Here is a 115,343-nt window from a genome sequence, read left to right on the forward strand (position 1 = left end):
GTCGCCTTCCTCCTTCCCCTTACCACCAATTATTATTCTTATGCAGGGATTTTTATTTACAAAGATGTATTGACAAAATTCAATTATTTTTAACTTGTGGCGAATGGTTTTTTACAGATTTGAGCCAAACTCGAAACTTGGTAATTGCGCCAGTTTTGAGTTTAGAACTGAGCAAAAACACAAATCTGATTATTGAAGGAAGTTATAAATACTTAGAGCAAGAAAACTACAATTTAGGCTTACCGGCGATTGGAACTATCTTTTCTAATCCTAATGGCGAAATACCTCGTACTCGCATTACCAATGAAGGCGAGCTGAATGTAACAAATACCAGACTAGGATATAGATTAGAGCATAAATTTAATGAAAATTGGTCATTAAATAATTCTTTTCGGTATGGCTACCTGAATTATGATGGTACTGGTGTTAACGTTGGTACGAGACTGCTTGCTGATAATCGTACCTTACTGAGAACAGCTAACGATTCCAACGATCGCTATCGTGACTATAGATTCACAACAAATGTGATCGGTAAGTTTGCCACAGGTGCAATCGAACATCAATTACTATTTGGTATCGATTTAGGAAGGCTGAACAATACCTTAAAATTTACAAGTAGAACCGGCGCACCCATTGACTTATTTAATCCGATTTACGGTCAAGCGCCAGGAGCAGTCACATTTGAACTTGATACGAACACCGTCACTGATGAACTTGGCATCATCATACAAGACCAGGTAGCGATCGCCGATAATTTAAAATTACTCCTGAGCGGTCGATTTGATACCTTCACCCAAACCAACAGAGATTTTCTCGCCGCAACCGAAACCAGTCAATCAGGTAGTGCTTTTAGTCCCCGTATAGGTATTGTATATCAGCCAATCCCGGCTATTTCTCTTTATGCCAACTATAGTCGCTCCTTTGAACCTGCTATTGGTCAAGCCTTTGATGGGAGTGACTTTGAGCCGACAAAGGGGACACAGTACGAAGTTGGGGTGAAAACAGATTTTCATGACAGGCTTTCGGCTACACTAGCTTTCTATGACATTACCCAATCGAACGTTTTAACTGAAGACCCAAATAATGTAGGTTTTTCTGTGCAAACTGGAGAACAGCGCAGCCAAGGTATTGAACTCAGCCTTACAGGTGAAATACTACCAGGATGGAATGTGTTTGCTAGTTATGCCTATAACGATGCCCGTGTCACCCAAGATAATAGCATTCCCGTAGGCAACCGCGTGCAACGGACAACGCCCCATGCTGCTAGCTTATGGACAACCTACGAAATTCAGCGAGGTAATTTGCAAGGTTTAGGCTTTGGTTTAGGATTGTTTTATGTAGGCGATCGCGCTGGAGATGCTGGAAATACATTTGAAGTACCTAGCTATTTAACAACTAATGCCGCTATCTTCTACAAACAAGATAGATTCCGTGCGGCTATTAATATCAGAAATCTCTTCGACGTAGATTATTTTGAAAATGCTTTCAATCGTTTGCGCGTCTCTCCTGGTGAACCATTTACAGTCCAGGGAACAGTTTCTTGGACGTTTTGACAATTGCATAATTTTCTAACTCACACTGGAGGATAAAAGCTAGAAGGATTTATTTAGACATCTTCAGAAACCATAATCTTCTCAATTTCTGGAGATGTGTACCAATTCTGTTTTATCAAGCACAAATCTATGAAAATAATTTCACATCGCTTTGTTATCCTATTCTTATTAAGTATTTTGATATTTACTGCTACTTGGGCTAGTAGTAAAAGTTTTACCTATGAAGCAAAAAACTCAATATCTCCACAACAAAACGCAAAATGTCGAGTAGTCCAACACGTCCAAGGAGAAACTTGCATTCCCCTCAACCCCCAACGAATCGTCACCTTAGATTTTAATAGTTTTGCTGCACTTTTAGCCTTAGACACCAAACCTATAGCCACTTGGATTACAACGGAAATAGAAGATAACTTTCCTTACTTTCAAGGAAAAGCAGAGGGAGTAGAAATTTTACATAGTTCTAGTGGTCAAATTAATTTAGAAAAACTTGTATTACTTAATCCCGATTTAATTATTGTAATTTCCCATCCAGGATTTGCAGGGATTTATAAATATGCTGCACAAATCGCACCGACAGTAGTGCTACCTTGGGTCGAAACTAGAGGGAACTGGAAACAACACATTCAAGATACTGCCAGAATTTTAAACAAAACAGCAACAGGTATTCAACTAATAAATTACTATCACCAACGTGTTAACCAATTAAAGCTAGCAATTGGTAATAACCAACAAAAGAATAGCATATCATTTGCTTATGTCGCTGCCGGACAAGTAGTTATAACTCGTCAAAAATCTTTTGCATGTGAAATTTTAAATGATATTGGGATATTAAACCCTATATTTGCCGAATCTGGTGATTATGATTTACCTCTTTCGGAAGAACTATTACCCAAGATTAATAGCAATATCTTGTTTATTGCACCACTACGAAAAGATGACTACACTGTTATCAAAAAACTTCAGCAAAAACCTTTATGGTCTAAAATCAACGCTGTGCAACAAAATCAAGTTTATCTAGTAGATTTTTCCGTTTGGCGGGGGCTGAATATGCTTGCAGCTTATGCAATGCTTGATGACCTTGATAAATACATCTTTAACATTCTTGAAAATCATGCCGAAATATAACCTATTTGTCTGTAAATCTTGTCATCATTCCTCCCAAGAAAGACCAGAAAATCCCCCTTTTGATGGTGAATTTTTACTTGACAAACTAAATAATTTATGTAAAGAAAAAGATTCACTAAATGAACTAGAGATTAAACCCGTTGAATGTTTGTGGGCTTGTAATTACGGCTGTGTTGTAGCGGCTTCCCACCCAGACAAACCCACCTATCTTTTCGTCAATTTGACTCCAGAAGAAAGCGCAGCATCATTACTAGAATTTATGCAATTGTATATTAAGAGTCCCAAAGGTAACGTAGCTTGGAAAAAATTACCTGAAGTGTTACAAGCTGCTATTTTCGCACAAATTCCACCAGGGGAAAGGTAGCGGCGATTATCTCTTTTTAGGATGATCCTGACTCAACTTCAGCGATTAAACCAAGCCTCTAAATCAGCCATTCCCTGAAAATCTAACAGTGCTTCGCCAAGATTTTCCAATTGTTCTAAGGACAAAGATTCAACTTGCTGACGCACCTCTGGAGATAATTCTCCCACACGACGAGTTAATTGACGCAGAACAAGCGATTTTTCTCCTTCTTCTCGCCCTTCTTCCCGTCCTTCTTCCCGTCCTTCTTCTCGTCCTTCTTCCTTAATTTCACGGTAAACTCTTGTTTCTTTGAGTGTAATCCCTAACATCTCTTCAACCTCCCGTTGACTTTTATCTTCAAACTTGTAGACCATGATAGTTGTCAATAGCTCTATTATGGCGCGATTTTGGAGTTGAGGTATTTCTTGTTGACTTCTTGTAAGCAAATACCTTGCTTCCTGTGGTGCTTGCTCATCATCAAGGGTAGTTAACACCATTAAAGCCACCCATATAGGTAAAGAGCGAATATCCCCCAACTCATCTAAATATATACGATGCACTTGGTCGCCATTCAGGTGATTTCTATGGGGATAAATATCGCTTTGCTCGATACTACGAGAAGGGTAAATAATCACGACTTGCCAATCTGTAAATCTATTACGCTGACGATAGAAATATAATGATGATTCTGCAAATACCCTTTCATAAAGCTGTTCATCCCTTTGAAATTGTACCTCACAAAAATAAACTATCCCTGGTCTTTCATCCTCTGGTGGCAAAAAGACCCCATCAATTTCAAACTTTGGTTCTTTGACTGCTACTGAATCAAACCGATAGGCCTCAGCATTAGTGGGAGGATTAGTTAACAATTCAAACAACAGAGTTGGTGATTGTTGAAATAGCTTGTAAAAAATTGAGTCACGCCGCATGAAGTATTTTAGTGAAATCCTATTAAATATCTAACCATACTTACCTTGACATTCTGATTTCATTACTGCTCAACTTAATGCTATGATTATTGCAAATAATTATCATTAAGTAGGCAATTCCTGACAATGACGATTACTGTAAGTAGTCAAGACTACAATGAACTTTTAAAAGCAAGCAAGGGAAATAGGGAAGCATCCCCAGGGTTAGAAGCAGATGAATATCTCGATCAAATGCCCAAACACCTTGGTAGAGGCTACTATCGCACAATTGAAGTCTATCCTCAACTGTGGTTGTGTATTTTTGACAAAGACTATCATCATGATATGGTGTTAAAAACCCCAATTAATCATCATCCCTTGCAATTTCATGCCTTAGCTTTAGGGATGTATACAGATACGTATAGACAGATAGGGAGAGGAAATAGAAATACCTTTATTTCTGGTGGTGGAATGCAGCAAAAAATTGATGTTTTCTATCAGCATTCCCAAAGAATTTTGGGTATTGATATAGAAATGCCGCCCCATTTATTAAAGAATTTTTTCCCTGGAAAAGATGGAGAAATGTTGCCACAATTGAATTTTTTAGCAAAAGAAAGCGATTGGCAAACATTACTTTACTCTCCTACTAATCCCAATATTCAAGGTGTTGTCATGCAAATTATTAACTGTCCCTATCAAGGCGTAACTAGGCGGATATATTTACAGGGTAAAGTCATAGAATTAATTGCTTTGCAGTTAGCTCCTTTTTTAGAAGAGACTACAGTAAAGCAATTACCATCACGATTAAAAAGAGACACCATTGCTAAAATTCATCACGCCAAGGAAATTTTACAAGCAAGTTTGGAGAATCCGCCGTTGTTGTTAGAATTGGCGCAACAGGTGGGTTTGAGTGAAAGTACCTTGCAAAGAGGATTTCAGATGCAGTTTGGGACAACTGTGTTTGGTTATTTGACAAATCAGCGTATGGAACAAGCGCATCAACTGTTACAGAATACTGATTTTACAGTGGCGGAAGTAGCTAATATTGTCGGCTATTCTCATTTAGGACATTTTGCGGCTGCTTTTAAGCGCAAGTTTGGGATCACACCACGGGAATGTTGTTTAGGTAAAAAGCTGGTTTCGGGACTATAAGACTGTTTTGGGATAGACTCAACTAGTTCTACTCTTTTACACTCTGTTTGTTAGTAATTAAGAAATATACGCAATAAGCAATATTCTTTTGAGGTGTGTAGGGAGTAGTATGAAAAGTTGGGGTTTTGTTTCTAGCAGCAAGGGTTTGGCATTATCACTGAAAATTTATCTGTGGTTGGTAGTCGGTGTAGTCGGGATCATCTGTAATCTATGCCAACCTGTACAGGTATTGGCATCAGAAAAACAGCAAAATACCATTCAAAGCACGAGGGGGAAAATTTTACTGGCTCAATCAACTGTAGTAATTACAGGAGTCAAGGCAAATCCCACAGATAAAGGTGTGGAGGTAATATTAGAGACAACCCAAGGGGATAAACTGCAAGTTACAAATCGCAGTGAAGGTAATAACTTAATTGCAGATATCCCTAATGCTCAGTTGCGTTTACCATCAGAGGAAGGTTTCACATTTCGTTCAGAAAAACCCATTGCGGGAATTACTGAAATTACTGTGACGAATGTAAATGTAAATAATGTGCGTGTGACGATCGCAGGTGAGAAAGTTTTGCCTACAGTTGAGTTATTTGATGGGGATGAAGGCTTAATTTTTGCCATAGTATCTACAACGACTGCGACACAATCACCGCAACCAGCCACCCAGACACCACAGGAAGAACCAACAGCGCAACAGGATGAACCAATTGAGTTAGTAGTCACCGGGGAACAAGACCAGTATTTCACACCGAATGCGACTACAGCCACACGCACAGGTACACCAATTTTGAAAATTCCGCAATCAATTCAGGTGATACCTCGTCAAGTGTTAGAAGAACAGCAAGTAACGCGCTTGGAGGATGCTTTACAAAATTCTAGTAGTGTTGTTTATAACGGTACAGATACATTTAGCGATTTAAACTATAGTATTCGCGGATTTGACCAAGCGCCTGTATTGCAAAATGGCTTTCGTCAATATGATTTTGCGGAGATTCCCGAAGTCTCCAATATAGAACGCATTGAGGTATTAAAAGGGCCAGCATCGATACTTTATGGCGAGATTCAACCAGGGGGTTTAATTAATGTCGTCACGAAACAACCTCTATCTGAACCTTTTTATCAAACTTAACTACAATTTGGTTCGGATGGCTTGATTCGTCCGCAGATAGATATTTCTGGGCCTTTAACAGATGATAAACGCCTACTATATCGGTTGAATGCTGTTTATTCTCAGCGCGATGGGTTTCGTGATTTTGATCAAGAGTTTAAGCAATTTTTTATCGCACCTGCGTTAACATGGGAAATTAGCGATCGCACCAAACTGGCTTTTGATTTACAAGTCTCCAACCGCGAACAACCTTGGGATTCAGGCACAGTGGCTTTTGGGAATGGCGTGATCAATACTCCGCGCAGTAGGATTTTCAATGAACCTGATGATTTTCTGCGGCGTGATTTCTTGAGTTTGAATTTATCTGTAGACCACAAATTCAGCGATAATTGGTCAATTCGCAATGCTTTTCGCTTCACAGATTCTACTGTTTTCTCGGATAAACTCAGCGTATTTCTGGGATTTGATGAAACAACTGGGGAACTCCAGCGAATATTTGCTTTACTCACATCTTGCACCTAGCCCCAGCGAATGGAATTCGCGGCTATACAAACGAAGTCCGCCTACGCGGACTGACGAGAAATCAAGGGTTTGGAACCCGCGCAGGCGGGTTTTGTCTGTGTAGCCGCGACTTCAGTCGCCTGGTGCAAGATATGAGTTTAGATGATTTCAACTCTCGCAATTACGCCTTACAAACTAACGTTGTTGGTAAATTTACCACTGCTGGACTCAAACATACTTTACTATTTGGTGCAGATTTGAGTCGCACTAATACCAGCCGCTTTGCTTTAGCTAACTTTACCTCATTCCCCATTAATGTTTTCAATCCCAGCTATGGCGTAAATCGACCAGAATTTAATATATTGCTGTTTGACCGCGATTCGGAAATTGATCGCTTAGGAATTTATCTGCAAGATCAAATCGAAATTTCTCAACAATTAAATCTACTTTTGGGTTTGCGCTATGAGACAGTAGCACAAAGAAATCAGAATGTACCTGCTTTATTTTACCCAGGTGGTGATACAACTCAAAATGATTCTGCCTGGACACCCAGAATTGGCGTAGTTTATCAACCAATTCCCAATGTTTCTTTTTACGGTAGTTATTCGCGATCGTTTAACCCCAGTGTGGATGACATCGGCGCAGATGGCAACCCCTTAGAACCTGAACGGGGAGAAGGATTTGAAGTGGGGGTAAAAACAGAACTACTAGGTGGTAATTTGCTGGCGACATTAGCTTATTTCGACGTTACCAAACAGAATGTCGCTACCGAAGATCCCAATTTTCCCGGTTTGGGTATTTCCATCGCCACCGGTGAACAGCGCAGCCAAGGTGTAGAATTCGACTTGACAGGAAAAATTTTACCCGGTTGGAATATTATTGCTTCCTATAGCTATACGGATGCAACGATAACTCAAGATAATACTATTCCTGTAGGAAATAGGTTGACTGGGATTCCTCAACATCAAGCCAGTTTATGGACAACCTACGAAATTCAAAGCGGGAGTTTGCAAGGTTTGGGTGGAGGAATCGGAATTAATTATGTTGGTGAACGTCAGGGAGATTTGAATAATAGTTTTACCCTAGATAGCTATGTTCTTACCAATGCAGCATTATTTTACCGCCGCGATAATTGGAAGTTTGCGCTTAACTTCCGCAATCTATTTGATGTTGAATACACAAACAGTCGGGGGGGATTTGGTAGCCGCACAAATGCAGGACTTCCTGGAGAACCATTTACAGTTGTGGGTTCAATTTCGGTGAGTTTTTAGGATGAGGGTAGTTGTGCGATTATTGCTGTTAAGTTGTTTGGTATTGGTATTAGTTTTAGGTTGTCATCGCCAACCTTCTGACATTTCATCTTCCCACATCACACCCAAAGGTGATTGTCAAACAGTGCAACATCTGGGGGGAGAAACGCAGATTTGTGGACAACCACAACGGATTGTAGTTCTCAATCCCAAGATGTTAGATATTAGATGTTAGATATTGTACTTTCATTAGGTGTGCAGCCGATTGGCTACGCGGAAATATTTAGCAATCGTCGCGGTGATTTTGATCGTCCTCAAGAACAGATTCCCTATTTAGGCGATCGCATCGCCCAACCAATTGCTAACCTGGGGATGAGTAGCAATCCATCCCTAGAAACTATTCTCAGACTCAAACCGGATTTAATTTTGGGGGATATTCGGGGAAATCAGCAACAATATAGTCAATTATCGCAAATTGCTCCCACACTGCTGTTTGATTATGTTGGTGGCAATAAATGGCAAGATTCTTTACAGGCGATCGCTCAAGTATTAGGACGCACTGATCAAGCTAAAAAAATCATAGCAGCCCATCGTCAACAAATAACAAAAACTCGTCAAATATTAGCACCTGTTGTCAAAGCCTATCCAAAAGTCCTGATGGTGTCCTCAGAACAACTCAACTCATCAATCAATCTGGTGACTCCTCTAGATTTTTGTGGGGGTTTATTAGAGGATATTGGATTTAAACTAGCTAAGGTTTCCAACTCTGCACCAACAACTATTACTCAACCGATTTCGGTAGAAATATTACCCCAACTTGATGCTGATTTAATAATTGTCCAGGGGTATAACATTGTTGAGTTAAGCAATATAAAAAATACAACTACTTTTACCAAAACTCAATTACAATCTGTGCAGAAATCTTGGCAAACAAACACCCTTGCTCAGTCATTACGTGCGAGTAGAAACAACCGAGTCTATTTTATTCCTACTTATATTTGTGGTTCTTCGGTTAATTTTATGGAGAATTAATAGTAAAGTGCCAGTTTAGTAAACTGCGTAATCGGAAATTGCTAAAGTTACGAAAGCCATAGCCAAGCCTTTTGATTAACTTGAGTTTATTATTAATTCCTTCTACAGTACCACTCGTAGTTCTGCCGTCAAAATAACCGACTATTTCTCCAAACAATCTAACTATTGTACCTAAACTTTTGGGAAAATATGAACGTGCATCATGCTTCCAATCTAATAGTCTAATTATGCTATCTCCCCAAGATTCCGTTGTTTCAAAAATATCTCGAAATTGTTCTTTAAATGCGTGCATTTTAGCGAGAGTTGGTGATACATCTAGTACAGATTTTAATTTTGATTTTTGCTTTTCATTCAAGGAATATTCATTTTTAATGAGGGCATACTTACTTTTATTTAATGCTCCCAATATTCGCTCCTTTTCGGATTTATCGTCTAGCGCGGCCGCTAATTTTTTCTCAGTTTTACGCATAGTGTCTAATTCATCATTTACTTGTTTCATTACATGAAATCTGTCAGCAGTTACATTAGCATTTGGCATTAATTCTTCTACTAATGACATTTAAATTGGCGACGATTTATTTTTAAGAGTACTGGTTTTTTATTCCAAGGTAAATCATGAATCATCCGCCAATGATTTTGATGTATACTGTAAGTAATTTGTTGACAATTGGGACAAGTCGAATAATTCACATTTTTTTCTATCGTTATAATTATTTCTCCCCCTTCAATTTCCTGAAAATCTAATACTTTCATATCGGACAGATTCAAGATTAGCTCTATAGGGAATTTCATAGCGATCGCCTAAAACTTTACTATGATATAGTATAAATTAGGCTACTTGGTTTATTTAATTATATGTAAAATTGCTGAAATGCTTACATAGCAATTATTTTATGCCTAAACATCACTAAAATTTAGTTACTCAAATTTACTAATTTTTAGTAGATACCATAAAACTACCGGAAGAACCTATATTATTATTTTTTGTAACCCTTGTACTAATCTTTCAATACCTGCTTTGGCTGTCTGTTGTTGTAACGCACCATAAGCAACACGCAGATAGCAACCTTTTTCCATACCAAATGTTGTACCAGGAATAACGGCAACTTTGTATGTTTGAATGAGTTGTTTAACTAACTCAAAAGCATCTATTTGAGTATGCACTTTTAAAAAGAAATAAAAAGCTCCATCAGCAGGTGCAATAGTAGATAAATTTTGCAGAGAGTGAAGGTAATCTAAAACTAACTCGCGGACTTTGGCAATTTCTCCGATATTTTCTTGTAAATATTTATCTTTGGCGTGTAATGCGCCTAAAGCTGCATACTGAGAAATCACAGGGGGACAAATCAAAATTGTATCTTGAACTTTTTTGACAGCGACAAGTAAGTGTTGAGGAATTACCATATAACCAATACGCCAACTAGCAAAACCATAGGCTTTAGACAGGCTATAAAGAGAAATTGTGTGATTACTACTACCAGGAAATGCAGCAGGTGAAACGTGTTTCACTCCATTGTAGGTAAAATATTCGTAGGCTTCATCGCTGATATGGTAAATATTGCGATCGCCACAAATTTGATTAACTTGGAGCAACGCAACTTCTGAATAAACAACACCTGTAGGATTATTCGGGGAAATTGTCACCACAGCGCGTGTTTTCGGTGTAATTGCAGCGGCTATAGCTTCTGGACGTAACTGATAATTTTCATCTGTTTCTACTAACACCGGATGACAACCCGCCATTGTAATTGCCATTTCGTGATTGAAATAATAAGGTGTGTTGAGAATAACTTCATCACCCGGAGCACTAATCGCTAATATGGCATTCATAAAAGCCATATTGCTTCCTGCTGTCACCACAATGCAGTTATCATCATTAATTTCAATTTTGTTAAAGCTAGATAATTTTGCTGTCAGTGCTGTTAATAACGGTGGAATTCCCTCCACTGCTTTGTAAAGATTATTTGTCGGTTCAGCGAGAAACTTCGGTAAAAATTCCACTGCTTCTGGCGGCGGACTATATGAAACCACACCTTGTCCTAGAGAAATCGTCCCAGGCGAATTTTGAATCAATTCCCCAACCACAGGAATTATCGGCGACTGTACCGCCTGCATCCGTGAAATTAAATTAGTCATTTGTGATTCGTCAGTTGTTATGTGTCAAAAGCCAGAGACTCAAGGCTGAAAGTTTATCCTTTTTATCATCCGATAAAAGTTGCGGTAACTTATATCTGCAATTGATGGAGTAATCAATTTGTAATGTGCTGCTGTTTCTTTTATCATCACTAGCCATCTAATCTAGATTTTTGCTGTCTCACCCAGTCACGAAAATCTTTCTTAGCTGCTAGTTGCCCAATTTTTTTACTCTCCTGAATAAATTGAGGAATATTTCGCACCTGTACTGGCGCAAAAGTAGGACTAAGCTCGACTTCGGAGTATTGTCCACCTGAAAGGGTATAAACTCGCAAAACAGTGCCGTTGTATCTCCAAAACTCAGGGATACCCATTGAGGCATAGAGAGAGAATTTATCTATTTTGGGTCTTGAGTATTCCACTTCAAGCACCAAATCTGGTGGTGGGTCATTGGTTAAATCAATATTTTCTTTATTTCTGACTAAGGGTTCATTTTGGATGTAATAACTGCTATCGGGTTCACCTCCGCGCTCTAAATCTTCCCGTGCCAAAGTCAGGGAGCCAGTACTTTTAACTTCTAAGCCAAATTCCTCACAAAGCACAAGAATATACCCCTCTATCAGGCGGTTTGAGTTCTCATGCGGCATTAGTGGGGTCATAATTTCTACTATTCCATTGTCATAGGCAAGCCGAGAGTTACGCTCTACTCCCATCTCAGCAAGCATAGTTTTAAACGTTTGCCAACTAATGTTTTTAAGTACAGTTCTTGTTTCTGCCAGTGGAGAAGTTGCGACCATTTAGACCTCTGTTGGAATAACACCCAATAATTCTTTTGGCACTTGGCTGATCATCTTGCTGTCCTGGTGTGTTAGTCATACTACACCCTCCTGGTTTTGTTGTTCTAGCCAAAGCGCGATTGCTTGCTCTAATCCCTCGCCTAATGAAATTTGTTTAAGAGTACAAGTAGCTTTAAATTTAAGCCCTATCTCTTTTCTTACATCTGTATTCAACTGTATGTAGTTTGGGTCTTTTCTCTTAGCAGGAGACATTTCTAGACAGCATTTGATATATTTCTTCCAGTTTATTCCAATCATGGTAAATAAAAATTTTGCTAGCATAATACCATGCTAGCAAATAGTGATTTTGATTCTTTCCCTTACACCCAAAACCTTCACACCCATCTCCACAAATAACCTTTGTGCGTAAGTATTGCGTATCACACCAGATGCAATTAGGAAACTGTCACATAACAGATTTACTAAATTTGCGAATGGGTGCTAATGTATATTTGTGTGTGAGGAGCAAGTTGAAAAGAAAGAGCGCATGGGGTGGAAACACGGCAACACTCCCAGGCGCTTTTTCATTTTTAGATAGCCTACACTGTATTCGCAGAGTCAGTGTAATGACTCACGTCATTATCATTGAGGTTTGACAAAGAAATTAGGAAGACAAAAACTTTAGTGAGTCTTGCTTTCTAAAGGATTAGCAATGTATTTGAATGCAGGCTCAGAATTCCAAGGGCCGCGCTCATCTTGAGTGCCATTACTGGACAGATTATAGTAAATATTTACTGTTTCATCAGGTTGAATATTCCCGAAGAATGGATCTGTCAATTTACCCAGAGAATCAAGAGCTTTCATAAACATCTGAGTATGGGAAATTTCCCGGGTTAACAGATGCACCAAAGTATTTTTTGTGCCTTGATCAGGTGCTAGCTTAATTAACTCTTCATAGGTTTGACGAGCGCCTGCTTCAGCCGCAATATTCGCTCTTAAATCGCGGACTACATCTCCACCTTCATTGATATAATTTGCTGTCCAAGCATTACCTTGGCTATCTAAAAAGTGAGGGCCGATTCCCCGAACGGCAAACAAAGTACTTTTATAAGCTTCTGTTTGATCGGAATTTTTAGTGTGAGCTTCGATAAGCTTACCAACCATTTCTAAATGCCCGAATTCTTCGATGGCAATATCTTGCAACATATCACGAATTCCAGCATTTTCAATATGGAAAGATTGCACCCAATATTGCAAAGCAGCGGTTAATTCTCCAGTTGCGCCACCAAACTGCTCTAGCAATAACTGAGCAAATCTAGGATTGCTATCATTCACATTAACAACATGAATTGGCTCTTTTTTGTGGAAAAACATGGAATACCTCTTGAAGATTTTCACCAAAAACAGAAGACAATAAATTTATTGCCTTGGCAGTTTATAGTTTTTAACTGCTTTTCTAGATAATTTTGGATACTGCCAAAAATATTAGGACTTACGCACAAAGTTTGTCTGTGGAGGTTGGGTGTAAGGGTATTGGGTGTGGGGTTAATGGGTTTTAGAGATATATACTCCTACACTTTTGCCTTGTCCACTTCTCCAAACCCTTGATTTTTCGTTTTCAGGCGTAATTCCTAAATATAATTAGGTTATGATTTTTTGGGAACTAGCTTTTTAATGTGGGGATATAATGGTTACAATGCGTAAGCAACTATGTTTTGAGTTGATAAAGAGTGTTATGGTTAAACCAAATACACTCTTAATTTAATAATGTTTTACTCACGCTAGTTTAAACATTGCTGCTTCTTTGCAACAATCCCCATAAATAAATAGCAATAATCGCACCAATAACTGCAATTAGTAAACCAGGTAAGCTAAAACTTGTGGCTGTTAACTGCAACGTTCCTGATTGCAATAATGAATATAAACTGCCACCAATAAAAGCACCAACAATACCTAAAATCATTGTGGAAAGTATACCACCACCTTGATAACCAGGATAAATGGCTTTGGCGATCGCACCAGCTAATAGACCTAATATAATCCAAGCAATAATATTCATAACAACCTCAGACATCTCATCTGTACTTAGATTAGCAACATAGATTCCTGGGCATTTCTTCCAGATGAGGTAAGTTGTCAAGCCAAAAGATAGATAATATCATTTTGGATTCGAGATTCTGTTAATCTATCTGTCTCATTCATGTTGAGAAATTTTGATATCAGTATATGATTTTTGAATTAAAAGTAGTTAATTATTTGTTGTCTAATTCTAATAAAAATAATTACAAAATAAAAATGCTTTGGTTACTAGATGCAAATTTTGGGATAGAAAGGTTGTAATTTAATGAGCCAGAAAAAAGTAGTTTGAAAAGTCCAAACCTGATGTCATCACTGATTACCCAGACAGAATATTATCTATTCTCTGCAAAGGTTGGCTCTGGTAGATAAAGACGTTCTTCCCTAGCATCATACTCAAATAATTCTGCATAGCGCCCCCAGTCAACAGCAGTCGCAAATTGTCGTTCAGCTTCTATGTGCGGAAAATGTTCATCTAATAAATCGACAAAGAAATCTGCTCGCATTGAGCCGATGCGTTTTTCGCGTAGTGTTTGTACCATACTGACTAACATGGGGACATTTTGCAGCACTTGTTGGCGGAACAGGTCTTTACTGCGGAGAATGGTTGTGGTTGCAAAGTCACGGCCAATTTCAGTCAGTTGCACATCACCTTGGGTTATTTGAGCAAAACCCAACAAAACCGCAGCATCTAAAATGGGCAACAGGTCATCTACTGCTAGTTGTATCCGTTCTGCTAACTTAAAAATATCTTCCTGACTTTCTGGCTGTTCAACAATTAATTCTAAAAGACCGCTAATTCCGCCAACTCGTGCATGAGGTAGTGTTTGGGCGTAAGGTGATTTACTTTTTGCTGGTGGTGCAATTGTGATTTCGCCTGTAACTTCAGCTTCCGGGTTAGTCATGACCGTATAAATATAGTCTACTAAAGCTTTGAATCGGGGATGAGTGCGATCGTGAGGACGCGGTAAATCAATCACAACTTCACCCCGCACCCGCCCTGGATTTGCACCTAAAATAATTACCCTGTCGGCTAAAAATACGGCTTCTTCAATGTTGTGGGTAACAATTAATATACTTTTAGAAGGAAAACTACCAGCATTCCATAGGTCATCAATTTCACCCCGCAAGTTCTCAGAGGTGAGTACATCCAAAGCACTAAATGGCTCATCCATAAATAATACTTGCGGTTCAATGACAAACGCCCGCGCAAAGCCAACCCGTTGTTTCATACCACCAGATAATTCTTTGGGATAGGCACTTTCAAAACCGTCTAAACCTACCAAGTCAATAGCTTTGAGGGCGCGTTGTCGTCGTACTTCTCGACTGACTCCTTGTGCTTCTAACCCTAGTTCTACGTTTTCTTGTACTGTTAACCAAGGTAGTAAGGCAAAGCTTTGAAACACCATTGCCACATCTTTGTTAGCACCTTGTAACTTTTTACCATTACTAATTACCTGTCCATCACTGGGCGGAATTAAACCTGCCATAATTCGCAGCAGAGTACTTTTGCCACTACCACTACGTCCTAGCAAAGCGACAACTTCACCTGAACATACTTTGGCGTTAATTTGACGTAGAACTGTAAACTCGCCTTTGCCATCAGGGAGGAGAAAACTTTTATTAACTTGTTCAACGGCGATGAGTGTTTGCTCTGTACTGGGGGTTATTTTTGTCATAATTACACCAATTTTAAAAAAAATGCGACAGATCGAAATTAGGAAAGTCTTACTGGAGCTAGATTTCTTAATTGCGAATTGCGTTAGCGCAGCGTTAGCGAGCCTGCGATAGCGAAGCGTTAGCGAGGAACGAGCGTCGCGTCATTGCGAATTGCGAATTGCGAATTGGTATTACACTGCTTTTTGCTCAAGTTTGCAATTGAAAACATCAACTTGGGATAGGGTGAAGGGGTATAGGGGTGTATGTGTTCAAAACCCTTACACCCTCACACCCATTCTTCACAGACAACCTTTGTGCGTAAATCCTGATACACATCCAGTTTGGCAATCAAAATCGTCTACAAATGGTATTTAGTTTCTGCTAAATGATACAAACGTCGCCAGAATAATCTATTTAACCCAACTACATAAAGACTCATCATGCCAATTCCCAAGGTGATGCGGGGCCAGTCACCAACTGTGGTTGCTTCGGCAATATAGGCTCCTAAACCTGTGGCTGTTAAAGTGGTTTGTCCCCAACTGACAATTTCCGACACAATGCTGGCGTTCCAGGCTCCTCCACTAGCGGTAACACCACCTGTCACCCAAGAAGAAAAAATACCGGGAATAATTAATTTACGCCATAATTTCCAGCCATTTAAACCTACATCTTTTGCCATTTCCCGCAGATCAGTGGGAACGCTCATGGCTCCAGCGATGGAATTAAATAGAATGTACCACTGTGCGCCTAAAGACATCAAGAAGATACTACCGAAATCGATGCTGATGTGGGCGCGAATAAAGAATAAAGTAGCAAAGGGAAAGATAAAGTTGGCGGGAAAGGAGGCTAAAAACTGCACTACAGGCTGTAATAAACGTGCTAATTTGGGGTTAAAACCGATCGCTACACCAATTGGTGTCCAGATAATTGTGGCGATGACTAGTAATAGCAACACACGTCCCAAGGTGAGTAATCCTAACAAAAATGCTTTGACTACTTCACCTAAGCCGACTGTGGTAAATATAAAGTGCAATCCGGTAATCAGCAGTGCGCCAATTATCACTAATAAAGCAAAGTTGTAGAGGCGATCGCTCAATACCTGTCGATTTTCATCTACATTATAAGTCTGACCTGGTGTGCTAAATGAAGATAACAACTTGTTGATTGCTTCTCCCACTGGTGTTAAAGCTTGACCAATCAAACTCGGAAGTCGGGCAGCTTTGATTAAATCTAACAGCCAAGACTCCGGCGCTTCTGCTGCTGCACTGGTCTCTAGGCGAAATTTATCTGACCAAGCAATCAATGGTCGCCAAAATAGTTGGTCTGTCAATAAAATCACTATAGCAATGGTCAGGAATGCCCAACCTAAAGCGGGTAAGTCTTCTTTGACAACGGCAGCTGCAACATAAGAACCCAGTCCCGGAAGTGTATACTTTTGGTTTAATACACTGATGGCTTCACTCGCTGCAACAAAAAACCAGCCACCGCCAAAACTCATCATGGCGTTCCACAGCAACCCAATCATCGCTGAAGGTACTTCTAATTTTGTAAATCTTTGCCATGCTGATAAACGATAAAGTCTTGCGGCTTCGTCAAGTTCTGGTGGTACGGTTCTCAGCGATTGGTAGAAGGAAAAAGTCATATTCCAGACTTGGCTGGTAAAAATTGCAAAAATCGAGGCTGCTTCTAATCCCAATAAACTACCAGGAAATAGGGCAATAAAACCTGTGACTGTAATAGATAAAAAGCCCAAGACTGGGACTGACTGCAAAATGTCTAAAAGAGGAATTAAAACTCGCTCTGCCCGCCGATTTTTAGCAGCAATGTAGCCGTATATTAAAGTAAATAACGTTGAGCAAAATAGGGCAATGAACATTCTTAATGTTGAACGCCCGGCATAGTATGGCAAGTTTACAGGATCTAAGCTGACACTAGGTACAACATTGGGTGGGACAAAACTGATTAGCGTCCCTGCACCTATACGGGCAATTAACCCGACTAATACTAAAGTACCGAGTATCAAAGCAACGTCAGCTAGACCAAACGGTAAGCGTCGTAACGCTTCTGGCGAGGGAAAAGTTCGCCGCAGCATGATATTAGCTCCCTTTTTGCTGCAAGCAGCCGCTTGTGTTACGTCAATATCATATTGCCTTTTGTTACACAGGTTTGATGAGTGCGATCGCCAGTTTTTTACTTACAGATGTAGCATCATCATTTACTGCATCTATAAGTCTAATTGCTCTAGACAAAATTACTTTTTTGTCCTATTAGCAAAATTTACTAAACTTCATTGATTTTATCTAAAAAGGTATTTATTTTGCTTTGAGAGTCTGATAATTTCATTGAGGAGAAAATCATTTTTCTGCTCGTAGTAGCTATATACTTACCCTACGGAATCCAGGAATTTGTGCATCTTAAAAATATACAGCAGATAGCGGGTAAATGAGGTAAGACTTTTTGCTAAAAGGCTAGATCATTCAAGATACATTCAATGCTATTCCCTATTCCTTATTGCCTGTTTGCTGCCGTAAGAATTAGCATCTGCCAGACATCTCAAAATTTGCATGAAATTGAAACTGCCTTTTCAAATTATGGCAGCGATAGTTGCATTAGCGATCGCTGTGACTCATGGTGTACTCTATGCTCAAACACCATCTGCTGCACCCCTTGGTCAATGGTCTGCGGTTGACCCTTGGCCAGTGTATGGTGTACACCTAACACTCATGCCAGATGGTAACGTTCTCGCCTGGGATAGCACTAACAACGGATTTGGAGGCGCAACTAACAAAACAATCCTCTGGAATCCAACTACCAACACTAAAACCGAACTCAACTCCAACCCATCTTTACAAGGAGAGGAATTATTTTGCGCGCCTCACACTCAATTACCAGATGGTAAAGTATTTACAGTTACCGGAACTGTAGGTGTTGCCGATAGTACCACACACATCTTTGACAATCAAAGCAATCAGTGGTCACTCCACCCAAATATGAATACTGGGCGATATTATCCCAGTTCTACCCTATTAGCTAACGGCAATATCCTAGTAACAGGTGGATCTTACCCTATAGATGCAGATGCACCAGAAATCTTTGAATCTGGAACATGGCGGAGTTTAAGCAGTGCCAAAATTCCTTTCGCTTTACCCAAAGGTTTTATTGATAACACCTCTTATTTCCCCTGGACACAGGTAGCCCCCAACGGCCAAATATTTTATGTCGGGCCAGAAAGTTCTCTGCGTTACATTAATCCCAATGGTACAGGTAGTATTACCACCGTAGGTGAACGGGATGGGATTTTCCGTGACTATGGTAGCTACGCTATGTACAGCACAGGTAAATTCCTGGTAGCTGGTGGAGGCCCTGCACCTAAAAGTACCTACACAATTGATATTAATGGCAATCAACCTGTAATTTCCAGAACCGGGGATCTCACCTATGGACGACGACAACAAAACCTCACCATTTTGGCTGATGGTCAAGTTTTAGTCACTGGCGGTAACTCTAACCCCAACGGCAAAGATGGACAAGCAGGATCTCAGTTTGACTTGAACACCGCAGTCTACGCTGGTGAAATTTGGAATCCTGCGACTGGACAGTGGAAGACATTGGCTAGTATGGCTAAACCGCGTCAGTATCATTCCACAGGCTTGTTATTACCTGATGGGCGTGTAGTAGTTGCAGGTGGTGTATGTGGCCCTTGTGGTGCAACTGGTCACAATGAACAAAATGCCGAAGTTTTTTCCCCGCCTTATTTGTTTAATCTCAATGGTAGTCTTGCCACCCGTCCTACCATTAGTTCTGCACCAAATAGCATTAACTACGGTCAACTTTTCAATGTCACATCACCAGAAGCCACCAGTATTAGCAAAGGTCATCTGATTAAACTGGGTGCAGTTACCCATGCAACTAACTTCGACCAACGTTTAGTACCGCTATCTTTTAGCAAATCTGGGACGACAATTACTGTCACAGCACCTGCTAACGCGAATCTTGCACCACCAGGTTACTATATGCTGTTTTTGGTTAACTCGGCTGGTGTACCTTCTGTAGCCAAAATTATACAAGTAGGTGGTAATCCTTCCCCTGTACCGCCACCCAACGTCCAAGTACCACTATATAGAAGGCAGTCTATCCAGGCATTCAATTATCCTACTTACTATGTTGGTGAAACAAATGCCCTTGGCTATATCAAGCAGGTAAACGCTAACAGTACTGCTGTAGATAAGAACAGTACCACATATAAAATTGTTCCAGGGTTAGCAAATCAGCAGTGCATTTCCTTTGAATCTGTGAGTGTTGCAGGTACATTCCTGCGTCATCAAGGTTATCGTTTGAAATTAAATCCAAACGACAACACAGATTTATTCAAGGCTGATGCGACATTCTGTCCCAAAGCTGGACTTGCAGATACAACTGCTGTGTCATTTGCTTCTTTTAACTATCCCAGTTACTATCTCCGCCATCGTAACTATGAGTTGTGGATTGATCCCCAAGGAACTGATAGTATCTACAAGCAGGATGCTACCTTCAAGTTTGCCACACCTTGGACACCGGGAACTGATGATTTGAGTGGATTACAATCTTTGCAATCACTCAATAATCTCTCCTACTACATTGGACAAACAAATTCTCTCGGTTATATCCAAACAGTCAGTAGTAGTAGTGATACATTGACAAAAAATAATGCTACTTGGAATCTTGTTTCAGGACTGGCAAATTCTAATTGCATTTCGTTTGAGTCGAGAACTAATGCCGGCTATTATTTAAGGCATCAAGCTTATCGTTTGAAATTAAATCAAAACGATAACACAGATTTGTTTAAAGCCGATGCAACATTTTGCCCTAAAGCTGGATTAGCCGATACAACTGCTGTGTCATTTACTTCTTTTAACTATCCCACTTACTATCTACGTCATCGTAACTATGAGTTGTGGATTGACCCCCAGGCTACTGATACAGTGTACAAGAATGACGCATCATTCAAAATTGCTGTACCTTGGTCACAATAAATTTTGCTGATTTTCAGCAGTGATTTATTCATTATCTGTCGGGTAAAATCCGGCAGATTTTTTATATGTATTGGGCGAATATAATTCGCTACTATACAAGCAAAGTCCGCACTTCGACAAGCTCAGTGACCACCTACGTGGACTAATGAAAAATCAATGGTTTTATCTGTGTAGCCGCGATTTCTAATCGCCTTTTAAAACAACCTCTCATATAGATAAAATATGCTGTATCTCTAATACTGTTTTATTCTTAGGACTTACACAGTGATACCGAAATTAAAGTTTGAGCTTAGATTGCAACTGACTTCGTAATTTTTTCGGGAATCATTGCCAGTTAAAGTTAAATCGCACGGGAGAATTGCTTGTCTTGCTTTTGATTATGAGCATCAAAAACTACAGCAATATTTCTCACTAATAATCTGCCAGTGTCGGTAATTTGCAGGTGATGGGCAGATAATTTTAGTAGTCCATCTTCGACTAATGGTTGTAGTGCTGCTAATTCTTGGGAGAAATATTCATCAAAATTGATGTTGTATTTCTCTTCAATATCTTGTTTGTACAACTGAAAATGAGACATGATGCACATAATGACATCCCGGCGGATAATGTCATCTTGAGTAAGTTTGATGCCTTTACTCACAGGTAAAACATTATTATCCACTGCTTGATAATATTCTTTGAGTTGTTTATGGTTTTGGACGTAAGCATCGTTCAACATACTGATTGATGTTGCACCAAACCCAAACAAATCTGTACCAGCGTGGGTAGTGTAGCCTTGGAAGTTGCGTTGTAGGGTGCGATTTCGTTGCGCGATCGCTAATTCATCGTTTGGTTTAGCAAAATGATCCATCCCAATAAATAAATATTGGCTACTGGTTAATTCTTCAATGGTCATTTTGAGAATTTCTAACTTTTCTTGCGGTTTTGGTAATGCTTCTGGAGGAATATTTTTTTGTGCAGGTTTTAACCAAGGCACATAAGCAAAGTTAAACACCACAATGCGGTCGGGATCTAAGGCTACGGTCTTTCTAATTGTCTCTCGAAATGTTTGCAGTGTTTGATAAGGTAAACCATAAATTAAATCAACATTCACACTATCAAACTTGGCTGCTTTAATCCAATCCATGACATTAAATAATAAGTCTTCTGGCTGGATGCGATTCACAGCAACTTGGACTTCATTATTAAAGTCTTGGATACCAAAACTCACGCGATTAAATCCTATCTCCCGCAAAAAGAAAATATATTCTTTATCAACGTAGCGGGGATTAATTTCAATGGAAATTTCGGCTTGGGGGTCAAATTCAAAATGCTGGGTAATCTTCTTCCACAAAAATTCTACTTGTTCCAAGTCTAAGTAGTTCGGTGTACCGCCACCCCAGTGCATTTGCAACACCTTTCTATCGGGAGAAATCAAGGTAGACATCTGCTTGATTTCTTGTGCTAAATGTTCTAGATAAGGTTTGGCGATATTCTTGTTGTTGGAAATTACTGTATTACAGCCGCAGAAATAACAAGCACTTTGACAGAAAGGAATGTGGAAATAAAATGATAGCGGAGATTTTCTGTGATTGGAAGCTGCGATCGCTTTATGAAAATCCTCTGTTGTAAAGGCTTCGTTTAACTCGGTAGCTGGGGGATAACTTGTATATCTCGGTGCTGCTGTGTCGTACTTTTTGATCAAATCCAAATCGAATTTGACACTTGGTAATATAAATACCATCAAAACCTCCAATGTATTGGGTAGGCTAGATTTTCAAACTCACAAAAAATCAGCCTGAGTGCTTGGTTGTATTGCAAATAAAGGTTAAAGGCTAGGGGTTAGAGGCTAGAGAAGAACTTTAATTACCTGGAAAATGCTGAGTAAAACTACTATTCTCTAGTCCCTAGCCTAAGCGCCTCTCATCTCTGTTTCTTGTAACTGCTGTCTAGTTTAGATATCAGTTGTAGTGCATGATGTGTTGACTCAAACCAAACAGCAAAATTTTGCGAAAATTAATTAGTGGCAGTTGCTTCTGTACTACCAGGATTACTAGCACGGGTCAAGTTATTAAATAATACTTGACCGATCGCTTTAATTAAACTTCCTTCTAGTTCTTCTGCCATTTGCATATTTAAACTAAAGGCATAGTTAGCTTCAGCAACAATTTTGTTTGCTGTCGTATCATCTACTGGTACAGCGTTTAAAGCTTCGCGGTATTTATCTTTAAAGGCTTTTTTGTCGGGAATTTGGTCAAAGTTGTAAAAAGATGTACCCTCATAGCCAGACAGCTTGAGGGTAGATTGAGCAATTTTTTGTAACATCTGACCGCCAGAAAGGTCGCCCATGTAGCGCGTGTAGGCGTGACCAATTAACAATGCAGGTTCATAAGCAGATAATTGTTGAATGCGGGCGATGTATTTTTTGCCATTGTTAGAAGGTGCGATTAAATTGCGCCAGTTGCTGCCATAGTAAAATACCATGTCTGTTTCTAAAGCTGCCCGGCGATTTAACTCAGGAAAATACAACCCACCAATTACCGGGTTATTTTGCTCATTGGCTAATGCTGCTTCGAGTTCACTGTAAACAAAATACAAGTTACCCAAAAACTTTGCAAAGCAGTCTTTATCAACCACACCTTTCAGAAAACATTTCATAAATCCCACATTTTCGGCGGCGGTGTGGGCTTTTTGCGTACCAGTACGCAGTTTGACGGCTAGGTTACTACTCATTTTTTTAATTCCTTTATCACCGACTTACATTAAATCGAGAGGCTAGGGGCTAGGGGCTGGTTTTAATTACTCAACACTCCAGACTCAGCACGGGCTAAACGCCCCGCTACCGCTAACGACACTCAGCACTTTGAAGAGAATTCACGCCAGAGCCAAAGGATTGTTATTCTAGATGAAGAGGGGAAACGTATCGGCATCACTTCAGCTAGCACATACCACTGCCGACACAGTTCTTGAGGATTTTTATTCTCCCAAAATCATTTAACTATCAATACTTTTATAACTATACAGCTATTAATATTTCTTTATATTCCTGAGAGTTTCCATAATCTTACTTGCTGTTTTAAAAGCGACTTTATTTAGCGGATAAACCATGCTCTAACCCCTGTCAAACTAGGCATTGAGGTGATCTAATGAAAATTAATGTTCAATAATTTAACTGATGTGGAGTAACTAAAATTTATGCTTATATAACTATTGAAATATAAAACTATATAAGGAGTCTCATGGTCAATACAGTTGCAACTCCAGAGCCTCAACTACTGAAGCCAGGTATTAAAGCACCTGTTAAAGAAACATTATTAACACCTCGGTTTTATACCACTGATTTTGATGCAGTGGCGCAATTAGATATCTCGGCTAACGAGGCTGAAATCAAGGCTGTGATTGAGGAATTGCGGGCTGATTATAACCGCCATCACTTTGTGCGTGATGATGAGTTTAAGCAAACATGGGATCACATTACAGGAGAAAAACGCCGCGCTTTTATTGACTTTTTAGAACGTTCTTGTACTTCGGAGTTCTCCGGGTTTCTTTTATTTAAAGAATTATCACGTCGTCTGAAAAAAAATAACCCGTTGCTATCTCAAGCATTTGAATACTTAGCGCGGGATGAGGCTCGTCATGCAGGGTTTTTGAATAAATCAATGGCAGATTTGAACCTGTCACTAGATTTAAACTTTTTAACGAAAAACCGCACATATACCTTTTTCCCGCCAGAGTGGATTATTTACACAGTTTACCTATCGGAGAAAATTGGTTATTGGCGATATATTTTAGTGCATCAGCACATGCAGGAGCATCCAGAATATCAGTTTTATCCGTTGTTCCGTAAGTTTGAGAGTTGGTGTCAAGACGAAAATCGCCACGGAGATTTCTTTAAAGCATTGTTGCGATCGCAGACCAAACTCTGGAAAGATTGGAAAGCTAAACTGTGGGTGCGTTTTTTCTTATTAACTGTGTTTGCTACCCATACAATGACAGTATTTGAGCGCGCCTCATTCTATGAAGTAATTGGTATTCATCCGCGCAAATACAATCAAAGAGTCATTCAAGAAACAAACAACACCTCTGCACGAGCGTTTCCTCTCATCTTGAATACAAATCACCCCGAATTTTTCTGGCGTTTAGAACAGTGTTCTGAAAATAACTTGAAAATTGCGGCAATTCAAAAAAGTAATTTGCCAGGTATAGTGAAGTTCTTCCAGAAAATTCCGCCCATGATTGCAATTGTTTGGCACATGTTACTGCTATATCTCATCAAGCCAATTGAGACGGAAAATACACGGGAGACAGTGCTTTAAAAGTGCTGATATCAAGTTGCAGTCAAAGATAGTAACCTAGGGTGGGAGTAGGAGTAAAACCCTTACACCCCACACCCAACACCCTTACACCCAACCTCCACAGACAAACTTTGTGCGTAAATCCTATATTAATGTTCATTGCCTGAATATATCCACATAGGTTCGGTTTTCCCAGCACGTTGAAAACCGCATTTTTTATAAAAATAGAGGGCGGTGCTATCTGCAACTAAGATTTGTTGATGAAACCCTGCATACCGAGTTGTCAGGCGTTGAATGATACCGCTACCAATACCCTGTCGCTGATAGTTAGGCAAAACTAACAAATGTGGATAGTAGACAACTAAAAAGCCATCAGAAATAGCATTACCTAAACCCACTAACTTATCTCCATCCCAAGCAGAAATCAGCGAGTGAGAGTTCATTAAACCTTTGTAGAGTAAATCTGGTTTTTCTGCTGATGACCAGTGATTAGCTTTATATAAAGTAATAATGCTAGCTTGTTCGATTTCGCGGGTATCTTTGAACTGAATTTCTGCTTGGGGTGTGATCATTGCTTGTTTTCTAATAGTGAAAGGGAAGGGGCAGTAGGGAACAGGGAAGAGACTGTGTAAGCGTAGGTAGAAATACAGAAATTCTCATAATTATGAGTTTTTTCTGTTGCCTATTCCCTATTTCCTGTTCCCTAACCCGGAGGGTTGGTTGATGTGTCCTTTTGTGGGGCGAATTTCTGTTCCATTTGGAGAAATTGCGGTACACCGACGAGTTCTTGAAAATCTTGAAAGTTCACCAAGTCAGTCAAATTAGCTGTGGTTCCCTGTTCTTTGAGTTGACGGAAGCAACTTGTGATGACTTGTGTAACTGCCAATAAACCAGTCAGGGGAAAAAAGGCGATTTTGTAACCTAACTGTTGTAACTCAAAAGCAGAAATTTGGGGAGTTTTACCACCTTCCACGATATTAGCGACTAATGGCACATCAGGAAAAGCTGCGGCGATCGCTTTTAATTCTGCAACAGATTGCGGTGCTTCCACAAACAGTATATCTGCTCCGGCGGCAATGTAAGCCCGACCGCGAGCGATCGCTTCCTCTAAACCCAGTGGCGCACGGGCATCAGTCCGGGCAATAATTACTAAACCGCTATCACCACGGGCTTCAACAGCTGCACGAATTTTTCCGGCGTGTTCGGCTGCGGCGATGACGCGCTTACCTTCAAAATGACCACACTTTTTTGGCCATTCTTGGTCTTCTAAAAGTACCCCAGCCACACCCAACTGTACAGCATCTTTAATAGTCCGCATCACATTCAGGGCATTGCCATAACCCGTATCTAAATCAGCAATTAAAGGCACACTCAGCGACTGAGCAATTCGCCCTATACTATAAAGCATTTCTGTAGCAGTCAGAAAACCGTAATCAGGCAAACCCAGTGTAGATGCAGCAATACTAAAACCACTAGTAGCGACAACATCAAAACCTATCTTTTGGGCTAGCTTGGCACTCAGACAATCATAAACACCAGGAATGACAATAATTTCTGGACGGGCAAGTAGCGATCGCAGTCTTTGGCTAGAAGACATAATAATTTAGATGTAAAAATATACTTTTATTGAGCATACAGCCTCTTGGCTGGCTGCCACTATATTCTTTACACCCTTACACTCTCATCATTAACTTGTTGAGTGTAATATTCAGTTTGTGGATATATACTGATGATAGTATTTTCTCCTACAAAGAATGTGCCAGCTTTCTCATTTTTAGAAAACTGTAAGTTGGGATATTGATTAGCCAGTTCTGCTGCACTTATAGCTGATTGTGGGAAATTATCAGGTAACTTGCCAGTAGCACCAATATAAAATACTAAAGGCGAAATTTTAGTTCTATATATTTGCTCAGTATACTGTGCCAACTTCGCCTGAGCATCTGCTAATGCAGCAATCATTTCCTCTTTGGCAATCTGATGACCAGATTGTTTATCATCTAACATTTTTGCCAAGCTATCTGCACCAACTTTTATGAGATTTGCTTTGACTAATCCATGATGATTAATGCCGAGAAAATCATCAAAAATCTTCAGCATCAATTCATCGGCCTTGGTAATTTGAATTCGAGATGATAGGAGTTTGTGTCTAAACGCAATCTGGTGATCAAAAACCAACTTCCAATTAGCTTTATTGATAATTTCTCCAGTTTCCTGATTGTAGGCACGATAAAGTCTCTGAAGAAATTGATTAGCAGAAGATAATTTGCTTAGATTCAAAATATCTGTACTACCAATGTCAATTTTATAACTTACCCGGACATCAATTTCACCTTGAGATATGGCTTGCTCTAAGTGTTGATATTCATTGGTTTTCGGCAAGTTAGGGTAAAGTTTATGAGAGATATAGTTGTTTTTTAAATCATCCATTTGCTCATCAGAAAATACTTCTGATTCTCCTTTCATTTGAGCAGTAATAATACTATGGATAACTTTTATTTGGGCAAGTTCATCAAATAAACCATCGATATTGCAGTAACTTGTTTCCGGAGAAACTAGGGGGAACATCTCTAAATTAATTAGATGTTCTTGGCGATAGTCAAAGTTATCTGCTGTAATTACACCTTGATGTTTGAGGATATTAAATGTGGATTTATTGCTGATTTTAATTTGCAATGATTTTACATTAATTTTACCGTTGCCTATTATTGTATATTTGTTATAAGCATTTAATTCATTAACCAGTAAACCTGCCACTTCAATGACAGGAGATTTGTCTTCGGCTTTGATTAGTTTGATACGGCGTTTAATTAACAGATTAATGTTGGCAGTATTGCGATTAATTTCAAATATGCCCATATCAACATAATCACTTTTATCAATATATTCTGTTTGCAGCCAAGGCTCAAGTAGCGTATTATCTTGAGTTCTGATCCCTGGAATACGTTTAATGGTTTGTCTTTGATAATTTGCTTGCAAATGCTTGAGGTTAAGAATAATATTGTTGCGCTGTTCTGTGAAAATATTGATAAGTTCTAGCAAGGAAAGATTATTTTTCATATTTTACCTGTTCTTGCAAAATTTTTAGAGATAACTAATGTCAAAAATTAGTTATTGCAACTATCACAAATGAAGAGACATGGAAAATTAAACAACACTTGGAGGCGTTGCATAAATGCGGCATGAATTAAGCATTTTTAGCAAGGTTAACTATCGATTTTTTGCGCCTTTGCGCGAAACAAAAAAACATCCCTCTAATCAGCAATGCCCACTTGGATAACTATCTTGTGTTGATAGTTGCATTCGTGAACTGGGTGAGATAAACGCGAATTTTGCGAATCAATATTTACTTATAGTATTATTGTACTATAAATGTGTCAAATTGTCTATAGCCACAGAACTTCTAGCATTTCTATGAGAAATAGAGACGTTATCTATTCACATCTTGCACCTAGCCCCAGCCAATGGAATTCGTGGCTTTACAAACGCGCGTCCGCTGCACCACGCGGACTAAGGAAAAATCAAGGGTTTGGTCTGTGTAGCCGCCACTTCAGTCGCTTGGTGCAAGAAATGAGTATACAACGTCTCTACTCTTGTTTTGTCCTAATTAAGAATAGTAGGTTGGGTGTAGCGATAGCGTAACCCAACAAAGTATGCGTGAATGTTGGGTTCCGTTCCTCCACCCAACCTACATCAGTCTAAGTTGTTGCCTTAACTGAACTGTATTGCCTTATAGCATTTCTATAAGAAATAGAGACATTGTATACAACGTCTCTACTCTTGTCTTGTTATAATTACAATTCTTGATGTCTCTCTACTTATAACTATGTAAGTTCTGACATTAACGAACTTGTTACCTTTTGCTTTAGCCAGTTATACCAACTATCTAACCCCTCACCAGTCATCGCCGACACCTGAAAAACCTGTATATGTGGGTTCACTTGTTTTGCATATTCAATGCAACGTTCCACATCAAACTGCACGTAAGGCAATAAATCAATTTTGGTAAGAATCATCATCTCACTAGCGCGGAACATATGAGGATATTTTAGCGGCTTATCTTCCCCCTCCGTGACAGATAAAATTACAACTTTGAGGTGTTCCCCCAAATCAAATAAAGCCGGACAAACCAAATTACCTACATTCTCAATCATCACCACAGAATTGAGTGGCGGGTTGAGTTGTTGTAAACCTCTTTCTATCATCGACGCATCTAAATGACAGCCTGTACCTGTGTTGATTTGCACAACTTTACAGCCTGTCTCTTTAATTTTTTGAGCATCATTAGTGGTTTCTTGGTCGCCTTCAATTACACTAATCGGTAATTGCTGTTTTAAATCATTAATAGTGCGAGTTAATAATGTTGTTTTCCCTGCACCGGGAGAACTCATTAAATTTAAAGCGAGAATATTTCGACCTTTAAACCATCCCCGGTTTTGGGCTGCTAATAAATTATTTTTTGCTAAGATATCTTGTTCTAAAGATATAGTTGTGCCATGAATTTTGGCATGAATTTGTGGTGTTTCATCGTGATGATGGGTATGGGTAATCATAGTGCCATCAGGTAAAGTGTGGGTATGATGGTCGTGATGGTGATTAATTTCACCTGTTTGAAGATTTGTAATTTTGCCTTCAGCATCATCAGAACAACCGCAAGTTACACACATATTTCCTCTATTTCTATTTCTTTAATTTTGAGTTCTTCACCAGTTATTAAATCAAGTTGCACACTACCACAAGTGCAAATGCCAAAAGGTTTTTCTAGAGCAATTTCCGCACCGCATTGACGGCATTTGGCTAATCCTGGGATTTCGATAATTTCTAATAGGGAATTTTCTAAAAGTGTGCCTTTTGAGCAAATATCAAAACAAAATTTGATAGCTTCAGGCATAATGGCTGAAAGTTTGCCAATTTCTAGCACTACTTTATGTACTTTCATGCCTTTGGCGTGTTCGGTGACGATGGCTACTATATTTTGGGTTATTCCTAATTCGTGCATACTAACAAATAATTTTTTATCTCGCGCAAAGGCGCAAAGGCGCAAAGAAGATGGTAATATTTAACAAATTCTTGGTAGTTGGTCGCCGACTAGCATGTCTACAATTCGTTCAGCACCAAAGGTTGTTTTGAGGAAGACAACGCCGGGAGGTGAGGCGATAACTTCACCGACTATACAAGCATCTTTGCCTGCTGGATGCGTTTTCATGGCTGCTAAAACTTTGTCGGCGTAATCATGTTTTACTACGACGACTAATTTACCTTCGTTGGCTAAGTATAAGGGGTCTAAACCCAAAATTTCACAAACTCCTTTGACTTCTTCTCTAATAGGAATTGATTTTTCATCCAAGCGAATACCAACATTAGATGTGAGGGCAAATTCATTTAATACTGTGGCTAAACCGCCGCGTGTTGCATCCCGCATGGCGTGAATGTTAGGGCAAGCTTTGAGGATGGTTTCTACTAAACTATGTAAGGGTTGGCAATCACTTTTAATATCTGTTTCTAAGGCTAATTCACCACGGGCGATTAAAATTGCAGTGCCATGATTTCCTAATTCGCCGTTAATAATAATGGCATCTCCTGGTTGAATATTGTGTGCGGAAATATTCACGCCTGTGGGAATGACACCAATACCAGCAGTGTTAATAAATAATTTATCAGCAGCGCCACGATGAACTACTTTTGTGTCGCCTGTCACAATTTGCACGCCTGCATTTTTGGCGGCGGCTTGCATACTGGCTACTACACGGCGTAGGGTTTCTAATGGTAGTCCTTCTTCTAAAATAACGCTACAGGTAAGATATAAAGGTTTTGCACCGCTAACAGCTAAATCATTAACTGTGCCGTTAATTGCTAATTCTCCAATATCGCTACCAGGGAAAAATAACGGGTCTACTACATAAGAATCTGTGGTAAATGCCAGTCTATCTCCTTGTTGTAAAAGATTGGCTAAATTAAAACTGGCTTGGTCTTCTAATTGACTCAAAATTGGATTATCAAAACTCTGGATAAAGACATCATCAATTAAATCACGCATGGCTTTACCACCACTACCATGTGCTAAATTTATGTGACTATCTCGAATTTTTGATTGGCGACGGCGGGCTTGGGCAATTTTTTGAAACACTGAATTTTGTAATTGATTTGATGATGATAAATCCATATAGAATTGATTAAAATAATTTATGATTGAGATGTCTAGTAGGGGACAGGTGACAGGTGAGAGGTGACAGAGGTAAAAGTCTAACTATAAATATCTTTTGCCTCCTGCTTCCTGCCTTCTGCCTCCTGCCTTCTAAATGGTTTTATCTGCCTGTTTCATCATGTCTACCGCGATGTCTATCGCAGTGTAAGATACCGTTGACAGCCCAATTTTCACGTTCAAATTCATCAATGTGAATGGTTATCCATTCTGGTTTGGTATCTAAAGATGTGACTAGGGCATTAGTAATAGCTTCAACTAGATGCCGTTTTTTTTCGATGGAATGACCACGGGCAATTTTGACTGTAACAAAAGGCATAAATTCCTACTCCAATCCTAAAATTTTTGTGTTGTAGAGTGCGGATTGCTCACTCTTATATTAGGTTATGAAGTTAGGCTTGCTGTTGGTTTTTCAATTACTTTTTTTTGCGTGGAATTGGAGAAGCGTCCGTATTTGTAATAAGCTGCACAAGCACCTTCCGAGGAAACCATGCAAGTACCTATCGGTGCTTCTGGGGTGCAGGCTGTACCAAATACTTTACATTCCCACGGTTTTAAAACTCCTTTGAGAATTTCGCCACATTTACAAGCTTTATGATCTGGTACTTTTTGATTAGGGATGGTAAATTTTACTTCAGCATCAAATTGGCTATATTCAGTCCGAATTTTTAAGCCGGAATTTGGTAGTTCTCCTAAACCACGCCATTCAAAAGTTTCGCGTATAGCAAATACTTCGTTCATGGCTTTAATTGCTATTTGATTACCAGCTTTTTCCACTAGTCTGTTATATTGGTTTTCGACTTCACAGCGGTTTTCTACTAGTTGTTTTAATAGCATCCAAACTGACTGGAGAATGTCTAATGGTTCAAAGCCAGAAACAACTATTGGTTTATGATATTGTTGGGCGATAAATTGATAGGGGTCAGTACCAATTACCATGCTGACATGACCAGGGCCAACAAATCCATCTAGTTGTAAATCTGGGTTATCTAATAGTGCTTTGAGGGCAGGAATAACTAATACATGATTGCAAAACATACTAAAGTTATGTATGTTTTCTGCATCAGCTTGGAGGATGGTAAAAGCTGTGCTGGGGACTGTGGTTTCAAAGCCGAGGGCGAAGAAGACTACTTCTTTGTTGGGGTTATCTTTGGCGAGTTGTAAGCTATCTAAGGGTGAGTATACCATACGGATATCTGCGCCTTTGGCTTTGGCTTGCAGTAGGCTGTCTTTGGAACCCGGAACGCGCATAGTGTCGCCAAATGTTGCCAAGATGACGTTAGGATGTTGGGAGATAGCGATCGCATCATCTAACCTCCCCCTTGGCATGACACAGACTGGACAACCAGGCCCATGTATTAATTCAATATTGTCGGGCAGTATTTCTTCAATACCGTATTTGAAAATTGAGTGAGTATGCCCGCCGCAGATTTCCATAATTTTGATATGTTTTTCTATTTGGCGGCTAATTTTTTCTATCTCCCTTTGTAGGGCTATTGCTTTTTCGGGTTCCCGAAATTCGTCAACGTATTTCATAAAATCTAGGGCTAATTTACTGGATAAACTCTGCGTAACTCCGCGTTTACCTTGGCGTAACTTTGCGTTAAAATCTCTAACTTATAGCAGCGATTTCTGCTAATAACTTTAATGTTTCCGCAGCTTCTTCCTCATTAATTCGATTCATCGCAAAACCAACGTGAACTAATACCCAATCTCCTAAACAAGCTTCGGGCGTATGTTGTTCATCGACGATGCAAGCGATGTTAACTTGACGTTTGACACCAGCAACATTCACAATGGCTAATTTTTTTTGAGTGTCGGTAATTTCGACAATTTGTCCAGGAATTCCTAAGCACATTTGTATTTTCCTTTTATAGCGAACCGCAGAGGCGCGGAGGGCGCAGAGAAGAAGAGTTAATAATTTGTCATTAATTTTGCGGCTGTAATTATGGCTTGTCCTAACGATAAACCGCCATCGTTAGTAGGAACTAAGCTATGAGTTAGTACATTAATATTAGAGGCTTGTAACTGTTGAGCGACTAACTGCAATAAGATAGTATTTTGCAATACTCCTCCTGTGAGAACCACTTGCTGAATTTGATATTCTTGACACAGAAGCTTAACCATTTTTACTGTAATATGAGCTAAACTCTGGTGAAATTTAGCAGCTATGACTGATTGGGGAATTTCTTGCTGCAAATCACTGAGTAAAGCTGACCACATTGGTGCTGAGTCTATACAATAGATATTATCGGAAAAGTTAAAATTAAAGGGATAAATTAGCTTTTCTTTATGATTGTTTAAGATGTTAACATCAACTAAAGATTCTAAAGCGATCGCAGCTTGTCCTTCATAGCTACATGCTTCAGTACAAATACCAATAGCGGCGGCCACCGCATCAAATAATCGCCCGACTGATGAGGCTGGAGGTGAGTTAATGTTTTTTTCTATAACTTGATTGAGTAATTTTAATGGCTTTTTTTTCAGAAATTTTAATATTTCCAAATCAGTATATTTTGATTGACATTGCTCCCAAAGATTTGCTGAGATTAAGTGGGCGTAGGTATTACGCCAAGGTTGATAAATTGCTTGTTCACCGCCTATCATCGCCACTGGTTTAAATGTTGCTAGTCGCTGAAATTGACGGTAATCAGCCAGCAGAAATTCTCCGCCCCAAAGTGTGCCATCTTCGCCATAACCCAAACCATCAAAAGCAATACCCAAAACTGGTGATGTATTTAAAGCAATGCTATGTTCTGCCAGACAAGCAGCGATGTGGGCGTGATGATGTTGAATTTGAAGCAGAGGAATTTGATTAGCCGTGGCGAGTTCTTTACCGAGTTTACTAGAGAGATATTCGGGGTGTTTATCAATTGCGATCGCTTCTGGTTTATGCTCAAATAAATTCAAGTATAAATTCAGCGTTTCCTGATAAGCATTAAACGCCGCCGCATTTTCTAAATCACCTAAATGTTGCGATAAAATTGCCTCTCCATCACGTAATAAGCAAAAAGTATTTTTTAACTCACTCCCCATTGCTAAAATTGGCGGTACTTCCTCAAATCCTGGCGGTAACTTAATCGGTGCTGGTGCATATCCCCTGGCACGACGAAGTATTTGTAATTTATCACCAACAACCCGCACAACCGAATCATCGACACGGTTAATAATATCTCTGTTATGTAAAATAAAATAATCAGCAATCTTGCCTAACTTTTCTCGCGCCTCATCATTATCAATACACTGTGGTTCATCAGAAATATTGCCACTCGTTAACACAATTGGGCGATTCATCCGCCGCAGAATTAAATGATGCAAAGGCGTATAAGGTAGCATGAATCCCAGAGTATTTTGTCCTGGTGCAACGGATTCTGCTATGAAGTGCTGAGTGCTTTTATGAGAGTGCTGAGTGTTTTCAGGAGAGTGCTGAGTGCTTCTATTATTATTTACAGAACTTAAACTCAATCCCTCTGTAACTCCTCTTCCCTCCTCTCCTTCGCGCTCTTTGCGCCCTACCCTGCGGGAAGCCGCTTGCGCGTCTATGCGGTTCGTTTCTTCTTTCCTCCGCAACAAAACAACCGGCGCAGCAGAACTAACTAATAACGCCTTCTCTTTCTCACCAACAATACAATATTCCTCAATTACCGCCAAATCTCGCGCCATCAAAGCAAAAGGCTTATCATAACGTTGCTTGCGCTGACGTAATTTCTGCACAGCAACTTCATTTGTTGCATCACAAGCCAAATGAAACCCACCTATCCCCTTAATTGCAACAATTTCACCCTTTTGCAACAAAGTACAAACAGCATCCACATCATCCATCATCGAAAACATCGAAGCAGTCACAGGTTTACCATCAGCACGTTCTAGCCAAGCAGAAGGGCCGCAACTATGGCAAGCTGTAGGTTGAGCATGAAATCTGCGGTTTTCAACATCGTGATATTCTGCTGCACATTCAGCGCACATCACAAACGCAGACATACTGGTATTGCATCTGTCATAGGGAATGGCGCGAATAATACTCAGACGGGGGCCGCAATGAGTACAGTTAGTAAAAGGGTAACGGTAAAACCGACTAAAGGGGTCAAAAATTTCCTTTTGACATTGGGGACAAGTCGCCGCATCTGGTGTGATGTCAGTTTTGATTTTGTTACTGACACTTGGCGAAATCACAAAATCATCACACTTCAACTCTTCTGTACATCGAGTTCTGATTAACTCTTGAATTTTTGCCAGTGGTGGACATTCTTGCTGTAACCTCACCACAAACTCAGCTAAGGCTTCCTCACTTCCAGAGACACGAATTAATACACCTTCTCCATCATTACAAACATCGCCCCGCAACCCGCAAGCTTTAGCCAGACGGTAAACAGTCGGACGAAACCCCACCCCCTGAACAGTACCTCTAACTCTAATTTCTTCACTTGTCATATTCTTCTCTGCGCCCTCTGCGTCTCTGTGGTTCGTTATCAAACCCCCACAATAAAACCCGATTATTTCCAGAATCAGCAATTACCGCCGTATTCCCGCAAATTTTCACCCCATAAGGCCAATTCAAACTATCACGCGACGGGAGTCCATAATTGCGGTTTTCGCTTTTACTTTGACAGCTACTTTGCCCAATGATTGCAGATGCGATCGCACCTTGCAATGATAATATAGATTCCGGCCTCTGCCAGCCTAGCAAGCGCGAATTTGCCGTATCCGCCACTAGCAACCATTCCCCAGTCGTCGCCACCCCATAAGGCATACTTAAACTACTGCCACTCGGCCAATATACCCCTTGATTCATCTCCACAAAATCAAAGCTATTTTGTCCTAACACCACCGCACAAGGCGCATTATTTTCTGTGGGGATGCCTTGCCAAATCATCACACGATGATTACCCGCATCAGCGACAACCAAATTATCATGCCAAACTGCAATATCATGACACCAACGCATACTCGCCGCCGTTGCAGAAGCACCGCCATTTTCATTCCGAGAAATCATATCTGGTTGTCCCAGAACTATATCCGCAGGCTGACCATTTTCTGTGGGTAATTGCTGCCAAATTAACAACCTGCGATTACCAGTATCCGCCACAAATAGCTTACCTTGATGATAGAAAACACCATAAGGCCAGTGCATTGTATTAGCAGTTGCTTTTTGAGTACCGCGATTTGGTTCATTATCAATAAAATTAGTCTGTCCTAATACCAAATCGGCTGGCACATTACTATCTTCTGGAACATTTTGCCAAATCAAAACGCGATGATTCCAAGCATCAGCCACCGCTAAACCTTGGCCACAAACACAAATACCAGTGGGGACGCTAACCGTGTTTCTGCCTGGCTTACCTTTAGCATTCTGCCCTTCATGATAAAAGTCTGGTTGTCCAATTACCCAGTCTGCCGGCTGATTATCTTCACTGGGTAAATTGCGCCATCCTAATAATCGATGATGTCCTGTATCTGACACCCACAAAGACTGATTTTTTGATATTAAACAAGCCCCACGGGGGCCAAACATGGTGATGGGACTAGGTGCTATTGGGATAGCTAATTGTTGCGGTTCAAGAGTAGTACCTAAAATTACCTCTGCACCATCAGGTGATAAAGGTAAAGAAGACAACTTTGTTAAATAATTATTGTCAGGGATATACATTAACCGCAATTAAATACTCATAATTATTTAAAACTATTAGTATTTCTTGGCGTGTATCTGGAGTTGCAATTTTGAACTAATTTTTAAGTTTGTAGCAATGACTTTTTTAATGATGTACTGAAGATTTTAAGTATGCAAAAACATCATTTCATACATTACCATAGATAAGAGAAAGGCGATCGCCTTTCTCCATCTGAATAATATGCGGTATCAGGTTTGATGAGATGGTTAACCGAAGCGTCCACTAATATAGTCTTCGGCTTCTTTTGTGTTAGGCGAACTAAACATTTGTTCTGTGAGACTAAACTCGACCAATTTTCCGCGACGCTTGCTATGTTCGTCGATTTCTGTATTGAAGAAGGCTGTCCAATCGGCAACTCTAGCAGCTTGCTGCATATTATGTGTCACCATAATTATGGTATATTGCTGCTTGAGTTCTAAGCAGAGTTCTTCGACTTGACGGCTAGAAATAGGATCAAGAGCCGAGCATGGTTCATCCATTAATAATACATCTGGCTTCATGGCGATCGCTCTAGCTATACAAAGTCTTTGTTGTTGTCCTCCAGACAAAGCCGTACCTTTTTCTTTGAGTTTGTCTTTGACTTCATCCCAAATAGCGGCGCGTCTTAAAGAATCTTCTACTAATTCATCTAAATTCCCTTTATAGCCATTTGCCCGCGGCCCAAAGGCTATATTTTCGTAGATAGATTTGGGAAAAGGATTTGGTCTTTGAAAAACCATCCCGACTTGACGGCGCAATTTTACAGAATTAATTTTAGGATCATAAATATTGCGATCGCGGTAATTTAACCTACCTTCAACCTTCGCGCCCGGAATCAAATCATTCATCCGATTAAAGCAACGCAATAATGTACTTTTCCCGCATCCTGAAGGGCCAATAAATGCAACTATCTTTTTTTCAGGAATTTGTAAATAGACATCTAGAAGTGCTAAAAATCCTCCATAAAATACCTTCACACCTTCAACATTAAATACAGTATCATTTTGGTCTATTGTGGCACTATCTGATTGACTTCTACTGTGATTACTGTAGGGCATTTTGTAAATCTCCTAGTTGTCTGTAAATGCCTGATAACTTCAACAAATTCAATTAATGAATCGTGAAGCGTTGTCTAATATAAATGGCTACACCATTTAAAGCTAAAATCAAAAGTAACAACGCAATAATTGTGGCTGCTGCTGCATTGGCAAAACCTGGTTCGGGGCGAGTAATATAACTGTAAATTTGAATTGGTAACGCCATAAATCTCTGGAATAAACCAGGATTAAATGTGAGAAAACCTACCGCACCTACAACAATCAAAGATGCTGCATCGCCAATAGCGCGAGATATAGAAATAATCACTCCTGTTAAGATACCAGGAATCGCATAAGGGATAACATGACTACTGATTGTTTTCCATTTTGTCGCCCCTAATCCATAAGAAGCATATCGCAAAGAATTAGGAACTGCTCGAATCGCTTCTCTAGCAGTCACAATAATTACTGGTAAAGATAATAAAGATAAAGTCAATGCACCAGAAATTAAAGCCGGGCCAAATCCTAACAAATAATTAAAAACTCCTAAACCCAACAACCCATAAACAATCGAAGGAACCCCTGCTAAATTACTAATATTAATCTCAATAATTGCAGTCCACCAATTTCTAGGGGCGTACTCTTCTAAATATAAAGCTGCTCCCACCCCAATAGGAACAGTCACACAAATTACCACAACTCCTAAAATAATACTACTAATAATTGCCGGACGAATGCCACCTTGATCGGGAAAACGCGAAGGCGTATCTGTTAAAAAACCTGGCGTGATAAATCTGGCTAACCCATCTCGAAAAATATCAAATAGCAGTAACGCTAAAACAAATAAACCAATTAACAACCCCAACAAGAAAAGTAATTCAAATATTTTTCCGAGTAACTCTCTTTTTTCAATATTATCAGTAAATTCTGCCGTTGTATCGAAATCATCTTCTGGTCGATAAGTTGTCGTCATAGTTATATCAGTAGTATTTAATTTATCAATTATTTCCATCCAGGGAACAGGAGATTATTTACCTATTCCCTGTTGCATTAGTCGTACTTCTCTTTAAACCGATTAGCAATCCAGTAACTAATAATATTTAAAGCCAAAGTAATCAAAAACAAAAGTGCGCCAACAGCGTATAAAGTCTTAAAATTAAGACTGCCCCGGGGACTATCACCACCAGAAATTTGTGCCATATAAGCCGTCATCGTTTCTACTGATTCGGCAAAATTAATAGTGATTCTTGGTTGTTGTCCAGCCGCAATAACAACAGTCATTGTTTCACCCACAGCGCGAGAAATGCCGAGAATAATTGAGGCAATAATTCCCGAAAGTGCTGCTGGTAAAACCACTTTAAAAATTGATTCTAATTTAGTAATACCTAAAGCATAAGCTCCTTCTCGTAAAGAACGCGGCACTGCTTGAATTGCATCTAAACTAATCGAACCAACCGTAGGCGTAATCATGACTCCCATCATTAACCCTGCACTTAAAGCATTGAATAATTCTAAAGGAAGGATATTTCTAATTAATGGGGTGATAAATAATAAGGCAAAATAACCATAAACTACAGTTGGTATCCCTGCTAAAAGTTCCACGGCTGGACGTAAAATTGCGGCGACTTTTGGTTGAGCATATTCACTTAAATAAATTGCCGAAGATAAGCCTAAAGGAATTGCCACAGCCATTGCGATCGCAGTCGTTAAAAACGTACCATTAATTAAAGGCCAAACACCAAAATGTCGGTCAGCAAATAGAGGTGTCCATTTAGTATCCAAGAAAAATTGAGCAAAAGAAACTTCTTGGAAAAAGCCAAATGTTTCCTGAAAAATAATTAAGACTATTCCAAACGTAGTTAAAACCGAAACTAAAGCACAACCAAACAAAACTATTGCAATAATCTTTTCGACAATATCATCGGAAGCATTTTTTTCTAATGACTGTCTCAATCTTTGATAGTCATCTTCTTGAGGATTTGTGATGCGCATAAAAATTCCTATTCATCAAGTTTGACTTAAATAAAATTGGTGATTGGTTCGCCTGGTTTGGCTTTTTTAAACTTTGTCCCAGTTTCACCTTTGGCAAATTTTTCTTTCACTTTGCCATAAGCTTCATCTGGTAGTGCAACATAACCAACGCTATCTACCCATTTCCAAGAATTATCTAGATAAAAATCCACAAACTCTTTAACTGCTGGCTTATTATCTAGAGATTTTTTACTGACATAAATGAATAAAGGACGAGATAAAGGTGTGTAGGTATTTTTAATCACATTATCTATAGGTACTGGTTTTTCACACTTGCCAGATGGGTTTTCCACAGCCACCAAATTTAATTTATCTTGGTTTTGAATGTAATAAGAAATACCTACATAACCCAAGGCTGTCGCATCACCAGCTACCCCTTGTACTAAAAGATTTTGATTGTGACTAGGAGTATAATCTGTCCGGCCATTTTTCGCTTTGCCAGTCACCGCTTGAGTCATATAATCAAATGTCCCTGTATCCGAAGCTGGCGCATATAATTTCAGTTTTTGATTAGGAAATTTCGGATTAACTTGATTCCAACTCAAAATTTTACCGTCTGATTTAGCACTCCAAATTTTCTCTAATTCTTTAATAGTTAGACATTTAGCAAAGGTATTTTGAGGGTTAGCAATCACAGCAATTCCATCTAAACCTATGGGTAATTCGACAAATTCAATATTTTTACTTTGACATTTTTTAATTTCTTCATCTCTAATAGTCCGAGACGCGCCCACAATATCAATATCACCATTACAAAACTTACTTATACCGCCACCAGTACCACTGGATGCTACACTCACTTGGGCTTCCGGTTTGACCTTGCTATATTCTTCTGCCACTGCTAAAGAAATCGGAAAACCAACCGCAGCCCCATCAATACTAACTTGACGCTGTAATTCTTCACCACTACTACAGGCAGTTATCGTACTCAAAATTAGCATTAAGTTTGTGAAATGAAAGCCAGATTTAACTAGAGTAGGCAATCTCATAAACTATCCAAAATTTGCAAGTGTTTTAGATGAAAGTAACTTTAATTGCAGCCTTAAGCACCACCAAGTCAAAATTGATCAGGAATTGATTCATCAAATATTTTGCTGATTTTCAATTATTGACTTTGGCATTATTCCAGTTACATGAATATTTCCCTCAGGCTTTTTTAGCAGATTGTATTTGGTCAAAAATTGCCCCATTATTAAAAAATTTATTTTGAATCAAATCCCAACCACCTAAATCTTGAGCCGTGAATAATGTATTGATTGGAGGGTGTTTGGCTGCTACTTCTTGGGTAACGGTGGGATTCACCGGACGATATTGTAATTTCGCAAATTCGCGTTGTGCTTCTGTCGAGTATAAGAAATCAACAAAGGCGGCGGCAACTTCTCGATTACCGTGTTTATCAACGTTTTTATCAACTACCGCTACAGGATTATCAATAGAAATGTTAACTTGCGGCACTGTGTAAGGTAGTTTTGTACCATTGTTTTCTGCCAAAGCAATTTCATTTTCATAGTTAATTAAGACATCGCCTTGATTTTTTTGAAAAAATAAATCGCTAGCTTCGCGCGCATCTTTAGTCAGAATTGGCGTATTTTTATAGACTTGAGTGACATAATTTAATGCGGCTGTTTCATCACCGCCTGTCAGAGTTACCGAACCCCAAAAAGCCAAGAATTCCCAAATCGCAATCCCAGAAGTTTTTGGGTTAGCGGCGATTAATGTTACGCCATCTTTTGCTAAGTCTTGCCAAGTATTAATCCCTTTAGGATTGCCTGCGCGTGTAACGATCGCCGCTACAGATTTACTAACAATACCATTTCTCGGCGCACGGTTTTCCCAACCTGCTTTAATCAAACCTGCTTGCTGAATTTTGTTGACATCTAATGGCAATGCCAAATGTACAATATCTGCTTCTTGAGAACCTGCAATCACCGCTGCTGCTTGCGCCCCAGAACCACCATAACTTTGCTCAAAAGTGACATTTTGATTGTGTTCTTGCTTCCATTTGGCAACAAATTTAGGTATTATCTGGTCGTGAGCAGCTTTAGTTACGGAAAAAGAAACAAGCTTAAGTCTAACATCAGAAGTTCCAGCATATCTGGTTTGCGAACAAGCTGCGATCGCGGTAATTAAAACAGCCCCCACCAACCATAAACTTACAAAGCTTTTAACATTGCGTACCTTCAACCACCTTGTAACTATTTGTTGGTAACGCTGTATAGCTTGCAATACTTTATCCACAATTAAGTGTCTCAACTGCGCTAGATGTTGCGACTTGCTCATCAGCACTGCTCCTTTATTTCCGGTATGTCGGGCGAGATACCGTGATTAAAACTATGGGAGTATTATACGAACTATAAACCTGGATCTATCAAGAGCTTTATTTTTTGTTACTGAGTCAACAAATTACCATCAGCAAATAAGCATCACTTAAGCATTTATCTAAAAAATCAAACCTTAGGCTGATTTTTGTTTACGGACTGTATGCAATGCAAAAATCCCCGACTTTATTCAAAAAGTCAGGGATTTAATCTCAATTATTCAAAACTTAGAGTTCTGTCACCTATTACCTAGAACTAGTCAATCAGTTGTGGGCTAGGAACTTGCACGTCAATATCAGCTTGAGATAACGTCGGTAATGACCAAGTACCTTCGCCAGCTTTGAAAACTTGAGCAGGTGCAACATTCAATTCAATCGCGCCAGTAGTTGGATTAGTTCTGGCAATTGATTGTGTACCATCAACAAACTTCACAGCAATTGGTTCAGTTAACTCTTGTGCTTCAGTATTAGGAGTTAAAACTACCTGAGAAGCAGCAGGTAAATAAATACCATCACAATCCCAATCATCATCTGTAACTTGCCCTGCGGCTAAAAAGTAAAGTTGTGTTGGAGATTTTTTCGGTTTATTAGCATAAACAGCCAAAGTTTTTCCGGTTTCATTGTGACATTGCGCCCGTTTTTTAGCAGTTTCCATAACATATTTTTGAGACTGCAATTGTGAAAGTTTTGCTTGAAATTCTTCAGGTGTATAGCCAGCTTGTTCTGGGTTATCTTTAACAGTTAAAAGTTGATTAATAGCTTGTGTTACTTCTGTATAATCAGCCCCTTTAGTGAAATCTTTACCAGCCCAAGAAGGTTGAGCAACTGTTAAATTCACAATAAATACAAGCGCGACAAGCATAATTTTGATGAACTGCATAATTTTCTCCCTGGTTTGAGATTATTGAGTATTGCGATAGAGTCAAAAGCAAATTGATTGGTCTATAAATTTCATAATTTACACTTCAGACTTACGAGGAATTGTAGGAAAACTCTCCAGTCTATTAGGATTGACCCAGCGATTAATAAATTCATTGTTTTTGCGGACTTTAATTTGTACTTGTTTAGAACTGAGCTTCACAACTTCAGCCGGAATTTTTTGGACATCGTGAGCGTCGGGGCGAGATTTATAAAGCCAGATAACTTTTTGTCCAACTTCAAAGTAGTGGGGATGATCGACTAAAGAAAGATGAGTGTCTGCCCAAGAGGGAAAAGCAACTACAAAGTTGATTAAAAGTACTAAGACACTTAAAGAAAGAGGAAAAATTTTCATACATTTTGACAATTACAAACTTTGAGTCTTAAATTTAGAAGTTTGAATTATTTTGATTAATCCCATGAGACAGAAACAAGTAACTGTCAAAGCAATTGGCGGCAATGAAGCACTATCTATGATAATAAATACACCTAAACCTATTAAAACGAAAGGCACAAAATTATTGCCATAGCGAGTGAGCAAACTAGCGATCGCATTTTGACAAGTTAGCTTATAAGTTACATAACACCAAACACCAACTAGTAATAAAAACACTGTAATTATTACTAACAATTCTGTAAAAGCACTATGAGCAAATAAAGGCATATAAATACCAACGTTATCACTACCATTGGCAACAGTAATAGCCGCCACACTATATGCTTGGGGAGCCAAAAAACTAGTAAACCTAGCAGAATCAGATAATTCTATTGCTGATTCCTCTTCTGATTCAGAATTATTTTCTCCATTGAGTAATCTATTTAAGCCAATGGTAATTGGTACAAAACCTAAAAGTCCCATCCATTGAGACGGTAATATCAAACCTCCAAAAAAACCAATTAAACTAGCAATCACCAAAGTACAGAAACCTAAATATTGTCCAATCACGATATGCCGACGACGAAAAGTTGCATTTGCTTGCGAAAATAACAGAGTCAAAATAACTAAATCATCTAAATTTGTAGCTGTAAAAGCTGTGATTCCGGTAGAAATAGACGTGATAATTTCGTTCATTTGAATTTTTTCTCGATTGTCTTACTAGTATTGTTTTTGTATATCTGCCTCAGCGTAAAAGTTGCGGTTTAATGAAGCTTGCAGATATAGCATCTCCATCCAATTGGTAAGTGGTGTCTATTAGTAATTAAGAATAATTGATGAATCTCTTTGTTAAGAGCAGAGATGATTATTGAGTCAAAGATTGTAGAAGCAAACCTACAAATGGATGGAGTGAAAGATAATGCAGATTCTGATGGAGTAATTAGGGTGCATTTTATGGGCGAGCTAGCTTTTCGACAACTTTGCGATCGTCGCCTACTGGTTGAGCATCTGGGAAATATTTATTATTAGAAGTTTGTTTAGCAAATTTGCTATTAGTTTGCAGATGTAAGCCAGGTAATAACGCAACTTTAGCTTCATTATGCTCTTTAGGAGTATGAACTAAAGTTACTTTTAGCTCATTAATCATTTGTTGCTGCTCTTTGATTATTTGAGTTAATTCATTGAGCTTTTGAGCGTTTAATTCATCCAGCTTTTGATGCAGCAATTCAATATTTTGGCTAGCTCTCAAATTTACTTGATGGTCGATTTCAGCATTTCTGCGGTCTGTGTCTGACTGACGATTTTGACTCATCAAAACAATTGGCGCGGTATAAGCAGAAGCAAATGAAAATACTAAATTCAGCATGATGAATGGTGACTCATCCCAGTGAGGAATTCCTGGTGCTAAATTCATTCCTACCCAACCAGCCAAAATCGTGCTTTGGCAAATGAGAAACTTCCAAGAACCAACATGACTAGCTAATTTATCAGCAAGTCTTTGTCCAGATGTTAATTCCTCTGGAGATACGTTTTGAATTGCTGGTACATCAACGCTGTTTGATAATGTTTTTTTGTTGGTATTCATATTGCACCTGGTTGGCTTCGCTTGTGTTTGTCTTGATGACTTTTAATGTAAGCTTTCGCACCGATAGGAGCAAATATTCTTTTTTTTTAAAACGATAAAGAAAAGTGATTAGTATTTAAATGCTTTGCAGACGTGATTGACGCGCATACTTTTTGAGCTATGAGGATTTCTCTCTACCCTTTTAGCTAAAAAATTGCCCAATCCAAGGTCTAGCCAACTGATACAACAAAACAAGCACAATCGGCACAATAATTGGAACAGCGACGATTAATCCCCATTTATCAAAGCGCAGTGGTTGGCCGTCGGATTTGAAAAATGCCAATAATCCTACCACTCCCATCAATGCCCAGATTAAGCCAAAGCCAATAAAGATGATAAATACAGAGTCTTGCATTTTAATTATTCAACCATCAACAGCAAAGATATTCACTATAGTCTTTTTTTCCTCTGCACCCTCTACTACCCCAAAGTCCCTTATCTGAGGATGTCATCTCTAGGCTAGCTTGATTAACTACCGATCGCATATTCTCTGAGGTCATCATAGCTATATTGCGATCGCCTTTCTCCGAAAAAACAATTACGAAAACTCTTGGCCCAGCATTGAAGTTACAATGCAGTAGGGATTTTTAGGTCAAATTCGATGCAATCTAGCCAAGTGAAACAGAAATTTCAGGCCTTGTGGACTGCCTTAGTTTTACTAAGTGTATTTTTTTGTGTGGAATTGAGTGCAGGAATTTGGAGTCACAGTCTGTCACTGTTAGCAGACGCAGAGCATATTCTGTCTGATGTGGCAGCTTTGGGTTTAGCGATCGCTGCATCTTGGCTGTCTCAGTCTATCTCTAAACAAACTATATTTGCTCGCTATCGACCAGAAATTTTAGCAGCTTTAATTAACGGTCTTAGTTTAGCTTGTATCGCCGCTTGGATTGTCAAAGAAGCTTTGGTGAGATTGCAATCTCCCGAGGTGGAGATTCTCGGTGTACCAATGTTGACAACAGCATTAATTGGCTTAGGAATTAATAGCTTTAACGCTCTCTATCTACATGGATGTAGCCATCAAGATTTGAATATTCGAGGTGTGTTTCTGCATATTTTGGCAGATATCGCTAGTTCTATCGGTGCTGTTTTAGCCGCGATCGCCGTTCTCTGGTTAAATTGGACATGGGCAGATGGAGTCATCAGCTTAGTAGTAGCAGTATTTATCGCCTTATTTGCCGCTTATTTAGTCATAGAGAGTGTGAAATCTCTACGTGGTCAAATTAACGATATTGCTCATGGTAGTTGTATGTGCAATTTACCACCAGAAATTTGTAGCGATCGCACTATGGCAGAAAAAACCCTATTTCCATCATTAGAAGAACTCATCAAATAAATATTCAGACTCACTTACTAACAGCAATTTGCTTGAGGATGTTCATTGGGCCTGTGGCTTTGAGAAATTGCATTTCTTGTTCATTACGTACTAACAAAGCACCAGCCAGTCCCAGAGAATTGACCGATATCGACTGAAAATGCTCTTGCGATCGCGGTACAATTAACATCCATTCTCTAGTAGCTAGTAAATTATAAGCACCTGATTGTCTGTTACCATCAACTGCATCTATACCCACACTATTCAACAAACTGCGGTATAACTCTGATATTTTCCCAGCCGTAGTTAACGGAGACTTGACCCACTCCGGATCTAAAGTAGCAAAAGCATTGACAAAAGGCAGTTGGGGAATAGTTGCAACAGCACCTTGAAATTCTGCAGCTGCCAAAAGTGGTTCAATAGGTATCTGGACTCCAGAATTCACCAGGGGAAGGGGGACTATTTGCAGATGTTTATGTCGCTGACTAGCCCCTGCGCTTTTTCCACCGTTATAAAAAGCTAAACCATCAAAGTCAGCTAAACAGGCTAACAAAGCCGCAAAATCTTCTGGTGTCAGCAGGCTTTCTTGTTCTTCAAAAGCACGAGTAATGATGAGTAAGTGATGATCAACAACATTAAATTTATTCAAAATACAGACATGAGTATCGGAAATATCCGCCACAAATAAATCCTGTTCGTAAGGAAGAAAAGGATTAAATTCTTTAGCAGTCCCGATAGTTTGTTGCTGTTCTTTTTTAGCTGCGTCTTTGCGGGTCAGGTTAGATAAAATTCGGACTAAGAAGCTAACGCCAGCTTGCTCGACAAATTCAAAATCTGTGGCTATCGATAGCAATGCACCACATTTAAGCGCATATTCAGTTCGCTCTTTGACACTTGTCCATAAAGTGCCAGGTTTGAGTAAGATATCCCCTTGCACCATTGATGAGTAAAGTATTTATCATTCATCAGTCTAAATCAGGTTCAACACCAAGCGATCGCAATTGGGCAATTAATCTTTCTGTCCGTTGACGTTCTGTGTCGGCGCGTTCTCGTTCTTGTTCGGCACGTTGACGTTCTAATTCGGCGGGAGTCATCACCCAATTATTTGTGCCATCATACCAACGCAGCCAAGGCTGTTCAGCATCTTGGTAGCGTCCTTGCCATATACCCAAACCTAATTCTAATTCTGGTATCCAAAAGCGTGGTTCTGTTAAATTGACTTCAGCATAACGACCACCATTTAATTTAAAAATTTTCAACTCATATTTGTAGCGGTCAAAAATTGCGTAGTAGGGAATTCGCAAAATTCGCTCATAAACTTCCCATTTTGTGGGTGGTTGCTCAATATCACGTAAAGTTTGCCCCAAATCTTCTTTTTCTGTACCAGGAGACAGCAATTCAATCACAATAAACGGGTTGACTCCCTCTTGCCAAACCACATAACTCAAACGCAAGTCTCTTTGTTCATAAAGTCGAGAACCACCCACAACTGCAAACCAGTCTGGCCGCTTGTACCACAGTGGATGACGCAAGTCATAATATAAGTTTAAATCGCTAGCGGTAAATACTTGGTCGCTAGGGTAAGTTGACGGACGAAAAGTTTCGTCTAATAGACGGGGTTGCAATAAATGAAACTGATCTGGCAAACCAGGTTCCTCTGGATCTTCACTCTTGAGATCATACATTGTCGGTAAGATTTCTTTTGGGGAAAGTGGTGGATCAGTTTGATACATGATTAACCAGCCCTAAGATTGAGACTATAGATTTTATTATGGACTTATTACAACTGGTATGTAGCAGTTTAACCAGAAAACGGGGAATATTTTATTAATGAGGATGCTCCCGTAGTTGCTCAAATGGCACATGAAAAATACCTGAATGCCAAGTTGCACGTTTTTCTGATTAATGAAACTGGGACTTGCAACAGGATATGATTTCTGGTCAATTTGGTAGGGTTTCTAATTTTATTTTCGGCTGTTTTAGCTAAAAAGTTTTGGCTGAAGTGTGGCGTGCAATATTAATTTATTAAGCCGATTTACTTCTTAACATCAGTGCGCGTATTGCATCGAAAATGCTTAACTCAGTGTGCGGTAAACTTCCTCAATGCTTTGTGATGATTAACGCTCAAAGTTAATTACTGCTTAAGAAAGAGCCTCCAACTTCAAAAGTACGGTAAACTGCAATACAACGTTCCCAAATTGTCATTTAAAATTAAAACTAAGAAGCAAGTTAAGGAGCCGCCAGGATGCAAGTCTCATACGATTCTGACAAGCGCAAATTGCTATCATCTCTGTGTCATGGGGCAATATTTTTTAGTACAGCCTTATTTTCCATTGGCGTACCAATTGTTATTAACATAATTTCTGATGACCCAGTTGTTAAAAGTAACGCTAAAGAATCAATTAATTTTCACTTTAATGTTTGGTTTTGGGCAACGGTAATTGGTGTACCCATTGCGGTTCTTTCGTGGCTAACTTTTGGTATTGGGGGAATTTTGTTTTTCCCAGTTGTAGCTTTGGGATTTTTAATCCACTGGGGATTAACCATTGGGGCTTTAATACACTGTTTCAATCAGCCTGATGTGCCTTTTCGTTATCCATTCATTTTTAGAGTTTTCTAACTGAATTACAAAATGGTATAGGTAGTTGTGATTCTGCACAAATGTACAGAATCATCACTAATTAATATGACATATATGAGTTAATCATCCCTTTTTATGAAAAAAACTGGTACAGATTTTGTACCAGTTTTTTAATGAGATTATCTTCTTAACCCAATTATTCAGATTCAGGTAAAGTTTGCACTTTACCATCAGGACTAAGCACAACCCGAATTTTGACATTTTGTCCAGAACGATTCGCCGACACAAAGGGTTTACCAATTGCTGGCATTCCTGTATTGTCAATAAATTCTCTGGCTGGTTTATTCAGTGGTAAAATTCGGGTAATTGTACCGTCAACATCGACAGACAAGCTATATTCTAGGGTTTGTGTTAATCCTGATGGCGGTTGCCAATGTTTTTGAAAGAAACTTCTAGCTTCTGCTACTTGAGTAGTGTCAAATAAGGTACTATTTGTCGCTACATTTGCAGGTGTAAAAGCTTTAGGTTCTTCGCCTAACCTATCAACTGCGGGATTAATCTCTGGGGAAGAATTAGCAGCAGAAGCATTGAGTTTTCCTACTAGTTCTTGCTCAGTCGGTGAAGATTTTGCGGGAAGATTGTTACGTTGGTTGTTATTGGTTATGGGATTTGAAAAAGAAGGCGGAATAACCGGAATAGTTGATGTTAAGTTGTTGTTATTAGCAGATAGCCTGGGTGGTAGACTCCGCCTTTGAGGTAAATCTTCAGCCTGAATAGCTGATTGTCCAGAGTTGAATTTTAAATTGGGATTAAGGGCAATTTGCTGTCCAGGAATCGTGGTTGATGCGGTAGTTCGTTGATTATTTTTGGGGTTGGTAATTGCTGTTTGGGGTATAGTCAGTAAATTTTTAGAACCCACTGGGGGCAAAGCAGAGGATGTTTGAGCAGTGGGGAGATTTAGGTTAGGAATTATGGGTTGTGCTGGCAAACTAGAAGTAGGTAGAGGCAGCGTTGAACCGATGGGTGGTAAAGTTGCCAAATTATCGGTAGGCGCAAGAGTAGCTGCGGGTGAAGGTTGTAAGGCCAGTTCTGATGGTGCTTGGGGAACTTCCTTTTTGGCTACTTGTTGCTGTTGTTGCCGATGATTATTGGCATATTGTAAAGTCAGTGGCAATAAACCCACACTCAATACCAAAACTGCTGCAACTGGCGCCCAAGTAGGGAAGCGAAGAACAGAATTAGTGTTATTTAAATTTGGTAATGCCATGACATCAGTGGAATATTCATCTAAAGCTGTGGCTAAGTCAAAAATTTGCAGCAGACTCAGTTGAATTACATGGCCAGATGTGGGAGTGGCAAGAGAACCAAGATGTAGCTTATGGGTTAAGTAGTTGCCTGGTTCTAAATATATTTTTGATTTAGGAACAACTGATGTAAAAGAGTTGAAAGCTTGTGTAGTGGATAGCGACGATGGTTGTACATCGCTTAAGGCTAAATCATAGGATGCTTTTGTCGAGTCTTGGGGGCCAGAAAAACTCATCCGAAAGCTTTCTGGCGACTGTTGCAGATATTGTTGCACGTAACTAGTAACAGCATCACACAAAGCTTCGAGTTGGTCGCGATCGCCCCGAATTATCACCCTGCGTTCTTCTGGTAGTCTAGGATCGTCCAGGCGTAACTCAAAGCTGAGTTGCTTAATTACTGTTTTCCCCATCCAACGGGACAAAGGAGAGCTTTGCGCCAATACTTCTAGTGTGCAAGTAGGGGGTGTGTAGCGACGAATGACAGAATTTGATAGAGGCATGGCTGGAACTGCGAAGGAGACGTTTTCAAAGTTTTGCAGAATGGTCGATGAGTGCTAACCAGAGTCGGCGGTGTCCACCAGGCGCGCTGTAGAACAGTAAGTCTACAAGTAGTTTGAGGGCAAGGTGGGTAAGTAATTCCGTTGAAATTTGGTCATCCTCTTCCATTCGCTCTTGGTAGGTGTTGCAAAAAGCATCAATGTAATCTCCAAGTAAAGCAGCCTGATGAGGTTCCCGGTTGTTTTCCGCCATTTGCTCTAGTAACCCAACAGCACGACGAAGTAGTTCTTGGTGCTGTTTGGCGAGGTAGCAGATGATTAAAACAAGCGCACGCGCTTCTTCTACATCTAGCTTTTTTCGCCCTCCTTGACCTTTGCGTAGGGGGTTAGACTGGCGTAGTCGCCATAAAGCTACGCGGTCTGGCACTCTTGACTCTAAATTTAAGCTAACTGCCGCAGCAAGCATCGCCTCCGAACCAATCCCGGTAAAGGTTTCTAATGCTAACAACACCAAGTCCAACTGAGTTTTGATATTGTCCCATTGGACTGTATTTGGGGTTGGAAGTTTGGCTAAATCCTCCCATTGGGAATTGGGCGTGGCAGAATCGGCGGCCGAGTGCATAACTTTTAGCATAGGTGATCGGGCTGGTAGGGGCTGTTGCTGTTACCTATTTTGAAACCAGACTCTTAAGGCTTCAGGTTGGTTTCCCGTGATTACAGCAGGGAACAGAAAGATTGAAAGTTAATTGATATATGATTTTTCTTGATAATCTGTACCTTATTCACCTGCAATCTGCTGTATTTAACCAGAAGTTAAGGCTAACTTTTTGAAATTAGGTAAACAGCAGTGGTCACTGTCTTACTCTACAGGATGAAAAATTATTTTCCATACACTTAGCAAAGTAGAAAATTCCCTACCGTAGTCAAAGTATTCATAAAGTTAACCTCAACTTCAGTACGAAGTATAAATTAATATCAGAATCATCCATTTACTAAAATTGCTAATTATCTTGAAAACTTAAGCATGGTGTGATAAATGCTGTTTTGATGCTGTCAATATTTCTGAGTTAATAGTTCAAAAAATGTTTATTTTTGACAATTCACTCTTAAATTTTGACAATCCTCAATACGATCTAATCTGCCATTTGCCTAAATTTTGTAGTAATTAGCAATTCATAACTAATAGACTACACCAGTACGATTTCTTGCCTGTTTAAGAAATGTGAGCAATTGTCACACCGCTACCACCATCTGCTTGTTCGGCTGGTTCGTAACTGCTAACTCTTGGATGTTGTTGTAAATAGGCGTGAACACCTTGCCGCAATTTCCCTGTGCCATGTCCGTGAATAATCCAAATTTGGCCATGAGCTTCGGAAATAGCTTTGTCTAATTCAATTTCGGCATCAGCTACCCGCTTACCGCGCAAATCAACTGTATTTTTTGAGGTACGAATTGCTGGTGCGGCTTGGGGTGGCGGTGGGGTTTGTGTGGGTGTTGGCTTGGGTTTGGCAATGGGTTCGGGTTTTTGCCCATCTAGAGATTCGATGTCTTGCAGTTTCACCGTCATTTTCATGATGCCGAAGCGGACGGTTAACTCTCCATCCTCATCGGGGGCGGTTAATACTTCGGCTGGTTGTCCAAATTGAGAGATCCGGATGCGATCGCCTACTTTCGGCATAAACCCAGCTTTCGGTTTCGGCGGTGGGGCTGGTTGATATTTTTGGGTAATTTGATTTAAAGCATTGGTGGCTGCTTGGGCATCTTGGGCTGTGGGTGTGCCTTGTTGCAAGCGGCGAATGACTTGGGCAATTTCACCTTTAGCTTGAGCGATTGCTTGCTGTACGGCGATTTCTTGGGAAGCCCGCAGTGATTTTTCGCGCTCTTGTAAAGCTGCGGCTTTGTCGGATACTTCTTTATATAGTCGTTCGGCTTGCTGGACTAATTTTTGGGCTTCTGCGGCTTTGGTTTCTTGGCTGCGGCGTTGGGCTTCTAACCCTGCAATCACTTGGTTTACTTCGTCGGTGGCTTCGCCGACTTGGGTTTTAGCTTGTTCTACTACTTCTGGTTTTAAACCTAAACGCAAAGCGATCGCTAAAGCATTAGAACGTCCCGGAATCCCCCACAATAATCGATAGGTAGGCGAAAGTGTCGCTTCATCAAATTCTACGGAAGCATTTTCAAACCGCGCATCTTCGTATTTTAGGGCTTTGAGTTCGCCAAAGTGCGTTGTCGCAATTGTTAGCTGGGCGTGTTGAGCTAGGTATTGCAAAAGTGCGATCGCTAAGGCACTGCCCTCGGCTGGATCTGTACCTGCGCCTACTTCGTCAAGGAGAACGAGGGAATTGGGTTGTTCTTCATTGCCTAAAGCATTTAAGATGCGGCTAATACGGCGGATATGCCCTGAAAATGTGGATAAACTTTGCTGGAGGGATTGTTCATCGCCGATATCTGCTAATACTTGGTCAAACCAAGGCATTTCTACAGGTTCACGGGCGGGAATAAATAAACCTACTTTTGCCATTAACGCCGCTAAACCGAGGGTTTTTAGTGTGACAGTTTTACCCCCTGTATTCGGCCCGGTAATTGTCACTACCCGGATATGCGGACTAATTAATAAATCTACGGGAATTACGGTATGACCTTGTTCATGTTGTTGCTGCCAAACTAATAAAGGGTGGCGCAACTGGCGCAAGGTGATAATTTCTTGTTCTTCGCGGTTGATAAATCTGGGCGGATTGGCTTTGAGCCAGTAACTATAACGCGATCGCGCTGCTGCTAAATCTAGGGTGGTGACAATTGCCAACAGCCTTTCTAAGTCTGGTGTTACGGCTGCTACTTGTTCAGTTAAAACGCGCCTAATTGCTTCTTCTTCTACTTGTTCTCTTTTGAGCGTTTGGCGCAGTTGATTCCCCATCGGCACGATAGAGTTAGGCTCTACGTATAAAGTGACACCACTAGTCGAAGTATCGTGAACAATGCCGGGGATAACATCTTTGTGGCTGGCTTTGACTGGAATCACAAAGCGATCGCCGCGTTGGGTAATTAGCTGTTCCTGAACCGCGTTAGATTTAGCTTGTAAAATATTATGCAGTTTTTGGTTAATTTGACTGCGTAATCGCCGCAAATCGTCCCGAATGTCGCTGAGTTTTTGACTAGCGCGATCAGATACTTGACCGCGTTCATCAATACAACGGTGAATTTCTTGTTCGATTTCGGGGTAAGTGCGTAAATCTGCGACTAAATCAGTTAATACAGGTAAATTTTCTTGGTTATCAATTACACGTCGCAAATTTCTCGCACCGGCTAGAGTAGTAGCGATCGCTAATAATTCATCACCAGCCAAAATCCCTTGAAGTTCGGCGCGTCTGATCGAATCACCAATATCTTGAATACCGTCAAAAGATAAGCTAGTAGTCAGTTGGCTTTCTAGTTGATAAACCTCTTTAGTTTGGGCTAACAGCTGTTCGCTAACTGCTTGAGATGTAGGAATTTGTAAATTAGTTGAGGCGATCGCCCCTAGCTTTGTAGCCGCAAATGTCGCCAAATGCTGGCAGAGGCGATACCATTCCAGTAGTTCTAAAGTTTCCGATTGGATCAAGGCTGCAATATCTAAGAATCTCTTATGAAATTATCGTAACAACAGACTCGCGTTTACAGCCAAGATGCAGCAGACAATCTTTTAAAAAAGTTCTTGACTAAAGTGACTCTGGTAAGATTGCCTTGCCTTGTCCACTTCCAAAATAGTATCAAAAAATCATCTTTGTCCAAACCTCATTCAATAAGAATTCAAAAGTCGCAAGTCAAAAGTCAAAATCAAGACGCTAGAAAACTCGCGCTTCGCTGCGCTATCAGTCGGTGATTCAGTCCCGCAAATGATTAAAGATGACTCAATGGAAAATTTATTAGGTTTCTTAACCCTTCTTATTCATACACAAAATTCCCGTGGAGAATTCTGGCGACTGAATTCCTGAATTCTATTTTGATAAATAATTTTTTGCTGTGCTAATTTGGTAATGTTTCAAACTTAATTTTTGTAAATTTTTTCGCAAAAATATCAAAATTATTATTCTTTTATTCAAAGAAAAAGACTTGTGTAGTATTTTAGACTATAATTATGTAGTATAGCTTAAATTTAGTAGCAAAATAAAAAAACCTACGCACATCAAACTTTAAATTATCGCCAAATTTTATGCTATTTAGCCAAGCTAATTTGCCTTACTGGATTTTCTTGGGAATGGGGATTTTATTATTTCTGGGAATGATTATTTCCGGGCAAGCAGGGCAAGATGTAGATTTAGATGCAGATGCAGATGTAGAGTTTGATGCAGATGGCGACAGCGAATTTAGCTTTGGGCAATTATTAGGATGGGTAGGGATTGGCAAAGCCCCATTAATATTATTGCTGGCAACAGATTTAAGTTTTTGGGGAATTTTTGGTTTGGCTTTTAATACTTGGTTTGCCAACCAAATTACTAGTTTAATCAGTCTAATTATTTTATTTAGTTCATTGTTACTGAGTTTATTTTTAGGGAGATTAATTGCCCAACCAATTGGGAAAATTTTTGCAGAGTTTAGTGAAGATACCAGTAGCGATCGCCTGATTGGTCGTGTTGGTACAGTCAGTTCAGCATACATACCAGTTGAGCAGCAAGGCAAAATAGGTCAAGTAAATGTCATAGATGCGAAACGCAATTTTTTAACTATTAGTGCGGTTTTAGCAGATTGGGCGACGACTGCACCACAACGGGGCGAAAAAGTTCTAATTATTGAACATAAATCTCGAATTTATGTTGTGATTGCCAAAGATAGTGTGGATGAAGAAAATTGGTTAACCAACTCAAACCGTAAACAATAGATAGCAAAATTAGGAGAAAGATATGCGATTTTGGTTGAATTTTATCCAGTCTTTACCAAACCTGACAACCGAGCAATTATCACAACCGCAACCACCACAAAATCAAACAACAATCATTGCCAGAACACTGCCAATTACAACTAATCCCAGTCTTGCTCAAGTCAATACTACCTTGGTATTACCAGGAGCGATCGCCGTTGTCATTTTTCTATTATTAATTAGTTTATTTGCCTACACAAGAGTTTATGTAGTCACCCCCAACAACGAAGCATTTGTGAGAACTGGGGGTTTATTTATTAAAAAGAAATCCGTGATTCTCTATGGTGGGTGTATTGTTTTACCCGGATTTCATCAGCTAACCCGCGTACCACTCAGAGAAATATCCATTGATGTAGAAAGAACTGGTAAGCTAGCTGTGCGGACAAGAGATTACCTCCGAGCCGATATTAGAGTCACCTTTTATGTATGTATTAATGCCTCCGAAGAAGATGTATTAACAGCAGCTGCTAGACTATCTCAAAATGGGAGTAGAATTACCCCAGAAGATATTAAAAATGCCTTAGAAAAACGAGCCGACGATGCCATTAGAGCAGCAGCTAAAAATAAAGACATCGCCGAAATTGATTCTGATAAATTGGGTTTTGCCCAAGAAGTATTAAACTTAGTTGAACCTGATTTGAAAAAAGTTGGGCTAACTCTCAATAATATTGCCATTTCCGAAATACTAGAAAGTGTCACTTATGACCCTGATAGTTTCTTTGATGCTCAAGGTGTACGCTTAAGAACGGAAATTATTCAACGTTCCATTCAACAAAAACGAGAAGTAGAGTTATCTACACAAGTTACCATAGAACAAAAAGAACTAGATGCTCAAAAGCGATCGCTGCAAATTGCCCAAGAGCAAGAAAGTGCGAAACTAGAACAAAAATTGCAAGTAGAATCACTCAAAGCTCAAAAAGAACGCGAAATTCAAGAAGCTAAAGATAGAGAAACAGCCGCAATTCAACGCACCAAAATTTTGCAGCAAAAATCAGTAGAAGAAGAAGAAATTCGCAAAAAACTAGCTCTCCAACAAAGTCAAATTGAAGCCGATATTTTATTAGAAGAGCGCAATAAACAACTAAAAGTCACCCAAACAATCCAAAAACAAGAAGCCGAAATAGCAGAGATTTTACGTCAACAAAAAGTAGAATCAGAAAAATTGCAAGCCCAAGTCCAAATAGTCGAATCAGAAAGAGTAGCAAAACTAGCGCAAGAAAATGTAGCCATAGCCATAGCCAGTAAAAAACGCGAAAGCTTCGTCGCCCAGGCAGAACAAGCCAAAGCCGAAGAATCAGTCCGCACGGCTGGAGAAATTGAAAAAGCCGAACGCGGTAAACGCTTATCAATTATTGCAGCTGAAAGAGAAGCCCAAGAAAAAAGTATAGGCGATCGCAACGTCGTCGAAATCGAAGCCTTTCGCCGTCGCCGTCAAGCCGAAATCGCCCAAGAAGCCGCAGAATTAGAAGCTGAAGCAATTCGCACCCTCGCCGCCGCCAACCGCGATAAAGTCCTAGCCGAGGCAGAAGGGCTAAAAGTCAAAATCGCCGCCGAAAATACCATCAGCAACGCTAATCTCACCGCCAAAATGATTACTACTATCTGGCCCGAATTAGCTGATAAACTCCCAGAAATTGTCACTGCTTTAGCACCGCAACCAGGCGTTTTAGGAGATGCTCGCATTTACTCATTCCCTGGTGCAAATGGTAGTAGCGGCAGTCCAGATATTAATAAATTGCTGTTATCCACCAGTGGGCTAGCTTTGATCAATACCTTATTGGATGAAGGCAAATTAGGTGAATTAATTGGTCAAATCAGCCAATTAGTACACAACAATAATCATCAACCCATAACTGACCCAAACAGCCATAATTCCTTAGCAATTGTTTCCACATCCACCACAGAAGACACTCACTAAAAAAAACTGGAGATGAAAGATCACAAACCTACAGAATCATCTGTTAATTTAAACTCATGAAGTATGAGTTTCCCATTTCCCAGTCATGAATCCTTTAATTCTCCTTTGCCAAAAAATCGCTGCAAATCCCCTCACAATTTGATACCCTAGCTAGAACAGTTTTGAGAAAAGTTAAGAGCGTGGACATACAACTTGGGCGGGGGAAAACAGCTCGCAGGGCTTACGGTATTGATGAAATTGCCTTAGTTCCTGGTAAAAGAACATTAGATCCTAGTTTGGCAGATACTAGCTGGCGCATTGGCAATATTGAACGTCAAATCCCAATTATTGCCAGTGCAATGGATGGGGTTGTTGATGTAGGTATGGCTGTACGTTTATCCCATTTAGGTGCATTAGGAGTGCTGAACTTAGAGGGTATCCAAACACGTTATGCTGACCCAAACCCCATCCTTGATCGAATTGCTTCTGTCGGAAAAGATGAATTCGTTTCTTTAATGCAAGAACTTTATGCTGAACCGATAAAGCCAGAATTAATTGAAAAGCGCATTCAAGAAATTAAAGCACAAGGTGGTATTGCGGCTGTAAGTGCAACACCAGCAGGCGCAAGTAAATTTGGTGAAGTTGTTGCCAAAGCTGGGGCAGATTTATTCTTTATCCAAGCTACAGTCGTCTCTACGGCTCACCTTTCCCCTGAGTCGATAGTTACCCTCGATTTAGCGGAATTTTGCCGTTCTATGCCCATACCAGTGGTGTTAGGTAACTGTGTAACTTACGATGTCACCTTAGACTTAATTAAGGCTGGTGCGGCGGCTGTTTTAGTGGGTATTGGCCCTGGGGCTGCTTGTACTTCCCGTGGGGTATTGGGTGTGGGTGTACCCCAAGCAACCGCGATCGCGGATTGTGCAGCTGCCCGTGATGATTATTATCATCAAACTGGTAAATATGTGCCTGTGATCGCTGATGGTGGTTTAATCACTGGTGGAGACATTTGTAAGTGTATCGCTTGTGGTGCTGATGGTGTGATGATTGGTTCACCCTTTGCCAGAGCTGCTGAAGCCCCAGGACGCGGTTTCCATTGGGGAATGGCAACACCTAGCCCTGTGTTACCCCGTGGCACAAGAATTAAAGTAGGCACAACCGGCACGCTACAGCAAATCCTCACAGGCCCAGCAGGCTTAGATGATGGTACTCACAATCTCTTAGGAGCTTTAAAAACTAGTATGGGTACTTTGGGAGCCAAAGATATCAAAGAAATGCAACAAGTTGAAGTTGTGATTGCTCCCTCCCTGCTCACCGAAGGTAAAGTTTACCAAAAGGCTCAACAACTAGGTATGGGTAAATAATCAGACTGAAAAACTAGGAAGTGAAAAGGTAAACAGCAAAATTAAAAAATTCTTTGCTTTTTTACTTTTTACTTCTTTGGTAGCTATACCTAATGTCTGAGAAATATTGAGTTGAAAGCATCAGAAATTTTTTCCAGACTCTCAAACAATCAACTGGAAAAATCACGTATGTCGCCTACAATAGAGAAAGCGGAGACGCATGTTTCCGTTCACTCCTCACACCACACTCCGCCCGGACTACTGTTCGGGCGGTTCCTTATGTCGATGTTTTTTCTTTTCTTTCTGTCTGTTTCTGCATACAGCAGATTTTTCTGAACTAAACCAACCTGCTTGCCTGATATTTGTGAATAATTTCTAGAGCTTCTTAGCAAATGTACATCCTTGCTCTTCAAAGCAGATGTTTTTGCTATGGTAGAATTTTCACGAAACTCAGAAATTTAATTGGCAAAGGTTTTTAGGCATGTCAGCAGCCGCATCAGTTACAGATTCTACTTTTAAGCAAGAAGTACTCGACAGTACAGTACCTGTTTTAGTTGATTTTTGGGCTCCCTGGTGTGGCCCTTGCCGCATGGTAGCTCCTGTTGTCGAAGAAATTGCCGCTCAGTACGAAGGTCAACTCAAAGTTGTGAAAGTCAACACTGACGAAAATCCCCAAGTGGCTAGTCAGTATGGCATCCGCAGCATTCCCACATTAATGATTTTTAAAGAAGGGGCAAAAGTTGATATGGTTGTAGGCGCTGTACCTAAAAGTACATTAGCCCAAACCTTGGAAAAGCATATTACAGGTTAAACTCAATTGGTAATACAATCCTGTTGAGGCGATCGCTTGCTTTGGCTTTTGATATATATTTGTCAAAAAGTTTATGAGGCGCGAAATTTCGCGTCTCCATAACACTTTGTGCTGTGCTAGATAACTAAACTCAAATATATTAACAAAGAAAATGTCGAACATTTTCTTTACTAATGATTGTCTGTAAATTTAATATATTTAACCTTCTTATAGTCGTTCCCATACTAGTGAAGTATCAAGTTTTTACGTTTTAGGGAACAGTGAACAGTGAACAGTAAATAAATTGGTGTGTACTTCATTAGACTCGAAAACGCCATATAAGCTTTCTCATAGTTTGCCATTCTTAACCTTTTAAGAAATTTAATCGCAATTTTTCTCATTGCTTTCTTTACAAGGCTAATCAAAAGCCAGGATTTGCTGAAAGCCAAATAACAGCAATACCCGCAATGGCGTTGAGCAAGTGATAGCAACAAGCAAAGCTAACAGAGAAACAAATCGCTCCATACCTGTAGGATGAGGGAAAGAGTTCGAGCGTTGAGATGATGACGCTCGGTGAAACCAGGAAGATTGTTGATGTGTGATAGAGGATTACATTCCTACGAAATTTTACACAAAGGTCTAGTCGATTCCGGCGATCGCTTCCCCTAAAACTCTACAGTTTAAACATTAACGTTACTATATGCATCAGTCTAAAGTAGCTTTTTATACTTAGATTCTGTATCCGTCTCTGAATGCAGCAATATTCCTTGTAGAGGGATATACATAAAAAACCAAATAAATATATTTAGTTATTGATAAATATTGAGAGTTTACTTAAGTAAAATTACACAAAATTCTAATTTTGAGTACCGAATTTTGCCGTAATCTAAAAATATAAATCCTACCATTCATCTACCGTTTAGCTGTTCACTTGCTGGATACGCAGCAAATACAAATAATATAACGAACAACCACATATGAAAAAAGAATTAGCAGCTGGCTGTGTCTTTTTATCGTTCATGTTGCCATCTACAGCTTTTGCAGCTGACTTTAGCAAGCTTTACGTATTTGGTGATAGTTTATCTGATACAGGCAATATTTACAAAGCTACAAATCAAGCTTATCCACCAAGTTCAAATTACGATCCAACCCAGCCTGGTCCTTATAATCCCAGTCAACCTTACTATAATGGACACTTTTCTAACGGCCCTATATGGGTGGAATATTTAGGCAACGAACTCGGTTTAAAACCTACATTGTACACTGATTTAACCACAACTCCACCTACCCAAGGTATAAACTTCGCCTTTGGTGGTGCTTCAACGGGTATAGATAATGCTGTCTTTCCTAATCAAGGCTTACCTGGAGTCTTATCGCAAGTTGGATTATTTACTAAACCTTACTTAGATAACAATCAAAAACTTGACCCCAATGCACTCTATACTGTGTGGGCTGGAGCTAATGACTTTCTATTTCTAGATGATAAAGATGCAGCAACACCTGTCAATAATATTTCTCAAGCTTTGGGCCTACTAGCACAAGCTGGTGCTAAAAATATTCTTGTATTTAATCTGCCAAATTTAGGAGCGCTACCAGCAGCCAAGAATGGTAGAGACCCCATAACTCTTGAACAATCAACTACTGCATTTAATACAGGTTTAGCAACAACTATTGCTGCCCTCGATAAAAATTACGATCTCAATATCGTCTCATTTGATGCCTATTCTTTATTTGATGAAGTTATCCATAATCCATCAATATATGGTTTTAATGATGTCACAAACCCTTGCCTAACAAGGCTAGATGTTTGTCAACAAGATCCCAGCAAGTTTTTATTCTGGGATGATGTACATCCTACTACTTTTGCTCACAAGTTGATAGCCGATAAAGCATTGCAGGCTATCAAAGCGCAGGAGGTTCCCGAATCTTCAACAACTTTAGGAATGTTGACGCTTGGTGCTTTGGGTTTAGTAGCAATGCGTAAGCGCCAACAACAAAAATTGCACGTTACTCTAAAAAATCGGGTTCTTGACGCACAATCATCTCGTATAAAGGTTGAAAGCTAAACCAACCTAAATTAGTTGACCCTACTTGAGTATGTGCTATCTCGGCATACTCATGTTTAATTGGACTAGGTTTGCCAGCCGCTTCAGCTAACAATTGGGCTTGGCAAGACCGTTCCATTGTAATAAACCACCAAGCAGCTTCGTCAACCGATTGACCAACTGTTAATAAACCGTGGTTTTTGAGAATGATGGCTTTGTTTTTGCCCAGAGTTTGGGCAATAAGCTGTCCTTCTTTGGGGTCAAGCACTACACCTGTATAATCTGCAAATAGACTATGGTCTTGGTAGAAAGCACAAGCATCTTGAGTTAGGGGGTCAAGAAGGCGACCTAGGCTAGACCAACTTTTGCCATAAATAGAATGAGCATGAGCCGCAGCTACCACCTCAGGTCTAGCTGCATGAATTTGGGAATGAATCGCAAAAGCAGCCCGATTTACTAAGCGATCGCCTATAATAACCTCACCTTCTTGATTGACTAAAATTAAGTCACTAACTCGGATTAAACCAAAGTGCATCCCAAAAGGATTCACCCAAAAGTGTTCTGGTGTTTCCGGGTCGCGTGCTGTAATATGACCAGCAATCCCTTCATCGAAACCATAGCGAGAAAATAAACGCAATGCGGCTGTTAATCTCTGTTTACGGTGCAGACGTTCCTCTTCCAAAGATGTAAAACTTGGAGGCTGGTGCGCATTTGGCTTTTGTACAGGTATTGCTTGCATAATATTTTGAGATTGTGTGATGGTAAATACATATATTTATACTCATTGTCATTGAATGTCGGATTACGATCAGCTATTTAAAATTATTGAAGAATTGGTGATGCTCCATTCACCTAGTGGTGTAGAAGCAGAGATTAATCAATTTTTGCTACAGGAGTTTGCCGCTTTGGGTGTAGAAGTTTGGAGCGATCGCGCTGACAATATTATTGCTAAAATTCCTGGAAAAGATTCTAGTAAAGCGATCGCGATTACTGCACACAAAGATGAAATTGGCGCAATTGTCAAAAATATTGGTGAAGACGGACGTGTAGAAGTTCGCAAACTAGGCGGTGCTTTTCCTTGGGTATATGGTGAAGGCGTGGTGGACTTATTAGGAGACAACAAAACCATCAGTGGTATTCTCAGCTTTGGTTCTCGCCACGTTTCCCACGAATCACCGCAAAAAGTTCAGCAAGAAGACACACCTGTAAAATGGGAAAATGCCTGGATTGAAACTAAACTTACCACCGCTGAACTAGAAGCCGCAGGTATTCGTCCGGGAACGAGAATGGTAGTGGGTAAGCACCGTAAACGTCCCATTCGCCTCAACAATCACATTGCTAGTTACACTTTAGACAACAAAGCTTCCGTAGCTATTCTTTTAGCCTTAGCCCAAAGAGTAAAGCAACCAGCCTGTGATGTTTACCTAGTAGCATCAGCCAAAGAAGAAGTCGGAGCCATTGGCGCACTATTTTTTACCCAAAACCAAAGTTTAGATGCTTTGATTGCTTTAGAAATTTGTCCCCTCTCACCAGAATACCCCATTGAAGATGGCGAAAGCCCTGTGTTGCTTTGCCAAGATGCTTACGGTATCTATGATGAAGCCTTAAATGGGCAATTGTGTCGTTGTGCCAAGCAACTAGATATAAATTTACAACTAACTATTCTCAGCAGTTTTGGCAGCGATGCTTCCATTGCCATGAAATTTGGTCATGTGGGACGCGCCGCTTGTTTGGCCTTTCCCACACAAAACACCCACGGTTACGAAATTGCCCATTTAGGTGCGATCGCTAACTGTATTAATCTATTAACAGCCTTTTGTAAAACCACAACAGCATAAAGCCGATGACGGGATTTGAACCCGTGGCCTGCTGATTACGAATCAGCTGCTCTACCACTGAGCCACATCGGCATACACGAAAAGAAATTATAGCATTATTTATATATGGTAGAACAAAATCCTAAAACCCGCCTGAGTAAACAACAGTATGCCCGCTTAAAAGCAGAGATAAACACTCCTTACCGGGGTTTGCGGCAATTTATTTACATCGGTGTTGGTGCTTCTAGTTTCATTGGTGCATTCGTCTTCTTTTTTCGCGTCCTGGCTGGTAGAGATATTGACAGCAGCCTACCGAATTTAATGTTGCAATTAGGTCTTGTAGCTTTGATAGTTTTTCTGTGGCGTTGGGAGCAACGTCGATAGTAAGAAACAAAGTGCTGCTAAATTCCCGCAAATAAAGAGTGAAGTACACAATTGAGTTCTCAGAAGTTAGGCGGAGAGTCTATTTTCCCTCCTGAATTCTGCTATAACTTTTTTGCGTCAATCTTTAGAGCAACGGTGAAGTAGTATTAGGTGCTATGAGGCTTTAATATATCTTCATATAATTTAAATAACTTTATGTATTGACATAATTCGCAACATAAAGAGAGAAAACATAAAAAAAATATTAGGAATTCAGGAAAATGAAAAATTTCTGAGAAACTGGAAATTGTTCAAACGGAGTCAGCCAATATAAAGACTCTGACTATAAATACATACATTCAATGGGGTCAACTATTTTTAAAGACCCTTACTTTAAGAAAACTTGTACTATAAAAAGTGCCAAGACTAGCAACTAGCTTGGCACTTTTCATTTTATTACCAGAGAACTACTTAGGACTTACGCACAAAGATTATCTGTGGAGATTGGGTGTAAGGGTATGGGGTGTAAGGATTTTGAATCAGTACACCTCTATACCCCTGAACCCCTACACCCTCGCTAAAACCCTTGATTTTTCGTTTTGATGCGTAAGTCCTATTACTGAACAGTCACTAAATATGGAGAGGTAATTGGTTGAGCGCGTCCCGCATTAACTAGGGCTTGGTAAACAAAAGCCGCTACTTCGGCTCTAGTTGCTTGACGATTTGGCTCTAGCTGCTTAACTGTAGGATAGTTAATTACTAATTGCCTAGAGGTAGCAGCTGCAACTGGGGCTGTCGCATAGTTAGGAATTTGGGCAGCATCATTATAAAAACTCAGCACATTCTCAGTAGCAGCAGTTAAACCTAAACCATTTGCTAAAGCCACCAGTGCTTGTACTCGCGGAATTTGTTGCTGTGGTTTAAACGTACCATCGGGATAGCCGGAGACAAACTGGCTTTGATAAGCAGATTTAATTGCCGTAGCCGCCCAAAAATTGCTCGGTACATCTTTAAAAGAAATAGCCGCACGTTTATTTGTGGGGTTTAAAGCTTTGGTGACAATGGTAGCAAATTGGGCGCGAGTTACAGGGTCATTAGGCTTAAATGTACCATCAGGAAAGCCAGCAATAATTTGTTGTGAGGCTAACGCTTCGATGTAAGTTTTTGCCCAATAACCTGTGGGTACATCTTTAAAGGCAGTCGCGCCACCTGTTGGTGGTTCAACTACTGCGGCCACAAAATCTACTTGTCCAAAGATTTTTTTCTGATCAACATCATTACCAACAGCAACTATGGTAGTGGTCTTAGTGGCGTTATTGACATCGTAGCGAGTGTTACCGCGGATGAGATTACCGCCAGGACTTTCATTTGTTCCCAAGTCAGGTTGAGCAGAGGTAATGGCGACGACTCCATCTCGCTTGTTACTCTGAATCACATTTTTCCGCAGTACGGGTTTAGCAGAATCAGAGATAAATAAACCATCTTGATTTTGAATGATTTGGTTGCCTTCGACTAACGTTGTAGAAGTTCCGCCGATCGCTAAACCAAAACCTGTATCTTGGAATAAGTTATTTCGCACTTCACCTTGAGCGGCTTTGGTAAGAGAAATCCCATTACCTTTATTTTGGATAAAGACATTACCCTCGATTTTGGGACTACTTGTACCTGTAACAAAAACGCCCTCTCTACCATTGTTGGTAAAAGTGCTGTTTTGAATAGTGGGATTAGTAGATTCAACCCAAATCCCAGTACCGCGTTGTGTCGGGTTAGTAACAGTAATACCTGCGATCGTGGTATTGTTGTCAGCCAAGATAGTAATTTCTTGTCTGGCAAAAGTCCGACTGGTGTAGAATCCTGAACCTGTAATCACCACTCCTTGGCCTTTTGTGGCTTCATCACCTTGTAGTGTTACGCCTGATTTCAGCAACAGAGGGAATGTTTCACCGGACTCTTGGTTGTAATTTCCCGGAGCCAGCCGAATAGTTGTACCTGGTTGAGCTTGAGTCAGTGCAAAGGCAATAGTTTTATAAGGTGCGGTTGCGCTAGTACCAGCAGTAGGATTATCTTGTCCTGTTGCTGGGTTGACGTAAACCACGTTAGCTGTAGCCGGAGCTTGCGCCACCACATTTGGCGCAGCACCAGCATTGGCTGTACTAGTCAACAACGTCGAACCAGTAGCAGCAACTAACAAAGCTGTCAGTCCGACTCCCAAGGATAAAGTAAATCCGAGGTTCTTTCTAGAAAGAGAGTATATATTTTTTGTGGAAGAAAAATGAAAACCTTGATGTTTCATTTTTGTGTCTGTGATGTACTGAATTATAGTTGGTCAAAAAAGGGCAAATGTGACAGCTATGTAACTGCCCAACCCAAGCAAAACTATAACGGATGACTAGCAAATAATCAGCGAAGTTTCGCAATCAGATACGTAAATAAACAATTGCGCCGAGAATTTCCGGAATTTTTCTTCTGGGAACTTCCAGAAATTCAATTATTTGACCATCAAAGATAGTGGACAAGAATCTTTTTCTTGGCTCACGCCAGTTCCTGCAAGGGAACCCAAGCAACGCAATGGCTCCCCCTAGAGGTACTTTGACTTATTCTTGCCTATCCTGGTGTGCGATCGCTATATTTGTAACGACTGTGTATCGCAATCAGCTTTGATTTGTCAACTTATTTGTGAAAGTAACGAACAAAAACAGAAAGTGTACTGAGTTTTTTCAATCAAATCAGAGTCCTGTATAGTTGCAAAACTCACATAACATTAAATTTTCAAAATATAGGCATCTAATTTGCTTATTGAAATTAATTGCTGAGGGAAGCAATAAGTAAAAAGGAATAAAGGTACACTGAGTTTTTCCCAAATCAAATATGAGTTCTATATATTCCATCTTGATCAGGATTGAGTATATGTTAGGAACTTACAGAAAATATCCAATTTTAGAGAGTGTATTTTTCTTGTTCTCCCTGCTCAATGTCTACACACTCTACGGTCTGTGTATGTGTAAGCCTTAACGCGCCAAAAGCTTTGCTTGACAAGTGTTACGCATTAATCTAACACTTGCTACTACGTGTATTTCCAAAATCCAATAAGTGTCCTATAGGCAAACTTTATCAGTATTGAGTATATATTAATTCCTCGGGTTAGACTTGCCATTAGCTGTTATTTGTGTCTCACAAAAATTGCCGCATCAAAGCAGATGAACATAGCAGTCTAAGTAGGTTTTATCAACAATGCTACTACTTAGGTTCTCAGCTTATTTGAAATAACAAACACAATTGCATATGCCAACTTTATTATCAGAAAACCAAGGCTGGGAGAAACTAAATTACCAGATTACACAAATATTGAGCAATCATAATATTTTTTAATTAAAAGTGCTAATATAAAACCAGTTCTCTCTCTAGCATTAGCCACAACAATGAAAAAGTTTGCATTCACGAATGCTGAACATCTCAAAGCATTTGTGAACGGGAATGCTTTTGATTGTAGCAATGCGATCGCAGCGCTCCATTAATTTCAGATTTGGCTGTTACTGTTTTTGCCATCCTCACAAAAATTCACAGACTCATGTGAGAGATGCACTCAACAAGTGATAAAATGTGGTGTTTTTACCCCAAAAGAGCCAAGTAGTTAGCCAAACTGGTGCTGAACTACCTCATTGAAAAGCACAAACCAGCTAAACATAGGTAATTTTGGATAATTACTAACTAAAAGTTTACAAAAAGCAGTAAATTTGTGAATGATAGTTTAGTTAACCCCTGCGGTCATCGGGAAGCTGTTCTGAAGAAAACTTCTCTAAACCTAGACGAAGTTTGAGAGTTGGAGTAGTAATAGGTAAAATCAGCCACTAGTCTATTGGTACAATTCATTGCTACCAAAAAAAGGCTACGGCTATGAGATTGCCATTGCTTTACCTAAAATCTAAGTTAAGTCCAAGCATTGACATCTAGCGATCGCGTCCGTAACTAACTTAATTTAGTATAAAAACCTGACCAGTATAATCTCAGTATCAATCGCTTTGATACTTAAATCCGAATTTATATTGAAAATCAGGTCGGATGAAGACAGCCCAAGGGTAAAGCCAGATGTATCACACATCAATAACTATATTCAGATAGGAGTAGGAAAAATCTAAAATAGATATTAAATTGGAAAAAACAACGACCATCGACAACCATCAGTCCATTTTATTTTCGCCAAAGCGTCGCCAGGTTGTTACCAGTGCTGAAACAAGATTACATGCAAGTTTCTCAGGATCAGCCTAATTATTTTGAGGCTCCTCTCCAGTTATTGTTATTTGTTGATGGACGGCCTAAGTCTCGCCAACAAGTACAGCGCATCCGTGCTTACTTAAAAGAATTGCAGGCTGAGTATAAATTTGAACTTCAAATTATCGATGTCGGTCAACAACCATATCTGGCAGAACATTTTAAATTAGTTGCTACACCAGCTTTAATCAAAATCCATCCCGAACCACGACAAGTGCTTGCGGGAAGCAATATCATTGCTCAGTTAAAGAACTGGTGGCCACGTTGGCAAACTGCTGTCGATGCGTACTTAAAATTACAAGAAGATTTTCAAGAGCGTATAGATGATAACGGTCGAGTTTCGCCAGCTAAATCAACAATTACGTCTGTAGCTGTTTCTGCGGAACTAATTAGACTCTCAGACGAAATTTTTAACTTGAAGCAAGAAAAAGAGAAGCTGCAAGAACAGTTGCAATTTAAAGATAGAGTCATTGCGATGTTAGCCCATGACTTGCGTAACCCACTGACAGCAGCAGCCATCGCTATTGAGACTTTACAAGCAAATTACAATTCGGAAACTGGTGAATTTCAGCGATTAAAACCGACAATGACGGCGCACTTGCTCAAGCAAGCTCGGACTCAAACCAAGATAATTGATCGGTTAATTGCTGACCTTTTGCAGGTAGGGCGAGGTAGTGATAAAGAATTTCCCATTGTACCGCAAAGAATTGACCTAGGACAACTCTGCTTAGAAGTACTAGAGGAATTAGGCGATCGTTACCTAGCTAAATCCCAAATCCTCGAAACAGATATTCCCAAAGACTTACCCAGCGTCTATGCTGATCCAGAACGCATCCGCCAAGTTATAGTCAATTTATTAGACAATGCAATTAAATATACCCCAGCAGGTGGCAAAATTAGCGTAGCTGGATTACATCGCACCACCCAAAAAGTTCAATTCAGTGTAGGCGACACTGGGCCTGGTATTCCCCTAGAAAGTCGTGACCTGATTTTTGAAAATCACTTCCGCCTTCAACGAGACGAAGCTACAGAAGGATATGGTATTGGTCTTTGTTTGTGTCAACGGATTATTCGCGCGCATTACGGTCAAATTTGGGTAGATTCTAATACAACTGGCGGTGCGTGGTTTCACTTTACCTTACCTGTGTACCCCTTTTAATTACCTCAAAATAATTCGATTCCGTCCTTCCGCTTTAGCTCTGTACAGTGCCTTATCTGCTGCCACAATTAAATCCGAAGGTGAAGACTCCCAAGTTGGAACCAAAGTTGCTACTCCCAGACTCAAGGTAACATAGTCACTGATAGCCGAAGCATCATGAACAATGTGTAAATTTTGTACCCCAGTTTGCATCGCTGTGGCCACATAAAACGCGCCAGAAGCATGAGTATTGGGCATAATTACAGCAAATTCTTCTCCACCATAACGTGCTACCAAATCGTGATGCTTTTGTGCGTTCTTGCTTAAAACAGCACCAACTTTTTGTAAGCACACATCTCCAGCTGGGTGGCCGTACCTATCATTATAAAATTTAAAATAATCAATATCACATAAAATCAACGACAATGGACATCCTTCTTGAGCTAAATTGATCCATTGAGCATTCAGATATTCATCAAAACGGCGGCGGTTAGCAAGACCAGTTAAACCATCCACATTAGCAAGTTGTTGCAAAGCTAAGTTAGCTGCTTCTAATTGTTTGTAGACTTGAGCCTGTTGTAACAGACGACGTAAACGTTGGCGTAAAACTGCCCAATGAATTGGTTTGGTAACATAATCAGATGCCCCTGCTTCAAAAGCGCGGTCTACAGACTCTGCATCATCCAAACTAGTGATCATCAATATTGGTGTACGTCCCCATAGCTTAGAAATGACCGTGCTACCTGAAGCAGAGTCTGTATCTAAATTAGCGAGCGCTGACATCAAATTATTTCGAGCAATTTGTAGTAACTGTTTACAACAAGTAAAACCATCCATTACAGGCATGATTGCATCTAGCAGCACTATATCTGGCTTAACAGTTTCATAAGCATCTAAACACTGCTTGCCATCTGTGACCTCAACCACTCGATAGCCTTCCTGTTCCATAGCTTCACGCAACAACACGCGGATGGTCTTATCATCATCAGCCACCAGAATTACCGGAGGTTGTTTAGAAAGAGAAAATGGGCTTATGCCAGACATGAATTGCGTTCCACTGAAAATAAGATTATCGGGGACGGTAAGAAAGAGAAAGTTTTGATTGCACAACCAAAATTTTTAAAAGTAAGTTTTTGTGACGGTATACACAAGCTTACTCAAGGTATATGAAATAATCAGCATGAATTTAAGCAATTGACTGGTATTGACAAGTTGGAAAAATTTAAGATTATTTGACTGTTGAAAAACTGGCTATTGATGTGGCGATCGCTTAAGAATTTGCTTAAGCTAAGAATTGGCAGTATCAAACTACTTGACGGCACAATCCAATTTTGTAAGACCACCGAGCATTCAATCAGCCACAACCTAACGAATTGGAGATAATTACGTTCCATAGCAATCTACTGAAAAGCCGACAGCAATGTTGAGTTGCTTAGGTTTAATTTTGAGAGAAAATCTTATGTTTATCTTTCCCTAGCGATCAACTGTAATTACTATTTTTGGTAAAACTTCAAATTTATACCACAATTATTTTGTAATTACGTGACTTTAGACACATCCCCAGTAGCTTCTCAACCACAATCAAATCGTCCTCAAAACCTAACTAAGACTCAACTTGAGAATTGCTAGATACCCAAATATTTACCTCTTGGATGCACATTTGTTTCTGTGTCATTAGAGAAAAATTACATAAATTCCATGAGGCTAATATCAAGCTATGTAAGAAACTTGATTCTTGAGATCCTGTGGAGATGGAAAACTCCGTAAAATTTCTTATCAAAAAATTAAACCCTAATATTTACTCAAATAAAATAAGTATATACTGCTAATAAATATTGATTTTCGTCTTAAACTAAAATATATCAAGGTTAAATTTCATTAAAGTTACTTATTGTCAAATTTCTCTCTTTAATTTAAAAATACCCTCAAAATAAATCAACAAAAATCATCAAATGCCCGACTATTTAATGTATCAGCAAGATAACTTTGTGGTTTTAGAAACCAATCAGCCAGAGCAGTTTTTGACAGCATCAGAGTTATTAGAAAAGTTACAGCAAGTTTTACAAGGAATTAATCGAGAGGATTTACCCCCAGAATTGCAAAAGATTGATTCTGTGGCCAGTCAAGCCCAATATTTAATTGACACCAGCTGCGAGTTAGATGTTGGCACTGGACAATACTTGCAGTGGTATGCAGTGAGATTAGAAAAATAACTAGGCATTGCTGATTAGTGGGATGTTTTTTGTTTCGCGCAAAGGCGCAAAGGCGCGAAGAATCAATATTTTATTTTTGTTAAACATCTCAATTCATCCCGCATTTATGCAACGCCAAAAACTATTCTCGTGGTTGATATTTAAGTACTGCTAAGTCAATAGTCAATTATCAATATTTACTAGCATTGACCAAGCCCCTTCGGGGCGGGAATAGGGACTAGGGGAAGAATTTAGCCCCGAATTTTGGGTAAAGCACCATTATTTATTTATGAAAGAAATAAAAACATTTTTTTCTTGCACTACGTACAAGAAAAAATACGTCCTTATACAAATCCCCTAATTTGAATTATGGGGATTTCCCTATTGCCTGTTGCCCGTTCCCTGTTCCCTTTTAAGATTGACAATTGATTATTGAATAGTAATTAACGCTAACTCAATCTTTTCTTCGGCTGGCTGAGTGATTTTAATCTCCACTCCCGGGCCAAAATAGCTCGTCATTTTTTCTTGTTTTTCTTGCCAAGTACTAATCGGGATTAAAGGTGAATCGAATTCTAAAACTAAGGTATAAGCTCCATTCGTTTCTTCTTCTCGCAAACCTGTGACTATTGGTCGTTCTTCATCTGAGGGACTAAGACCCAAATAAGAAAGTGCAGTGTCTAGGTGAGCATCTTGACCGTAACAATATCGCGTAATGTCTTTGCGAATTTTATTTTGAGTGACTGTCGCTTGTTGCTCACGCAGCGACAATAGTTGTGCAGATGTAACGCGACTAAAAGGTATAGGTTGAAGTTCATTGGCTTTGAGAGCCAAGCCTCCCAACAATAAAGGAAAGCCGTAAAAAAAACCTACAAGATTTAAAGTTGCATTATTAGCAGCATAGGCTATGAAACCAACAATGGTTAAGATGCTACCAACAGTTAAACCTAAAGTTCCCAAAGAGATTTGGCGTAACATGAGCTGAAGATAATATTTATTAACACATTAGTTTATTATCATCGGCTATGTGTGACAGATTAGGGAAGACCAAGCCGTTAAAACTTAGTTTTGTTGTTTATATGATGTCCAATAAATAAGTGATAATTTTGGAGACTATACATGATAAAATTTTATATTTTAGATTTTGCGGAAAGTTGAGCTAGTGCCTTGGGCGGATTCTCCGACTTGGGCAAACTTTCCCAGACGATTGAGAAAGGTTTGATTGGCAAGCTTTTGGGTAATCAATTTGTCGTTCGTGCCGCGTGCTGGCTCTTGTGCTTCCTCTGCGGTTGAATGATTAGTCTTTAACTGAGCAAGATATTACTCATAACTTACAGCATTTTCTAGTCTCTAGTCCCTAGTCTTTCTCCCTTGAAAGATGTACTGCACCAAACTGAGAAACGCTGTATGTAATTGAAAAGCTAGACAAATATTTCCTAGTTGACAAAGCTTCACTAATTTTTGCGTTAACTTTAAACTGGGAAATATTTCACCATGAGAAAACAACAATGGATCTACAAACTATCAAAGAAAGAATTGCCGTTGTTCAAAGTAAACGCGATTATCTTTTAAGCCTGCTAGAACAGCCAAACTTAGGTACTCTAAGAATTGATGTCAATCAAGCTTTAGAAGAACTAGACGATTTAATTGATGAATATCAACGTACTATTCCCGAAACAGGTAGTAATTAAAAAAGAGACTAGGGGCTAGAGGTTAGGGCTAGCAAAGAGTATTTTTTACTCGCCACTGTGTTAGCCTTTAGCCTCTAAACCCTAATTTGAACAAGGTTAAAATAAACATTCCCAAGCTTCCAGAACTGAGCCAAACCTACGCTAACCTGCAATAACTTTGCTGCTGTATTTATCTGGTCATACCGCTATTTCCCACACGATGCCCTAATTGTCTAACCAAAGCAATCAGTTCATTGGTTGGGACATCTTTCTTACAAAAATCATCAAAGTTAGCCATTCCCATTGCTCCTGGAGAATTAGCTTCTTCGACTGAAGAGTAGGCCAGTATTTGAGTATGTGGAGAAATAGCCTTGATTTGGCTAGAGGCACTCCAACCATCCATAATTGGCATCTGTAAATCTAGCACAATCACATCGGGTTGGTAGCGTTTCACCATTTCTACTGCTTCTTGACCATTGCTTGCCAAGCCAACAACTTGAATATTTTCTTGGCAAGAAAAAGCTAATTGCAGAGTCAAGCGAGTTAGTTCGTGGTCATCAACCACGAGAACGCGTAACGAAGAAGACTCACAGGAGAGCATTAACATTCAAGGGAAATCAAATTAATGACAATATTGTCTATAGTTTATGAGAGCCAGTACCGACGATTACTCTATCTAATGGTTGAATAACGGTGCTTGACTCGACAAATTCATCTAGACAAAATATTACGCCATTAAAGTTTGCTAAAAAAACACAATTTTTTCCTAGTAATCAGTGTATGAATGAGGTTTTTGAGTATCAAGCAAATTGATGGCTACACCTGTAGAACGTAGTGCCATATTCATAAATGTTATTTGTGAATTAGCTTCAGGGCAATCATCACCAGGACGGCGTTGAATATAAGTACCATCAGCTTGCAATTCCCAAGCTTGACGATTATCTGCTAGCATAATTCCCAGAATTTCTTGCAAATCTTTAGCGATATCTTGGTCTTGAATTGGCGTAATTACTTCGACGCGGCGATCTAAATTGCGGCGCATCCAATCTGCACTACCAATATAGATTTCCTCTTGACTATTATTGTAGAAATAAAAGATACGAGAATGTTCTAAAAACCGACCAACAATGCTGATTACACGAATATTTTCACTGATGTCTTTTAGTCCTGGACGCAAACAGCAAATTCCGCGAATAATGAGGTCAATTTCTACGCCAGCGCGGGAAGCTTCGTACAAAGTGGCAATGATTTGTGGGTCAACAAGGGAATTCATTTTGGCAACAATTCGTCCAGAAAATCCATTCTGAACATTTTCGATTTCGCGCCTAATTAAAGACAAAAAGCGATCGCGCATATTTACAGGCGCGATTAATAATTCTCGGTAGGATTTCTGCCGTGAATATCCAGTTAAAAAATTAAACAAATCTGTAATATCAGCACCTAATTCTTCACGGCAACTAAACAAGCCTAAATCGGTATATAGTCTTGCAGTTTTTGGATTGTAATTTCCTGTGCCGATATGTACATAGCGACGCATCCTATCTTTTTCTCGGCGCACTACCATGACAGTTTTGCAATGGGTTTTTAAGCCGACTAACCCATAGACAACGTGAACTCCTACCCGTTCTAAACGTCTTGCCCAGTAAATATTATTTTCTTCATCAAATCGGGCTTTTAATTCTACTAATACTGATACCTGCTTACCATTTTCTGCTGCTGCAATTAGGGCGTTGACTATCGGTGAATCTCCGGAAGTCCGGTAAAGGGTCATTTTGATCGCTAGTACATTCGGGTCATGGGCTGCATGGGTAATAAAACGTACTACTGTGGATGAAAAAGATTGATAGGGATGGTGTACTAATAAATCTTTTTCCCGAATTACTGCAAAAAAGTCATTGCCTTCTTCCATTTCCATCACATCTGCATCTATATTCGGTTCGCGCAACCTTTGGAGACGTGGTGGGACAACTGACTGACGTGGTGGATCTTTCAGTTCGGGCAAAGGTAAAGCCATGAAATACATTAAATCTCGCAGACCCAACAAACCATCGACTTCATAAACATCGCTGTCTGTTAAATCTAAATCTTGTAACAATCGTAAACGAATCGGTTCTGGTGTTTGGGATTGAATTTCGATTCTGACGGGACTACCACCGATGCGACGTTTACGAAGTTCTTGTTCAATCGCTAACAATAAATCATCTGCTTCATCTTCTTCTAATGCTAGGTCAGCATCACGGGTAATGCGGAAAGGATGATATTCTTGGATATTCATCCCGGGAAATAAAGCATCTAAATTATGAGCGATCGCTTGTTCTAAAGGTACACCTGTCCAGTTAGCTGGTTGTCCATTTTCTTGAATACCTAACTCTGGTGGTAAAGGCAAAAATCGCGGTAGCACACTAGGAACTTTGACTCTGGCAAAAAATTCTTCATCGGTATCTGGGTTTTTGACCACAACTGCCAAATTCAGGCTGAGGTTAGAAATGTAGGGAAAAGGATGGCTAGGGTCAACAGCCAAAGGCGTTAAGACGGGAAAGATTTGTTCTTCAAAATAATTATCTAAATAAGTGCGCTGTTTCTGATTTAAATTAATATAATCCAGCAAATGAATTTTGTTCTGGGCCAGTAATGGACGTAAGACTTCTTCAAAATGTTGATGCTGTTTGACTACTTGCGGGCTAAGGCTGGAACGAATATCGTCTAATTGTTGTTGCGGGGTACGGCCATCGGGGGTTAACTGAGTAACTTTTGCTTCTACCTGTTGCTTTAAAGCTGCAACCCGTACCATAAAAAATTCATCTAGATTAGAACTGAAGATAGCTAAAAATTTCAGCCTTTCTAACAGTGGTGTGCGTGAGTCACAAGCTTCGTGCAGCACTTTGTGATTAAATTCCAGCCAGCTTAACTCTCGATTGAGATAGTATTGTGGATCGCTCAGATTGATGGGATTGGCGCTCTTTTTAGATTTTGGCATGACTATCTGCGGGTAGCCAGAAGTAACCCACATGACTGAAGAACAATAAACATAGTAGTGGAAATCGGCGATAGACGAGAAGCGGCTTTTGGATAAAAGTTACATTGCCAGGACTTACTCATGAAAACGAAAATCAAGGGTTTGGAGAAGGGGGTAAGGGTGTAGGGGTGTAGGGGTGTATGTATCCAAAACCCCTTAACCCCGTCTCCACAGACAATCTTTGTGCGTAAGTCCTATTTATTTTTCTTGAACTTCCTTAGCAGCTGCCGCGATTGGCAGACGTAGATTTTGGTCGTAGACAAACTCTTTACTAATAGCTACATCTAGTTTAGGCAAAGTAATGCTGTTATTAATACCCTCTTGGTTAGGAACTTGTAAAGTATACTTACCCGCAGCCACTCCATCTAGACGATAAAGACCAAATTGGTCGGTCATCGCCGATACGACGGGTGCGCCAGCAGAATTGACAAGTTCTACTCGCACATCTGACATTGGTTTTCCTGCTACATCTGTAATTCTGCCAGCTAGACCATATTCTGGTCTCACCGGAAAATCTAAACGAGTGATGGCGGAGCCAGCAACTTCCGCTACGGCTGTTGTTTTGACAGTGGAAAGCTCAACAGCAAGGTTTTGTGGATCGATTTGAACCACATAAACTCCTTCTTTTAGTCCACCAATGAAGAAGTTACCTTTATTGTCTGTTTTTGCCCCGCTGACTCGATTGTTGCGGCTATCCAGAACTTGGATATAGGCTCCACCTAAATCAAAGTCTTTGTTGGCTCCTTCTATCACAATACGACCCGCGATCGCACCTCGGTCTTGTCCTACACTATAAGAGTTTGCCGGAGCAATTGCCCCACCTGCAAAAGATAAATCTGATACTAATAATACAGTTAGGCGATCGTCTCCGAATCCGCCTAAAATACTTCTAGCTCTAGAAGGAATGCTTTGATATTCTGCCCTAGCAAACAAGCCAGGAAGCACCTGCATACTAGCACCTACAACTGGCCCAACATCACCATTACTGTAAGCAAGTCCTACATTCCAACTCAAACTACTCAAATTGCGAGAATTATAATTTAACCTGGCGGAGTAACGAGGAGCTAAATCACCGCCAAATTCACCACCAAAAGATAACTGATAACTTTGGTTGAGGCTATAGGTTAAGTCTGAAGTATATATATCACCCAAGGTATTAAATGCTAATCTAGTTGAACTATTGGGGTAATAGTAGCTACTAAATAAATATCGCCCATCTAGGTCTGGTCTACCCCTGAAAGATAAATGACGCATCGGATTGAGAGAAAAGGTAGGCAAAATATAGTTAGCCCTGTCATTTTCATCTTGGCGGTAGCGAGCAATAAATCCTAGTTGAAAATCATTACTAAATTTATAACTTGTCTCTAAGCTATGGTTATAGCGATCGCGTGATTGATTATCTGATTTATAGCCTGTAGGAAATAACTCAGAATTACCCAGAATTTCTAACTTACCAAAATTGACATCTAAATTAGTTGTATAGCCAACTTGACCACGAGATGTGCCAACGCTAGTAGCTAAAATTGCCGGATTTGCAAATCGCCAAATAAAGCCTGCTTGTGTCTGTAAAGTACCAGGAATTGCTTGCACAGAACCTTCAAAAGTTAAGTTATCAGAAAGTCCTTGACGCAATTGATAAAAACCAACTAACTTACCTGATTCTGAACTTGAATTTTCAAACAAAGAATCTTGAACTAAATTACCACTTATACCCAAACCACCTAACTGTACATTACCTCCTGCTGCTAACAACAAATCAGAAGCATTAATCCGTAAAGAGCGAATTTCACTAGGAACACTTAGGTTATTGCGATCAAAAATTAATAATTCGATGTCATTATTATTTCCAGTGGGTAAATTGACATCAACAAACTCATATATTCCATTCAGTCCTACCTGTTGTTGAGCAATGATGACTCCACTGACTCTTAGCTGTACAAAACTTGCTGATGGGACTTGACCTCGAAAGGTTTGTAAAGGTCGAGAGCGTCTAGGTAAAAGTTCAGCAGCACTATACTGTTGCCCAAATCTATCAGCAGGTAAATTACTATAACCAATTTGTGCGCCTGTAAAATTCATCCCATTCAGTAGGGGATGCAAACCAATCTGTTGTCTACCGATTTGATAGCGGACTTGATTGCTACGTTTATAGAAAAAATATTCAGAAATATCAGGTTGATTAACGAAATTATTATTAAATCTAACTCGCCAACTTCCGCCTGCTAGTCTTCCTCCTAAAAGAGTCGAACTCCGTAAGTTTGTATCTCCAGAAGAGTTGGTAATTTGTAATTCTTGTCTGAAACTAGATAGCCCACTTATGGGTGGGAGAAATTCAGGCTGTAATGCAGCAGCTTGCTGTGGCGATTCATCTCCACCCCGCCGCCAAGGTACATCAACAATTAATGCTAAATTGGCAGCATTTAACTTTAATAATGTGGATAATTTCTCTTTGAGAGTAGCTTCACTAATATAAATTATACCATCAATTTGTTTCAGATTATTTGCAGCTATATCCACAACTCCCAAAGGTGTTTTTAATTTAGCAACACCATCAATAATTTCAACAGTAAAACCAGTAATATCTGCAAAGTCTTCTAAGGGAACTAAAACTAAATCATTATCAATACGAATATCTAAACTATCAACCTCAGTATTATTAATAATTACCCCAACTAGGAATTTTCCATCCTTAGATTTGAGATTTTGTGTTAGAACTGATGAATCTTTATCTTCAGGTTTAGAGCTATTATTACTTTCTTCTAGCTTAATATCATTATTGGATTTGATGCTTGTTTCTGAAGAAGATTCTGGCTTATTAGTAATATCTTCTACTGATTGAGCTTTAATTTTGGGAACCACTGCAACTTTTGTGCTAATTAATTCTTCAGTAGTTGGATTAATATTTTTTATAAATAATGGATGCTCCCAAATTTTGTAATCTTTCCAATTCAGAGATTCTGCTAAAATTGGCAACTCTGGATCGGCAGAATTACCAGTCAAGAATTCAACTAAAAATTCTGCTTGGTTACTAAGACTAGCTACCTGTAATTTTGCTCGATAATTATCTAAATTATATCCTGTAAATGATATAGCATTACCACCATTGATATCAATGGTGGTAGTTGTTTGTGGCTGCTTAATCAGACTTTGTTGTTGATTAGCTAAATGTTGATAATTAACATTTGCTTGCGGATAAGTAACAACGGTAGATGGTGTAGGTGGTAGAACTGGATACAGCATATTTAATTAAGCAGAAAATTTACCTGAGATTAGATGGTGATACCAAATTGAAATAAATCGTAATTTTTGGAGATTTATGTAACAGTCTGGTACTCATCAATTGCAATCTTGAATCTTAATTTCCAACTTTCAATTTGGTAAGCGTAAACTTAAAATTTACGGTCTAGTAAATTTGACAACAAATAAATTCAGGCGCAGCAAAACCTCAACTCCGCCTGAGAAGTTACCCGACAATTCGTTAAAGCTCTCAATTTGCACATTTTCAAACCCTGGTATGGTAAGGCTTTGAGAGATATTAGAAAAATGTGCTTGTTTCATATTTTGCGGGAGCGTTAATCGCGCCCGTGGGAGGCTCACATCTTGCACTAGAGAATAAAATTACAGTGAATTTTACATATATAAATCCTTTCTGCACAGACTGGAGATGTTAGACTTAGACTTCCAGACATTTGAAATTCTGCTGCAAGATGTGAGGAAGCTATTTTTTCTCAACAGAATTTCTCGGATTTTGAGAAGTGGCAGTAGCTTCGGGAACAATGAAGGGAATACCTTGATCTATTTTTATTCCATTTAACTCACCATTAACATCTAAGATGTATTTTCCAGGTACTAATTTTTGAGTAATTGGTAATTGCAAACGACGACGAGTATTTGGTAGCACGGGTAATAAGGGTAAAGTTCCCGCATCTAATAAATTTTCTGGCAGTTTTTTTCCGGGTTTGTCTAAGTTTTCTATGGGTTTTGTCGCATTGGCTCCTGGATATTTAGAAGCAGGCCAAATAGCATATTGACCTTTTAAGCGGACATAACCATTACCTTGACTGGAAATATCAAATAAGGCTGTGACATTATTTGGTTTAGTGTCTACAGAAATGGAATTAAGTACACCAACTCGTTTAATGTCTCCAACATAGGCATAGACAACAACACCTATACGTCCTACTGAGCGCACATTGCTCACTTTCTGATTAGTTGCAGGAACTTCTTGAAAATAAATCACAGCCCGGTGTTCACCAGGTTGAGGTTGCACTTTAGGACGAATAGCAAAACGTACAGTTTGAGTGCTGCGCCCAGGAATAGTAAATTGAGATGGAGAAAAAACAACCCACTGATCTAACGAATCTTCTGTAGGGGGAACCTCCAAAAGTTTGTTGTTTTCATCCATCTTCCAAGTCTGCACATAAGCTTTGAGTTCGACAGGTTCAGAAGACAAATTGAGGACGCGAATTACTTGTGTACCCGTTTTACGACTAATTTTGACTTCCATTCGGGATGGACTAACACCAAGACTGATAGCGTTGGCACTGGGTATAACTAAAGCAAATGCCCCGATTAAACTTAAGGCTAAAGTTGTGGCTTTACGAAACATTGCAATCAATTTCTCACCTTTATGTACTCCTGTTGAAGGGAGTATTTCTAACGTCGATTTACTGTTACGGTTAAAACCCCACCGTATCCACCTGCAATTTCTGTATTTGCCAAATCAAATTGCAAGCGCACACCCCCCTGAACTAAAGCTGTATTAGTGCTTTCATCGCGGGAGATTTCGATAATCGGTAACGGTTCAACAACAACGCGCATTGTCTGTTCAAAACGTTCATCGCTGTTAAAGCGATTGTTTTGTCCATTCACTGATTTAATTTCATAAGTGGCATACAGCGAACCCACTTGGTCTAAAGGAACCCGCATTTGCCAAAGTCCTGGTAATTCGCGGGTAATTAGCGTATTAAGCTGAGGACTAGCTAGTAAGCTTTGCTGGCTTGTCACCGTTTCACTGACGGGAGCAGGTACAATTTCCCCTAGCTGTTGGGGAGGAACGACCACTTGTTGTGGCGTTGAAAGCTGATAAATTTGTGTTGGCTCTTTCAATTGTAAAGATTGAGCCATTGCTTGGGGCTGTGGCCAAACCAGAAGTGCCACTAGCATACCCAAGCAATATTTAAGATGATGTTGGGGGCTATTTGCCTGATTGCTGACCATTTGACCGCATCTTTCTCAAAATTCTGGCTAATATACACTGTTCTCTTGTAGTGAGAAAGGCATCCGCCTGAGCTGAATATGACAGCAGGCAAGATGCCTACACAGTAATTTTGAGCTACGGAGCTACTGCTTGAACGTTAATAACACCTCCAGTGTAATTACCAACTGCATTGGCTTGAGTCAAGTCAAACTCTATATCTGCACCACCAACATAAGGTGTAACTAAACCAGGCGCAGTAGTTGGATCAGTACCAATTTTATTGACAGTTAAAATACTTGCACTTGCACCACTAGGGCCATTAAGCGTAGCGGTAGTGGCTGACAATGTGACATTAACACCACCATTAGGATTGTTAGACCACACTGCGAATAACTCAGGCACTGTTTTTGTGATACTGCTCACACTTGCGAATGGAGAGGTTGTATCAATCGTGTCAGTGACAGCCCCAGTTGTCGTGGCACCACCACTGTTATCTTTTCCAACTCCACTTACTATTGTTCCTGGCGTTCCTACTAAATCATCTCCAGTAATAGCCAAAGAAATTGTTCCAAAAGTTCTTAAGTAGAGAACTTCTGGCACAGTAATTTGAACATTCACATCTTGGTTAGTTGATAACTGCGCGTGAGCTGGTGCTGAAAACAAAGAGCTACCGACAACGGCAGTACCAGCAGCAACAATAATGGCTAGGACGTTATTTTTCATGATTAAAATTTGCTCCTCACTGTATTTGAGTTAACTTAGTTACTTGTGAATTTCCCTGCTTTGACATTTGGGTATCCAACCTTATTTTTGTGAATTAGTGTTTCAGGTTGATTTCCCTATATTTCGAGAGTTGTTTGAGATATACGGTAATTACTTAAAACCCTGTAAACATCACCTCCTTTTATAAAACCCACAATTCTGTTCCATTTGTCCCGTTAGTGGCTGTAAAGAACAGTTGCGTACCAACGGCAGTCAGATGGGCAGGGTTAGCATCTCCGCTTCCAGAGTTAATGTTGCTTAACCTACGCGTACCTGAGGCTGTGCCGTCACTGATCCATATTTCTCTACCATTTGTAGGTTCAGAAGCTACAAAATAGAGCGTGCCATTGAAATTAACGAGACTATCGGGAATACTGTTATTTGGGTCTGCACCAGACCAAATATCTTTAACTAGAACTGTCCCGGCATCAGTGCCATCACTCTTCCATAGTTCTAGTCCTGTGCTGCTGTCGTAAGTTGTGAAGTAAATAATATTACCCACAGCAGTCATACCAAGTGGCCCAAAACCAATATTTGGTGCTACATTTAGGTCACTCTTCACCCTACCTACGCCATTACTATCAATCTTCCAGAGTTCCTGCTGGAAGTTACTATTACTATCTGTAACAAAATATAAGGTAGTACCTGCAACTGTCAGTTCGCTTGGGCCAAAACCACTTGAACCTGGAGTAATGTTTTGTACAAGGGTTGTTCCGCCTGCTGTACCGTCACTCTTCCATAATTCAATGCCATTCGTACCATCATTGGCAGTGAAGTAGAGGTTGTTATTAAAAATGGTCAGTTGGCTGGGATCGGAGCTTGCACCGCCACCTCTAATGTCTTTAACAAGAGTTGTGCCGGCGGCTGTGCCATTGCTTGTCCACAATTCAACACCGTTAGCACCATCATTGGCAGTGAAATAAAGTTGGTTGTTAAAGGCAATGAAATTACTGGGGTTTGAATTTGCGGAACCTGAATTAATATCTTTAACTAGACTGACTGTTGTGCCATCATAAACCCACAGTTCATTGCCATTAGTACCATTATTCGCACTGAAGAAAACTTTGTTATTGAGTACTGTAAAATTGTCAGGATCAGAATTAGCAGAGCCAGGATTGATATTACTTACTGGTGTGGCTGTAGTGCCATTGTAAACCCATAGTTCTCTACCGTTGACACCATCATTGGCACTAAAGAGTAACTTATTACCAAAAACTGTTAAATTATTTGGGTTAAAGTTACCAGGATTAATATTAGTGACTCTGGTTGTACCTGCTACTGTGCCATCACTCTTCCACAGTTGGATACCACTAACACCATCATTGCCAGTAAAGTACAACGTGTTACCCAAAGCCGTTAAATTTGTCGGGTTGGAACTAGCTACACCAGATGCAATTTCCAGCATCTGGCTTTGAATTTCGGCAGATAAACTCAAATTGTAGAAAGTCTCAGCCGTGTTAATGGCTCTAACACGAAGATAATAAGTACCAGCTAGCAAAGTGGTGTTAATATTCTCGCTAGCATTTCCTGTCTGGGAAGCACTTTGCACTATAGTGCCAGCACTGTTGTACAAATCTACATCGGCATTATCAGAGAGTCCACTGAGGGTAAGACTGAAAGTACTTCTATTGGTAACGTTAAAACTGTAAAAGTCGGTAGTGTCGATATTGCCAACAAAATCGTTAAAAGTCTGAAGACTATTGAGTGTACCAATATTTTTAGCAGTGGCTCGTGTGTTTGGTGCGATGTCTGGGCCAATAGCTGAAGCAGAAACGCTAAGTTCGTAGTTGGTGGCGGCTCCAGAAGCAGGATATACATATATATAGTATGTACCTGCATTCAAGCTGCGTCGGATAGTATCTGTAGTAGTACCTGTCAAAATAGAATTAACTATTGAACTGCCACTACTGTTAAGTAGCTGGACATCTGCGTTTCCGGTTGCAGGTGTTAAGCTCAGGTCAATAAGGGCGCTGGATGTTAAATCGAAGCGGTAATAATCTTGAGTATCAACACTATTTACATAGTCTGTAAACCTTGCAGGTGTGGAGGTTAAAGTGTTGATGTTAAGAGCCTGCGCCAGAGTGTTTCCTGCGTTATCTGCGGGGTCTGGATTAAAGGCAAGTTGTAAGTTGTAATTAGTTGAACTTGTTGTTGTACCAGGAAACACTCGAACGTAGTAAGTACCACTAGCAAGACTAGTACTAATCGAATCTGGAGTAATATCTAGTTGAAGAGAATCGGTAATTTTTGTGCCTGAACTATTGAGCAATTCAACATTGGCATCACCATCTAGATTATTGAGATTCAAGCTGAATGTGCCATTACCATTGACACTAAATGAGTAGTAATCATTGCTATCAATAATTACACCTCTATTGCCAACATAGTCAGTCGTGGAGTAGTTAGTTAAAGTGCCAATACTAAATGCTTGTGCTATTTGGTCGTCACTAGCTCTATTTGCAGTAATTTGATTAGCTGAAAAACTCAGATTATAACTAGTGCTAGTACCACTAACAGAGCCAACACGAGCGTAGTAAATACCTGAATTAAGACTACGCGTGATTAATTCTGGTGTTGTACCACTAGAGTTGGAAGTTTGAAGCGTATTACCAAGTTCGTCATAAAGTGTTAAAATTGCGTTATCAGTTAAGCCATATAAGTTCAACCTAACTACACTAGCAGGATCGCTGCTACTAGCACCAATACGAAATTTGAAAAAATCACTCGTATCAGTACTGCTAACAGAGTCCTGAAAAATGTTTGGGGTGCTGCTGAGAGAGCCATTAATATACGATGCAGATGTAGTATCTAAAGCTGTACTTCTGCTACTTCCTGGATCTGGAAATCCTGAATAAGGTGATGGCATAGTTTTTAAACTAAAACTTCAGCGATGATGAAAATGGCAAATTACTGATGGGAATTTAAAAAATATGTAAATAATCAGTCACAATTTCTTGTTATTGCCGATGAACGCGCTAATTGATTTTATGAAGCTATCAGTTGCAAAATGAGTATTATTTATGCACTAATAAAAAGGTTTTCATAACTGCTCGAATTCTTGACAGGCAGGAATCATCCAAAAATCACCAAAAATTCTAATTGATAGAACCGCCAAGTCCCAAATCAACCCAAAAAAATCTTAGAGTCTGCCTCAGTCTTAACAAGAATTGACTAATTGTATGAATAAGTTACAGAATCCCTGATCAAGTAATTGCGTGTTATTTATGCTCTGTGAAATTTGATTTTTTTCTAGTTTGTTCTTCTGAATATACTGCAAATAGAATTTAACTTTTATAGAAAGTAACTAGCTTCCGTGAAAGTACTTAAAATCTATATTAAAAGTAATAAAATATGTAAGTATTAATTATCTAGGTTTTAGTATATAAATCTCAATCCCAATGCTATGTACTCTCTGGTAATTGGGCGATCGCTAAAGCAGTGTAAGATATTAATTTTTGAATAAGCAAGTATGCTGTTAGGTCTGACAAGAGGACTGGCAAGTAAAAAATATTCATCTGTTCACAGCCAATATTAATCGGTAGTCGGTGGGCGATCGCACTTTGTTAACAAGGTCTTTACATCTCAGGTCATTAGTTAAGTAGATGGACATCAATAATTGTAATTAGATCAAAGCGGGTGGCCAGAGGGAAGAGGTTGTTAGCTATTTTGGGTTTAAGTTAAGTCATTTAAGTTTATTTGTGTCTGCCTACTTAATTTGTTTTCTATTAGTTCCCAACTAAGTGGGACTATTCATTGTAATTTAAATAAATGTATAAAATCGTTACATTCAGATTTATACAATCAAAGCTGTTTGTTGAGGATTTGATACTGCAACAGAATTTTTAGTAAGTTTTTCTGCTTTGCAATATGTTTCAAGCTACGCGTCGTCGTCTTGCTATTTGGTACACTGCTGTTACTGCTGTTTTATTACTACTTTTTGCCAGTGGTGTATATTTATATGTTCGCAGTACGTTAGTTGAGCGGATTGATGATACCCTCAATCATGTGGTGGAAATTGTCGAGCGATCGCTGGTCATTGAGCCAGTAAATGACAAAACCGACAAACTCCGCATTAATGTAGAAGCCAGTTTTCGCAACAATGCCAATAATGTAGATGATGACCACATCGATTTGGAATGGTTTAGTCCGACAGGGCAATTACTTTGGTCAACATTATCAGAACCTCTCAATATCCCCATTCACGGTAATCATAGTGGTGAAACAGTCCGCGTAGCTAAACAAGACCAGTGGGGAGAATCAGAATTATCTTTGCGTCAAATCACCCAGCGCGTAGAATTTGGAAGGCAAGTATTGGGATATCTGCGTGTAAGTCATCCTTGGTTTGAAGTTACTAAACCCAGTCGCCAGCTAATTTTAGATTTAGCATTGGGTATTTGGTTAATGTTACTTTCGGTGGCGGCTAGTGGTTGGTTTCTTTCTGGTAAAGCAATGGAACCAGTGGGTGAGTCTTATCAACGTCTCAAGCAATTCACTGCTGATGCTTCTCATGAATTGAGAAGTCCTATTACTTTGATTCAAACTAATGTGCAAGTTGCTTTGAGTGAGTTGGAGTTAGTAGAAATAGAACCGAATACAGCTGCTAATTATCGTCAGCAATTAAAAGTGGTAGAACGACTCACGCAACGTTTAGGTAAGTTAGTCAACGATTTACTGTTTTTAGCACGCCAAGATAGTGGTGCTAGCAAAGATAATTTTTCACAATGTCCCTTGGATGCGTTGCTGATGGAAGTTGTCGAAGAACAGCAACTTTTAGCTAACGAAAAAGGTATTGATTTAAATTTGGAATTAATTGATCCTCCAAATGATGACACTAGCCCTGAATTGCTAGAAAATTGGTTCACCTTAGTTGGCAATTGGGATCAACTTGTAAGACTATTGACAAATTTAATTAGTAATGCTTTGCAGTATACGCCGACTGGTGGCAAGGTAAATGTAGAATTAACACGCTTAGAAGCAAGTAATCGTGTGTCGAGACTTCGGAGCAGTACGACTCAATTGCAAATTAAAGTCAGCGATACAGGGATGGGTATTCCTTCAGAAGCATTACCACGTTTGTTTGATCGGTTTTATCGAGTAGATCCGGCGCGTACTCATAAAAAGAGTCAAAATAGTGCCACAGATAATGCTACTGGTTCAGGATTAGGACTAGCGATCGCTCAAGCTATTGTCGAACATCACCAAGGTCAAATTCAAGTAGACAGCACAATTGGCAAAGGTACTACTTTTATGGTGACTTTACCAGTAACTCTTGAGTCTTAAATTTCTGGATGGCATTTGTTTCTTGTGACAGATGAATAGCTAATAGCTTAATTACTAACTTAGATAAGAAAGCTTGCATATTTAAAACCCAGATTGAACTAACAACAGTTCAATATCTACTTCTAGAGCTAGCTGAGGTAGATAGAGAAACTGCTAGTTTTGTGTTGGTTAAATACAAATAAAATAAATCATTGGAGGAGATTAAATGCCCACTCCCATTGCAGAGAAAAATCTGCCTTTTCTAGAAAAGGTCAAACAAAAAAGCGGTTTAGCTGACCTTTATGATGCTAGAGATATTACAGAAGTAGTATTTCGCGTGATGCGCGACCTCATGACTACTGAAGCGGCTGATCATGTGGAAGCAGAATTGCACAAACCAGCAGAAGAAACCGAAGACAAATCTTTGCAATTAGAAATTGCCGAACTTTGGCATGATACAAATCCAATTGTGAGTTTTTTAAGCCGAGTTCGTCCACCTTGGCAAGGCCCTGGTATTTTTAAAATTGATAGCGATCGCTTTTTATTTCGTGTCGCTAATGAAGGCACAATGCCACCAAATGTAGACCGCGAACAGGTAGTAAAAGCGGTTTTTTCAGCTACTAAAGATGAACTATCACCAGAAAGAATTGAAGAAATTGCTAGCTGGCTACCAGATAGAGTTAGTCAACTTTGGGAAGAAGCCTAAAGCCATTTCATACTTATCTTTCAATTGCTGGGGTTATGGATTGTCACGCACTATCAATTCATAACTCTTTTATATAAATTAAGTTGGATTCATAAACTATTTGTAGAGAGTGAAAACAGGTAAAAATAAATAAAAAATATGAGTTATACACTCTATAAATAATAATTAAAATTACTTTGTCTTCTAACTCTAGGAATAAATTAAATTTTACTATTTTCAATCCTAAAGTTAGATTTAAAAAAATAGTTTACCAGCTAAATTAATTAATATCAATTAATTGGGAGCAAGCAAAATAATTATATGTAAATACTCAGTGAGATTTTAGATATCTTTGCTAGATAAGAGACTTCTATTATGCAATTTTAATGACAACATCCTGTAAGTAAAAACCAAGAAAATTTCATTAAAAATCTTGGCTATCAAGAACGCGGTTCAGGAATATGCCAGTGCTAAATATAGCAATCCTATTAAATTTTTCAACTACTTGTTTTTACTGCCAATAACAAGGTAATACCTGTACGGACTGCTATCTATCAAAATCACTGTAATTGAATTCAAGCCATATTCAATATTAACTGGAGGTAAATATGAATTCTCAAAAATTACGCAAGTATGCTCAGATTTTTAGTGTTATGTGTGGAGGACTATTGATTAGTGTGCCTGCAATTTCTCAAACAGCAGTCGCACAGCAACCGAATCCTACAACAAACAGGCAATCTACTCCTAATGTAAATCCTTGTCCTAGTATTTTTTATGAAGAACCCCATAACAATCGAGTTGTAGTACCTGAAGGTTGTCCTCCCAATGCGCTAACTCAAAGATTAGCTAACCAAGGGCTTCTTTCTACAGCCCGCGCTCAAACTCCATACCCTAGCACAACTACAACCACACCATATCAAACAGGCTTAGGTGTAGGTGGAGAAACACCAAGAGCTAATACTAATTCTGGACAAGTTAATCCTTGCCCTCAAATTTATTATCAAGAACCTTTCAACTCTAGAAATCCTGTACCTCAAGGATGTCCACCCAACGCTTTCTCCCAAGGAAGACAAAATTACAACCAAGGTGCAACAGTAAGTCCACAAAGTTCTACAAATCAATCAACCCTACCGTCTCAAGGGGAAACCACCAATCAAGATGGAAGTACAGCACTAACACCTACACCATCGCAGTTACAAGCTCCTAGTGCAACGATCGCGCTGAATAACGGTCAAGTTAACATTAATTTGGTGAATGATACTGCCGCTACAGTCACTTATCAAGTCATTGGCGACACTGCACCACGCACTCTTCAAGGTAAATCAAGTGTGATGCTGCAAGGTATCAGCGCACCAGTTACGGTGACATTTGAACGACAAGATGGTGGACTATTAACTGTAACTCCTCAGGCTGCTTCGGAACAAGCAGGAATGTTAGAAGTCAGATTGAATGAAGCTACAGACGTAGCTCAAGACACAAAAGCAATGAGAATTCAACCAAATGGTTCAGTGTTCTTGAACTAGCTGATTTAGGGAGTAGGGAAAAAAATTCGTAGTCAGCTAAAAAACATCTATTTTGCATATTGCAATTACATCAAACTCTTGTGGGCTGGACATCTTGTCCGCCCATTTGATGTAAATTAAATATGTAACAGCTATACAAGAAAGAATTTTTCCTCTGCTGCATTTCCTACTCCCCATTCCCTATTCCTCATCTTATAAATTAGTCCCCTCTGCTGGAGGTGGTGATGGTTGAGGTAGCTGAATTTCCGGCTGAGGTTCTGGTTGCGGATTTAAGAATTGCTGCCAAGTTCTAATTTGATCTTGGGCAGTATTGTAAGCACTAGTACCTCTAGGGATTAACTGAGCAGTTTGAATTGCTTGATTGAGATTGGTATTACTTTGAGAACGGGCAAGATCAAGTAATTGTTGACTCCATTGGTCAATGCCGACATTAGCATCTAAGCGAAGGATACTTCTACTAGGTACTTTATCGGCTAAACGGATAGCTTCAACTAAAGCATCCGGTGTCCCAACTGCTGCTACTTCTCGCGCTTTCTTCCAATTTTCTCGGGCGCGGATTTGTCCTTGCCAATCATCAATAGCGGCTTGGGCTTCACCGGAAAGCGATCTTCCTGAAGATGCAATTGTTTGGGCGGCGTTAATAGCTGCTGCTAAGTCGCCGGTTTGGGCTAAATCTCGCGCCCGGTCTAAGTAGGGTTGGTCTTGGATGCGTTGTACTTTGGCTGTCCAGTTATTAATTTTTCTGCGAGCTTCAGGATATAATGCTCGACCCCGCCGGATTTGGCTAGCTTCAGCGATCGCAGCCTGCAAAGAATTGATATCTTCAATAAATGCGAGTTGTTCGGCTCGTTCTAAGTAAGGTCTATCTTCAATTGTTTCGACTTGGGCCTGCCAACGTCCTACTTCTTCTCTAGCTTCCGAACCACGGGGATTATCACTAGGTATCTGCTGGGCTTCAGTAATTGCTGCGGCTAAATCGTTAATTGTCCCTTGGCTAGCTAAAGTTCTCGCTTTTTCTAGGCGGGAAACATCTTCAATCTCTAGTTGCCAACGGGCAATTAACTGTTGTGCTTTATTATAGTTTGACCGTGATGGTTCAATGGTTTGTGCTTGAGCGATCGCTGTTTCTAAACTAGCAACTGTACCTAGCCAAGCACTTCTTTGTGCGTCTGCTAAAGCAATAAAGTCTTCAACTTCCGCTTGTAATTTTGTCTCATCGGGAATTTGCCTCGCTATATCTAAGGCTGTATCTGCATCCCGCGCCTCTAATTTAGCCTGGGCTAAATCCAGCATTTTCTTACCAAATAAAGGAATTGACTCCTGGGCTTTTTGATAAAAATAACTGTCTTGTCCTATTGATTGGGCAATTTTAATTGCTTCTAATAAGTTATCTACTACTTTAGTTTTGCCTAAACTGTCAGCTTTATCTAATTTATCGCCATCTTCCCGCACTGATACAATTAAGCGGTTGAGTTGGTCATATTTAGTAGTTGACCAATATTGATTATCTACACGCAATAATTTTGCAGCTAGCATGGAAGCTGATTGCCACCGCCTTTGCTGCAATTGTTGTTCTACAGTTTTATAAATATCTTCTGCTTTAGCCCAGATAGATTGCCATTTAGTAATTTTTGCGTCTACTAACTGATAGGCTGGTAGGTCTTCTGGTATTTTCTCAGCTGTGGCGATCGCTTCTTCTAAATTGCCAGATTGAAAACTTTTATCGGCTAAATCTAAGATGTCCCGCGACCATTGCTCAACCAGCCGATCAATTTCACCGCGCAGGGGATGATTTTGTGGTAGTTGTTTAACCAGAGCGATCGCTTGTAATAAATCATTAACCGTCTGTTTAGAAGCGGCTAACTGCGCGCAGTGCAGGCGCACCGAGGCGCTCGCTAACGGCCAAAAAATTGATGGACAATTAGGGGCAGCTGGCAACTTTAACAGCATTGCCATTGCTAAAAACCCGACACTGCCAGGAATCAACGCTAACAATATTGACCATAACAGCCAACTTTTCATCCAGCGTGGCAAAGGTTTTGAACGTTTGCTGGGTGAAGTGCTATCTGCTGAGTGATGGTCAATTAACGGTAAGCCGTCGGAGTTACTTTCTGTTTGTTGTTTCACGGAATTAGATGTAGAACCAGTAGCTGGGATGCCAAATGCTTGATTTTCACCGAAATGCGGTGTTTGGTTCGTGCGATCTGGCTCTCTGGCCCTGCCTGGAGACCAACTGTTTGGAATATCCCGCTCTGTCATCTCTCACACCAAAAATTTATTAAATAGCGATCGGTTCTATGTCAATAATTTCGTTGTTGCCATAGTAGCTTTCCCATTCATAAAAAGCTACTATTTCCATCATTTTTCTCCTGGTATATCTTTAATCTTTAGGAAAGTCAGTGTTATTTTATACTTTATTGTGAAACTGAAGATTCTGCTTGTAAATCAACAATTAACTGTGCTAATTGGTCGCTACTTGCTTGGTAAACACTGCCACAAAAATCACAAGTAGCTTCAGCCCCATCATCTTTAACAATCATATCTTGCAGTTCGGCCTCTCCTAAAATTTTCAGCGCGCCTAGCACCCGATCAAAAGAGCAACCGCAATGAAAGCGTAACATCTGGGTTTCGGGAAATATGCTTAGTCCCATATCACCCAGCAAATCGTTAAAAATTTCTGGTAGTGTTTTACCCGCTTGTAACAATGGGGTAAATCCTGATAAAGCACCCACCCGCGATTCTAGAGTTGCCACTAAGGCTTCATCTGTTGCAGCTTTGGGTAAAACTTGTACTAACAACCCTCCGGCTGCGGTGACTCCCGATGCACCGACGAAAACTCCTAGAACCAATGCTGAAGGTGTTTGTTCTGAATTAAGTAGATAATGAGCTACATCATCGCCAATTTCACCGGAAACAAGTTCTACAGTACTAGAGTAAGGGTAGCCATAACCGATATCTCGGACAACGTAGAGGTAGCCACTGCCTACTGCACCACCGACATCAAGTTTGCCTTTAGCATTTGGAGGTAATTCTACAGTTGGGTTGCCTACATAACCTCTAACTGTCCCATCCAAACCTGCATCTACTAATATACCATTCAAAGGCCCATCGCCTTTAACCCGAACATTTACCCTAGAACCAGGACGCTTCATACTAGAAGCCATTAACAAGCCTGCGGCCATTGTTCTTCCCAGTGCCGCTGTGGCCACATAGGAAAGCTTGTGACGTTGCCGAGCTTCTTCTGTCAAGCGCGTAGTGATGACACCCACAGCACGAATCCCACCTTCGGCTGCTGTAGCGCGAATTAACTGATCCGCCATGAAAAAACCTTACATTTCTTAACAAGTACGTATTTTCTATTCTAAGTTCTGATTTGCGATTTAAAGTGAGGATAGGAGGATTGGCGATCGCATTCCCAATTTTAGATTGTGGACGGTTCCATCTCACATCCAAGTATTGTTTGACTTGTTTATTCCCTAAAATTCTGCAAAAAATGTTCGGTAATTATCAACAAAGCCAACTACGAATAGAAGTAGAAGCATCAGCTAGTACCATCGCTGACAGCTTACTGCGTCCTGCACAACTAGAAAAATGGCTCTTAGGACAACGCTTCGCCCCAGGAATGCCAGAAGAAATCTATCAAGGATTTCAGTTTACAAGTTGGACTGGCCCAGTTTCCATTCATCATCAAGTAGATGTAGCCAAATCTAATTGCCTGCGCTTACTGCTGAGTGGCGGTATTGATGGTTTTCATGAATGGTATTGGGGCGAAGGTTGGGTACAGTCTCGCTTAGAAGGAATTTCGCTGTTACCCCTGAATTTAGGTCAAACCCTGAGTTTGTTAAGTTTACGGCAGTTTTTATTGCAGTCAGGCAAAAAGTAAAGTGACGAAGCTAGAGAAGCCAAAATAAAACGGGCTTAATCTTCAGCAGTTAATACTTGCTCAACTGTTAATTCTAATTCTGGGAAAGTAGTAGATAAAATCCTTTCTACACCAACAAACTCTGCTGGTTCGTATAATTCTTCAATCAATGTCAAAACAGTCACTTTGTTTGTTAATGGATCAACAATCCAATACTCTGGAATATTCAGAGCATTATACTCAACTCGCTTGGCTCGATAATCTACTGTTTTTGTTGATTCACTAACTACTTCTACCACTAACAAAGGCGGTGGCTCATTAACTTCAATCACTGCTTCTCGGTTTCTCAATTCTTGCCATTGAGACAACGGAACTACAACTACATCGGGAATTCTTGATGTATCCCATTTACCAGCACGAGGAGACCGAACACCAATAGCCATTTGTTTCACAGTCCAGTCTAATTTGAGTCTGAGAATTTCATCACGAAAACGATGATAAACAAAGGCGACCACTGCACCATGCTGCCCACTTCCCAAACTCATGGGAATTAGTTCTCCATTGACGAGTTCATAACGAGTATCAGTGCCATCACTGTATTTTAAATATTCGGCAAAAGTGAGTTTTGGGGTGGTTGTAGTCATAACTTCTTTTGCGATGGTTTTTAATTTCTACTTTGCCTTGACAACCAAAACTGAACAATTAGCTTCTTCAACCACTTGACTGCTAACAGAACCCTGGACAATGCGCTTCATTCCCGTTAGACCGCGACTACCAATAATAATTAAATCAGCTTTATAAATATTAGCCAGGCGAATAATTTCATCCGCAGGTTCGCCAGTGACTAATTCAACTGCGCTATGAACAGATAATTTTTCTTGATAAGATTGCAGCTGTTTTTCAATTTGAAAATAAGACAAAGTTGGTGATTCGGGGTGAGGGCGGTCTGCTGGTAGCTCCAACTCTAAATCTGGTGTGGGGAAAACATGACAAAGAAATATCTTGGTTTCTGATGACAATGCCAAGTCATCTAAAACCTGAATTACCCGTTCTGCCATTTCCGACCCATCCAGAGCTACCAAAATGTTTTTTAGCACTGCCCTTGTCTCCTCAAAAGTAGACCCCTGAAACTAAACGCCTTACAAAAGCTAATGGTTTTGACACCAATAATTTTTCTTAGGGCAAATTTAGTTTATCTAGACTTAGTTATACTCCGCGACAGCAAATCGCATTTGTGCGATCGCTGTTTAAACTTTAAGTTTGAAGCCAACCAGCGACATTTGCTAAAAGTATCGGAAAAAATTAAGCTTTGCCCATCACTCATCTTGCTGAATTCGTCTTCGGACTGAATCTCCATGAGAAGGTAAGCCTTCAGTATTTGCTAGTAAATCAATTGCACCAGCCACTTTTTGCAAGGCAGTTGGTGAGTATTGAATAATACTAGAGTGTTTGAGGAAAGTTTCTACACCTAATGCGGAAGCATAACGAGCTGCACCCGAAGTAGGTAGTGTGTGGTTAGGCCCTGCTAAATAATCACCGACAGCTTCTGGTGTTGAGTAACCTAAAAATATTGCTCCAGCGTGGCGAATTTGCGGCAAAATCGCCCAAGGGTCTTTGACTTCTAATTCCAAATGTTCTGGGGCAAATTCATTGGAGAGTTCGGCAGCAGCTTCTTGAGATTCTACCAGCACAATTAAACCGTAATGTGCCAAAGCTTTTTCTGTGTCTATCCGGCGGGGATGATCAACTAATTGTCTTTCGACTGCGACTTGGACATTTTTTGCCAAAGCAGTATCAGTGGTTAGCAAAATTGCCGCCGCCATTGGATCATGTTCGGCTTGAGCTAGCATATCAGCCGCCACATGAACAGGATTAGCAAATTCATCAGCAATAATTAATACTTCGCTAGGCCCTGCTAGCATATCAATGCCTACGGTTCCATAGACAAGTTTTTTTGCTAAGGTGACATAAATGTTGCCCGGCCCGGTAATGATGTTTACTTTGGGAATTGTTTCTGTACCGTAAGCTAAAGCGGCGATTGCTTGTGCGCCACCAACTCGATAGATTTCTTGCAAGCCTGCTTCTTGGGCGGCTACTAAAACCGCTGGGCTAATGGCTTTACCTGCACCAGGAGGTGTAACCATCACAATGCGGGGTACACCAGCCACCTTGGCCGGCAGTGCATTCATCAGTACTGTGCTGGGGTAAGCCGCACGTCCACCAGGTACATATATCCCGGCTCGGTCTACAGGGGTGTAGCGTTTGCCCAAAACTACATCATCTTCCCCAAAATTTACCCAACTTTTGGGGACTCGCTGGCGGTGAAATGCTTCAATCTGACGGCAAGCTAATCGAATTGCAGCCAGCAATTCTTTTGATACTTGTTGGTAAGCTGCATCAAGTTCCGAACCCGTAACACGTAGTTCTTCTGGCTTCAATGTTTGGTGATCAAATTCAGCTGTGTAATGTAGCACAGCTTTGTCGCCTTGGCGCTTCACCGCTTGCAACACTTCCCGCACCGTTGCTTCTTTGTGAACCACCTGTTCGTCATGGGTGCGATCGCAGATCCGCTGTAGTTCTGCTTTAACGTCTGCCTGCTGAGTAATGATTCGCAGCATGGAGTAAGGAAAATGCCAAAATTTTAGATTATTCCTGTCTGAGAATCAGCCTGGCTCTTGACCCCTAAGGATGGCGAGTTGTACTTTGATTCTCCTCTCTAGCTTAACCTGGATTTTTTTGATACTTCCAAGGCTGCCAGCACATGGGTGACTTTATCAAGGAAGAAGATAACTCAGTCCGAATTGCTGGTTTGGCATTCGGCAGGGAGTGGGCGTGCCAATTCCCTCTACCCTTACTCCTGATCCTTACTTTAATGTAGGGTTGGTCTGCTTGCACATCCTCATATTTCCCTGCATAAGTAAGAGCTAGAAGCTGAGTATATTTTTTACTTAATTTTCCTAACTTTATTGACTATTATGTTACAAAAGCCATATCTCGATTATTTACAAGTAAACCTCTACGACTTAACTATTTATATTTACTGTCTACTGACAATACATCCTGATTTGGAAGCAACATTGGCTGTCACACCGCTGATTCAGGTGGTAGTTAGTTAGGAAAATAAATAATTTATTGAGGTACTTCATTCTAGCTTAATTCCCCAGTTCAGCATCAAAAATAAATCTCAACTTGGGGGTAGAGGTAGAAGCGAAAAATTAAGAATGACCAAGCCCCGTTGGGGCGGGTGTGGGGTGTGGGGTAAAAAGACAGCCCCAACAACCTTTATCGAACAAGCCCCGTCTGTTCAAGACGCGAGCGTTGGTGGAAGTTCAAGCTCCTTCCAACGCTGTCTTCCCTACACCCTGTTGTTGACCCCTTCCAGAAATTTTTCTGGGAATATCTGACATTGGCATTAGGGATGCTATATTAGTAAATCTAGTAGTGTGTGTACATATTAATAGTCTTTTTGGAATTGACTGTGGCGAATACAAAGTCTGCTCTCAAACGCGCCAAAATCGCAGAACGCAACCGCCTGCGTAATAAAGCTTATAAATCAGCTGTTAAGACGCTGATGAAAAAATACTTGACTGTGGTAGAAACCTATGCGGCTAATCCTACGCCCGAACTCAAACAGCAAGTAGACGAACGGTTGGCTGAAGCTTATAGCAAAATAGATAAAGCTGTTAAACGGGGTGTTCTGCATCCTAACAATGGCGCTAGAAAAAAATCAAGATTAGCTCACAGACTTAAGCCACTAACACAAACAGCATAGTGGTCATTGGTCACTAGTCATTGGTCAGCCAGCGACAAGTTTGTCGGGGGTAGCCCAGACGAGCAATTGGCAAAACCTCAAAGTGATTTGTCATAAGTCAGGGCAAAAGACCAATGGCTAAGGACAAAGGACAAAAAACAAACAATGCAGCTGATTGACACTCACGTTCATCTAAACTTTGATAATTTCCAGCCAGATTTAGCCCAAGTGCGATCGCGGTGGCAAGCAGCAGGAGTGGTACGACTAGTCCATTCTTGTGTTGAACCATCAGAGTTTTCCAGCATTCAAACAATAGCCCACCAATTTCCTGAACTGAGCTTTGCTGTGGGTCTGCATCCTTTAGATGCCGAAAAATGGCAAAGCGATACAGCCGAAAAAATCCAATACTTGGCAAGTTCAGAACCAAAAGTGGTAGCAATTGGCGAGATGGGACTGGACTACTACAAAGCCCAAAACCATGAGCAGCAGCACATGGTTTTAGAAGCGCAACTAGCAATCGCCGCCCAACTCAATCTCCCAGTAATTATTCACTGTCGGGACGCGGCAAGTGATGTGAGGGAGATACTGCAAAAATGGCAGGATAAGACAGAGGGAAAAATACGGGGTGTCATGCATTGCTGGGGTGGAACACCAGAAGAAACCCAATGGTTCCTTGACCTGGGTTTTTATATTAGCTTTAGCGGGACTGTGACATTCAAAAACGCTAAAGAGATTCACGCCTCAGCCGCGATGGTAAGTAGCGATCGCATCTTAATTGAAACAGACTGCCCCTTCCTTGCCCCTGTGCCAAAACGGGGTGAAAAACGCAACGAGCCTGCTTATGTTCGTTATGTAGCGGATAAATTAGCCGAGTTGCGGGGAGAGACAGTAGAAGCGATCGCCATTCAAACCACGCAAAATGCCTGTAAATTATTTGGATTAGCTGTGTAATAGAATAGTAGACTTGTTAGGTAGCCAGGTGTGTTAACAACAATAGAACATCAGGAGGATAAAAATATGATAATATTATTCCCTCCAAAACATTTTGCTTGCGTCATAATGATAAAGGAAGAAACCAAAAATTTTTAAGATTGACATTGTATCGTTATCAACTTGACCATCCTCCGCTCTCCACACACGGATGCTCTAAACACATGACTAACCTGGGCAACCAAAAATAAACCAAAATTTTGGCAAAATCTACCCTGCTTTGAACTCAACCTATAGAAAACTGTTAAAAGTAATTGTCTTGTGAGTATAAACCACCAAAATCAAGCCAATCTGATGCAAATTTTTCCAATTCAGGCTGATTATCAATATCTTTTTAACTTATCGTCAACGTAGACAGTGTATTTAAAAATACATATTTTTGAGCAGCGTAAACTCCTTGACGCACTTTTGGGAGGGGATGTGAGGAAACTAAACCATATGCAGAAATATCTCAACCCTCTGTTGTTGAGATATCAAGCTAAAGACTGGTTTATAACAGCTATTAGCTGTCTTCAAGGACGCTTACCCCCCTTGGCAAAATTACCCTGTGCAGATTAAAAAAATGTTGCAGGTAACTGCACAAATCAATAGCAGGTGGCACAAGGAGTAGTTCCCAAACGGCTACGGACACTGGCTGGTGGAAGTAAGCGTCCCACAGCAATAGTGTCCTCTAAAAGTTTAACCAGGTTGACAAAGGTAGAGGCATGAGCAACGACAAATATATGGAACCCGCCTTTTTGTTGCCCGACTTGATTGAAATCCAGCGATCGAGTTTTCGCTGGTTTTTAGAAGAAGGGCTGATAGAAGAACTGAACTCCTTTAGTCCTATTACAGACTATACAGGCAAATTAGAACTGCATTTTTTAGGACATAACTATAAACTTAAGGAGCCGAAGTACAGCGTAGAAGAAGCAAAACGGCGGGATAGCACCTACGCAGTGCAAATGTATGTCCCCACACGCCTGTTGAACAAAGAAACAGGGGACATTAAAGAACAAGAAGTATTTATTGGTGATTTGCCGTTAATGACAGATCGCGGCACGTTCATTATTAACGGAGCCGAGCGGGTAATTGTCAACCAAATTGTGCGATCGCCTGGAGTTTACTACAAATCGGAAATCGATAAAAACGGTCGGCGGACATATTCTGCCAGCCTCATCCCGAACCGGGGTGCATGGCTGAAATTTGAAACAGACCGGAACGATTTGGTGTGGGTACGGATTGATAAAACCCGGAAACTCTCAGCGCAAGTACTTCTCAAAGCCTTGGGTTTATCAGATAACGAAATTTTTGATGCCCTACGTCACCCAGAATATTTCCAAAAAACCATCGAAAAAGAAGGGCAATTCTCAGAAGAAGAAGCCCTGATGGAGTTGTATCGCAAACTCCGTCCTGGTGAACCACCAACCGTATTAGGTGGACAACAACTATTAGACTCTCGCTTCTTCGATCCCAAACGCTATGACTTGGGTCGAGTTGGTCGTTATAAACTCAACAAAAAACTCCGGTTGTCAGTTCCCGATACCATGCGTGTCCTGACCCCTGGTGATATTTTGTCAGCCGTCGATTACCTGATTAATCTGGAATACGACATCGGTAGTATAGACGACATCGACCACTTAGGCAATCGCCGAGTCAGAAGCGTGGGCGAATTGCTGCAAAACCAAGTCAGGGTAGGTTTGAACCGCTTAGAGAGGATTATTCGGGAACGGATGACCGTATCTGATGCCGAAGTTTTGACACCAGCATCCTTGGTCAACCCCAAACCCTTAGTTGCAGCCATTAAAGAATTCTTTGGTTCCAGCCAATTAAGTCAGTTCATGGATCAAACTAATCCTTTGGCTGAACTGACACACAAACGCCGACTATCAGCCCTAGGCCCTGGCGGTTTGACCAGAGAACGGGCAGGGTTTGCGGTGCGGGATATTCACCCCTCCCACTACGGACGGATCTGCCCCATCGAAACTCCTGAAGGCCCCAACGCGGGTTTGATTGGTTCCTTGGCTACCCATGCCCGTGTTAACCAGTATGGCTTTTTAGAAACACCATTCCGCCCTGTAGAAAATGCACGAGTCAGATTTGATCTAGCACCCGTGTATATGACCGCCGATGAAGAAGACGATCTGCGGGTCGCACCAGGAGACATCCCCGTTGATGAAAATGGCTACATTATTGGGCCACAAGTACCAGTCCGTTACCGCCAAGAATTCTCTACCACAACCCCAGAGCAGGTAGACTACGTAGCGGTTTCCCCTGTGCAGATTGTCTCGGTAGCGACCAGTATGATTCCCTTCTTGGAACATGACGACGCGAACCGGGCGCTGATGGGTTCTAACATGCAACGTCAAGCCGTACCCTTGCTGAAACCAGAACGTCCTTTAGTGGGAACTGGTTTGGAAGCCCAAGGCGCGAGAGACTCCGGGATGGTGATTGTTTCCCGAACAGACGGAGATGTTACCTATGTAGACGCGACAGAAATTCGTGTACGTCCCAAACCAAATTCACCGGAAATTAGATACACCGTTTCTAAATACCAACGCTCTAACCAAGACACCTGTTTAAACCAAAAACCCCTAGTCAGAATGGGTGAGAGGGTAGTAGCTGGACAAGTACTAGCCGATGGTTCCTCCACAGAAGGTGGGGAATTGGCGCTGGGACAAAACATTGTTGTCGCTTATATGCCCTGGGAAGGCTATAACTACGAAGACGCAATTTTGATTTCGGAACGGTTGGTACAAGATGACGTTTACACCTCAATTCACATTGAAAAATATGAAATTGAGGCTCGGCAAACCAAACTAGGCCCAGAAGAAATCACCAGAGAAATTCCCAACGTTGGGGAAGATGCTTTACGCCAGTTAGACGAACAAGGCATTATCCGCATTGGGGCTTGGGTAGAATCAGGCGATATCTTAGTCGGTAAAGTTACACCCAAAGGTGAATCCGACCAACCACCAGAAGAAAAACTCTTACGTGCCATCTTCGGGGAAAAAGCGCGGGATGTGCGGGATAACTCCTTGCGTGTACCAAACGGTGAAAAAGGTCGCGTAGTTGACGTGCGCTTGTTCACTCGTGAACAAGGGGATGAACTACCACCGGGAGCCAACATGGTAGTGCGGGTGTATGTCGCCCAGAAGCGGAAAATCCAAGTCGGAGATAAAATGGCGGGTCGCCACGGTAATAAAGGGATTATTTCGCGGATTTTGCCACTGGAAGACATGCCTTACTTACCAGATGGTTCCCCAGTAGACATCGTACTCAACCCCTTGGGCGTACCCAGCCGGATGAACGTCGGACAAGTATTTGAGTGTCTGTTGGGTTGGGCTGGTCATACCTTGGGCGTGAGATTTAAGATAGTTCCCTTTGATGAAATGTATGGGGAAGAATCATCGCGCCGCATTGTGCATGGCAAATTGCAAGAAGCAAGAGACGAAACAGGCAAAGATTGGGTATATAACCCCGATGACCCCGGCAAAATCATGGTGTTTGATGGCCGTACCGGCGAACCCTTTGATCGACCTGTAACCGTTGGTGTAGCTTATATGCTGAAACTGGTGCATTTGGTCGATGACAAGATTCACGCTCGTTCCACAGGCCCCTACTCCTTGGTTACACAGCAACCCCTGGGTGGAAAAGCTCAACAAGGTGGTCAGAGGTTTGGGGAAATGGAAGTGTGGGCGTTGGAAGCCTTTGGTGCAGCTTACACCTTACAGGAATTGCTGACAGTGAAATCCGACGATATGCAGGGACGAAATGAAGCCTTAAATGCGATCGTTAAAGGTAAGGCAATTCCCCGACCAGGTACACCAGAATCCTTTAAGGTGTTGATGCGAGAATTGCAATCCTTGGGGTTAGATATTGCGGTTCATAAAGTAGAAACCCAAGCTGATGGTAGTTCTTTAGACGTGGAAGTCGATTTAATGGCAGACCAGTCAGCCAGACGTACACCACCACGTCCAACTTACGAATCGCTTTCCCGTGAATCGTTAGACGACGACGAATAGAGAGTGCTGAGTGCTGAGTGCTGAGTATTAATCATCTCAGTATTCGCACTCACATCTGAGCAATATTTGGAATTACTTTTAACTGAATACTTTACTTTTAACTCAACACTTTAAGTATGAGAGCAGCCCAAACTAATCAGTTTGACTACGTAAAAATCGGTTTGGCATCGCCAGAACGCATTCGGCAATGGGGCGAACGCACCCTACCCAATGGTCAATTAGTAGGTGAAGTCACCAAACCAGAAACGATTAACTACCGGACTTTAAAGCCAGAGATGGATGGCTTATTTTGTGAGCGCATCTTTGGCCCGGCAAAAGATTGGGAATGTCACTGTGGTAAGTACAAGAGAGTCCGCCACAGAGGCATTGTTTGTGAACGTTGTGGTGTAGAAGTTACCGAGTCTAGAGTGCGCCGCCACCGGATGGGGTATATCAAACTGGCTGCACCTGTAGCTCACGTTTGGTATCTCAAAGGGATACCTAGTTATATTGCTATCCTGTTGGATATGCCTTTGCGGGATGTAGAACAAATAGTGTATTTCAACTCTTATGTTGTTCTCAGTCCTGGTAATGCGGAAACTTTAACTTATAAACAACTGCTGAGTGAAGACCAGTGGTTGGAAATTGAAGACCAAATCTATAGCGAAGATTCTACCTTACAAGGCGTAGAGGTGGGCATTGGTGCGGAAGCACTGCTGCGCTTGTTGGCTGATATTAATTTAGAGCAAGAAGCCGAAAGCCTGCGGGAAGAAATTAGCACAGCCAAAGGTCAAAAACGCGCCAAATTAATTAAACGGCTGCGGGTAATTGACAACTTCATTGCGACTGGTTCTAAACCAGAGTGGATGGTAATGACAGTCATCCCCGTGATTCCGCCAGACTTGCGCCCAATGGTGCAACTTGATGGTGGACGGTTTGCCACCAGCGACTTGAATGATTTATATAGACGCGTAATTAACCGCAACAACCGTCTGGCACGCCTACAAGAGATTTTGGCTCCAGAAATTATTGTACGGAACGAAAAGCGGATGCTGCAAGAAGCGGTAGACGCGTTGATTGATAATGGTCGTCGGGGTCGGACGGTAGTTGGTGCTAATAACCGACCACTAAAATCTTTGTCTGACATTATTGAAGGTAAACAAGGACGTTTCCGGCAAAACTTGTTGGGTAAACGGGTTGACTACTCTGGACGTTCGGTAATTGTGGTGGGGCCAAAGCTGAATATTCACCAGTGCGGCTTACCCAGAGAAATGGCAATTGAGCTATTTCAACCGTTTGTCATCAACCGCTTAATTCGTAGCGGTATGGTGAACAACATCAAAGCGGCGAAAAAGCTGATTTCCCGTTCTGACCCAAGTGTTTGGGATGTCTTAGAAGAAGTAATTGAAGGACACCCAGTATTACTAAACCGCGCTCCAACACTGCACCGACTAGGTATTCAAGCTTTTGAACCAATTTTGGTAGAAGGGCGAGCAATTCAGCTGCATCCTTTGGTGTGTCCGGCATTTAACGCGGACTTCGACGGCGACCAAATGGCGGTACACGTACCCCTTTCCTTGGAAAGCCAGGCGGAAGCACGATTGTTAATGTTGGCTTCTAACAACATTTTGTCGCCTGCTACAGGTAAACCCATTATCACACCTAGCCAAGACATGGTGTTGGGAGCTTACTACTTAACCGCAGAAAATCCCCACGCAACAAAAGGGGCTGGTAAGTACTTTGCTTCGCTCGAAGACGTAATTATGGCTTTTGAGCAAGAGCAAATCGACTTACACGCCTACATCTACGTGCGGTTTGATGGTGACGTGGAATCAGACCAACCCGATACAGAACCTTTGGAAGTCACTGAAAACAGTGACGGTAGTCGGACATTGTTATACAAGTTCCGCCGAGTCAGGCAAGACTCCGAAGGGAATTTGATTTCTCAGTACATACGCACAACTCCTGGCCGCGTCATTTACAACAAGGCAATTCAGGAAGCACTAGTAAGTTAAAAGTAAAAAGGCAAAAAGCAAAAGTAAGAATTTTTTTACCTTTTTACTTTTGCCTTTTGACTTCTATTGACTAAGGACTCATGACTAATGACTAACGAAAAGAAAGTTTTTCGCAATCGCGTAGTTGATAAAGGTCAACTGAGAAATCTCATCTCTTGGGCATTTACGCATTACGGCACGGCGCGAACTGCTGTCATGGCAGATAAGTTGAAAGATTTAGGTTTCCGTTATGCTACCAGAGCCGGGGTTTCTATTAGTGTCGATGACTTGATGGTTCCACCAAGTAAGCGCAGTCTTTTGGAAGCAGCCGAAGAAGAAATTCGGGCTACTGAAGCTCGTTATCAACGTGGTGAAATTACTGAAGTTGAACGTTTCCAAAAAGTAATTGATACTTGGAACGGTACTAGTGAAGCTCTGAAAGATGAGGTAGTTATCCACTTTAAGCAAACCAATCCCCTCAACTCTGTATATATGATGGCGTTCTCTGGGGCGCGGGGTAATATTTCCCAAGTCCGTCAGTTGGTGGGAATGCGGGGATTGATGGCAGATCCACAAGGGGAAATTATTGACTTACCAATTAAAACTAATTTCCGCGAAGGGTTGACTGTCACAGAATATATTATTTCGTCTTACGGTGCGCGGAAAGGCTTGGTAGATACGGCACTGCGGACGGCTGACTCTGGTTATTTGACTCGCCGTCTGGTGGACGTTTCTCAGGATGTGATCATTCGGGAATTTGATTGTGGTACTACCAGAGGTATTCCCATAAAATCCATGACTGAAGGTAGCAAAACCTTGATCCCTCTGGCGACTCGCTTGATGGGACGGGTGATTGCTGAGGATGTAGTTCATCCGACTACTGGCGAAATTATTGCACCTCGGAATACTCCGGTTTCTGATGACTTGGCCAAAGAAATTCAAAAATCTGGGGTGAAAGAGGTGGTGGTGCGATCGCCTCTTACCTGTGAAGCTGCTCGTTCTGTGTGTCAACATTGTTACGGCTGGAGTTTGGCACATGCCAAGATGGTAGACCTGGGCGAAGCCGTCGGGATCATTGCAGCCCAAAGTATTGGTGAACCTGGTACTCAGCTGACCATGCGGACATTCCACACAGGTGGGGTATTCACTGGGGAAGTTGCGCAACAAGTACGCTCGAAAATTGCTGGGACAGTCAAGATTCCCCGGAAGTTGCGGACAAGACCCTACCGTACCCGCCACGGTGAAGATGCTTTGTATGTAGAAGCTAACGGCATCTTGATTTTAGAACCCAAAAAAGAAGGTAGCGAAACCCCCGTTAACCAAGAAATTCAAGTTACCCAAGGTTCCACACTATACATCACTGACGGTCAACAGGTAAAACAAGGTCAGTTATTGGCAGAAGTCGCCATTGGGGGACGGACAACTCGCGCCAACACTGAAAAAGCGGTGAAAGATGTGGCCTCTGACTTGGCAGGGGAAGTCAAATTTGCCGATGTGGTAGCGGAACAAAAAACCGACCGTCAAGGTAACACCACAACCACAGCCGCTAGAGGCGGTTTGATTTGGATTTTATCTGGGGAAGTTTATAACTTGCCCCCTGGTGCAGAATTGGTGGTAAATAATCGCGATCGCATCGATACTAACGGTGTGTTAGCAGAAACCAAACTCACCAGTCAGCATGGTGGTGTGGTGCGTTTACCCGAAGCTTCCCCTGGTAAGAGTACCAGAGAAATTGAAATCATCACCGCTTCGGTAGTGCTAGACCAAGCAGCTGTTACCGTTAACAGTTCTCAAGGACGGAACAACTATCTGATCACCACTGGGAACAACCAGGAATTTAACCTGCGGGCTACCCCAGGCACAAAAGTGCAAAATGGTCAAGTAGTTGCGGAATTAATTGATGACCGCTATCGCACAACCACTGGCGGCTTTTTGAAATTCGCTGGCTTAGAAGTCCAGAAGAAAGGCAAAGCCAAGCAAGGGTACGAAGTGGTGCAGGGAGGCACAATGTTGTGGATTCCCGAAGAAACCCACGAAGTCAATAAAGATATCTCCTTACTGCTAGTAGAAGATGGTCAGTTTGTCGAAGCTGGCTCTGAAGTAGTGAAAGATATCTTCTGCCAAAATAGTGGTGTAGTCGAAGTCACACAGAAAAACGACATTCTGCGAGAAGTGGTAATCAAACCCGGCGAACTGCTGATGGTAGATGATCCTGAAGCAGTCATCGGCAGAGACAACACCTTTGTCCAGCCTGGAGAAGAATTATTAGGACAAACTGTAACCGAATTGCGTTACATCCAGTACGTAGAATCTCCCGAAGGCCCGGCATTGTTGAGCCGTCCTGTAGTAGAGTTCGCTGTACCTAATACCCCCGATGTACCTTCAACGACATCAGTGAGCCAGCAAACCGGACGTTCAATTCAATTGCGCGCCGTACAGCGCCTACCTTACAAAGATTCGGAACGCGTCAAATCGGTAGAAGGTGTAGAGCTACTGCGGACTCAGCTAGTTTTAGAAATTGAACAAGAAGGCGAACAAGACCACAATGCTTCTCCCTTAGCAGCTGATATTGAATTGATTCCTGATGCAGAAGATTCAGAAATTCAACGCTTGCAGCTGGTGATTTTGGAATCATTAGTGATTCGTCGTGACATTGTTGCTGATGCTACCCAAGGTAGTACTCAGACAAGTCTAGAAGTTCAAGATGGACAAACCATCGCTCCTGGTGCTGTAGTTGCACGTACCCAAATCTTGTGTAAAGAAGGTGGAATTGTCCGGGGTGTCCAAAAAGGCACAGAAACAGTACGCCGTTGCTTAGTACTGCGCCACAGTGACATGATTTCTATGCCTTCAGCTACCAAACCTAAAGTAAAAGTTGGGGATTTGCTAGTAGAAGGTGCGGAAATTACTCCGGGAGTATTTGCAGAAGAATCTGGGGAAGTTGTAGAAGTGAAAAATGCTGCGCCCGCAGCTGCTGGTGATGAATCAGCCTTGAGTACCCAGAATTATACTGTGACTTTGCGTTCCGGTCGTCCTTACCGAGTCAGCCCTGGTGCAGTATTACAGATAGAAGATGGGGATCTAGTCCAGCGCGGTGATAACTTAGTACTGCTGGTATTTGAACGAGCCAAAACAGGAGACATCATTCAAGGTTTACCACGGATTGAAGAACTTTTAGAAGCGCGTAAACCAAAAGAAGCGTGTATCTTGGTACGCCGTGGTGGAGAAGTCAAGGTGGTTTATGGTGATGGCGATGAAGCGATCGCTGTTAAAGTTGTGGAATCCAATGGTGTAGTCACTGACTATCAGCTTGGCCCAGGACAAAACTTGATTGTACCTGATGGTTATCAAGTAGCAGCCGGACAACCAATCACAGATGGCCCATCCAACCCCCACGAAATTCTGGAAATCTTCTTTAGCTTGGGTTCGGAAGATGGAGTCTACGCTTGCGCCAGCCATGCACTCCAGAAAGTACAAACATTCTTAGTCAACGAAGTGCAGTTAGTTTATCAGTCCCAAGGGATTGATATTGCCGACAAACACATTGAAGTAATTGTCCGCCAGATGACCAACAAAGTGCGGATTGATGATGGTGGTGATACTACCATGCTTCCTGGTGAGTTGGTGGAACTGCGTCAAGTTGAACAAGTTAACGAAGCAATGGCCATTACAGGTGGTGCAAGAGCGCAATACACACCAGTATTGTTAGGTATCACTAAAGCTTCCTTAAATACAGACAGCTTTATCTCGGCTGCGTCCTTCCAAGAAACAACCAGGGTATTGACAGAAGCAGCAATTGAAGGTAAATCTGACTGGTTGCGGGGTCTGAAAGAAAACGTGATTATCGGACGCTTGATTCCGGCGGGTACTGGTTACAATACCTATGATGAACCTGGTGCGATCGATGATTACGCAACTTTGGATACTTCCAGTGTCTTAGATGAAGTTGATGATCCTCTAGATATGGTGTTAGACGATCGCACTGCTCGCGCTTATAATCTTGATGCACCTTCCCTCACAGAAGGTACATTTGGTACTCGTCGTTCAGGTTCACTTCTCGATGACGATGATTTAATTGCAGATGAAGTGCATGACCTCATCCAAGATGACGAAGAAGATGAGTATGAAGAAGTTGACGACGATGATGATTTCGATATGTAAGCGTCAACGTTAACAATTAATTAAAAAGGCAGAAGAAAAATTTCTTTTGCCTTTTTTTATTGACTAAAATCACTGTACTCTCCATAAAGTTGAAACTATCCTTATTTATCTCAATCTATCCGAATAATTACTGTAATATCAGATTGATATAGTTAATCATTTTTGCATCTGTTTTAATATATGAGTAACGAAATAAATCATCCATCGTTAGAGAATTTAGAATATGTACCTTATATTGATGAAGCTGGACAGTTACCTGAACAATTTCAAGGAAAAATAGGTGTATATGCCATCTTTGATCACAATAAATCTCTGCAATTTGTGGGATATTCTAGAGATGTATATTTGAGTCTTAAACAGCATTTAGTCCGTCAACCCCAACAATGTTATTGGGTGAAAGTCGCAACTATTGAACGTCCTAGCCGGAGTGTTTTAGAAAGTATTGAGAATAATTGGATTCAAGAACATGGTAGTGTCCCTGGTGGTAATGGAGACAGTAAAGAACAATGGACGCAAGCAATTAATGTCAAAAATCTGATGACCTCCGAAGAACAAGTAATTTATCAAAACCCTGTCAATGATGAATTAGCACAAATGAAAATCCTCAAAAATGTTGCCCGACGAGTAGAGACGGAAATTTTACAAGTTTTAGAAGCGCGTGGTTTACAAATACAATTACGTTTTAATCCTAAATTAAAAGAAGAAGGTTTATTGGATTTGAAATAAAGCAATCATTATTCATTTTTATTAATGAATTGTAAAAAGTATCAGATAGGCAACAAATATAAAAATTAAAGAGTGCAGCTATACTAGCGTAGTACAGCATAGCAGAAAGAATAGATACAGCTATCTGCTTGTTGAAACAAGCTATAATCTGCAACCTGCAATGACAACACAGCTGCTGAACGATCGCTATCAAATTATTAATACACTCGGTGCGGGTGGGTTTGGTGAAACCTATTTGGCAGAAGATACCTATATGCCATCTAAACGCCGTTGTGTAGTCAAGCTGCTACGACCGATTCAAAACAATCCGCAAATCTATCAACTCGTGCAAGAAAGATTTCAACGGGAAGCAGCAATTTTAGAAGAACTTGGCAGTGGTAGTGACCAGATTCCCAAATTGTATGCTTACTTTGAAGCAGGCGGACAATTTTATTTAGTTCAAGAATGGGTAGAAGGTGCGACTTTAACAGTTAAAGTTCAGCAGCAAGGCTTGTTTAACGAAAGTACAGTGCAAGAAATTTTGGTGAATGTTTTACCTGTTTTGGATTACGTGCATTCTCGGCAAATTATTCACCGTGACATCAAGCCAGATAACATCATGCTGCGCCATCGGGACGGAAAACCAGTACTCATTGATTTTGGTGCAGTGCGGGAATCAATGGGAACGGTAGTTAATTCTCAAGGAAATCCTACCAGTTCAATTGTGATTGGTACACCTGGGTATATGCCGAGTGAGCAAGCCGCAGGTAGACCGATGTATTCTAGCGATTTGTATAGCTTGGGAATCACAGCAATTTATTTATTGACTGGAAGACAGCCACAACAACTAGAAACAGACTCCCAGACAGGAGAAATTATCTGGCGACAGTATGCGAGTTATGTAAGTCCAAGGATAGCAGAAGTCATTGAGCGAGCGATCGCTTATCATCCACGCGATCGTTATCCTACCGCTAGAGCTATGCTAGATGCTTTGCAAGAAGTGACAAATCCCTTACCACCAACTCAACCCGTCATTCCCAAACACCAACCTCCGACAATTCCTGTCAATCCTCAACCCCCAACTCCCAGTCACAATCAAAATGGCTTACTTGTGGGTGGATTTATTGCTGGTGGCTTAATAGCTGCATCGATAATTTTTACCCAAGTATTTCCCAAATCTTCTCAACCCATAGCGGAATCATCACTAACACCCTCAGATTCTACTACCCCAACAGTTGAGACTCCCAGTATTTCCCCATCAGCAGCAACTTCACAAGCGGCTATCTTGCAAGTTCCAGAAACTACTCAACCAACACCATCAGCCCAAACCAGAGAAACTCCTGCATTTACTCCACAGCCTGCTGTGACAACTGCGGTGGAAACTACCGACAATTATGCTTGGTTATCAACAAGACTTGTCACCGATGCCGATTTAGACGCGAAAGACGGTTTTACCCTAGATATTATGCGGAATTCCATTTTTGCTCGTCACGGTCGGCGTTTTGACACTCCTGGTTTACAAGAATACTTTGATAATCAACCTTGGTATGTTCCTATTTACTCACCCAAAGCATTTCCGGCAAAATTACTTTCTAAACTAGAACAGCGCAATGTTGATTATATTGCTAGATATCAAGACCGCTATCAACTAAGATATTTTAAAAAATAAATTGTTGGCAACTTTATTGAACATTAATCTTTAAGTAAGTGCCGATCGGTAACAATGTAAATTAGATTACAAATAATTTTATATTTATACATTCGGCACGAAGTTATGCAAATGCTGTTAAATAACCGTTATCAAGTTATCCAAACTTTAGGGAGTGGGGGATTTGGTGAGACATTTCTCGCAGAAGATACGCAAATGCCTTCTCACCGTCGCTGTGTAATTAAACAGCTAAGACCAATTCAAAATAATCCCCAAATCTATCAACTGGTGCAAGAAAGATTCCAACGAGAAGCAGCAATTTTAGAAGATTTAGGTGGTTCTAATCACCAAATTCCGACCCTGTATGCCTATTTTCAATCTTCAGGACAATTTTATGTAGTGCAGGAGTGGATTGAAGGAGAAACCTTAACCAAAAAAGTTCAACAGCAAGGTTTATTCAGTGAAAGTGCGCTCAGAGACTTATTGGTGAATTTATTACCAATTCTAGAGTATGTGCATTCCAAACGAATCATCCACCGCGATATCAAACCCGATAACATCATTATCCGTCATCGAGATGGCAAACCTGTACTGATAGATTTTGGCGCAGTGCGTGAATCAATGGGAACAGTAGTCAATTCTCAAGGAAATCCTACTAGTTCAATTGTGATTGGTACACCTGGATATATGCCAAGTGAGCAAGCCGCAGGTAGACCATTGTATTCCAGTGACATATATAGTCTAGGGATGACAGCAATTTACTTGCTGAGTGGGAAACAACCACAAGAATTAGAAACAGATCCGCGCACTGGGGAAATTGTGTGGCGGAATTATGCCTTGAGTGTAAGTCCTACCCTAGCAGGAATTCTTGATCGCGCGATCGCCTACCACCCCAGAGAACGCTTCGCCACCGCCAGAGAAATGCTCGAAGCTTTGCAAATCGGGACAGTTAGTGTTCCCCCAACCGTACCTTATCAACAACCACAAGTAATTCCACAAGTAACGCCTCAAAACATACCAAACACAGTCGCTGTGAGTCCACGCGCTTTATCTACGCCGCTACCTGTTAAGCAAAACAATAGCCAAAAAGGAATTGTCCTCGGTAGTTTAATTGTGGGTGGATTAATTGGTGCTGCTATAGTGATTGGTTTTGCCATCAATAGACAAAATCAAATATTTGTCGATTCTCAAACACCATCATCTACTGAAGTTTCCCCCAGTCCTGAACAAAATTCTGTGTCACCCGAAACTTCAGCACCCTCTACAAATAATCAACAAGCAGGAGGCTCACCAGAACCGAGCAATTCACCTACATCCACACAACAGTCTTCATCAGCACAACCAGAGACACAGAGAAGCTCTCCCGAACAATTTGTGCAAGACTATTATGCAAGAATTAACGAAGGTCAATATCAAGCAGCGTGGAATCTGCTATCGCCAAGCTATCAAAATAATCAACGTCTTCATCCGAACGGTTATCTTTCTTATCTTGACTGGTGGGGAGGACAAGTAGGAAGTGTAAATGTAGACCAAGTTAGTGTAGTAGAAAGCAACACCGAAACATCTACAGTTGATGCCCAACTTACATACTTTATGAAAAGCGGCAAACAAGTATCTAGTTCTGTAACGTTATCACTTTTATGGGATGTAGATAATAACCGATGGGCGATTAGTGATGCTAATTAGCTGATATTAATTCCACACTGAAGCAAGTCAAATAAGTTAAGCACAATCTATATTCACCAAAATGTGGTAGTGGTAATACAGCCATTTTGTGAATAATTAGTGCTGTAGAGACGGAACATTATCTGTTTTTATCTCGTGATGTACATTTAAAAAGGGCGAATTTTGACGATAAGGCATGGCGTTTTGACGCTTGTAACTGTTCATGACCACAATTTTACTGAACAATCGCTATCAAGTTATTCAGGTACTCGGTGCTGGTGGGTTTGGTGATACCTTTCTGGCAGAAGATACCCATATGCCTTCTCGCCGTCGTTGTGTCATTAAGCAACTGAAACCCATATCCAACGATCCCCAAACCTATCAATTAATTCAACAAAGGTTTGAAAGAGAAGCAGCGACGTTAGAGTATTTGGGTGAAAGTAGTGACCAAATTCCTAGACTTTACGCCTACTTTTTAGAGAATGGACTGTTTTATCTCGTTCAAGAGTGGATTCATGGGCAAACCTTAACAGAAATTGTTGCAGCCCAAGGTTGTCAAAGTGAAAGTACTGTCCGTGGAATTCTCTTAAGTCTGCTATCTGTACTGGATTATGTGCATAGCAAAGGCATAATTCACCGCGATATTAAACCAGATAATATTATTCTCCGCGCTGTGGATGGTAAGCCAGTCTTGATTGATTTTGGTGCTGTGAAAGAAACGATACGGACAATCATTACTACCCCAGGACAGCCAATTCAATCATTGGTAATTGGTACGCCAGGATATATGCCTAGCGAACAAGCTATAGGTAGACCTGTTTACGCTACAGATATTTATAGCTTGGGTTTAACAGCAATTTATCTGTTAACCGCTAAATCACCATCAGAATTACCAACTAATCAACAAACCGGGGAAATTCTCTGGCAAAATTCCGCGCCGCAGGTTTCGCCACAACTAGCAATGGTGTTGAATCAGGCAATTAGACCCCAGGCAAGCGATCGCTACACCACTGCTAGTAAAATGCTATATGCTTTAAACTCAGCCACTGAGAATACATCCACGACAATTAACTTTCGTCCACCAGCTGCAACTGCACAAACACAACCTCTCCAGCCCTTATCTCCCCCTCAGCGCAATTCTTCGCCCACCAATTCACGCAAGTCCTATTGGATATTTGGCGGATTAATTGCAGGTGGCTTATTTGCTGGGGTGGCAATTTCCCGTCTCACCCGTCCCCAACAACCAGAAATACCAATTGTTAGCAATGCTAACCCTAGCGCATCTGCTGTTCCATCTCTACAACCTGAAACTCAGCCTACAGATGCGCTACCTTCTCCTACACCCAGCCCATCAATACAACCACCACAAATCTCAGTTCCTTCGTCGGTGAATAATGATGCCAATTCCGCGAATGAATCACCAAATATAACTAACCAAGAGCCTGTAACTTCTCCTGTCCCCACACCGACAGCTACATTCAATTCGCCCACTGCCACAGATAACCAACCTACTGCTACCCCCACCACCGCAGCACCCACAACACAACCAGAGCAGCCAGAAAGCAAAAAAAAAGCAAGTATCAGCCAGCCAAGCGTACCCGCATTTCCTACAGGTACAGCAAGAAGTACAGTAGAATCCACTCTCGGCCGAAAAAGAAGAGATTTAAGAGGCTTGTGGGGTGATACTCGTGCTGTAACTTACAAATTAGTTCCCAACCAAGTAGATTTAGGTTATCTGTTTGATCGCAAATCTGGAAGATTAGTGCAAACTGAAGCTGCTTTTGCTCAATCTGTAGACCCCCAGGTGATGCAAAATACTTTAAATGGAATGTTAAATGGCCAAGCCTCTTCCCAAATTCAGCAAGGACTACAACAAATTCAACAGCGTCAGAGAGATGATTTTAGCTTTTCTCTGGGTTCTGTGAAGGGTCAAATTGTCCGTCAATCTTGTGACTTAATTTACATCAGTATTTGGGAAGCTGATCTACATCCTATTGGCAATCCAGCAGCAGCTAAACAGTGCTAATACCATTTCACGAAAATCCTGATACAAATCCATCTTTCTCCCTGCCCCCTGCTCCCTGCCCCTCTGCGACCCATTTGTATCAAACTTAAAGGAATTGGTATAACCTCCAGAGCAAAAATAAATATTTGAGGATTACTCACATTTTTGTTGACAAACATGAATTATGCTCATATTATCAAAATATGAGTTTAACTCACATAAACCAGCAACTGAAATGGAGTCTCTGAAAATGAGCAAGAATTTACTCACCCTACCCCATCCCAATCCTGTAAACGCTTTGGAAGAATACAGCCGAGATCACCTGGGATTTATGCAACGCTGCACCCAAGAATATGAAGGTATCGTTCCTCTGAAATTTGATGATCAATGGTTTTGTCTGTTAACCAATCCTGACTATATTACTGAAGTGTTAAAAGACAGACTCTTGTTTGTGAAAACACCAGAACTGCACCTAATACATGAAGTAGTAGGTAATGGCTTGTTAGTCAGTGAAGGTGATTTTTGGTTGCGACAACGACGACTAGCCCAACCTGTTTTCCATCAACAGCAGATTAACAGCTATGCGGCGGTGATGGTGGATTATGCCGAGCAAATGTTAAAAACTTGGCAAGATGGCGAGGTGAAGGATATACAAGCAGCCATGATGCGCCTCAGCCTCAACATCGTGATGAAAACCCTATTTGATCAGAATGTACAGGATGCAGCCGCAGGTAGTATTGACAATGCGCTAAATGAAACCATGAACTGGTTTGAATATCAAGCAGCCAAAGATGTCATGTCTGCACTGTCGGAAATTGGGGAAATAAAACAAAATACCCAACAAATGAGTGCTGAGGAGATGGAACAACGTTATCAAAAAGCGATCGCCTTATTTGATGAAACAATCTATGCCATCATTAAACAGCGTCGCGCCAGTGGTAAAACAGGCAAAGATTTATTAGGAATGCTGATGCAAGTCGAA

The 115,343-nt window shown here is 40.6% G+C and carries 87 protein-coding genes, 1 tRNA gene and 3 pseudogenes (1 of these 91 running past the window's edge); 37 read left to right on the forward strand and 54 right to left on the reverse strand.

The genetic code is table 11. The annotated features are described in order from the left end of the window. The 3 genes from H6G69_RS17400 to H6G69_RS17410 form a co-directional block, all read left to right on the forward strand. A partial coding sequence (locus H6G69_RS17400) for a TonB-dependent siderophore receptor (protein ID WP_242072096.1) occupies positions 1 to 1,553 on the forward strand: 1,553 nt, incomplete at its 5' end. 129 nt (positions 1,554 to 1,682) lie between these two features. Further along, positions 1,683 to 2,678: an iron-siderophore ABC transporter substrate-binding protein gene (locus H6G69_RS17405; RefSeq protein WP_190689725.1), complete on the forward strand. Its 996-nt coding sequence runs from the start codon at positions 1,683 to 1,685 to the stop codon at positions 2,676 to 2,678. Beyond that, on the forward strand, positions 2,665 to 3,042 hold the full coding sequence (locus H6G69_RS17410) for a DUF1636 domain-containing protein (RefSeq protein WP_190689728.1): 378 nt from the start codon (positions 2,665 to 2,667) through the stop codon (positions 3,040 to 3,042). Before H6G69_RS17405 ends, H6G69_RS17410 begins: the two co-directional genes overlap by 14 nt. 38 nt (positions 3,043 to 3,080) lie before the next feature. Here the strand turns inward: H6G69_RS17410 and H6G69_RS17415 are convergent, their stop codons facing one another. Continuing rightward, complete coding sequence (locus H6G69_RS17415) at positions 3,081 to 3,950, reverse strand: Rpn family recombination-promoting nuclease/putative transposase (protein WP_190689730.1); 870 nt, start codon at positions 3,948 to 3,950, stop codon at positions 3,081 to 3,083. A gap of 126 nt (positions 3,951 to 4,076) precedes the next feature. On the opposite strand from H6G69_RS17415, the gene H6G69_RS17420 reads away from it, so the two are divergent. The 6 genes from H6G69_RS17420 to H6G69_RS17440 all read left to right on the forward strand — a co-directional run bounded on the left by H6G69_RS17420 (position 4,077) and on the right by H6G69_RS17440 (position 8,963). Further along, positions 4,077 to 5,081 carry an AraC family transcriptional regulator gene (locus tag H6G69_RS17420; protein WP_190689733.1) on the forward strand — a complete coding sequence of 335 codons (1,005 nt, stop codon included), beginning with the start codon at positions 4,077 to 4,079 and terminating at the stop codon, positions 5,079 to 5,081. 109 nt (positions 5,082 to 5,190) lie between these two features. Next, positions 5,191 to 6,201: an AMIN domain-containing protein gene (locus tag H6G69_RS17425; protein WP_242072097.1), complete on the forward strand. Its 1,011-nt coding sequence runs from the start codon at positions 5,191 to 5,193 to the stop codon at positions 6,199 to 6,201. A gap of 21 nt (positions 6,202 to 6,222) precedes the next feature. After that, positions 6,223 to 6,702 carry a hypothetical protein gene (locus tag H6G69_RS33970; protein ID WP_242072098.1) on the forward strand — a complete coding sequence of 160 codons (480 nt, stop codon included), beginning with the start codon at positions 6,223 to 6,225 and terminating at the stop codon, positions 6,700 to 6,702. Beyond that, complete coding sequence (locus tag H6G69_RS17430; protein ID WP_242072099.1) at positions 6,693 to 7,952, forward strand: TonB-dependent siderophore receptor; 1,260 nt, start codon at positions 6,693 to 6,695, stop codon at positions 7,950 to 7,952. The genes H6G69_RS33970 and H6G69_RS17430 overlap by 10 nt, the downstream gene beginning before the upstream one ends. A gap of 13 nt (positions 7,953 to 7,965) precedes the next feature. Next, complete coding sequence (locus H6G69_RS17435; RefSeq protein WP_190689736.1) at positions 7,966 to 8,166, forward strand: hypothetical protein; 201 nt, start codon at positions 7,966 to 7,968, stop codon at positions 8,164 to 8,166. Continuing rightward, positions 8,160 to 8,963 carry an iron-siderophore ABC transporter substrate-binding protein gene (locus H6G69_RS17440; protein ID WP_190689739.1) on the forward strand — a complete coding sequence of 268 codons (804 nt, stop codon included), beginning with the start codon at positions 8,160 to 8,162 and terminating at the stop codon, positions 8,961 to 8,963. Before H6G69_RS17435 ends, H6G69_RS17440 begins: the two co-directional genes overlap by 7 nt. Here the strand turns inward: H6G69_RS17440 and H6G69_RS17445 are convergent. From H6G69_RS17445 to H6G69_RS17480, 8 genes and pseudogenes are all read right to left on the reverse strand, one after another. Further along, positions 8,950 to 9,755: pseudogene (locus H6G69_RS17445) on the reverse strand (transposase). The gene H6G69_RS17440 and the pseudogene H6G69_RS17445 overlap by 14 nt on opposite strands. A 177-nt stretch (positions 9,756 to 9,932) precedes the next feature. Further along, positions 9,933 to 11,099, reverse strand: coding sequence for a pyridoxal phosphate-dependent aminotransferase (locus H6G69_RS17450; RefSeq protein ID WP_190689742.1), 1,167 nt, complete (start codon positions 11,097 to 11,099; stop codon positions 9,933 to 9,935). 149 nt (positions 11,100 to 11,248) lie between these two features. Next, positions 11,249 to 11,893 (reverse strand): Uma2 family endonuclease, encoded by a 645-nt coding sequence (locus H6G69_RS17455; RefSeq protein ID WP_190689745.1) that lies wholly within the window; start codon positions 11,891 to 11,893, stop codon positions 11,249 to 11,251. A 75-nt stretch (positions 11,894 to 11,968) separates the two neighbouring features. Further along, on the reverse strand, positions 11,969 to 12,214 hold the full coding sequence (locus tag H6G69_RS17460; RefSeq protein WP_190690053.1) for a hypothetical protein: 246 nt from the start codon (positions 12,212 to 12,214) through the stop codon (positions 11,969 to 11,971). Between the two features lie 339 nt (positions 12,215 to 12,553). Next, a complete protein-coding gene (locus H6G69_RS17465; RefSeq protein WP_190689748.1) occupies positions 12,554 to 13,246 on the reverse strand; it encodes a manganese catalase family protein in 693 nt (230 codons plus the stop codon). Positions 13,247 to 13,658: 412 nt separating this feature from the next. Further along, positions 13,659 to 13,931 (reverse strand): GlsB/YeaQ/YmgE family stress response membrane protein, encoded by a 273-nt coding sequence (locus H6G69_RS17470; RefSeq protein ID WP_190690045.1) that lies wholly within the window; start codon positions 13,929 to 13,931, stop codon positions 13,659 to 13,661. 352 nt (positions 13,932 to 14,283) lie between these two features. Beyond that, positions 14,284 to 15,627, reverse strand: coding sequence for a nitrate/sulfonate/bicarbonate ABC transporter ATP-binding protein (locus tag H6G69_RS17475; RefSeq protein WP_190689751.1), 1,344 nt, complete (start codon positions 15,625 to 15,627; stop codon positions 14,284 to 14,286). 338 nt (positions 15,628 to 15,965) lie between these two features. After that, positions 15,966 to 17,699, reverse strand: coding sequence for an ABC transporter permease subunit (locus H6G69_RS17480; RefSeq protein WP_190689754.1), 1,734 nt, complete (start codon positions 17,697 to 17,699; stop codon positions 15,966 to 15,968). 499 nt (positions 17,700 to 18,198) lie between these two features. On the opposite strand from H6G69_RS17480, the gene H6G69_RS17485 reads away from it, so the two are divergent. Further along, on the forward strand, positions 18,199 to 20,619 hold the full coding sequence (locus H6G69_RS17485) for an AbfB domain-containing protein (RefSeq protein ID WP_190689756.1): 2,421 nt from the start codon (positions 18,199 to 18,201) through the stop codon (positions 20,617 to 20,619). A 340-nt stretch (positions 20,620 to 20,959) separates the two neighbouring features. Here H6G69_RS17485 and hemN read toward each other — a convergent pair whose 3' ends face one another. Both hemN and H6G69_RS17495 read right to left on the reverse strand, forming a co-directional pair. Beyond that, on the reverse strand, positions 20,960 to 22,342 hold the full coding sequence (gene hemN, locus H6G69_RS17490; protein ID WP_190689760.1) for an oxygen-independent coproporphyrinogen III oxidase: 1,383 nt from the start codon (positions 22,340 to 22,342) through the stop codon (positions 20,960 to 20,962). Positions 22,343 to 22,614: 272 nt separating this feature from the next. Further along, positions 22,615 to 23,331 (reverse strand): heme oxygenase (biliverdin-producing), encoded by a 717-nt coding sequence (locus H6G69_RS17495; protein WP_190689763.1) that lies wholly within the window; start codon positions 23,329 to 23,331, stop codon positions 22,615 to 22,617. Between the two features lie 506 nt (positions 23,332 to 23,837). Here H6G69_RS17495 and acsF point away from each other — a divergent pair. Continuing rightward, entirely contained in the window at positions 23,838 to 24,914 is a 1,077-nt protein-coding gene (gene acsF / locus H6G69_RS17500) for a magnesium-protoporphyrin IX monomethyl ester (oxidative) cyclase (protein ID WP_190689765.1), read from the forward strand. 128 nt (positions 24,915 to 25,042) lie between these two features. On the opposite strand, the gene H6G69_RS17505 is transcribed toward acsF, so the two are convergent. The 21 genes from H6G69_RS17505 to H6G69_RS17605 form a co-directional block, all read right to left on the reverse strand. Beyond that, positions 25,043 to 25,465, reverse strand: coding sequence for a GNAT family N-acetyltransferase (locus H6G69_RS17505; RefSeq protein WP_190689768.1), 423 nt, complete (start codon positions 25,463 to 25,465; stop codon positions 25,043 to 25,045). 131 nt (positions 25,466 to 25,596) lie between these two features. Continuing rightward, the gene (locus H6G69_RS17510; protein WP_190689771.1) at positions 25,597 to 26,490 is read right to left on the reverse strand and encodes an oxaloacetate decarboxylase; all 894 of its coding nucleotides are present in this window, start codon (positions 26,488 to 26,490) and stop codon (positions 25,597 to 25,599) included. A 68-nt stretch (positions 26,491 to 26,558) separates the two neighbouring features. Continuing rightward, complete coding sequence (locus H6G69_RS17515; protein ID WP_190689775.1) at positions 26,559 to 27,950, reverse strand: hypothetical protein; 1,392 nt, start codon at positions 27,948 to 27,950, stop codon at positions 26,559 to 26,561. Positions 27,951 to 28,714: 764 nt separating this feature from the next. After that, a complete protein-coding gene (gene hypB / locus H6G69_RS17520) occupies positions 28,715 to 29,557 on the reverse strand; it encodes a hydrogenase nickel incorporation protein HypB (protein ID WP_190689777.1) in 843 nt (280 codons plus the stop codon). Beyond that, positions 29,548 to 29,889: a hydrogenase maturation nickel metallochaperone HypA gene (locus H6G69_RS17525; protein WP_190689780.1), complete on the reverse strand. Its 342-nt coding sequence runs from the start codon at positions 29,887 to 29,889 to the stop codon at positions 29,548 to 29,550. The genes hypB and H6G69_RS17525 overlap by 10 nt, the downstream gene beginning before the upstream one ends. Before the next feature lie 60 nt (positions 29,890 to 29,949). Next, a complete protein-coding gene (hypE, locus tag H6G69_RS17530; protein WP_190689829.1) occupies positions 29,950 to 31,053 on the reverse strand; it encodes a hydrogenase expression/formation protein HypE in 1,104 nt (367 codons plus the stop codon). Positions 31,054 to 31,195: 142 nt separating this feature from the next. Further along, positions 31,196 to 31,411 carry a 4-oxalocrotonate tautomerase family protein gene (locus H6G69_RS17535; protein ID WP_015111665.1) on the reverse strand — a complete coding sequence of 72 codons (216 nt, stop codon included), beginning with the start codon at positions 31,409 to 31,411 and terminating at the stop codon, positions 31,196 to 31,198. A gap of 65 nt (positions 31,412 to 31,476) precedes the next feature. Further along, entirely contained in the window at positions 31,477 to 32,628 is a 1,152-nt protein-coding gene (gene hypD / locus H6G69_RS17540) for a hydrogenase formation protein HypD (RefSeq protein ID WP_190689832.1), read from the reverse strand. A 76-nt stretch (positions 32,629 to 32,704) separates the two neighbouring features. Next, a complete protein-coding gene (locus H6G69_RS17545; protein ID WP_190689835.1) occupies positions 32,705 to 32,950 on the reverse strand; it encodes a HypC/HybG/HupF family hydrogenase formation chaperone in 246 nt (81 codons plus the stop codon). Between the two features lie 56 nt (positions 32,951 to 33,006). Beyond that, positions 33,007 to 35,523, reverse strand: coding sequence for a carbamoyltransferase HypF (gene hypF / locus H6G69_RS17550; RefSeq protein ID WP_190689838.1), 2,517 nt, complete (start codon positions 35,521 to 35,523; stop codon positions 33,007 to 33,009). Continuing rightward, positions 35,513 to 36,739, reverse strand: a complete 1,227-nt coding sequence (locus H6G69_RS17555) for a hypothetical protein (RefSeq protein ID WP_190689841.1) — start codon at positions 36,737 to 36,739, stop codon at positions 35,513 to 35,515. Before H6G69_RS17555 ends, hypF begins: the two co-directional genes overlap by 11 nt. Before the next feature lie 228 nt (positions 36,740 to 36,967). Then, positions 36,968 to 37,798, reverse strand: coding sequence for a phosphate ABC transporter ATP-binding protein PstB (pstB, locus tag H6G69_RS17560; RefSeq protein WP_190689845.1), 831 nt, complete (start codon positions 37,796 to 37,798; stop codon positions 36,968 to 36,970). 52 nt (positions 37,799 to 37,850) lie between these two features. Then, the gene (gene pstA, locus H6G69_RS17565) at positions 37,851 to 38,750 is read right to left on the reverse strand and encodes a phosphate ABC transporter permease PstA (protein WP_190689848.1); all 900 of its coding nucleotides are present in this window, start codon (positions 38,748 to 38,750) and stop codon (positions 37,851 to 37,853) included. A gap of 77 nt (positions 38,751 to 38,827) precedes the next feature. After that, positions 38,828 to 39,769: a phosphate ABC transporter permease subunit PstC gene (gene pstC / locus H6G69_RS17570; RefSeq protein WP_190689851.1), complete on the reverse strand. Its 942-nt coding sequence runs from the start codon at positions 39,767 to 39,769 to the stop codon at positions 38,828 to 38,830. A 26-nt stretch (positions 39,770 to 39,795) separates the two neighbouring features. Then, complete coding sequence (locus tag H6G69_RS17575) at positions 39,796 to 40,749, reverse strand: PstS family phosphate ABC transporter substrate-binding protein (RefSeq protein ID WP_397326941.1); 954 nt, start codon at positions 40,747 to 40,749, stop codon at positions 39,796 to 39,798. Between the two features lie 205 nt (positions 40,750 to 40,954). After that, positions 40,955 to 42,088, reverse strand: coding sequence for a sulfate ABC transporter substrate-binding protein (locus H6G69_RS17580; protein ID WP_190689857.1), 1,134 nt, complete (start codon positions 42,086 to 42,088; stop codon positions 40,955 to 40,957). Between the two features lie 293 nt (positions 42,089 to 42,381). Further along, positions 42,382 to 43,005, reverse strand: coding sequence for a hypothetical protein (locus H6G69_RS17585; protein WP_190689860.1), 624 nt, complete (start codon positions 43,003 to 43,005; stop codon positions 42,382 to 42,384). A 78-nt stretch (positions 43,006 to 43,083) separates the two neighbouring features. Then, complete coding sequence (locus H6G69_RS17590; RefSeq protein ID WP_190689861.1) at positions 43,084 to 43,398, reverse strand: hypothetical protein; 315 nt, start codon at positions 43,396 to 43,398, stop codon at positions 43,084 to 43,086. A 12-nt stretch (positions 43,399 to 43,410) separates the two neighbouring features. After that, entirely contained in the window at positions 43,411 to 44,115 is a 705-nt protein-coding gene (locus H6G69_RS17595) for a cadmium resistance transporter (RefSeq protein ID WP_190689864.1), read from the reverse strand. 256 nt (positions 44,116 to 44,371) lie between these two features. Further along, entirely contained in the window at positions 44,372 to 45,004 is a 633-nt protein-coding gene (locus tag H6G69_RS17600; RefSeq protein ID WP_190689867.1) for a DUF1003 domain-containing protein, read from the reverse strand. Positions 45,005 to 45,185: 181 nt separating this feature from the next. Next, entirely contained in the window at positions 45,186 to 45,398 is a 213-nt protein-coding gene (locus tag H6G69_RS17605; protein ID WP_190689870.1) for a hypothetical protein, read from the reverse strand. Positions 45,399 to 45,644: 246 nt separating this feature from the next. Here H6G69_RS17605 and H6G69_RS17610 point away from each other — a divergent pair, with 246 nt between their 5' ends. Continuing rightward, positions 45,645 to 46,376, forward strand: coding sequence for a cation diffusion facilitator family transporter (locus H6G69_RS17610; RefSeq protein ID WP_190689873.1), 732 nt, complete (start codon positions 45,645 to 45,647; stop codon positions 46,374 to 46,376). Between the two features lie 10 nt (positions 46,377 to 46,386). Here the strand turns inward: H6G69_RS17610 and H6G69_RS17615 are convergent, their stop codons facing one another. Beyond that, complete coding sequence (locus H6G69_RS17615; protein WP_190689876.1) at positions 46,387 to 47,295, reverse strand: phosphorylase; 909 nt, start codon at positions 47,293 to 47,295, stop codon at positions 46,387 to 46,389. A 25-nt stretch (positions 47,296 to 47,320) separates the two neighbouring features. Then, positions 47,321 to 48,088 (reverse strand): Uma2 family endonuclease, encoded by a 768-nt coding sequence (locus H6G69_RS17620; RefSeq protein WP_190689879.1) that lies wholly within the window; start codon positions 48,086 to 48,088, stop codon positions 47,321 to 47,323. Between the two features lie 512 nt (positions 48,089 to 48,600). Between H6G69_RS17620 and H6G69_RS17625 the strand changes: the two genes are divergently transcribed. Continuing rightward, a complete protein-coding gene (locus H6G69_RS17625) occupies positions 48,601 to 48,975 on the forward strand; it encodes a DUF4870 domain-containing protein (protein WP_190689882.1) in 375 nt (124 codons plus the stop codon). A gap of 157 nt (positions 48,976 to 49,132) precedes the next feature. Here H6G69_RS17625 and H6G69_RS17630 read toward each other — a convergent pair whose 3' ends face one another. The 3 genes from H6G69_RS17630 to H6G69_RS17640 all read right to left on the reverse strand — a co-directional run bounded on the left by H6G69_RS17630 (position 49,133) and on the right by H6G69_RS17640 (position 54,335). Beyond that, on the reverse strand, positions 49,133 to 50,740 hold the full coding sequence (locus H6G69_RS17630) for a DUF4335 domain-containing protein (RefSeq protein ID WP_190689884.1): 1,608 nt from the start codon (positions 50,738 to 50,740) through the stop codon (positions 49,133 to 49,135). A gap of 25 nt (positions 50,741 to 50,765) precedes the next feature. Next, a complete protein-coding gene (locus tag H6G69_RS17635) occupies positions 50,766 to 51,371 on the reverse strand; it encodes a DUF3038 domain-containing protein (protein ID WP_190689887.1) in 606 nt (201 codons plus the stop codon). Positions 51,372 to 51,950: 579 nt separating this feature from the next. Further along, on the reverse strand, positions 51,951 to 54,335 hold the full coding sequence (locus tag H6G69_RS17640; RefSeq protein WP_190689889.1) for an endonuclease MutS2: 2,385 nt from the start codon (positions 54,333 to 54,335) through the stop codon (positions 51,951 to 51,953). 591 nt (positions 54,336 to 54,926) lie between these two features. Between H6G69_RS17640 and H6G69_RS17645 the strand changes: the two genes are divergently transcribed. The 5 genes and pseudogenes from H6G69_RS17645 (at position 54,927) to H6G69_RS17665 (ending at position 61,727) form a co-directional block, all read left to right on the forward strand. After that, entirely contained in the window at positions 54,927 to 55,592 is a 666-nt protein-coding gene (locus H6G69_RS17645) for an OB-fold-containig protein (RefSeq protein ID WP_190689892.1), read from the forward strand. A 22-nt stretch (positions 55,593 to 55,614) separates the two neighbouring features. Continuing rightward, positions 55,615 to 57,549, forward strand: a complete 1,935-nt coding sequence (locus tag H6G69_RS17650) for a flotillin family protein (protein ID WP_190689895.1) — start codon at positions 55,615 to 55,617, stop codon at positions 57,547 to 57,549. Between the two features lie 179 nt (positions 57,550 to 57,728). Next, positions 57,729 to 58,892, forward strand: coding sequence for a GuaB3 family IMP dehydrogenase-related protein (locus tag H6G69_RS17655; protein WP_190689897.1), 1,164 nt, complete (start codon positions 57,729 to 57,731; stop codon positions 58,890 to 58,892). A 439-nt stretch (positions 58,893 to 59,331) separates the two neighbouring features. Continuing rightward, positions 59,332 to 59,682, forward strand: a pseudogene (gene trxA / locus H6G69_RS17660) (thioredoxin); the annotation flags it as partial. A gap of 956 nt (positions 59,683 to 60,638) precedes the next feature. Continuing rightward, positions 60,639 to 61,727 carry an SGNH/GDSL hydrolase family protein gene (locus tag H6G69_RS17665; protein ID WP_190689912.1) on the forward strand — a complete coding sequence of 363 codons (1,089 nt, stop codon included), beginning with the start codon at positions 60,639 to 60,641 and terminating at the stop codon, positions 61,725 to 61,727. Here the strand turns inward: H6G69_RS17665 and H6G69_RS17670 are convergent. After that, complete coding sequence (locus H6G69_RS17670) at positions 61,669 to 62,445, reverse strand: class II aldolase/adducin family protein (protein ID WP_190689915.1); 777 nt, start codon at positions 62,443 to 62,445, stop codon at positions 61,669 to 61,671. The genes H6G69_RS17665 and H6G69_RS17670 overlap by 59 nt on opposite strands. Positions 62,446 to 62,500: 55 nt before the next feature. Between H6G69_RS17670 and H6G69_RS17675 the strand changes: the two genes are divergently transcribed. Then, positions 62,501 to 63,544: a M42 family metallopeptidase gene (locus H6G69_RS17675; protein ID WP_190689917.1), complete on the forward strand. Its 1,044-nt coding sequence runs from the start codon at positions 62,501 to 62,503 to the stop codon at positions 63,542 to 63,544. Here H6G69_RS17675 and H6G69_RS17680 read toward each other — a convergent pair. Next, positions 63,545 to 63,616: transfer RNA gene (locus H6G69_RS17680), tRNA-Thr, on the reverse strand. It lies immediately after the preceding gene. A 33-nt stretch (positions 63,617 to 63,649) separates the two neighbouring features. On the opposite strand from H6G69_RS17680, the gene H6G69_RS17685 reads away from it, so the two are divergent. Continuing rightward, entirely contained in the window at positions 63,650 to 63,907 is a 258-nt protein-coding gene (locus H6G69_RS17685; RefSeq protein ID WP_190689920.1) for a DUF3493 domain-containing protein, read from the forward strand. Positions 63,908 to 64,502: 595 nt separating this feature from the next. Here H6G69_RS17685 and H6G69_RS17690 read toward each other — a convergent pair. Then, positions 64,503 to 66,179 (reverse strand): DUF1565 domain-containing protein, encoded by a 1,677-nt coding sequence (locus tag H6G69_RS17690; protein ID WP_190689923.1) that lies wholly within the window; start codon positions 66,177 to 66,179, stop codon positions 64,503 to 64,505. A gap of 1,929 nt (positions 66,180 to 68,108) precedes the next feature. Between H6G69_RS17690 and H6G69_RS17695 the strand changes: the two genes are divergently transcribed. Further along, positions 68,109 to 69,314, forward strand: a complete 1,206-nt coding sequence (locus H6G69_RS17695) for a histidine kinase (protein WP_190689925.1) — start codon at positions 68,109 to 68,111, stop codon at positions 69,312 to 69,314. On the opposite strand, the gene H6G69_RS17700 is transcribed toward H6G69_RS17695, so the two are convergent. Further along, entirely contained in the window at positions 69,315 to 70,337 is a 1,023-nt protein-coding gene (locus H6G69_RS17700) for a PleD family two-component system response regulator (protein ID WP_190689928.1), read from the reverse strand. It abuts the gene before it with no gap. A 908-nt stretch (positions 70,338 to 71,245) separates the two neighbouring features. Between H6G69_RS17700 and H6G69_RS17705 the strand changes: the two genes are divergently transcribed. Next, positions 71,246 to 71,506 (forward strand): chlororespiratory reduction protein 7, encoded by a 261-nt coding sequence (locus H6G69_RS17705; RefSeq protein ID WP_190689931.1) that lies wholly within the window; start codon positions 71,246 to 71,248, stop codon positions 71,504 to 71,506. Between the two features lie 408 nt (positions 71,507 to 71,914). Here the strand turns inward: H6G69_RS17705 and H6G69_RS17710 are convergent, their stop codons facing one another. Further along, positions 71,915 to 72,460 carry a DUF2854 domain-containing protein gene (locus tag H6G69_RS17710; RefSeq protein ID WP_190689934.1) on the reverse strand — a complete coding sequence of 182 codons (546 nt, stop codon included), beginning with the start codon at positions 72,458 to 72,460 and terminating at the stop codon, positions 71,915 to 71,917. A 530-nt stretch (positions 72,461 to 72,990) separates the two neighbouring features. Between H6G69_RS17710 and H6G69_RS17715 the strand changes: the two genes are divergently transcribed. Next, positions 72,991 to 73,173 carry a hypothetical protein gene (locus H6G69_RS17715; protein ID WP_190689937.1) on the forward strand — a complete coding sequence of 61 codons (183 nt, stop codon included), beginning with the start codon at positions 72,991 to 72,993 and terminating at the stop codon, positions 73,171 to 73,173. 169 nt (positions 73,174 to 73,342) lie between these two features. Here H6G69_RS17715 and H6G69_RS17720 read toward each other — a convergent pair whose 3' ends face one another. From H6G69_RS17720 to H6G69_RS17750, 7 genes are all read right to left on the reverse strand, one after another. Further along, positions 73,343 to 73,759: a response regulator transcription factor gene (locus H6G69_RS17720; protein ID WP_190689940.1), complete on the reverse strand. Its 417-nt coding sequence runs from the start codon at positions 73,757 to 73,759 to the stop codon at positions 73,343 to 73,345. 159 nt (positions 73,760 to 73,918) lie between these two features. Beyond that, positions 73,919 to 76,129: a polyphosphate kinase 1 gene (gene ppk1 / locus H6G69_RS17725; protein ID WP_190689943.1), complete on the reverse strand. Its 2,211-nt coding sequence runs from the start codon at positions 76,127 to 76,129 to the stop codon at positions 73,919 to 73,921. Between the two features lie 237 nt (positions 76,130 to 76,366). Beyond that, positions 76,367 to 79,408, reverse strand: coding sequence for a carboxypeptidase regulatory-like domain-containing protein (locus H6G69_RS17730; RefSeq protein ID WP_190689946.1), 3,042 nt, complete (start codon positions 79,406 to 79,408; stop codon positions 76,367 to 76,369). A gap of 478 nt (positions 79,409 to 79,886) precedes the next feature. Further along, entirely contained in the window at positions 79,887 to 80,777 is an 891-nt protein-coding gene (locus tag H6G69_RS17735) for a molecular chaperone (protein WP_190689949.1), read from the reverse strand. A gap of 47 nt (positions 80,778 to 80,824) precedes the next feature. Beyond that, positions 80,825 to 81,388, reverse strand: coding sequence for a hypothetical protein (locus H6G69_RS17740; protein ID WP_190689952.1), 564 nt, complete (start codon positions 81,386 to 81,388; stop codon positions 80,825 to 80,827). A gap of 115 nt (positions 81,389 to 81,503) precedes the next feature. Then, positions 81,504 to 82,091, reverse strand: a complete 588-nt coding sequence (locus H6G69_RS17745; RefSeq protein WP_190689955.1) for a hypothetical protein — start codon at positions 82,089 to 82,091, stop codon at positions 81,504 to 81,506. Positions 82,092 to 82,272: 181 nt separating this feature from the next. Beyond that, positions 82,273 to 84,996: an ELWxxDGT repeat protein gene (locus H6G69_RS17750; RefSeq protein ID WP_190689958.1), complete on the reverse strand. Its 2,724-nt coding sequence runs from the start codon at positions 84,994 to 84,996 to the stop codon at positions 82,273 to 82,275. A gap of 1,001 nt (positions 84,997 to 85,997) precedes the next feature. Here H6G69_RS17750 and H6G69_RS17755 point away from each other — a divergent pair. The 3 genes from H6G69_RS17755 to H6G69_RS17765 all read left to right on the forward strand — a co-directional run bounded on the left by H6G69_RS17755 (position 85,998) and on the right by H6G69_RS17765 (position 89,597). Beyond that, positions 85,998 to 87,410 carry a cell wall metabolism sensor histidine kinase WalK gene (locus H6G69_RS17755; RefSeq protein WP_190689961.1) on the forward strand — a complete coding sequence of 471 codons (1,413 nt, stop codon included), beginning with the start codon at positions 85,998 to 86,000 and terminating at the stop codon, positions 87,408 to 87,410. Between the two features lie 205 nt (positions 87,411 to 87,615). Then, positions 87,616 to 88,095: a DUF2267 domain-containing protein gene (locus H6G69_RS17760; RefSeq protein ID WP_190689964.1), complete on the forward strand. Its 480-nt coding sequence runs from the start codon at positions 87,616 to 87,618 to the stop codon at positions 88,093 to 88,095. 587 nt (positions 88,096 to 88,682) lie between these two features. After that, positions 88,683 to 89,597: a hypothetical protein gene (locus tag H6G69_RS17765; protein WP_190689967.1), complete on the forward strand. Its 915-nt coding sequence runs from the start codon at positions 88,683 to 88,685 to the stop codon at positions 89,595 to 89,597. 192 nt (positions 89,598 to 89,789) lie between these two features. Here the strand turns inward: H6G69_RS17765 and H6G69_RS17770 are convergent, their stop codons facing one another. Together H6G69_RS17770 and hslO are read right to left on the reverse strand one after the other, a co-directional pair. Further along, entirely contained in the window at positions 89,790 to 91,856 is a 2,067-nt protein-coding gene (locus H6G69_RS17770) for a chromosome segregation ATPase (protein ID WP_190689970.1), read from the reverse strand. A 155-nt stretch (positions 91,857 to 92,011) separates the two neighbouring features. Continuing rightward, positions 92,012 to 92,917 carry an Hsp33 family molecular chaperone HslO gene (hslO, locus tag H6G69_RS17775; RefSeq protein ID WP_190689972.1) on the reverse strand — a complete coding sequence of 302 codons (906 nt, stop codon included), beginning with the start codon at positions 92,915 to 92,917 and terminating at the stop codon, positions 92,012 to 92,014. Positions 92,918 to 93,090: 173 nt separating this feature from the next. On the opposite strand from hslO, the gene H6G69_RS17780 reads away from it, so the two are divergent. Further along, complete coding sequence (locus H6G69_RS17780; protein WP_190690047.1) at positions 93,091 to 93,480, forward strand: hypothetical protein; 390 nt, start codon at positions 93,091 to 93,093, stop codon at positions 93,478 to 93,480. A 35-nt stretch (positions 93,481 to 93,515) separates the two neighbouring features. Here H6G69_RS17780 and H6G69_RS17785 read toward each other — a convergent pair whose 3' ends face one another. From H6G69_RS17785 to hisD, 3 genes are all read right to left on the reverse strand, one after another. Next, the gene (locus H6G69_RS17785; RefSeq protein WP_190689975.1) at positions 93,516 to 94,103 is read right to left on the reverse strand and encodes a Uma2 family endonuclease; all 588 of its coding nucleotides are present in this window, start codon (positions 94,101 to 94,103) and stop codon (positions 93,516 to 93,518) included. Between the two features lie 27 nt (positions 94,104 to 94,130). Next, entirely contained in the window at positions 94,131 to 94,556 is a 426-nt protein-coding gene (locus tag H6G69_RS17790; protein ID WP_190689978.1) for a universal stress protein, read from the reverse strand. 219 nt (positions 94,557 to 94,775) lie between these two features. Next, entirely contained in the window at positions 94,776 to 96,077 is a 1,302-nt protein-coding gene (hisD, locus tag H6G69_RS17795) for a histidinol dehydrogenase (protein ID WP_190689981.1), read from the reverse strand. 357 nt (positions 96,078 to 96,434) lie between these two features. On the opposite strand from hisD, the gene H6G69_RS17800 reads away from it, so the two are divergent. The 10 genes and pseudogenes from H6G69_RS17800 to H6G69_RS17850 form a co-directional block, all read left to right on the forward strand. Further along, a complete protein-coding gene (locus tag H6G69_RS17800) occupies positions 96,435 to 96,575 on the forward strand; it encodes a hypothetical protein (protein WP_190689984.1) in 141 nt (46 codons plus the stop codon). Between the two features lie 362 nt (positions 96,576 to 96,937). Continuing rightward, a complete protein-coding gene (gene rpsT, locus H6G69_RS17805; RefSeq protein WP_190689987.1) occupies positions 96,938 to 97,231 on the forward strand; it encodes a 30S ribosomal protein S20 in 294 nt (97 codons plus the stop codon). Between the two features lie 144 nt (positions 97,232 to 97,375). Further along, on the forward strand, positions 97,376 to 98,161 hold the full coding sequence (locus H6G69_RS17810; RefSeq protein WP_190689990.1) for a TatD family hydrolase: 786 nt from the start codon (positions 97,376 to 97,378) through the stop codon (positions 98,159 to 98,161). Positions 98,162 to 98,904: 743 nt separating this feature from the next. After that, positions 98,905 to 102,204, forward strand: a complete 3,300-nt coding sequence (gene rpoB, locus H6G69_RS17815) for a DNA-directed RNA polymerase subunit beta (RefSeq protein WP_190689993.1) — start codon at positions 98,905 to 98,907, stop codon at positions 102,202 to 102,204. A 116-nt stretch (positions 102,205 to 102,320) separates the two neighbouring features. Further along, positions 102,321 to 108,338, forward strand: a pseudogene (locus H6G69_RS17825) (DNA-directed RNA polymerase subunit beta''). A 180-nt stretch (positions 108,339 to 108,518) separates the two neighbouring features. Continuing rightward, complete coding sequence (locus H6G69_RS17830; protein WP_190690002.1) at positions 108,519 to 109,064, forward strand: GIY-YIG nuclease family protein; 546 nt, start codon at positions 108,519 to 108,521, stop codon at positions 109,062 to 109,064. A 160-nt stretch (positions 109,065 to 109,224) separates the two neighbouring features. Next, a complete protein-coding gene (locus tag H6G69_RS17835) occupies positions 109,225 to 110,712 on the forward strand; it encodes a protein kinase domain-containing protein (RefSeq protein ID WP_190690003.1) in 1,488 nt (495 codons plus the stop codon). 105 nt (positions 110,713 to 110,817) lie between these two features. Further along, positions 110,818 to 112,377, forward strand: a complete 1,560-nt coding sequence (locus tag H6G69_RS17840; protein ID WP_190690006.1) for a serine/threonine-protein kinase — start codon at positions 110,818 to 110,820, stop codon at positions 112,375 to 112,377. Between the two features lie 202 nt (positions 112,378 to 112,579). Continuing rightward, entirely contained in the window at positions 112,580 to 114,382 is a 1,803-nt protein-coding gene (locus H6G69_RS17845; RefSeq protein WP_190690010.1) for a serine/threonine-protein kinase, read from the forward strand. Positions 114,383 to 114,611: 229 nt separating this feature from the next. Next, a protein-coding gene (locus H6G69_RS17850) for a cytochrome P450 (RefSeq protein WP_190690012.1) crosses the window boundary here: on the forward strand, positions 114,612 to 115,343 show its 5' portion. Its footprint extends 639 nt past the window's final position; the window shows 732 of its 1,371 coding nt (coding positions 1-732); its start codon is at positions 114,612 to 114,614; its stop codon lies beyond the right edge, outside the window.

This window comes from Nostoc sp. FACHB-110 (assembly GCF_014697425.1).
GTDB lineage: Bacteria > Cyanobacteriota > Cyanobacteriia > Cyanobacteriales > Nostocaceae > Nostoc_B.

Bases quoted from the DNA above. Each gene is read 5' to 3' on its own strand.
- H6G69_RS17595 (WP_190689864.1), bottom strand. From the start codon at position 44,115: ATGAACGAAATTATCACGTCTATTTCTACCGGAATCACAGCTTTTACA.
- H6G69_RS17780 (WP_190690047.1), top strand. From the start codon at position 93,091: ATGTTCGGTAATTATCAACAAAGCCAACTACGAATAGAAGTAGAAGCA.
- H6G69_RS17800 (WP_190689984.1), top strand. From the start codon at position 96,435: ATGTTACAAAAGCCATATCTCGATTATTTACAAGTAAACCTCTACGAC.
- H6G69_RS17745 (WP_190689955.1), bottom strand. From the start codon at position 82,091: ATGAAAAATAACGTCCTAGCCATTATTGTTGCTGCTGGTACTGCCGTT.
- H6G69_RS17765 (WP_190689967.1), top strand. From the start codon at position 88,683: ATGAATTCTCAAAAATTACGCAAGTATGCTCAGATTTTTAGTGTTATG.
- H6G69_RS17510 (WP_190689771.1), bottom strand. From the start codon at position 26,490: ATGTCTTCTAGCCAAAGACTGCGATCGCTACTTGCCCGTCCAGAAATT.
- H6G69_RS17710 (WP_190689934.1), bottom strand. From the start codon at position 72,460: ATGTTACGCCAAATCTCTTTGGGAACTTTAGGTTTAACTGTTGGTAGC.
- hypF (WP_190689838.1), bottom strand. From the start codon at position 35,523: ATGACAAGTGAAGAAATTAGAGTTAGAGGTACTGTTCAGGGGGTGGGG.
- H6G69_RS17810 (WP_190689990.1), top strand. From the start codon at position 97,376: ATGCAGCTGATTGACACTCACGTTCATCTAAACTTTGATAATTTCCAG.
- H6G69_RS17720 (WP_190689940.1), bottom strand. From the start codon at position 73,759: ATGTTAATGCTCTCCTGTGAGTCTTCTTCGTTACGCGTTCTCGTGGTT.
- H6G69_RS17770 (WP_190689970.1), bottom strand. From the start codon at position 91,856: ATGACAGAGCGGGATATTCCAAACAGTTGGTCTCCAGGCAGGGCCAGA.
- H6G69_RS17665 (WP_190689912.1), top strand. From the start codon at position 60,639: ATGAAAAAAGAATTAGCAGCTGGCTGTGTCTTTTTATCGTTCATGTTG.
- H6G69_RS17590 (WP_190689861.1), bottom strand. From the start codon at position 43,398: ATGAAAATTTTTCCTCTTTCTTTAAGTGTCTTAGTACTTTTAATCAAC.
- H6G69_RS17555 (WP_190689841.1), bottom strand. From the start codon at position 36,739: ATGTATATCCCTGACAATAATTATTTAACAAAGTTGTCTTCTTTACCT.
- H6G69_RS17735 (WP_190689949.1), bottom strand. From the start codon at position 80,777: ATGTTTCGTAAAGCCACAACTTTAGCCTTAAGTTTAATCGGGGCATTT.
- H6G69_RS17750 (WP_190689958.1), bottom strand. From the start codon at position 84,996: ATGCCATCACCTTATTCAGGATTTCCAGATCCAGGAAGTAGCAGAAGT.
- hypD (WP_190689832.1), bottom strand. From the start codon at position 32,628: ATGAAATACGTTGACGAATTTCGGGAACCCGAAAAAGCAATAGCCCTA.
- H6G69_RS17465 (WP_190689748.1), bottom strand. From the start codon at position 13,246: ATGTTTTTCCACAAAAAAGAGCCAATTCATGTTGTTAATGTGAATGAT.
- H6G69_RS17450 (WP_190689742.1), bottom strand. From the start codon at position 11,099: ATGACTAATTTAATTTCACGGATGCAGGCGGTACAGTCGCCGATAATT.
- H6G69_RS17410 (WP_190689728.1), top strand. From the start codon at position 2,665: ATGCCGAAATATAACCTATTTGTCTGTAAATCTTGTCATCATTCCTCC.
- H6G69_RS17830 (WP_190690002.1), top strand. From the start codon at position 108,519: ATGAGTAACGAAATAAATCATCCATCGTTAGAGAATTTAGAATATGTA.
- H6G69_RS17685 (WP_190689920.1), top strand. From the start codon at position 63,650: ATGGTAGAACAAAATCCTAAAACCCGCCTGAGTAAACAACAGTATGCC.
- H6G69_RS17760 (WP_190689964.1), top strand. From the start codon at position 87,616: ATGCCCACTCCCATTGCAGAGAAAAATCTGCCTTTTCTAGAAAAGGTC.
- acsF (WP_190689765.1), top strand. From the start codon at position 23,838: ATGGTCAATACAGTTGCAACTCCAGAGCCTCAACTACTGAAGCCAGGT.
- H6G69_RS17575 (WP_397326941.1), bottom strand. From the start codon at position 40,749: ATGCTAATTTTGAGTACGATAACTGCCTGTAGTAGTGGTGAAGAATTA.
- H6G69_RS17485 (WP_190689756.1), top strand. From the start codon at position 18,199: ATGGCAGCGATAGTTGCATTAGCGATCGCTGTGACTCATGGTGTACTC.
- hslO (WP_190689972.1), bottom strand. From the start codon at position 92,917: ATGGCGGATCAGTTAATTCGCGCTACAGCAGCCGAAGGTGGGATTCGT.
- hisD (WP_190689981.1), bottom strand. From the start codon at position 96,077: ATGCTGCGAATCATTACTCAGCAGGCAGACGTTAAAGCAGAACTACAG.
- H6G69_RS17580 (WP_190689857.1), bottom strand. From the start codon at position 42,088: ATGAGCAAGTCGCAACATCTAGCGCAGTTGAGACACTTAATTGTGGAT.
- H6G69_RS17645 (WP_190689892.1), top strand. From the start codon at position 54,927: ATGCTATTTAGCCAAGCTAATTTGCCTTACTGGATTTTCTTGGGAATG.
- H6G69_RS17460 (WP_190690053.1), bottom strand. From the start codon at position 12,214: ATGCTAGCAAAATTTTTATTTACCATGATTGGAATAAACTGGAAGAAA.
- H6G69_RS17835 (WP_190690003.1), top strand. From the start codon at position 109,225: ATGACAACACAGCTGCTGAACGATCGCTATCAAATTATTAATACACTC.
- H6G69_RS17495 (WP_190689763.1), bottom strand. From the start codon at position 23,331: ATGAGTAGTAACCTAGCCGTCAAACTGCGTACTGGTACGCAAAAAGCC.
- H6G69_RS17690 (WP_190689923.1), bottom strand. From the start codon at position 66,179: ATGAAACATCAAGGTTTTCATTTTTCTTCCACAAAAAATATATACTCT.
- hemN (WP_190689760.1), bottom strand. From the start codon at position 22,342: ATGGTATTTATATTACCAAGTGTCAAATTCGATTTGGATTTGATCAAA.
- hypE (WP_190689829.1), bottom strand. From the start codon at position 31,053: ATGGATTTATCATCATCAAATCAATTACAAAATTCAGTGTTTCAAAAA.
- H6G69_RS17705 (WP_190689931.1), top strand. From the start codon at position 71,246: ATGCCCGACTATTTAATGTATCAGCAAGATAACTTTGTGGTTTTAGAA.
- H6G69_RS17630 (WP_190689884.1), bottom strand. From the start codon at position 50,740: ATGCCTCTATCAAATTCTGTCATTCGTCGCTACACACCCCCTACTTGC.
- H6G69_RS17605 (WP_190689870.1), bottom strand. From the start codon at position 45,398: ATGCAAGACTCTGTATTTATCATCTTTATTGGCTTTGGCTTAATCTGG.
- H6G69_RS17545 (WP_190689835.1), bottom strand. From the start codon at position 32,950: ATGTGCTTAGGAATTCCTGGACAAATTGTCGAAATTACCGACACTCAA.
- H6G69_RS17785 (WP_190689975.1), bottom strand. From the start codon at position 94,103: ATGACTACAACCACCCCAAAACTCACTTTTGCCGAATATTTAAAATAC.
- H6G69_RS17715 (WP_190689937.1), top strand. From the start codon at position 72,991: ATGGATCTACAAACTATCAAAGAAAGAATTGCCGTTGTTCAAAGTAAA.
- H6G69_RS17845 (WP_190690010.1), top strand. From the start codon at position 112,580: ATGACCACAATTTTACTGAACAATCGCTATCAAGTTATTCAGGTACTC.
- ppk1 (WP_190689943.1), bottom strand. From the start codon at position 76,129: ATGCCAAAATCTAAAAAGAGCGCCAATCCCATCAATCTGAGCGATCCA.
- H6G69_RS17415 (WP_190689730.1), bottom strand. From the start codon at position 3,950: ATGCGGCGTGACTCAATTTTTTACAAGCTATTTCAACAATCACCAACT.
- H6G69_RS17740 (WP_190689952.1), bottom strand. From the start codon at position 81,388: ATGGTCAGCAATCAGGCAAATAGCCCCCAACATCATCTTAAATATTGC.
- H6G69_RS17470 (WP_190690045.1), bottom strand. From the start codon at position 13,931: ATGAATATTATTGCTTGGATTATATTAGGTCTATTAGCTGGTGCGATC.
- H6G69_RS17650 (WP_190689895.1), top strand. From the start codon at position 55,615: ATGCGATTTTGGTTGAATTTTATCCAGTCTTTACCAAACCTGACAACC.
- H6G69_RS17700 (WP_190689928.1), bottom strand. From the start codon at position 70,337: ATGTCTGGCATAAGCCCATTTTCTCTTTCTAAACAACCTCCGGTAATT.
- H6G69_RS17405 (WP_190689725.1), top strand. From the start codon at position 1,683: ATGAAAATAATTTCACATCGCTTTGTTATCCTATTCTTATTAAGTATT.
- H6G69_RS17635 (WP_190689887.1), bottom strand. From the start codon at position 51,371: ATGCTAAAAGTTATGCACTCGGCCGCCGATTCTGCCACGCCCAATTCC.
- H6G69_RS17610 (WP_190689873.1), top strand. From the start codon at position 45,645: ATGCAATCTAGCCAAGTGAAACAGAAATTTCAGGCCTTGTGGACTGCC.
- H6G69_RS17670 (WP_190689915.1), bottom strand. From the start codon at position 62,445: ATGCAAGCAATACCTGTACAAAAGCCAAATGCGCACCAGCCTCCAAGT.
- H6G69_RS17615 (WP_190689876.1), bottom strand. From the start codon at position 47,295: ATGGTGCAAGGGGATATCTTACTCAAACCTGGCACTTTATGGACAAGT.
- H6G69_RS17505 (WP_190689768.1), bottom strand. From the start codon at position 25,465: ATGATCACACCCCAAGCAGAAATTCAGTTCAAAGATACCCGCGAAATC.
- H6G69_RS17585 (WP_190689860.1), bottom strand. From the start codon at position 43,005: ATGCAGTTCATCAAAATTATGCTTGTCGCGCTTGTATTTATTGTGAAT.
- H6G69_RS17455 (WP_190689745.1), bottom strand. From the start codon at position 11,893: ATGGTCGCAACTTCTCCACTGGCAGAAACAAGAACTGTACTTAAAAAC.
- H6G69_RS17600 (WP_190689867.1), bottom strand. From the start codon at position 45,004: ATGAATACCAACAAAAAAACATTATCAAACAGCGTTGATGTACCAGCA.
- H6G69_RS17620 (WP_190689879.1), bottom strand. From the start codon at position 48,088: ATGTATCAAACTGATCCACCACTTTCCCCAAAAGAAATCTTACCGACA.
- pstB (WP_190689845.1), bottom strand. From the start codon at position 37,798: ATGCCCTACAGTAATCACAGTAGAAGTCAATCAGATAGTGCCACAATA.
- H6G69_RS17515 (WP_190689775.1), bottom strand. From the start codon at position 27,950: ATGAAAAATAATCTTTCCTTGCTAGAACTTATCAATATTTTCACAGAA.
- H6G69_RS17675 (WP_190689917.1), top strand. From the start codon at position 62,501: ATGTCGGATTACGATCAGCTATTTAAAATTATTGAAGAATTGGTGATG.
- pstC (WP_190689851.1), bottom strand. From the start codon at position 39,769: ATGCGCATCACAAATCCTCAAGAAGATGACTATCAAAGATTGAGACAG.
- H6G69_RS17420 (WP_190689733.1), top strand. From the start codon at position 4,077: ATGACGATTACTGTAAGTAGTCAAGACTACAATGAACTTTTAAAAGCA.
- H6G69_RS17525 (WP_190689780.1), bottom strand. From the start codon at position 29,889: ATGCACGAATTAGGAATAACCCAAAATATAGTAGCCATCGTCACCGAA.
- H6G69_RS17535 (WP_015111665.1), bottom strand. From the start codon at position 31,411: ATGCCTTTTGTTACAGTCAAAATTGCCCGTGGTCATTCCATCGAAAAA.
- hypB (WP_190689777.1), bottom strand. From the start codon at position 29,557: ATGTGTGTAACTTGCGGTTGTTCTGATGATGCTGAAGGCAAAATTACA.
- H6G69_RS17440 (WP_190689739.1), top strand. From the start codon at position 8,160: ATGTTAGATATTGTACTTTCATTAGGTGTGCAGCCGATTGGCTACGCG.
- pstA (WP_190689848.1), bottom strand. From the start codon at position 38,750: ATGACGACAACTTATCGACCAGAAGATGATTTCGATACAACGGCAGAA.
- H6G69_RS17625 (WP_190689882.1), top strand. From the start codon at position 48,601: ATGCAAGTCTCATACGATTCTGACAAGCGCAAATTGCTATCATCTCTG.
- H6G69_RS17755 (WP_190689961.1), top strand. From the start codon at position 85,998: ATGTTTCAAGCTACGCGTCGTCGTCTTGCTATTTGGTACACTGCTGTT.
- H6G69_RS17730 (WP_190689946.1), bottom strand. From the start codon at position 79,408: ATGCTGTATCCAGTTCTACCACCTACACCATCTACCGTTGTTACTTAT.
- H6G69_RS17480 (WP_190689754.1), bottom strand. From the start codon at position 17,699: ATGCTGCGGCGAACTTTTCCCTCGCCAGAAGCGTTACGACGCTTACCG.
- H6G69_RS17840 (WP_190690006.1), top strand. From the start codon at position 110,818: ATGCAAATGCTGTTAAATAACCGTTATCAAGTTATCCAAACTTTAGGG.
- rpoB (WP_190689993.1), top strand. From the start codon at position 98,905: ATGAGCAACGACAAATATATGGAACCCGCCTTTTTGTTGCCCGACTTG.
- H6G69_RS17425 (WP_242072097.1), top strand. From the start codon at position 5,191: ATGAAAAGTTGGGGTTTTGTTTCTAGCAGCAAGGGTTTGGCATTATCA.
- H6G69_RS17475 (WP_190689751.1), bottom strand. From the start codon at position 15,627: ATGACAAAAATAACCCCCAGTACAGAGCAAACACTCATCGCCGTTGAA.